Annotated in this window: 98 protein-coding genes, 3 pseudogenes and 1 riboswitch (2 of these 102 running past the window's edge); of the genes and pseudogenes, 58 read left to right on the top strand and 43 right to left on the bottom strand. The window is 73.8% G+C overall.

Translation table 11 applies throughout. The annotated features are described in order from the left end of the window. Positions 1-549: the beginning of a glycoside hydrolase family 13 protein gene (locus ACZ7JZ_RS04225; protein ID WP_470932983.1), read on the bottom strand. Its footprint begins 1,110 nt before the window's first position; the window shows 549 of its 1,659 coding nt (coding positions 1-549); the start codon lies at positions 547-549; its stop codon lies off the left edge, out of view. A gap of 211 nt (positions 550-760) precedes the next feature. Between ACZ7JZ_RS04225 and ACZ7JZ_RS04230 the strand changes: the two genes are divergently transcribed. The 7 genes from ACZ7JZ_RS04230 (at position 761) to pulA (ending at position 14,178) form a co-directional block, all read left to right on the top strand. Continuing rightward, positions 761-2,041 carry an extracellular solute-binding protein gene (locus ACZ7JZ_RS04230; protein WP_470932985.1) on the top strand — a complete coding sequence of 427 codons (1,281 nt, stop codon included), beginning with the start codon at positions 761-763 and terminating at the stop codon, positions 2,039-2,041. Between the two features lie 7 nt (positions 2,042-2,048). After that, entirely contained in the window at positions 2,049-3,074 is a 1,026-nt protein-coding gene (locus tag ACZ7JZ_RS04235) for a carbohydrate ABC transporter permease (RefSeq protein WP_470932987.1), read from the top strand. Further along, on the top strand, positions 3,071-3,922 hold the full coding sequence (locus tag ACZ7JZ_RS04240; RefSeq protein WP_470932989.1) for a sugar ABC transporter permease: 852 nt from the start codon (positions 3,071-3,073) through the stop codon (positions 3,920-3,922). The genes ACZ7JZ_RS04235 and ACZ7JZ_RS04240 overlap by 4 nt, the downstream gene beginning before the upstream one ends. A gap of 51 nt (positions 3,923-3,973) precedes the next feature. After that, complete coding sequence (locus ACZ7JZ_RS04245; RefSeq protein WP_470932991.1) at positions 3,974-5,638, top strand: glycoside hydrolase family 13 protein; 1,665 nt, start codon at positions 3,974-3,976, stop codon at positions 5,636-5,638. Then, positions 5,626-6,690 (top strand): LacI family DNA-binding transcriptional regulator, encoded by a 1,065-nt coding sequence (locus ACZ7JZ_RS04250; RefSeq protein WP_470932993.1) that lies wholly within the window; start codon positions 5,626-5,628, stop codon positions 6,688-6,690. The genes ACZ7JZ_RS04245 and ACZ7JZ_RS04250 overlap by 13 nt, the downstream gene beginning before the upstream one ends. Before the next feature lie 229 nt (positions 6,691-6,919). Next, positions 6,920-8,716, top strand: coding sequence for a carbohydrate-binding module family 20 domain-containing protein (locus ACZ7JZ_RS04255; RefSeq protein WP_470932995.1), 1,797 nt, complete (start codon positions 6,920-6,922; stop codon positions 8,714-8,716). A gap of 86 nt (positions 8,717-8,802) precedes the next feature. Continuing rightward, entirely contained in the window at positions 8,803-14,178 is a 5,376-nt protein-coding gene (gene pulA, locus ACZ7JZ_RS04260; RefSeq protein ID WP_470932997.1) for a pullulanase-type alpha-1,6-glucosidase, read from the top strand. A gap of 281 nt (positions 14,179-14,459) precedes the next feature. On the opposite strand, the gene ACZ7JZ_RS04265 is transcribed toward pulA, so the two are convergent. The 6 genes from ACZ7JZ_RS04265 to ACZ7JZ_RS04290 form a co-directional block, all read right to left on the bottom strand. After that, entirely contained in the window at positions 14,460-14,987 is a 528-nt protein-coding gene (locus tag ACZ7JZ_RS04265) for a GNAT family N-acetyltransferase (RefSeq protein WP_470932999.1), read from the bottom strand. Next, positions 14,984-15,793, bottom strand: a complete 810-nt coding sequence (locus ACZ7JZ_RS04270; protein ID WP_470933001.1) for a TetR/AcrR family transcriptional regulator — start codon at positions 15,791-15,793, stop codon at positions 14,984-14,986. The genes ACZ7JZ_RS04265 and ACZ7JZ_RS04270 overlap by 4 nt, the downstream gene beginning before the upstream one ends. A gap of 79 nt (positions 15,794-15,872) precedes the next feature. Continuing rightward, positions 15,873-16,934 carry a PDR/VanB family oxidoreductase gene (locus ACZ7JZ_RS04275; protein ID WP_470933393.1) on the bottom strand — a complete coding sequence of 354 codons (1,062 nt, stop codon included), beginning with the start codon at positions 16,932-16,934 and terminating at the stop codon, positions 15,873-15,875. A gap of 8 nt (positions 16,935-16,942) precedes the next feature. Then, a complete protein-coding gene (locus ACZ7JZ_RS04280) occupies positions 16,943-17,830 on the bottom strand; it encodes a metal-dependent hydrolase (protein WP_470933003.1) in 888 nt (295 codons plus the stop codon). A 112-nt stretch (positions 17,831-17,942) separates the two neighbouring features. Beyond that, complete coding sequence (locus ACZ7JZ_RS04285) at positions 17,943-19,964, bottom strand: hypothetical protein (RefSeq protein WP_470933005.1); 2,022 nt, start codon at positions 19,962-19,964, stop codon at positions 17,943-17,945. Between the two features lie 108 nt (positions 19,965-20,072). Continuing rightward, positions 20,073-20,867: a tyrosine-protein phosphatase gene (locus tag ACZ7JZ_RS04290; RefSeq protein WP_470933007.1), complete on the bottom strand. Its 795-nt coding sequence runs from the start codon at positions 20,865-20,867 to the stop codon at positions 20,073-20,075. A gap of 482 nt (positions 20,868-21,349) precedes the next feature. Between ACZ7JZ_RS04290 and ACZ7JZ_RS04295 the strand changes: the two genes are divergently transcribed. Together ACZ7JZ_RS04295 and ACZ7JZ_RS04300 are read left to right on the top strand one after the other, a co-directional pair. Then, positions 21,350-21,964 carry a hypothetical protein gene (locus ACZ7JZ_RS04295; RefSeq protein ID WP_470933009.1) on the top strand — a complete coding sequence of 205 codons (615 nt, stop codon included), beginning with the start codon at positions 21,350-21,352 and terminating at the stop codon, positions 21,962-21,964. A 62-nt stretch (positions 21,965-22,026) separates the two neighbouring features. Next, the gene (locus tag ACZ7JZ_RS04300; protein ID WP_470933011.1) at positions 22,027-23,487 is read left to right on the top strand and encodes a PepSY-associated TM helix domain-containing protein; all 1,461 of its coding nucleotides are present in this window, start codon (positions 22,027-22,029) and stop codon (positions 23,485-23,487) included. Positions 23,488-23,570: 83 nt separating this feature from the next. Here ACZ7JZ_RS04300 and ACZ7JZ_RS04305 read toward each other — a convergent pair whose 3' ends face one another. Together ACZ7JZ_RS04305 and glnII are read right to left on the bottom strand one after the other, a co-directional pair. Further along, positions 23,571-24,293, bottom strand: a complete 723-nt coding sequence (locus ACZ7JZ_RS04305; protein ID WP_470933012.1) for a winged helix-turn-helix domain-containing protein — start codon at positions 24,291-24,293, stop codon at positions 23,571-23,573. Between the two features lie 363 nt (positions 24,294-24,656). Then, the gene (gene glnII / locus ACZ7JZ_RS04310; RefSeq protein WP_470933013.1) at positions 24,657-25,691 is read right to left on the bottom strand and encodes a glutamine synthetase; all 1,035 of its coding nucleotides are present in this window, start codon (positions 25,689-25,691) and stop codon (positions 24,657-24,659) included. Between the two features lie 176 nt (positions 25,692-25,867). Between glnII and ACZ7JZ_RS04315 the strand changes: the two genes are divergently transcribed. Beyond that, on the top strand, positions 25,868-26,893 hold the full coding sequence (locus ACZ7JZ_RS04315) for a Gfo/Idh/MocA family protein (protein WP_470933395.1): 1,026 nt from the start codon (positions 25,868-25,870) through the stop codon (positions 26,891-26,893). Here the strand turns inward: ACZ7JZ_RS04315 and ACZ7JZ_RS04320 are convergent. Continuing rightward, positions 26,886-27,470 carry a hypothetical protein gene (locus ACZ7JZ_RS04320; protein ID WP_470933014.1) on the bottom strand — a complete coding sequence of 195 codons (585 nt, stop codon included), beginning with the start codon at positions 27,468-27,470 and terminating at the stop codon, positions 26,886-26,888. The genes ACZ7JZ_RS04315 and ACZ7JZ_RS04320 overlap by 8 nt on opposite strands. A gap of 181 nt (positions 27,471-27,651) precedes the next feature. On the opposite strand from ACZ7JZ_RS04320, the gene ACZ7JZ_RS04325 reads away from it, so the two are divergent. Beyond that, positions 27,652-28,521 (top strand): alpha/beta fold hydrolase, encoded by an 870-nt coding sequence (locus tag ACZ7JZ_RS04325; RefSeq protein ID WP_470933015.1) that lies wholly within the window; start codon positions 27,652-27,654, stop codon positions 28,519-28,521. Between the two features lie 38 nt (positions 28,522-28,559). Here the strand turns inward: ACZ7JZ_RS04325 and ACZ7JZ_RS04330 are convergent, their stop codons facing one another. Further along, positions 28,560-28,928 (bottom strand): ArsC/Spx/MgsR family protein, encoded by a 369-nt coding sequence (locus tag ACZ7JZ_RS04330; RefSeq protein ID WP_470933017.1) that lies wholly within the window; start codon positions 28,926-28,928, stop codon positions 28,560-28,562. Positions 28,929-29,057: 129 nt separating this feature from the next. Here ACZ7JZ_RS04330 and ACZ7JZ_RS04335 point away from each other — a divergent pair, with 129 nt between their 5' ends. After that, a complete protein-coding gene (locus tag ACZ7JZ_RS04335; protein ID WP_470933019.1) occupies positions 29,058-29,312 on the top strand; it encodes a hypothetical protein in 255 nt (84 codons plus the stop codon). Between the two features lie 123 nt (positions 29,313-29,435). Here ACZ7JZ_RS04335 and glnA read toward each other — a convergent pair whose 3' ends face one another. Beyond that, complete coding sequence (gene glnA / locus ACZ7JZ_RS04340; protein ID WP_470933021.1) at positions 29,436-30,845, bottom strand: type I glutamate--ammonia ligase; 1,410 nt, start codon at positions 30,843-30,845, stop codon at positions 29,436-29,438. Positions 30,846-31,044: 199 nt separating this feature from the next. Between glnA and ACZ7JZ_RS04345 the strand changes: the two genes are divergently transcribed. Continuing rightward, on the top strand, positions 31,045-31,512 hold the full coding sequence (locus ACZ7JZ_RS04345; protein WP_470933023.1) for an RDD family protein: 468 nt from the start codon (positions 31,045-31,047) through the stop codon (positions 31,510-31,512). A 107-nt stretch (positions 31,513-31,619) separates the two neighbouring features. Here ACZ7JZ_RS04345 and ACZ7JZ_RS04350 read toward each other — a convergent pair whose 3' ends face one another. From ACZ7JZ_RS04350 to ACZ7JZ_RS04370, 5 genes are all read right to left on the bottom strand, one after another. Then, positions 31,620-32,321, bottom strand: coding sequence for a DUF4191 domain-containing protein (locus tag ACZ7JZ_RS04350; protein ID WP_470933025.1), 702 nt, complete (start codon positions 32,319-32,321; stop codon positions 31,620-31,622). A gap of 19 nt (positions 32,322-32,340) precedes the next feature. Next, positions 32,341-32,529 (bottom strand): SCO2195 family GlnR-regulated protein, encoded by a 189-nt coding sequence (locus ACZ7JZ_RS04355; protein ID WP_470933027.1) that lies wholly within the window; start codon positions 32,527-32,529, stop codon positions 32,341-32,343. Between the two features lie 246 nt (positions 32,530-32,775). Next, complete coding sequence (gene lipA, locus ACZ7JZ_RS04360; RefSeq protein WP_470933029.1) at positions 32,776-33,747, bottom strand: lipoyl synthase; 972 nt, start codon at positions 33,745-33,747, stop codon at positions 32,776-32,778. Positions 33,748-33,871: 124 nt separating this feature from the next. Beyond that, complete coding sequence (lipB, locus tag ACZ7JZ_RS04365; RefSeq protein ID WP_470933031.1) at positions 33,872-34,672, bottom strand: lipoyl(octanoyl) transferase LipB; 801 nt, start codon at positions 34,670-34,672, stop codon at positions 33,872-33,874. Positions 34,673-34,715: 43 nt separating this feature from the next. Further along, positions 34,716-34,979: a hypothetical protein gene (locus tag ACZ7JZ_RS04370; RefSeq protein WP_470933033.1), complete on the bottom strand. Its 264-nt coding sequence runs from the start codon at positions 34,977-34,979 to the stop codon at positions 34,716-34,718. 187 nt (positions 34,980-35,166) lie between these two features. On the opposite strand from ACZ7JZ_RS04370, the gene ACZ7JZ_RS04375 reads away from it, so the two are divergent. Next, positions 35,167-36,684: a regulator gene (locus tag ACZ7JZ_RS04375; RefSeq protein ID WP_470933035.1), complete on the top strand. Its 1,518-nt coding sequence runs from the start codon at positions 35,167-35,169 to the stop codon at positions 36,682-36,684. A gap of 74 nt (positions 36,685-36,758) precedes the next feature. Here the strand turns inward: ACZ7JZ_RS04375 and ACZ7JZ_RS04380 are convergent, their stop codons facing one another. The 3 genes from ACZ7JZ_RS04380 to ACZ7JZ_RS04390 form a co-directional block, all read right to left on the bottom strand. Then, on the bottom strand, positions 36,759-38,009 hold the full coding sequence (locus ACZ7JZ_RS04380; RefSeq protein WP_470933037.1) for an NAD(P)/FAD-dependent oxidoreductase: 1,251 nt from the start codon (positions 38,007-38,009) through the stop codon (positions 36,759-36,761). A 269-nt stretch (positions 38,010-38,278) separates the two neighbouring features. Next, a complete protein-coding gene (locus tag ACZ7JZ_RS04385; protein WP_470933039.1) occupies positions 38,279-39,178 on the bottom strand; it encodes a TIGR01777 family oxidoreductase in 900 nt (299 codons plus the stop codon). A gap of 37 nt (positions 39,179-39,215) precedes the next feature. Beyond that, a complete protein-coding gene (locus tag ACZ7JZ_RS04390; protein WP_470933041.1) occupies positions 39,216-39,929 on the bottom strand; it encodes a VIT1/CCC1 transporter family protein in 714 nt (237 codons plus the stop codon). Between the two features lie 76 nt (positions 39,930-40,005). Here ACZ7JZ_RS04390 and ACZ7JZ_RS04395 point away from each other — a divergent pair, with 76 nt between their 5' ends. Continuing rightward, on the top strand, positions 40,006-41,262 hold the full coding sequence (locus ACZ7JZ_RS04395; RefSeq protein WP_470933043.1) for a PP2C family protein-serine/threonine phosphatase: 1,257 nt from the start codon (positions 40,006-40,008) through the stop codon (positions 41,260-41,262). A 209-nt stretch (positions 41,263-41,471) separates the two neighbouring features. On the opposite strand, the gene ACZ7JZ_RS04400 is transcribed toward ACZ7JZ_RS04395, so the two are convergent. Together ACZ7JZ_RS04400 and ACZ7JZ_RS04405 are read right to left on the bottom strand one after the other, a co-directional pair. Next, entirely contained in the window at positions 41,472-42,317 is an 846-nt protein-coding gene (locus tag ACZ7JZ_RS04400; RefSeq protein WP_470933397.1) for a MerR family transcriptional regulator, read from the bottom strand. 79 nt (positions 42,318-42,396) lie between these two features. Then, positions 42,397-43,056 (bottom strand): TetR family transcriptional regulator, encoded by a 660-nt coding sequence (locus ACZ7JZ_RS04405; RefSeq protein WP_470933045.1) that lies wholly within the window; start codon positions 43,054-43,056, stop codon positions 42,397-42,399. Positions 43,057-43,184: 128 nt separating this feature from the next. Between ACZ7JZ_RS04405 and ACZ7JZ_RS04410 the strand changes: the two genes are divergently transcribed. Continuing rightward, positions 43,185-43,955 carry an SDR family NAD(P)-dependent oxidoreductase gene (locus tag ACZ7JZ_RS04410; RefSeq protein ID WP_470933047.1) on the top strand — a complete coding sequence of 257 codons (771 nt, stop codon included), beginning with the start codon at positions 43,185-43,187 and terminating at the stop codon, positions 43,953-43,955. A 60-nt stretch (positions 43,956-44,015) separates the two neighbouring features. Here the strand turns inward: ACZ7JZ_RS04410 and ACZ7JZ_RS04415 are convergent, their stop codons facing one another. Next, positions 44,016-44,534 (bottom strand): DUF4240 domain-containing protein, encoded by a 519-nt coding sequence (locus tag ACZ7JZ_RS04415; RefSeq protein WP_470933399.1) that lies wholly within the window; start codon positions 44,532-44,534, stop codon positions 44,016-44,018. Between the two features lie 56 nt (positions 44,535-44,590). Here ACZ7JZ_RS04415 and ACZ7JZ_RS04420 point away from each other — a divergent pair, with 56 nt between their 5' ends. Further along, positions 44,591-45,511, top strand: coding sequence for an SDR family oxidoreductase (locus ACZ7JZ_RS04420; protein WP_470933049.1), 921 nt, complete (start codon positions 44,591-44,593; stop codon positions 45,509-45,511). Between the two features lie 85 nt (positions 45,512-45,596). Here the strand turns inward: ACZ7JZ_RS04420 and aceE are convergent, their stop codons facing one another. The 5 genes from aceE to ACZ7JZ_RS04445 all read right to left on the bottom strand — a co-directional run bounded on the left by aceE (position 45,597) and on the right by ACZ7JZ_RS04445 (position 54,403). Continuing rightward, positions 45,597-48,290 (bottom strand): pyruvate dehydrogenase (acetyl-transferring), homodimeric type, encoded by a 2,694-nt coding sequence (gene aceE / locus ACZ7JZ_RS04425; RefSeq protein ID WP_470933051.1) that lies wholly within the window; start codon positions 48,288-48,290, stop codon positions 45,597-45,599. A gap of 228 nt (positions 48,291-48,518) precedes the next feature. Beyond that, positions 48,519-49,154 (bottom strand): GntR family transcriptional regulator, encoded by a 636-nt coding sequence (locus tag ACZ7JZ_RS04430; RefSeq protein ID WP_470933401.1) that lies wholly within the window; start codon positions 49,152-49,154, stop codon positions 48,519-48,521. 120 nt (positions 49,155-49,274) lie between these two features. After that, complete coding sequence (sucB, locus tag ACZ7JZ_RS04435) at positions 49,275-51,047, bottom strand: 2-oxoglutarate dehydrogenase, E2 component, dihydrolipoamide succinyltransferase (RefSeq protein ID WP_470933053.1); 1,773 nt, start codon at positions 51,045-51,047, stop codon at positions 49,275-49,277. A gap of 52 nt (positions 51,048-51,099) precedes the next feature. After that, positions 51,100-52,488: a dihydrolipoyl dehydrogenase gene (gene lpdA, locus ACZ7JZ_RS04440; protein WP_470933055.1), complete on the bottom strand. Its 1,389-nt coding sequence runs from the start codon at positions 52,486-52,488 to the stop codon at positions 51,100-51,102. A 385-nt stretch (positions 52,489-52,873) separates the two neighbouring features. Next, on the bottom strand, positions 52,874-54,403 hold the full coding sequence (locus tag ACZ7JZ_RS04445; RefSeq protein WP_470933057.1) for a leucyl aminopeptidase: 1,530 nt from the start codon (positions 54,401-54,403) through the stop codon (positions 52,874-52,876). A gap of 349 nt (positions 54,404-54,752) precedes the next feature. On the opposite strand from ACZ7JZ_RS04445, the gene ACZ7JZ_RS04450 reads away from it, so the two are divergent. The 5 genes from ACZ7JZ_RS04450 (at position 54,753) to ACZ7JZ_RS04470 (ending at position 61,727) form a co-directional block, all read left to right on the top strand. Next, complete coding sequence (locus ACZ7JZ_RS04450) at positions 54,753-56,783, top strand: hypothetical protein (RefSeq protein WP_470933059.1); 2,031 nt, start codon at positions 54,753-54,755, stop codon at positions 56,781-56,783. 89 nt (positions 56,784-56,872) lie between these two features. Next, positions 56,873-58,405 (top strand): GT4 family glycosyltransferase PelF, encoded by a 1,533-nt coding sequence (pelF, locus tag ACZ7JZ_RS04455; RefSeq protein WP_470933061.1) that lies wholly within the window; start codon positions 56,873-56,875, stop codon positions 58,403-58,405. Further along, complete coding sequence (locus ACZ7JZ_RS04460; RefSeq protein ID WP_470933063.1) at positions 58,402-60,123, top strand: hypothetical protein; 1,722 nt, start codon at positions 58,402-58,404, stop codon at positions 60,121-60,123. Before pelF ends, ACZ7JZ_RS04460 begins: the two co-directional genes overlap by 4 nt. Positions 60,124-60,207: 84 nt before the next feature. Next, positions 60,208-60,855: a spherulation-specific family 4 protein gene (locus ACZ7JZ_RS04465; protein ID WP_470933065.1), complete on the top strand. Its 648-nt coding sequence runs from the start codon at positions 60,208-60,210 to the stop codon at positions 60,853-60,855. Then, positions 60,852-61,727 carry an endo alpha-1,4 polygalactosaminidase gene (locus ACZ7JZ_RS04470; protein ID WP_470933067.1) on the top strand — a complete coding sequence of 292 codons (876 nt, stop codon included), beginning with the start codon at positions 60,852-60,854 and terminating at the stop codon, positions 61,725-61,727. Before ACZ7JZ_RS04465 ends, ACZ7JZ_RS04470 begins: the two co-directional genes overlap by 4 nt. Positions 61,728-61,762: 35 nt before the next feature. On the opposite strand, the gene ACZ7JZ_RS04475 is transcribed toward ACZ7JZ_RS04470, so the two are convergent. Further along, entirely contained in the window at positions 61,763-62,605 is an 843-nt protein-coding gene (locus ACZ7JZ_RS04475) for an adenosylcobinamide-GDP ribazoletransferase (protein WP_470933069.1), read from the bottom strand. A gap of 70 nt (positions 62,606-62,675) precedes the next feature. Between ACZ7JZ_RS04475 and ACZ7JZ_RS04480 the strand changes: the two are divergent. After that, a pseudogene (locus tag ACZ7JZ_RS04480) lies at positions 62,676-63,419 on the top strand (hypothetical protein); the annotation flags it as partial. A gap of 133 nt (positions 63,420-63,552) precedes the next feature. On the opposite strand, the gene pspAA reads toward ACZ7JZ_RS04480, so the two are convergent. Further along, positions 63,553-63,831 (bottom strand): PspA-associated protein PspAA, encoded by a 279-nt coding sequence (pspAA, locus tag ACZ7JZ_RS04485; protein WP_470933071.1) that lies wholly within the window; start codon positions 63,829-63,831, stop codon positions 63,553-63,555. A 33-nt stretch (positions 63,832-63,864) separates the two neighbouring features. Further along, positions 63,865-64,659 (bottom strand): PspA/IM30 family protein, encoded by a 795-nt coding sequence (locus ACZ7JZ_RS04490; RefSeq protein ID WP_470933073.1) that lies wholly within the window; start codon positions 64,657-64,659, stop codon positions 63,865-63,867. A gap of 293 nt (positions 64,660-64,952) precedes the next feature. Here ACZ7JZ_RS04490 and ACZ7JZ_RS04495 point away from each other — a divergent pair, with 293 nt between their 5' ends. Continuing rightward, on the top strand, positions 64,953-65,564 hold the full coding sequence (locus ACZ7JZ_RS04495) for a DUF3043 domain-containing protein (protein ID WP_470933075.1): 612 nt from the start codon (positions 64,953-64,955) through the stop codon (positions 65,562-65,564). 56 nt (positions 65,565-65,620) lie between these two features. Beyond that, positions 65,621-66,358 (top strand): class I SAM-dependent methyltransferase, encoded by a 738-nt coding sequence (locus ACZ7JZ_RS04500; RefSeq protein WP_470933403.1) that lies wholly within the window; start codon positions 65,621-65,623, stop codon positions 66,356-66,358. Positions 66,359-66,624: 266 nt separating this feature from the next. Here the strand turns inward: ACZ7JZ_RS04500 and ACZ7JZ_RS04505 are convergent, their stop codons facing one another. Beyond that, the gene (locus ACZ7JZ_RS04505; protein ID WP_470933077.1) at positions 66,625-66,834 is read right to left on the bottom strand and encodes a hypothetical protein; all 210 of its coding nucleotides are present in this window, start codon (positions 66,832-66,834) and stop codon (positions 66,625-66,627) included. A 139-nt stretch (positions 66,835-66,973) separates the two neighbouring features. Here ACZ7JZ_RS04505 and ACZ7JZ_RS04510 point away from each other — a divergent pair, with 139 nt between their 5' ends. The 6 genes from ACZ7JZ_RS04510 (at position 66,974) to ACZ7JZ_RS04535 (ending at position 74,191) form a co-directional block, all read left to right on the top strand. After that, on the top strand, positions 66,974-68,182 hold the full coding sequence (locus ACZ7JZ_RS04510; protein ID WP_470933079.1) for a bifunctional adenosylcobinamide kinase/adenosylcobinamide-phosphate guanylyltransferase: 1,209 nt from the start codon (positions 66,974-66,976) through the stop codon (positions 68,180-68,182). A gap of 175 nt (positions 68,183-68,357) precedes the next feature. Next, positions 68,358-69,491 carry a nicotinate-nucleotide--dimethylbenzimidazole phosphoribosyltransferase gene (gene cobT / locus ACZ7JZ_RS04515; RefSeq protein WP_470933081.1) on the top strand — a complete coding sequence of 378 codons (1,134 nt, stop codon included), beginning with the start codon at positions 68,358-68,360 and terminating at the stop codon, positions 69,489-69,491. A gap of 119 nt (positions 69,492-69,610) precedes the next feature. Beyond that, complete coding sequence (locus ACZ7JZ_RS04520; RefSeq protein WP_470933083.1) at positions 69,611-71,437, top strand: phosphatidylglycerol lysyltransferase domain-containing protein; 1,827 nt, start codon at positions 69,611-69,613, stop codon at positions 71,435-71,437. Further along, positions 71,434-72,168: a hypothetical protein gene (locus tag ACZ7JZ_RS04525; RefSeq protein WP_470933085.1), complete on the top strand. Its 735-nt coding sequence runs from the start codon at positions 71,434-71,436 to the stop codon at positions 72,166-72,168. Before ACZ7JZ_RS04520 ends, ACZ7JZ_RS04525 begins: the two co-directional genes overlap by 4 nt. A gap of 11 nt (positions 72,169-72,179) precedes the next feature. Next, positions 72,180-73,430, top strand: a complete 1,251-nt coding sequence (locus ACZ7JZ_RS04530) for a sensor histidine kinase (protein ID WP_470933087.1) — start codon at positions 72,180-72,182, stop codon at positions 73,428-73,430. After that, positions 73,427-74,191 carry a response regulator gene (locus ACZ7JZ_RS04535; RefSeq protein ID WP_470933089.1) on the top strand — a complete coding sequence of 255 codons (765 nt, stop codon included), beginning with the start codon at positions 73,427-73,429 and terminating at the stop codon, positions 74,189-74,191. Before ACZ7JZ_RS04530 ends, ACZ7JZ_RS04535 begins: the two co-directional genes overlap by 4 nt. A gap of 104 nt (positions 74,192-74,295) precedes the next feature. Here ACZ7JZ_RS04535 and nadA read toward each other — a convergent pair whose 3' ends face one another. Further along, complete coding sequence (gene nadA, locus ACZ7JZ_RS04540) at positions 74,296-75,486, bottom strand: quinolinate synthase NadA (RefSeq protein WP_470933091.1); 1,191 nt, start codon at positions 75,484-75,486, stop codon at positions 74,296-74,298. Positions 75,487-75,809: 323 nt separating this feature from the next. Here nadA and ACZ7JZ_RS04545 point away from each other — a divergent pair, with 323 nt between their 5' ends. Continuing rightward, complete coding sequence (locus ACZ7JZ_RS04545) at positions 75,810-76,166, top strand: HesB/IscA family protein (protein WP_470933093.1); 357 nt, start codon at positions 75,810-75,812, stop codon at positions 76,164-76,166. A gap of 81 nt (positions 76,167-76,247) precedes the next feature. Here the strand turns inward: ACZ7JZ_RS04545 and ACZ7JZ_RS04550 are convergent, their stop codons facing one another. Beyond that, positions 76,248-77,699: a hypothetical protein gene (locus ACZ7JZ_RS04550; RefSeq protein WP_470933095.1), complete on the bottom strand. Its 1,452-nt coding sequence runs from the start codon at positions 77,697-77,699 to the stop codon at positions 76,248-76,250. A gap of 109 nt (positions 77,700-77,808) precedes the next feature. Then, positions 77,809-78,042, bottom strand: coding sequence for a hypothetical protein (locus tag ACZ7JZ_RS04555; RefSeq protein ID WP_470933097.1), 234 nt, complete (start codon positions 78,040-78,042; stop codon positions 77,809-77,811). Positions 78,043-78,175: 133 nt separating this feature from the next. Here ACZ7JZ_RS04555 and ACZ7JZ_RS04560 point away from each other — a divergent pair, with 133 nt between their 5' ends. Continuing rightward, positions 78,176-79,153 carry a carbohydrate kinase family protein gene (locus ACZ7JZ_RS04560; protein WP_470933099.1) on the top strand — a complete coding sequence of 326 codons (978 nt, stop codon included), beginning with the start codon at positions 78,176-78,178 and terminating at the stop codon, positions 79,151-79,153. 89 nt (positions 79,154-79,242) lie between these two features. On the opposite strand, the gene ACZ7JZ_RS04565 is transcribed toward ACZ7JZ_RS04560, so the two are convergent. Continuing rightward, on the bottom strand, positions 79,243-80,625 hold the full coding sequence (locus tag ACZ7JZ_RS04565) for an aminotransferase class V-fold PLP-dependent enzyme (protein ID WP_470933101.1): 1,383 nt from the start codon (positions 80,623-80,625) through the stop codon (positions 79,243-79,245). Between the two features lie 282 nt (positions 80,626-80,907). Here ACZ7JZ_RS04565 and ctaC point away from each other — a divergent pair, with 282 nt between their 5' ends. The 4 genes from ctaC to ACZ7JZ_RS04585 all read left to right on the top strand — a co-directional run bounded on the left by ctaC (position 80,908) and on the right by ACZ7JZ_RS04585 (position 85,457). Then, positions 80,908-81,942, top strand: coding sequence for an aa3-type cytochrome oxidase subunit II (gene ctaC, locus ACZ7JZ_RS04570; protein WP_470933103.1), 1,035 nt, complete (start codon positions 80,908-80,910; stop codon positions 81,940-81,942). Beyond that, positions 81,939-83,675 (top strand): aa3-type cytochrome oxidase subunit I, encoded by a 1,737-nt coding sequence (gene ctaD, locus ACZ7JZ_RS04575; protein WP_470933105.1) that lies wholly within the window; start codon positions 81,939-81,941, stop codon positions 83,673-83,675. Before ctaC ends, ctaD begins: the two co-directional genes overlap by 4 nt. Next, positions 83,672-84,070, top strand: a complete 399-nt coding sequence (locus ACZ7JZ_RS04580) for a cytochrome c oxidase subunit 4 (RefSeq protein WP_470933107.1) — start codon at positions 83,672-83,674, stop codon at positions 84,068-84,070. Before ctaD ends, ACZ7JZ_RS04580 begins: the two co-directional genes overlap by 4 nt. A 136-nt stretch (positions 84,071-84,206) precedes the next feature. Continuing rightward, complete coding sequence (locus tag ACZ7JZ_RS04585; RefSeq protein WP_470933109.1) at positions 84,207-85,457, top strand: L,D-transpeptidase; 1,251 nt, start codon at positions 84,207-84,209, stop codon at positions 85,455-85,457. A gap of 110 nt (positions 85,458-85,567) precedes the next feature. Here ACZ7JZ_RS04585 and ACZ7JZ_RS04590 read toward each other — a convergent pair whose 3' ends face one another. Further along, entirely contained in the window at positions 85,568-85,969 is a 402-nt protein-coding gene (locus tag ACZ7JZ_RS04590) for a hypothetical protein (protein WP_470933111.1), read from the bottom strand. 186 nt (positions 85,970-86,155) lie between these two features. Between ACZ7JZ_RS04590 and ctaE the strand changes: the two genes are divergently transcribed. From ctaE to ACZ7JZ_RS04625, 7 genes are all read left to right on the top strand, one after another. After that, positions 86,156-86,776 carry an aa3-type cytochrome oxidase subunit III gene (ctaE, locus tag ACZ7JZ_RS04595; protein WP_470933113.1) on the top strand — a complete coding sequence of 207 codons (621 nt, stop codon included), beginning with the start codon at positions 86,156-86,158 and terminating at the stop codon, positions 86,774-86,776. 77 nt (positions 86,777-86,853) lie between these two features. Next, on the top strand, positions 86,854-87,663 hold the full coding sequence (gene qcrC, locus ACZ7JZ_RS04600; RefSeq protein WP_470933115.1) for a cytochrome bc1 complex diheme cytochrome c subunit: 810 nt from the start codon (positions 86,854-86,856) through the stop codon (positions 87,661-87,663). After that, on the top strand, positions 87,660-88,718 hold the full coding sequence (qcrA, locus tag ACZ7JZ_RS04605) for a cytochrome bc1 complex Rieske iron-sulfur subunit (protein WP_470933117.1): 1,059 nt from the start codon (positions 87,660-87,662) through the stop codon (positions 88,716-88,718). Before qcrC ends, qcrA begins: the two co-directional genes overlap by 4 nt. Then, positions 88,715-90,337 (top strand): cytochrome bc1 complex cytochrome b subunit, encoded by a 1,623-nt coding sequence (gene qcrB / locus ACZ7JZ_RS04610; protein ID WP_470933119.1) that lies wholly within the window; start codon positions 88,715-88,717, stop codon positions 90,335-90,337. Before qcrA ends, qcrB begins: the two co-directional genes overlap by 4 nt. Positions 90,338-90,492: 155 nt before the next feature. Further along, on the top strand, positions 90,493-91,557 hold the full coding sequence (gene trpD / locus ACZ7JZ_RS04615) for an anthranilate phosphoribosyltransferase (protein ID WP_470933121.1): 1,065 nt from the start codon (positions 90,493-90,495) through the stop codon (positions 91,555-91,557). A 92-nt stretch (positions 91,558-91,649) separates the two neighbouring features. Beyond that, positions 91,650-91,765, top strand: a riboswitch (SAM riboswitch). Between the two features lie 231 nt (positions 91,766-91,996). After that, complete coding sequence (locus ACZ7JZ_RS04620; protein WP_470933123.1) at positions 91,997-93,394, top strand: aminotransferase class V-fold PLP-dependent enzyme; 1,398 nt, start codon at positions 91,997-91,999, stop codon at positions 93,392-93,394. Positions 93,395-93,477: 83 nt separating this feature from the next. Next, positions 93,478-94,305 carry a DUF2785 domain-containing protein gene (locus tag ACZ7JZ_RS04625; protein WP_470933405.1) on the top strand — a complete coding sequence of 276 codons (828 nt, stop codon included), beginning with the start codon at positions 93,478-93,480 and terminating at the stop codon, positions 94,303-94,305. 16 nt (positions 94,306-94,321) lie between these two features. Here ACZ7JZ_RS04625 and ACZ7JZ_RS04630 read toward each other — a convergent pair whose 3' ends face one another. Both ACZ7JZ_RS04630 and ACZ7JZ_RS04635 read right to left on the bottom strand, forming a co-directional pair. Next, positions 94,322-94,603 carry an Lrp/AsnC family transcriptional regulator gene (locus tag ACZ7JZ_RS04630; protein WP_470933125.1) on the bottom strand — a complete coding sequence of 94 codons (282 nt, stop codon included), beginning with the start codon at positions 94,601-94,603 and terminating at the stop codon, positions 94,322-94,324. Then, the gene (locus tag ACZ7JZ_RS04635) at positions 94,600-95,304 is read right to left on the bottom strand and encodes a rhomboid family intramembrane serine protease (RefSeq protein WP_470933127.1); all 705 of its coding nucleotides are present in this window, start codon (positions 95,302-95,304) and stop codon (positions 94,600-94,602) included. Before ACZ7JZ_RS04635 ends, ACZ7JZ_RS04630 begins: the two co-directional genes overlap by 4 nt. Positions 95,305-95,456: 152 nt before the next feature. Between ACZ7JZ_RS04635 and ACZ7JZ_RS04640 the strand changes: the two genes are divergently transcribed. The 5 genes from ACZ7JZ_RS04640 (at position 95,457) to ACZ7JZ_RS04660 (ending at position 101,097) form a co-directional block, all read left to right on the top strand. Further along, the gene (locus tag ACZ7JZ_RS04640; RefSeq protein ID WP_161699610.1) at positions 95,457-95,696 is read left to right on the top strand and encodes a hypothetical protein; all 240 of its coding nucleotides are present in this window, start codon (positions 95,457-95,459) and stop codon (positions 95,694-95,696) included. A gap of 44 nt (positions 95,697-95,740) precedes the next feature. Continuing rightward, positions 95,741-97,087: an NYN domain-containing protein gene (locus ACZ7JZ_RS04645; protein WP_470933407.1), complete on the top strand. Its 1,347-nt coding sequence runs from the start codon at positions 95,741-95,743 to the stop codon at positions 97,085-97,087. Between the two features lie 317 nt (positions 97,088-97,404). Next, positions 97,405-98,436, top strand: coding sequence for a C40 family peptidase (locus tag ACZ7JZ_RS04650; protein ID WP_470933129.1), 1,032 nt, complete (start codon positions 97,405-97,407; stop codon positions 98,434-98,436). 254 nt (positions 98,437-98,690) lie between these two features. Beyond that, a complete protein-coding gene (locus tag ACZ7JZ_RS04655; protein WP_470933131.1) occupies positions 98,691-99,719 on the top strand; it encodes a C40 family peptidase in 1,029 nt (342 codons plus the stop codon). Between the two features lie 112 nt (positions 99,720-99,831). Then, on the top strand, positions 99,832-101,097 hold the full coding sequence (locus ACZ7JZ_RS04660; RefSeq protein ID WP_470933133.1) for a serine/threonine-protein kinase: 1,266 nt from the start codon (positions 99,832-99,834) through the stop codon (positions 101,095-101,097). 235 nt (positions 101,098-101,332) lie between these two features. Here ACZ7JZ_RS04660 and ACZ7JZ_RS04665 read toward each other — a convergent pair. Then, positions 101,333-102,508: pseudogene (locus tag ACZ7JZ_RS04665) on the bottom strand (glycosyltransferase 87 family protein); the annotation flags it as partial. Between the two features lie 73 nt (positions 102,509-102,581). On the opposite strand from ACZ7JZ_RS04665, the gene ACZ7JZ_RS04670 reads away from it, so the two are divergent. The 3 genes and pseudogenes from ACZ7JZ_RS04670 to ACZ7JZ_RS04680 form a co-directional block, all read left to right on the top strand. Then, the gene (locus ACZ7JZ_RS04670) at positions 102,582-103,724 is read left to right on the top strand and encodes a glycosyltransferase family 4 protein (protein ID WP_470933409.1); all 1,143 of its coding nucleotides are present in this window, start codon (positions 102,582-102,584) and stop codon (positions 103,722-103,724) included. A 489-nt stretch (positions 103,725-104,213) separates the two neighbouring features. After that, positions 104,214-105,080 carry a class I SAM-dependent methyltransferase gene (locus ACZ7JZ_RS04675; RefSeq protein WP_470933135.1) on the top strand — a complete coding sequence of 289 codons (867 nt, stop codon included), beginning with the start codon at positions 104,214-104,216 and terminating at the stop codon, positions 105,078-105,080. Between the two features lie 83 nt (positions 105,081-105,163). After that, positions 105,164-105,427: pseudogene (locus ACZ7JZ_RS04680) on the top strand (GMC oxidoreductase); the annotation flags it as partial. A 47-nt stretch (positions 105,428-105,474) separates the two neighbouring features. Here the strand turns inward: ACZ7JZ_RS04680 and ACZ7JZ_RS04685 are convergent. Further along, a complete protein-coding gene (locus tag ACZ7JZ_RS04685) occupies positions 105,475-107,271 on the bottom strand; it encodes an AMP-dependent synthetase/ligase (protein WP_470933137.1) in 1,797 nt (598 codons plus the stop codon). A gap of 341 nt (positions 107,272-107,612) precedes the next feature. Between ACZ7JZ_RS04685 and ACZ7JZ_RS04690 the strand changes: the two genes are divergently transcribed. From ACZ7JZ_RS04690 to ACZ7JZ_RS04715, 6 genes are all read left to right on the top strand, one after another. Further along, positions 107,613-108,395, top strand: coding sequence for a metallophosphoesterase family protein (locus tag ACZ7JZ_RS04690; RefSeq protein ID WP_470933139.1), 783 nt, complete (start codon positions 107,613-107,615; stop codon positions 108,393-108,395). Positions 108,396-108,514: 119 nt separating this feature from the next. Then, on the top strand, positions 108,515-108,955 hold the full coding sequence (locus ACZ7JZ_RS04695; protein ID WP_470933141.1) for an SRPBCC family protein: 441 nt from the start codon (positions 108,515-108,517) through the stop codon (positions 108,953-108,955). A gap of 256 nt (positions 108,956-109,211) precedes the next feature. Beyond that, positions 109,212-110,369 (top strand): ArsA family ATPase, encoded by a 1,158-nt coding sequence (locus tag ACZ7JZ_RS04700; RefSeq protein WP_470933143.1) that lies wholly within the window; start codon positions 109,212-109,214, stop codon positions 110,367-110,369. A gap of 77 nt (positions 110,370-110,446) precedes the next feature. After that, positions 110,447-110,935, top strand: coding sequence for a DUF5304 domain-containing protein (locus ACZ7JZ_RS04705; RefSeq protein WP_470933145.1), 489 nt, complete (start codon positions 110,447-110,449; stop codon positions 110,933-110,935). Positions 110,936-110,995: 60 nt separating this feature from the next. Beyond that, on the top strand, positions 110,996-111,937 hold the full coding sequence (locus ACZ7JZ_RS04710) for an ROK family glucokinase (RefSeq protein WP_470933147.1): 942 nt from the start codon (positions 110,996-110,998) through the stop codon (positions 111,935-111,937). An 89-nt stretch (positions 111,938-112,026) separates the two neighbouring features. Next, positions 112,027-112,785 (top strand): endonuclease/exonuclease/phosphatase family protein, encoded by a 759-nt coding sequence (locus ACZ7JZ_RS04715; protein ID WP_470933149.1) that lies wholly within the window; start codon positions 112,027-112,029, stop codon positions 112,783-112,785. A 30-nt stretch (positions 112,786-112,815) separates the two neighbouring features. On the opposite strand, the gene ACZ7JZ_RS04720 is transcribed toward ACZ7JZ_RS04715, so the two are convergent. Beyond that, positions 112,816-113,481, bottom strand: a complete 666-nt coding sequence (locus ACZ7JZ_RS04720) for a hypothetical protein (protein WP_470933151.1) — start codon at positions 113,479-113,481, stop codon at positions 112,816-112,818. Further along, positions 113,474-113,895, bottom strand: partial view of an alpha/beta hydrolase gene (locus ACZ7JZ_RS04725; protein ID WP_470933153.1) — the 3' portion only. Its footprint extends 358 nt past the window's final position; 422 of the gene's 780 nt are visible here — the last part of the coding sequence; its start codon lies off the right edge, out of view — the gene reads right to left on this strand; the stop codon is at positions 113,474-113,476. The genes ACZ7JZ_RS04720 and ACZ7JZ_RS04725 overlap by 8 nt, the downstream gene beginning before the upstream one ends.

A 113,895-nucleotide genomic window follows, 5' to 3' on the forward strand; every position in this document is an offset into this window, starting at 1 on the left:
GGCGAAGAGGTGCAGGTACCAGTCCCCGTCGTCGAGCCGGGTCCAGGCGGGGCCGCCGAAGACGGACTCCCAGTCGTTGGGCGGCAGGTCGCCGGCGGGGCCGCGGCCGGGGCGGAAGTGGTAGCGGGCGCGGGCGGGGCCGCCGGGGCGGTCGGCGCGCGCGGCCCGGAACCAGGCGTGCCGCTCGGAGGTGTGGTTGGGGACCACGTCCACGATCACGCGCAGCCCGAGGGCGTGGGCGGCGCGCACCAGCTCGTCGGCGTCGGCGAGGGTGCCGAAGAGGGGGTCGACGTCGCGGTAGTCCTCGACGTCGTAGCCGCCGTCGGCCTGCGGGGAGACGTAGAAGGGGGTGAGCCAGACGGCGTCCACGCCGAGCCGGGCCAGGTGGGGGAGGCGCTCGCGGATCCCGCGCAGATCGCCCGTGCCGTCCCCGTCGCCGTCGGCGAAGGAGCGTACGTACACCTGGTAGATCACCGCGTCCCGCCACCACTCTCCGGTCGTGTTGCTGGAAGCGCTTGCATGACGGGAGGCGGTGAGCTCATGGGTCATATCGGGGTCAACGCGACGGAGCGGCCCCTGGTTGCGGGGGTCCGCACTCGAACAAACAGCAAGCTGCGGCAACCGTATGGACACGCGGATGTAACGATCGGCCCTTCTTGCAGAAAATTGCCGCAAGGCCTTTCCGGCGGCTTTCGGCCTTGTTAGGTTCCTGGCAACTCGGGACCGCGACGGGGCGGACGGGATCACTGAAGGAGTTCACATGCGGCGTGGCATAGCGGCCACCGCGCTGGTCGCGGCCCTGGCGCTCGCGGCGACGGCCTGCGGCGGCGACACGAACGACGGCGGCAGTGGCGAGGCCACGAAGGCGGGCGGCGAGCTCACCGGCACCGTCACCTGGTGGGACACCTCGAACGACGCCGAGAAGGCCACCTTCGAGAAGATCGCCAAGGCCTTCACCGCCAAGCACCCCAAGGTCACCGTCAAGTACGTCAACGTCCCGTACGGCGACGCCCAGAACAAGGTCAAGAACGCCTTCAGCAGCGGCGCCGACGCCCCCGACGTGATCCGCGCCGACGTCGGCTGGGTCGCCGACTTCGCCTCGCTCGGCTACCTGGACGAGGTCCCCGCCGAGACCGCGAAGAAGGTCGACGCCGAGTTCCTCGCCCAGGCCGCCGCCTCCGGCCGCTACGAGGGCAAGACCTACGCGGTCCCGCAGGTCATCGACACCATGGGCCTCTTCTACAACAAGAAGATGCTCAAGGACGCCGGGGTCGAGGCCCCGAAGTCCCTGGAGGAGCTGAAGACCGCCGCCGCGGCCATCAAGAAGAAGACCGGCAACGCCGGCCTCTACCTGCGCGGCGACGACTCGTACTGGTTCCTGCCCCTCATCTACGGAGAGGGCGGCGACCTCGTCGACGCGAAGAACAAGACCGTCACGGTCGACTCCCCGGCCGGCGTGAAGGCCTTCAAGGCCGCCCGCGACCTGGTCACCTCCGGTGCCGCGATCACCAACGCCACCGACGGCTGGAACAACATGCAGACCGCCTTCAAGTCGGGCAAGGTCGCCATGATGATCAACGGCCCGTGGGCCGTGGCCGACGCCTACGCCGGCGACCAGTTCAAGGACAAGTCCAACCTCGGCATCGCCGCCGTCCCCGCCGGCTCCGCCGGCCAGGGCGCCCCGCAGGGCGGCCACGACCTCGCCGTGTACGCCGGCTCCAAGAACCGCGCCGCCGCCCACGCCTTCGTCGACTACATGACCTCGCAGGACGTGCAGGCCCAGTCCGCCAAGGAGCTCAGCCTGCTCCCGACCCGCACCGCGGCCTACGACCTGCCGGACGTGAAGAACAACGAGATGGTCCAGTTCTTCAAGCCCGCCGTCGACAAGGCCGTCGAGCGCGCCTGGATCCCGGAGAACGGCAGCCTCTTCGCCCCCCTCCAGGTCGAATACACCAAGGCCGTGACCGGCACCTCGAGCCCGGAGGAGGCCGCCAAGGCCGCCGGCGCCGAGTTCCGCAAGATCCTCAAGGGCTGGAAGTAACACGACCATGGCTGCTCACACCAGCCAGTCGGTGGCGAAGGCCGCGGGCGGGGAGGACCCCGCCCGCGGCCGGAGCCGCAGGACCGGCGGCAAGTCGGGGGGCGGGCGGGCCGGACTCGGGACCGCGCTCGCGAAGCACTGGTACGCGTGGGCCATGGTGGCCCCCGTCGTCCTCGTCCTCGGGATCATCATCGGATGGCCCCTGGTCCGCGGCATCTACCTCTCGCTGACCGACGCCAACGAGCGCAACGTCGCCCGCAGGATCGGCGTCAACGAGATCGAGGCGACCTACTCGTTCGTCGGACTCGAGAACTACACCGCCGTGCTGAGCGACCCGGTGTTCCTCCAGAGGCTGGTGTGGACGGTCGTGTGGACCGTCGCCTGCGTGTCGGTCACCTTCACGCTCGGCCTGGTCCTCGCCAACATGCTCAACCGGAACTTCCGCGGCCGCGGCGCCTACCGGATGGCCCTGATCCTCCCGTGGGCCGTGCCCGGCTTCGTCTCCGTCTTCGCCTGGCGGTTCCTCTTCAACCGCGACAACGGCATCCTCAACAAGCTGCTGGAGGGCGGCGGGATCGCTGCGGTCCCGTGGCTCGACGACCCGACCTGGGCCAAGGTCTCCGTCATCGCCGTCAACGTCTGGCTCGGCGTCCCCTTCATGATGGTCGCCCTGCTCGGCGGGCTCCAGTCCATCCCCGGCGAGCTCTACGAGGCCGCCGAGATGGACGGGGCCAGCGCCTGGCAGCGCTTCCGGCACATCACCCTGCCCGGACTGCGCGCCGTGAGCATGACGGTGATCCTGCTCTCCACCATCTGGACCTTCAACATGTTCCCGGTGATCTTCCTGCTCACCCGGGGCGGGCCGGGGGACTCCACCGAGATCCTCGTGACCCAGGCCTTCCGCGAGGCCTTCGTGGAATCCCCGCGCGACTTCGCAGGCTCCGCCACCTGGGGCGTGCTGATCCTCGCGCTGCTCATGATCTTCGCGCTGGTCTACCGGCGCTCGCTGCGCAAGCAGGGAGAGGTGTGGTGACCGTGACCGCCTCCGTACGCAAGCGCGGCGAGCGCTCGCCGCTGGCCTCCTTCGGCCTGCACGCGACCCTCGCCCTCGCCTCCGTCGTCGCCGTCTTCCCCGTGCTGTGGGTCCTGCTGACCTCGCTCAAGCCCGCGAAGGACGCCATCACCACCGACTTCGTGAAGAACCCCACGCTGGACAACTACCGCTACCTGGTGGAGTCCACGGAGTTCTTCACCTGGTTCGGCAACTCCGTGCTGGTCGCCGCCGTCACCACCGTGCTCGGCGTGTTCATCGCCGCCACCACCGGGTACGCCGTCAGCCGGTTCAAGTTCCCCGGCATGCGCCCGCTCATGTGGACCCTGCTCGTCACGCAGATGTTCCCCATGGCCATCCTCATCGTGCCGCTCTACAACCTCATGGGGCAGCTCGGGCTGCTCAACCAGCCCGTCGGCCTGATCGTCACGTACCTCACCATCGCCGTGCCGTTCTGCGCCTGGATGATGAAGGGCTTCTTCGACACCATCCCCGTCGAGATCGACGAGTCCGGCCGCGTGGACGGGCTCAACCCCTTCGGCACCTTCTGGCGGCTGATCCTGCCGCTGGCCAAGCCCGGCCTGGCCGTGACGGCGTTCTACTCCTTCATCACCGCCTGGGGCGAGGTCGCGTACGCCTCCGCCTTCATGGTCGGCGAGGAGAACCTCACCCTGGCCGGCGGCCTCCAGACCTTCGTCACCCAGTACACCGCCAACTGGGGTCCGATGACGGCCGCCTCCGTCCTCATCGCCGTCCCCGCCGCGGCCTTCTTCATGTTCGCCCAGCGGCACCTCGTCGCGGGCATGACCGCGGGCGCCACCAAGGGCTGACCACCCGGCGCCCGCCGGCCCCACCCGACCACCCACTCTTCCAAGGACGTCATGACCCAGCACCTCGCTGCTCCGGCCGCCCCGACCACCGGCACCACCGGCACGCACACGGGCTGGTGGAGAGACGCGGTGATCTACCAGGTCTATCCGCGCAGCTTCGCCGACAGCAACGGTGACGGTATGGGGGACCTCGAAGGCATCCGCAGCCGGCTGCCGTACCTGCGGGAGCTCGGCGTCGACGCCGTCTGGCTGAGCCCCTTCTACGCCTCCCCGCAGGCGGACGCCGGCTACGACGTCGCCGACTACCGGGCCATCGACCCGATGTTCGGCACCCTGCACGACGCCGACGCGCTGATCCGCGAGGCCCACGCCCTGGGCCTGCGGATCATCGTCGACCTCGTGCCCAACCACTGCTCGGACCGGCACGACTGGTTCCGCCAGGCCCTGCGCGAGGGCGCCGGATCCCGGCTGCGCGAGCGCTTCCACTTCCGCCCCGGCAAGGGCGAGAACGGCGAACTGCCGCCCAACGACTGGGAGTCCATCTTCGGCGGCCCGGCCTGGACCCGGGTCGCGGACGGGGAGTGGTACCTGCACCTCTTCGCCCCCGAGCAGCCCGACTTCAACTGGGAGCACCCGGCCGTCCAGGACGAGTTCCGCTCCATCCTGCGCTTCTGGCTGGACCTGGGCGCCGACGGCTTCCGCGTCGACGTGGCCCACGGCCTGGTCAAGGCCCCCGGCCTGCCCGACCTCGGCGCCAAGGACCAGCTGAAGCTGCTCGGCAACGACGTCATGCCCTTCTTCGACCAGGACGGGGTCCACGAGGTCTACCGCGCCTGGCGCAAGATCCTCGACGAGTACGAGGGCGACCGCGTCCTGGTCGCCGAGGCCTGGACCCCCACCGTCGAGCGCACCGCCCGCTACGTGCGCCCCGACGAGATGCACCAGGCCTTCAACTTCCAGTACCTGACGGCCGACTGGGACGCGCAGGCGCTGCGCGCGGTCATCGACGGCTCGCTGGCCGCGATGCGCCCCGTCGGCGCCCCCACCACCTGGGTGCTGTCCAACCACGACGTCACCCGGCACGCCACCCGCTTCGCCAACCCGCCCGGCCTCGGCACCCAGCTGCGCGAGCAGGGCGACCGCGAGCTGGGGCTGCGCCGGGCCCGGGCGGCCACCCTGCTGATGCTGGCCCTGCCCGGTTCGGCGTACGTCTACCAGGGCGAGGAGCTCGGCCTGCCCGACGTCACCGACCTGCCGGACGAGGTGCGCCAGGACCCGTCGTTCTTCCGCGCCGCCGGACAGGACGGGTTCCGCGACGGCTGCCGGGTGCCGATCCCGTGGTCCGGCACCGAGGCCCCGTACGGCTTCGGCCCCGAGGCGGGCGGCCCGAGCTGGCTTCCGCAGCCCGCGTCCTGGGCCGGGCTGAGCGTCGAGGCCCAGACCGGGGACCCGGACTCCACCCTGGAGCTGTACCGCTCCGCCCTGCGGATCCGCCGCGACCACGCCGACCTGGGCGCGGGGGACTCCGTGGAGTGGCTGCCCGCGCCCGAGGGGGTCCTGGCCTTCCGCCGCGGCGGGTTCGTGTGCGCCGCCAACACCACCGGTGAGCCGGTGGCCTTCGCCGCCCCGGGCACCCGCCTGCTGGGCAGCGCCGGTGCCGGGGGCGCCGGGGACGGGGTCCTGCCCGCCGATGCCACGGTGTGGTGGGCGGTGTGACGGTTCCGCCGCCGCGGGGCACCGAGGAGGTCGCCCCGCGGCTCACGGACATCGCCGCGCAGGCACGGGTCAGCGAGGCGACGGTCAGCCGGGTGCTCAACGGGAAGGCGGGGGTCGCCGCCGCCACCCGGCACAAGGTGCTGGCCGCGCTGGACGTGCTCGGCTACGAACGGCCCGTCCGCCTGCGCCGCAAGAGCAACGGCCTGGTCGGGCTGCTCATCCCGGAACTGACCAACCCGATCTTCCCGGCCTTCGCCCAGGTCATCGAACAGGCCCTGGCGGGGCACGGGTACACGCCCGTGCTGTGTACGCAGACCCCCGGCGGGGCCACCGAGGACGAGCTCGTGGAGCAGCTGGAGGAGCGCGGGGTCACCGGCATCGTGTTCCTGTCCGGGCTGCACGCGGACGCCAGCGCCGACCCCTCGCGCTACCTGCGGCTGTCGGCCCGCGGTACGCCGTTCGTCCTGATCAACGGGTACAACGAGCGGGTCAACGCGCCCTTCGTCTCCCCGGACGACCGGGCCGCCGCGGGGATGGCCGTACGGCACCTCGCCGAGCTGGGCCACGAGCGGATCGGGCTGGCCATCGGCCCCACCCGGTACGTGCCCTCCCGCCGCAAGGAGGAGGGGTTCAAGGCCGCGCTCGCGCAGGTCCACGGCACGGCGGAGGCCGAGGCGGACGCGCGGGTGCAGCGCACCCTGTTCACCGTCGAGGGCGGCCACGCGGCCGGCGGGGCCCTGTTGGACCAGGGCTGCACCGGCATCGTGTGCGGCAGCGACCCGATGGCGCTCGGGGTGATCCGGGCGGCCCGCGAGCGCGGGCTGCGGGTGCCGCAGGACGTGTCGGTCGTGGGCTTCGACGACTCCCCGCTGATCCCGTTCACCGATCCGCCGCTGACCACGGTGCGCCAGCCGGTACGGGCCATGGCCACCGCGGCCGTCGGCGCCCTGCTGGAGGCGGTGGCCGGGCACCCGGTGGAGCGCACGGAGTTCGTCTTCCAGCCGGAGCTGGTGGTCCGGGGCTCCACGGCCCAGCCGCCGCTCCGCCCCTGAGCTCGGGGTTCCTCCCCGAGACCCCGCCCGGCGCCGGGACCCCGTGAAGGGGTCCCGGCGCCGTTCCGTATGCGGTCCGGGCGGACGGAGGCGCGCGGAGCCGGACGGAGCCGGACGGAGGTGGACGGCCGGAAACAATTCTGCAATCTCTTGCGCAAACTCTTGCAACATTCGGGGGGCGGCCCCTACGGTCGGCGCAATCCCCGCCTCTTCCGCCAGGAGGAACCGCATGTCTGCCAGAGCCGCCAGACCCGCAAGACCCGCAAGAAGCACCGGAACCGCACGCAGCACGGGACCCGCCCGCAGCGCAGGAGCCGGCCGCCCCCGCACCGCCCTCGTCCTCACCGCCGCGGCCGCCCTCACCGCCGCCGCCCTCAGCGCCCAGGCCCCGCAGGCCGCCGCCGTCCCGCCCGGGGAGAAGGACGTCACGGCCGTCCTCTTCGAGTGGAAGTTCTCCTCGGTCGCCAAGGCGTGCACCGACACGCTCGGCCCGGCCGGGTACGGGTTCGTCCAGGTCTCCCCGCCCCAGGAACACGTCCAGGGCGGCCAGTGGTGGACCTCGTACCAGCCCGTCAGCTACAAGATCGCCGGGCGGCTCGGCGACCGCACCGCCTTCAAGAACATGGTCGACGCCTGCCACGCCGCGGGCGTGAAGGTGATCGCGGACTCCGTCATCAACCACATGGCCGGACCGGCCGACGCGGGCGCCGTCCTCACCGGCACCGGCGGCTCGACGTACAGCAAGTACAACTACCCGGGCATCTACTCGGGCGCGGACCTGGACGACTGCCGGGCCGTGATCACCAACTACCAGGACAAGGCCAACGTCCAGAACTGCGAACTGGTCCAGCTCGCCGACCTCGACACCGGCGAGGAGTACGTCCGCGGCCGGATCGCCGGGTACCTGAACGACCTGCTGTCGCTGGGCGTGGACGGCTTCCGCATCGACGCCGCCAAGCACATGCCGGCCGCCGACCTCGCGAACATCAAGTCCCGGCTGGCGAATCCCTCCGTCTACTGGAAGCACGAGGCGATCTTCGGGGCCGGCGAGGCGGTCTCCCCGTCCGAGTACCTCGGCAGCGGCGACGTGCAGGAGTTCCGCTACGCCCGCGACCTCAAGCGGGTCTTCCAGAACGAGAACCTCGCCTACCTGAAGAACTTCGGCGAGGCCTGGGGCTACATGCCCGCCGCGCAGTCCGGGGTCTTCGTCGACAACCACGACACCGAGCGCGGCGGCGACACCCTCAGCTACAAGGACGGCTCCGCCTACACCCTGGCGAGCGTCTTCATGCTGGCCTGGCCGTACGGCTCCCCGGACGTGCACTCCGGCTACGAGTGGAGCGACAAGGACGCCGGGCCTCCCAACGGCGGTACGGTCAACGCCTGTTACACCGAGGGCTGGAAGTGCCAGCACGCCTGGCGCGAGATCTCCTCGATGGTGGCCTTCCGGAACACGGCGCGCGGTCAGGGCGTCGTGAACTGGTGGGACAACGGCGGGGACCAGATCGCGTTCGGCCGCGGCACGAAGGCGTACGTGGCGATCAACCACGAGGGCTCGGCCCTGTCCCGCACCTTCCAGACCTCCCTGCCCGCCGGGTCCTACTGCGACGTGCAGAGCGGGAACCCGGTCACCGTGAACTCCTCCGGGCAGTTCACCGCCACCCTGCCCGCCCGTACCGCCCTCGCCCTGCACGCCGGCGCCCGCACCTGCCCCGCCGGCGGCACCCCGGTGACCTCCGGCGCCTCCTTCCAGGTCAACGCCACCACCGTGCCGGGCCAGAACATCCACGTCGCCGGTGACCACGCCGCCCTCGGCGGCTGGAACCCGGCCGCCGCCCCCAAGCTCGACCCCTCCTCCTACCCGGTCTGGAAGCTCGACGTCACCCTGCCGCCCGGCACGGTCTTCGCCTACAAGTACGTCCGCCGCGACGCGGCCGGCAACACGACCTGGGAGAGCGGCGCCAACCGCACCGCCACCGTCCCCGCGAGCGGCAGGGTCACGCTCACCGACACCTGGCGCAACTGACCCCCGCCCCGAAGCAGGGCCGCCCGGCAGCCACCGTCCCGGCAGCCGGGCGGCCCGATCCGCACCGCGACCAAGGAGCCCCTGCCTTGATACGTCCCCGTGCGACGGCCTGCGCCGTCGCAGCCGCCCTTGCGGCGAGCCTCGCCCCCGCCCTCCCGGCGACGGCCGCGGCCGCGCCGCCCGCACCGCCCTCGGACGCGCGCCTCGCCAAGGAGCCGGCCCGCCACGACCTCACCCGCGAGCAGTTCTACTTCGTCCTCCCGGACCGCTTCGCCAACGGGGACCCGGACAACGACCGCGGCGGGCTCACCGGCACCCGCATGGAGACCGGCCTCGACCCCGAGGACAAGGGCTTCTACCAGGGCGGCGACCTCAAGGGGCTCACCGACCGCCTCGACTACATCAAGGGCCTGGGCACCACGGCCATCTGGCTGGCCCCGATCTTCAAGAACCAGCCCGTGCAGGGCACCGGCAAGGACGCCTCCGCCGGCTACCACGGCTACTGGATCACCGACTTCACGCAGGTCGACCCGCACTTCGGCAGCAACGCCGACCTGACGAAGCTCATCGACAAGGCCCACGCCAAGGGCATGAAGGTCTTCTTCGACGTCATCACCAACCACACCGCGGACGTGGTCGACTACGAGGAGAAGTCCTACACGTACCTCTCCAAGGGCGCCTTCCCGTACCTGACGAAGGACGGCGCCCCCTTCGACGACTCCGACTACGCCGACGGGAAGCGGAAGTTCCCGAAGACCGGCCCCGGATCCTTCCCCCGCACCCCGGTCGTGCCCGCGGCCAAGAAGGACCTCAAGGTCCCCGCCTGGCTCAACGACCCCACGATGTACCACAACCGCGGGGACTCCACCTTCGCCGGGGAGTCCTCCGAGCAGGGCGACTTCGTCGGCCTCGACGACCTGTGGACCGAGCGCCCCGAGGTCGTCTCCGGGATGGCCGCGATCTACAAGAAGTGGGTCCGCGATTTCAAGATCGACGGCTTCCGCATCGACACGGTCAAGCACGTCAACACCGAGTTCTGGACCCAGTGGGCCACCGCCCTCGACACCTACGCCGCCCAGCGGGGCCGCCCCGACTTCTTCATGTTCGGCGAGGTCTACTCCGCCGACACCGCGGTCACCTCCCCGTACGTCACCCGCGGCCGCCTCGACGGCACCCTCGACTTCCCCCTCCAGGACGCCATCCGCGGGTACGCCGCCCAGGGCGCCCCGGCCTCCCGGCTCGCCGCGGTCTTCGCCGACGACTACCGGTACACCACCGACAAGGCCAACGCCTACGAGCAGGTGTCCTTCCTCGGCAACCACGACATGGGCCGCTTCGGCACCTTCCTGAAGCAGGACCGCCCGGGCGCGCCCGAGGCCGAGCTGATGGACCGCTACCGGCTCGCCAACGAGACCATGTTCCTCAGCCGCGGCAACCCCGTCGTCTACTACGGCGACGAGCAGGGCTTCACCGGCGCCGGCGGGGACAAGGACGCCCGCCAGACCCTCTTCGCCTCGAAGACCGCCGACTACCTCGACGACGACCAGCTCGGCACCGCCCGCACGCACGCGAGCGACGCCTACGACCCGCAGCACCCGCTCTACCGGCAGATCGCGGCCCTCTCCCAGCTGACGAAGGCCCACCCGGCCCTGCGCAACGGGGTCCAGACCGAGCGGCTCGTCCAGGACTCCGTCTACGCCTTCACCCGCACCGACGCCTACAGCGGCGCCGAATACCTCGTCGCCGTCAACAACGCGGCCGCCCCGAAGACGGTCGAGGTCCCCGTCGACAGTGCCCCGGACACCCGCTTCGAGGCCCTGTACGGCGCCGAGGCCGGCGCCCGCACCGGCGCGGACCGCAAGGCCGCCGTCACCGTGCCCGCCCTCGGCTCGGTCGTGCTGCGCGCCGAGACCCCGCTCGCCGACCCGGCCACCGCCCCCTCCCTCACGCTCCAGGCCCCGGCCCCCGGCGCCACCGGCACCGTCGAGCTGACCGCCGGGGTCACCGGAGGCGGCCTCAACCGCGTGGTCTTCGCCGCCCAGACCGGCACCGGGAAGTGGCAGGTCCTCGGCTCCGCCGACCACGCCCCGTACAAGGTCACCCAGCACGTCACCGCCCCCGCCGGCACCCCGCTGCGCTACAAGGCCGTCGTGGTCGACTCCGCCGGCCGCACCGCGAGCGCCCTCGCCTCCTCCACCGCGGGCCAGGCCCCGCCGAAGGAGGTGCCGACCGCCACCCAGCGCGACTACGCCGTGGTCCACTACAACCGCCCCGACGGCGACTACTCCGACTGGCGCCTGTACGCATGGGGCGACATCGCGGAAGGGGAGGCCACCCCCTGGCCGCAGGGCCACGCCTTCACCGGCCGCGACGCCTACGGAGCCTTCGCGTACGTCCGCCTCAAGCCCGGCGCCACCTCCGTCGGCTACCTGGTCATCGACGAGGACGGCAACAAGGACGTCCCCGCCGACCGCAGCATCGACGTGACGAAGACCGGCGAGATCTGGGTCGAGCAGGGCAAGGAGGCCGTCCGCACCCAGCGGCCCGGCGACCTCCCCGCCCCCGACACCTCCAAGGCCGTCCTCCACTACCAGCGCCCCGCCGGCGACTACGAGGGCTGGGGCCTGCACACCTGGACCGGGGCCGCGCAGCCCACCGACTGGTCCAAGCCCCTGATGCCCGCCCGCTTCGACGCGTACGGAGCCGTCTACGAGGTCCCCCTCGCGGCCGGCGCCACCTCCCTCTCGTACATCCTCCACAAGGGCGACGAGAAGGACCTCCCCTCCGACCAGTCCCTCGACCTGAAGGCCACCGGCCACGAGGTCTGGATGCTCGGCGGCAAGCAGAAGTACCTCCTCCCGCAGCCCGCCGGATCCGCCGCCGCCCTCGACCTCACCACGTCCCACGCGGTGTGGATCGACCGCGACACCGTGGCCTGGAACGCCCCCGCGGCCGCCGCCTCCGTACAGCTCCTCGCCTCCCGCGAGGGCACCGTCAAGGCGGAGAACGGCACCCTCACCGGCGCCGCGGACGCCGCCTGGCTGCGCCTGGCCCCCGCCACGCTCACCGAGGCCCAGAAGGCGAGGTTCCCGCACCTCGCGCAGTACGCCGCCTTCACCGTGGACCCGCGCGACCGCGACCGGGTACGGCCCGCCCTGCGCGGCCAGCTCGTCGCGAGCGCCCGCGCTGCCAACGGCGCCGTCCTCGCCGCGACCGGGGTCCAGCTCGCCGGGGTCCTCGACGACCTGTACGCCAACGGCACCGCCCTCGGACCGGTCTTCGGCCGCGACGGCTCCGTCACCCTCTCCGTCTGGGCCCCCACCGCCCAGCGCGCCGCCCTCGAACTCGACGGCAGGCTGCTGCCCATGCGCCGCGACGAGGCCACCGGCGTCTGGTCCGCCCGCGGACCCCGCTCCTGGTCCGGCAAGCCCTACCGCTACGCCGTCACCGTCTGGGCCCCCACCGTCCGCGAGGTGGTCACCAACCTGGTCACCGACCCCTACTCCACCGCCCTCACCACCGACTCCGCCCGCAGCCTCGCCGTGGACCTCGCCGACCCGGCGCTCGCCCCGGCCGGCTGGCGCACCCTGAAGAAGCCCGCCAAGCGCGGGGCCGGCGCCGACATGTCGCAGGCGCAGATCCAGGAACTGCACGTCCGCGACTTCTCCATCGCGGACAAGACCAGCCGCCACCCCGGCCGCTACCTGGCCTTCACCGAGACCGGCACCGCCGGCTCGAAGCACCTGCGCTCGCTGGCCGCCGCAGGAACCGACTACGTCCACCTCCTCCCGGCCTTCGACATCGGCACCATCCCCGAGAAGGCCGCCGACCGCACCGAACCCGACTGCGACCCGGGCTCCTACGCCCCCGACTCCGAGGAGCAGCAGGCCTGCACCTCCGCGGCCGCCGCCAAGGACGGCTACAACTGGGGCTACGACCCGCTGCACTACACCGTCCCCGAGGGCTCGTACGCGAGCGACCCCGAGGGCACGAAGCGCACGGTCGAGTTCCGCCGGATGGTCCAGGCCCTCAACGGGGCCGGGCTGCGCACCGTCATGGACGTGGTCTACAACCACACCGTCGCCGCCGGCCAGTCCGAGAAGTCCGTACTCGACCGGATCGTGCCCGGCTACTACCAGCGGCTGCTCGCCGACGGCAGCGTCGCCACCTCCACCTGCTGCGCCAACACCGCGCCCGAGAACGCCATGATGGGCCGCCTCGTCGTGGACTCGATGGTCACCTGGGCCCGGGAGTACAAGGTCGACGGCTTCCGCTTCGACCTGATGGGCCACCACCCCAAGGCCAACATCCTGGCCGTCCGCAAGGCCCTCGACGCCCTGACCCCCGCGAAGGACGGGGTCGACGGGAAGAAGATCGTCCTCTACGGCGAGGGCTGGAACTTCGGCGAGGTCGCCGACGACGCCCGCTTCGTCCAGGCCACGCAGAAGAACATGGCCGGTACCGGCATCGCCACCTTCTCCGACCGCGCCCGCGACGCCGTGCGCGGCGGCGGACCCTTCGACGAGGACCCCCGCGTCCAGGGCTTCGCCACCGGCCTCTACACCGAGCCCAACGGCTCACCCGCCAACGGCACCCCCGGACAGCAGAAGGCCCGCCTCCTGCACGCCCAGGACCTGATCAAGGTCGGCCTCTCCGGAAACCTGGCCGACTACGCCTTCACCGACACCGCGGGCCGCACGGTCAAGGGCTCCCAGGTGGACTACAACGGCCAGCCCGCGGGTTACGCGGCCGCCCCCGGGGACGCACTCGCCTACGCCGACGCCCACGACAACGAGACCCTGTACGACGCCCTGAGCTACAAGCTCCCGGCCGGCACCTCCGCCGCCGACAAGGCCCGGATGCAGGTCCTCGCCATGGCCACGGCCGCGCTCTCCCAGGGCCCGGCGCTCTCCCAGGCCGGTACCGACCTGCTGCGCTCCAAGTCGCTGGACCGCAACTCCTACGACAGCGGCGACTGGTTCAACGCGATCCACTGGGACTGCCGGGACGGCAACGGCTTCGGCCGGGGGCTGCCGCCGGCCGCCGACAACAAGCCCAAGTGGCCCTACGCCAAGCCGCTGCTGACCGCGCCCGCCCCCGGCTGCGCGGAGATCACCGGGGCCTCGGCCGCCTACCGCGACCTGCTGCGGATCCGCTCCACCGAGCCGGCGTTCGCCCTGACCACGGCGGCCGACGTCCAGCGGGAGCTGTCCTTCCCGCTGTCCGGACCCGCCGAGACCCCGGGCGTCGTCACGATGGCCCTGGGCGACCTGGTGGTCGTCTTCAACGCCACCCCGTCCACCCAGGACCAGACCCTCCCGACGGCCCCCGCGCGCCCCTACACCCTCCACCCCCTCCAGGCCGCCGGCTCCGACCCGGTAGCCCGCCGGGCCACCTACACCCCGTCCACCCGGACCTTCTCGGTCCCGCCCCGCACGGTGGCCGTCTTCACCCGCCGCTGACCCCGGGTCCCGCTTGCGCGGGGCCTGTTCCCCACCCCGCCCCTTCCCGAACTGGGGCTCCGCCCCAGACCCCGCGCCTCAAACTCCCCCAGACTTCGTCCGGGGGGACCCCCTGGCGAGGCTTGATTTGCCGCGCAGCGGCAAACTCAAGCCCGCGCGGCGTTTGAGCGCACCGGGCGCGCAGCGCACGGTCCGGGGGTCCGGGGGCTCGCCCCCCCGGTTTCGGGAAGGGGCGGGTAGGGGAACTGGCCCCGCGCAGCGGCCGGCGCGGGCCTGGCCCGTCAGCGGGGGGCCGGTTTCTCCAGGAGGGTCACGGCGTAGATCCGGCCGTCGCGCGCCTGCTTCTGCGGGAACTCGCCGACGACCCGGTACCCCGCCCCCTCGTAGTACGCCCGCAGCCGCGCATTGGACGACACACAGTCCAACCGCACCAGCTCGCGCCCCGTCCGCCCCACCCGCCCCTCCGCATGCGCCAGCAGCCTCCGCCCCGTCCCCGCAGGCGGCTCCGAGGACCGGTCCACCATCAGCCGGTGCACGTACCCGGCCACCGGCGGCTGGACCCCCCACGCCTCCTCGTCGGACCACCACAGCTCGTACGCGCCGTGCACCAGCCCGTTCTCGCCGCGCGCCAGCCACACCTCGCCGTCGCGCATCCGCTCGCGGAAGTGGACGGCGTCCTTCTCGCCGGGCTTCCACTGGTCGATCCCGTTCGCCCGCATCCACCGCGCGGCCCGGTCGTACAGCGCCGCCAGCGCGGGGGCGTCCTTCTCCTCGGCCTGCCGGAAGACCAGCCCGTCGTCAATGATCACGCGGGCATTATCGCCCGCTCGCCCTCGGAACCCGCCCCGGCCACAGCTCCGGCCACAGCTCCGGGATCCGCTTCGGGATCCGCCTCCGGACCCGCCCCGTCGCCCCCGACCGCCCCCGCGGCCAGCGCCATCAGACGTCCCATCAGGTCCCCGAACGGCCCGTCCCCCGGCTCCTTCGCCAGCACCCGCCCCGCGATCGCGGCCAGTTCGCCGTCGTAGGCCGCGCTCACCGCCAGCAGCGCCGCGAAATCGTGGACGAGCTGCACCTCCAGCTCACCCCGCGGGATCTCCCGCCCGTCCAGCCACAGCAGCGCGGTCGACTCGGCGAGCGACACCCAGGACCGCACCACCAGCGCCAGCCGCGCGGGCGGCTCCTCGACCCCCAGGTGCGTGACGATCTGCTCGTAGGCGGCCTGCCGGACCTCGTCGATCATCGCGTTGGTCCGGCTCGACCCGGCCGCCGCCGGGCCCCCGCGCAGCAGCGCCGAGAAGCCCGGCCCGTGCTCCTCGACGAAGTCGAAGTAGCGGCCCATCACCCGCAGCAGCCGCGCCCCGAGCGGGCCCTCGTGCGGTTCGCGGAACCGGCCCGCGAGGTCGTCGGCGGCCCGCCGCAGCGCGGCCTCGTACAGGCTGAGCTTCCCGGGGAAGTAGTGGTAGACGAGGGGCCGCGAGATCCCCGCGGCCACGGCTATCTCGTCGATGGACACCTCGTCGGGGGACCGCTGACTGAACAACTCCAGCGCGACACCGATCAGCTGCTGCCGACGCTCCTCGACACCCATCCTGCGCCGCACATTGGTTGTCATATGAACCACACTACCCACCGGGCGATTCGCGGCGCACGGGTGCGGACGCCCCCTCCCGGACGGCGCCCCACCGGCCCGGCTACAGGTCCAGCACCAGCCCGTCCCCCTTGCCCCGGGACACGCACAGCAGCATCGAGCCGGCCCGCTCCGCGTCCGTGAGGAGCTCGTCGCGGTGCTCCACCTCGCCCGCGAGCACCCGGTGCCGGCAGGTCCCGCAGAAGCCCTGCTCGCAGGAGTACGGGATGTCCGGCAGCACGGCCCGTACGGCCGCCAGGGCCGAACTCCCCGCGGGCACCTCCACCGTCCGCCCCGAGCGCCGCAGTTCGACGGTGAAGGGGGCCGCCGGCCCCGCGGGCGCGGCCGGGGCGAACCGCTCCAGGTGGACGGCCACCCCCTCCGGTACGGCGGCGGCCACCGCGTCCATGAGCGGGGCCGGGCCGCAGCAGTACACGGCCGTGCCCGGTTCCAGGGCGGCCAGCTCCCCGAGTCCGGGCAGGCCCGTCTCGTCCTCCGGCAGGACCGCGACCCGGTCGCCGTACGCGGCGAGTTCGGCCAGGAACGGCATCGAGGCCCGGCTGCGCCCCCCGTACAGCAGCCGCCAGTCGGCGTCCGGCCCCAGGGCGCGGAGCATGGGGAGCACGGGGGTGATCCCGATGCCGCCCGCGACGAACACGTACCGCTGCGCGGGGGCCAGCGGGAAGCGGTTGCGCGGGAGCTTCAGGCGCAGTTCGGCCCCCTCGGCCAGCTGCTCGTGCACCTCCCGGGAGCCGCCCCGCCCGCCCGCCTCCTGTGGGACGAGCCGGACGGCGATCTCGTACACCCCGGCTTCGGCGGGGTCCCCGCACAGGGAGTACTGGCGCACCAGGCCGGAGGGCAGGACCACGTCCACGTGCGATCCGGGGGTCCAGGGCGGCAGTTCGGCCGAGGCGAGCCGCAGCCGCACCACCCCCTCGGCGGGCCGGGTGCGCGAGACGATCCGGGCCCGCAGGGTGCGGCGGGGCGAGTACCCGGAGACGGGGGTCTCCAGGGCGGGCAGGGGCCACAGCGGGGAGCGCCCGATGCGCGTGCGCACGGCGCGCTTGGCGAGCCAGGCGGCTCCGGCGACGGCGGCGAGGGCGACGGGGCGGGGGACGGGCGGCAGGGGCACGGTCAGCGGCCCCCGTTCGCACCGGGGGAGGTGGCCAGGTACGCCGCCGCCTGGGCGGTGGAGCCCTCCTGGGAGGGGTGGTACGCGGGGGACAGGTAGCGGGGTATGGACCGCAGCATGTCCGGGGTGGCCGGCAGCAGCCCCTGCCGGCCGGCGCTCACGAACCGGGCCAGGGAGGCCCTGGCCCCCTCGGGCAGGGTGGGGTCGTTCTCCATGAAGAAGCGGGCGCCGCGCTGCCACATCCACACCAGTGCGGCGAAGGCCGTGGCCCAGGTGCGGGCCCGGCGCCGGTAGCCGCCGTCCAGGTGCATGAACAGCTCGAAGGCCACCGCGCGGTGCTCGACCTCCTCGGCGCCGTGCCAGCGCAGCAGGTCGAGCATGACCGGGTCGGCACCGCGCCGGTCGAGCTCCTTGGCGTTGAGGATCCAGTTGCCGAGGAAGGCGGTGTAGTGCTCGATCGCGGCGATCATCGCCACCCGCTCCATCAGCCACCAGTGGCGGGCCCGGCCCGGCGGCAGGGTCCGGTCCCCGAGCAGCTTCTCGAAGAGCCAGTCCACCTGGGCGGTGTACGGGGTCGGGTCCAGGCCCTGGCGGCGCAGGTGGGGGAGCACGTCGTCATGGGCGGCGGCGTGCATGGCCTCCTGCCCGATGAACCCGATCACGTCCGCGCGCAGCCGCTCGTCCCCGATGTACGGCAGCACCTGCTTGTACACGTGCACGAACCACCGCTCGCCCGCCGGCAGCAGCAGGTGCAGCACGTTGATCGTGTGCGAGGCGAAGGGGTCGCCGGGGAGCCAGTGGAGCGGGGTGGCGTCCCAGTCGAAGGCGACGTTCCGCGCCTGGAGCGCGATGTGTTCGGACGCCACCGGGGCAGGCTGCGTATTAGACATGGCGTCAATGTACTGACGGGTAGACGCCCCGCGACACCCCTGTGCACAGACTTCTTCCCCCGGCGCCGCCCGCGGCCCCGGCCCCGGTCGGCGTCCCGCGCCGCCGCGGCCGTCAGCGCAGCACGCCGACCGTCGTCCCGTCCGCCAGCCGCCCGCGCAGCTCCAGCTCGGACCCCGGCTCCGCGGGCAGCGCCAGCAGTGCGCCCGCCGCCCCGCTCTCCGCTCCGCCCGCCGCCGCGCCGGACACCGACAGGGAGGCGAAGGGCCCGCCGCCCGCGGCCAGTACGTACCAGTGTCCCGCACGGGACTTCCAGCGCACCCCGGCCAGTACCCGGGGCTCCTTCGGCCCGCAGGCGGCCGAACCCTCGGCCCGCGCGGCCGCGGCCCCGGTCCCGGCTCCGGGTTTCGCACCCGGCGCGTGGAACTGCGCCTCGACCCGGTCGTCCGTGCCCCGCCAGGTCTCCGCGCGGGTGCAGAGCCACTGTGCGGTCCCGCCCGCCTCGGGCAGCGGCTGCCGGGCGAAGGCCCAGGAGTTGACCGTGCGCACCCCGTGCGAACGGGCCGCGGGCAGCAGGCAGGCGCCCTGCGCCCACTGCTCCAGCTCCGCCGCGGAGGCGGGGTCGCGCGGGGCGGCGGGCGGCCCCGCGGTCAGCCGGGCCGGGGTCAGCTCGCCGAGGTCGGTGACCAGGGGCGAGCCCGTGGCGGAACCGAGCGCCAGGGCGTTCCAGGAGGTGCAGGAGGGGCCGAGTGCGGGCGCCTGGAGCGGGGCGGTCACCCCGTCCGCGCCGAGGGCCAGCGGTACGGTCCCGGCGGCCGGGCGCAGCAGGTCGCGGACGGCGGCGGTGCGCACCCAGGGGGCGGTCAGGTAGCGGACGTTGCCGTCCACCCGGCTGGCGACCAGGGCCTCCGCGGTCCCGGTGGCGGCCGAAGCGCCGTCGGTCCGGGCGAGGTCGAGGGCCGCGCCCGCGGTGCCGGAGCGCGGTTCGGCGTACCGGACCACGCGCAGCCCGTCGTACAGCACCACCACCACGGCCTGGTCCACCGCGCCCGCGTACAGCAGCTGCGCAGGGCCCATCGGCGGTCCGGCGGGGGTGCCGGGGGTGGCCGAGACCCGGACGGAGTCGCCGGGCCGGGCCCAGACGGCCAGGGCCCGGCGCAGCAGGGCGGTGTCCGCGGTGCGGTCGCCGCGGGCGGGCCAGACGGAGAAGTCCGTACGGGACGCCGTACGCCAGGCCGCGGGCGCGGCCCGGGTCAGCAGGGCGGGGTCCAGGGCCTGTTCGGCGGCGGGGTTGCGGGCGGAGGACGGCGCGGCCGCCCCGTCGGCCCCCCAGCCGCCGCCCGGCAGCGCGATGAGCGCCCCGCAGACCAGGGCCGCGGCCACCGCGGCGAGCCCGGCCCTGCCGAGGGTCCGGCGGCGCATCAGGTCGGTGGGCCGTGCCTGGAGTACGCACGGGTCGAACTCGGCGGCCTCCAGCAGCCCGGCCACGGCGCCTGCCCCTTCACCCCCACCGTCCCCGCTGTCCCCGCCCAGGGCCTCGGAGGCCTCGGCCAGGGCGGCGGCGGGGTCGGCGACGCCGGCCTCGGCGAGCACCGCCCGGGTCTCCTCCCCGGACAGCCGCTCCAGCGCGCGCAGGACGAGCGCGGCGCGGCCGGGCCCGCCGAGTGCGGACAGCCGCTGGTCCAGGGCGAGTTCCTCGGCCCCGCCGGAGCGGGGGAACAGCCGCAGCCCCCAGACCTGGGGGAGCAGCGGCGGCAGCTGGGCCCGCCGGGGCAGGGCCCGCAGGCTCAGCGGAACCCCGGCCTCCAGCGCGGACCGCAGCACCCGCATCCGCACGTACGCGTACCCGCGGCCGCTCCCGGCCCCGCCGGACCCGGCCGGATCCTCCGCCCGGGGGGCGGGTACGGACACCGGGGCCGGGGCCCCGCGCCCCGGGGGCAGGGCCCGCTGGGCCAGGGCGTGGGCGGTCAGCACCCGGCGGTTGCGCCCCAGGGCGGGCGGCAGGACCAGGTAGCCGATGCGCACCAGGCGCGGGTAGTGCTCGACGAGCGCGGCCTCGGCCCGCTCCAGGTCGACGAGCTCCCGGTCCGGGGCGGGCAGGGGGGCGGGGCGGGCGGGTGCATCCGGGGCTGTCACGTTCAGCAGAACGACGGATTCATCCGATGGTCACCCCGTCGCACCCGACCCGGGGCGACTTCCGGCCGCCGGCCTTCGGGGTGCGGGGTCCGGGGCCGAGCCCCGGTTTCAGCCGGCGAGCCGTTCCCGCAGCCCCGCCACCGTCTCGTCCGGCACCCCGAGCCCTTCGCGCACGTACTTCTCCACCGACCCGTACCGCGTCTCGACCTCGTCCAGCGCGGCCTCCAGGTACGACGGCACGACCCCGATCAGAGCGAGCGCGATCTCCGGGTCGCCGCCCGCGGCCGTGAACCCCTCGATCATCGGCGCGAACGCCACCCGCACCGCCGGGTTGACCGACAGGTACTCCGCCATCAGGGTCCCGTCGTCCGCGCCGAGCAGGGACAGGACGACCGTGGCCCCCCACCCGGTGCGGTCCTTGCCCGCCGTGCAGTGGAAGAGCAGCGGGCCCGCCGCCGGGTCGGCGAGCTCCGTCAGCAGGGTCCGGTACGCGGTCTGCGCCGAACCCGAGGAGACGAAGGAGCGGTACGTCTGGCGGAACAGCGCCTCCGCCTTGCCGCCGCCCAGCTCCCGCTCGGCCACGACCGGGTCGTTCAGGATGTGCTTCAGCTGGGCCGCCGCCGGCATGTCGCCGGAGCTCACCTTGTCGGCGAGCACGTTCGCCACCAGCAGCCGGGCCCCCTCCGGCACCCGGTCCGGGTGGTCCGCGCGCTCGGCGTCCGTCCGGAAGTCGACGATCGTGCGCAGGCCGAGCGCGGCCACCGCCGGGTCCGCGGCGGGGTCCAGCCGGTCCAGCTGCCCCGAGCGCAGTACGAGCCCGGGCCGCACGGTGCGCCCGCCGGGCAGCGGGGTGCCGCCGAGGTCGCGGAGGTTGGCGACGGTGGTGGACGGGGTGGCGGTCATCGTGGCGGCTCCATGGGGCGGTCGGGTCGGTCGGCGGATCGGACGTGCGGCTGCATGAACCGGGCGGGCTGCCCGGCTCACACGTATGCGGATGAGCTGTATATGCGGTTATGTGCCTCTATCGGAACGGTAGTCGACACCCGCCTCCGCCCCCATCCGGGGGCGGCCCGCTCGCACCGTCGCATTCCGGCCGCCCCGAACGGCCGCCCAGCCCCTCCCGCACCCGTCGGCCCCGGACCGTAGGACCGCCCCGTACGTCCCACTGGTCCCACCCGCCCCGTCATGATCGGCCACGCCCCCCGCCGCCGGATCACCGGTACCCGGGTCTTCTCCTGCATCGCCGCAGGTGCGACGATGTGCGGACCATGACGGACCCCCGGTCGCCGATGCGCGCCCTCCGGGCCGCGATGTTCGCGGCGGTGTGTACCGCATTGGCCGCGACGGGGCATTCGTCCATGTCTGGGCACGACCTTCCGCTTTGGGTGCTCCTGGCCGCATTCCTCGGCACGGCCGGATTCGGCTGGCTGGCCGCCGGCCGCCGCCGCGGGCTCCCCGCCGTCGCCGCCGGGGTGGCCTCCGTACAGACCGTGCTGCACCTCGCCTTCGCGCGCACCGACGCGGCCGCCCCGGCCGCCGCGTACGGCGGGCACGGCGGGCACGGCGCGACCGCGCACTCCGCGGCCGGGCACGCCGCCCTGGGCCACGCCGCGGGCGGGCCCCCGGCGGAGGTCCTGCCCGCCGATGCGGCCGCCGCCCTCCCGGCGATGGCCGGCCACGGCACCCTCGGCATGATCGCCGCGCACGCGGCCGCCGCCCTGGTCTGCGCCCTCTGGCTGGCCCGGGGCGAGGCCGCGGTGTTCCGCCTGGCCCGCGCCCTCGGCGCCCTCGGCTCGCACGCCGCGCAGCCGCTGCTGCGCGCCCTCGCGCTGGTCCGCGCCCGGGTCGCCGTACCGCGGCCGCCCGTACCTCGCCCGCGCCCCTTCGTCCGGCCCCCCGCCCTGCGCGGGGCCGTGCCCGCCCACGCCCTGGTCCGGCGCGGGCCCCCGGTCCCGGGGTTCCCGAGCACCACGGCCCCCGGACGTCCTGCCTGCGCCTGACCGGCGCACGCGGCGTGACCCGGGGCCGGTTCCCCATGTCTGCGCCCACACCGAGGACCACCATGGCCATCGACGAAGTCCAGGACGTCCCCGTCCAGGATCCCCCCACCGACGCCCCCGCCGACGCCTCCGGCGGGGTTCCCTCCGCCCCGCGCGGCACCTGGGCGTCCGTCCGCCCGCTCCTGCTGCGGATGCACTTCTACGCGGGCCTGCTGATAGCCCCGCTGCTCTTCCTGGCCGCCACCACCGGCCTCCTGTACGCCCTCTCCTTCCAGGCGGAAAAGTTCACCTACGCGCACGAGCTGAGCACCACCCGGCCCGCGGGCGCGTCCGCGCTCCCGCTCAGCGCGCAGGTCGCCGCCGCGCAGGCCGCCGCGCCGGAGGGGGAGCTGACCGCCGTCTGGCCCGCCCCCGGGGCCGAGGACACCACCCGGGTGGTCTTCGCCTCCCCGGAGGTGGCCGAGGAGAACACCCTCACCGTGTTCGTCGACCCGTACACCGCGAAGGTGCGCGGCGAGATCGAGACCACCGGCGACGCCCTGCCGCTGCGCGCCTGGCTCTCCGGGCTCCACGCCAACCTCCAGCTGGGCGAGACCGGCCGGATCTACAGCGAGCTGGCCGCCAGCTGGATGTGGGTCGTCGCCCTCGGCGGCGTCGCCCTCTGGATCGGCCGCCGCCGCAAGCGCCGCGCCGAGCTGGTCCTGCCCGACCGCAAGGCGGCCGGCCGCCGCCGCACCCTGTCCTGGCACGGCACCGTGGGCCTGTGGTCCGCCGCCGGCCTGGTCGTGCTCTCGGCGACCGGTCTGACCTGGTCCACGTACGCCGGTGAGAACATCGGGCAGCTCCAGGACCGCCTCGGCGGCGCCACCCCGTCCGTCTCGGCCGCCGTCGGCGGCGGCGAGTCCGGGGGCGGCGAGCACGCCGGGCACGGCGGCGGCTCCGGGCACGCTGCGCACCAGGGCCCCGACGTCGGCATCGACCGGGTCGTCGAGGCGGCCCGCGCGGCCGGGGTCACCGAGGAGCTGCAGATCACCATGCCCGCCGAGGGCACGGGCTACGTCGTCAAGGAGCGGGACAAGCAGGTGCCCGTGCACCTCGACGCCGTGTCCGTGAACCCCGCCGACGGCACGGTGATGGACACCCTCCGCTTCGCCGACTACCCGCTCCTCGCCAAGGCCACCCGCTTCGGCATCGACGTCCACATGGGCTACACCTTCGGCCTGGCCAACCAGCTGGCGCTGGCGGCCCTCGCCCTCGCGGTGATGTTCCTCGTGTTCTGGGGCTACCGGATGTGGTGGCTGCGCCGCCCGACCACGTCCCGCGGCCTGTCCTTCGGCCGCCCGCACCCGCGCGGCGCCTGGCGCCGGCTGCCGGTGACGGCCCTGCTGCCGCTGGCCGCCGCCACGGCCCTGGCGGGCTGGTTCGTGCCGCTGCTCGGCATCAGCCTGGCGGCCTTCCTGGTGCTGGACGTCCTGCTGGGCCTGGCCGCCCGCCGGAAGGCGGCCGCCGCGGCCCGCGGCTGACCGCCCGCGCGCGGGCGCCCGAAAGGCCGGTGGGCCCGCACCCCTTGACCGGGGTGCGGGCCCACCGCTGTGCACGGACGCGGTCAGGGCGCGTACTTGTAGCCCACGCGGCGCACGGTCTGGATGGAGGCGCGGAAGCGGGCGCCGAGCTTGCGGCGCAGCCGCGCCACGTGGACGTCGACGGTCCGCCCGTCGCCGACGTGCCCGTACCCCCAGACCGTGGTCACCAGCTGGTCCCGGCTGTGCACGCGGTGCGGGTGCGCGACCAGGTGCGCGAGGAGCTCGAACTCCAGGTACGTGAGGTCGAGGGGGACGCCGTCCACCTCGGCGGTCCGGCGCGCGGAGTCGATCCGCACCGGGCCCGAGACGATCTCCCCGGCGGCGGCCCCCGCGGTGCCCCCGGCGCCCGCCGCCGCGAACGCGGCCTCGGGCAGGTCGGCGGCCGCTGGCGCGTGCGGCGCGTGCGGTACGGGCTGCGCCTGCGGTACGGGCTGCGCGGCCGGCGCCGCGGCCCCGGCGGCGGGCAGCGGGATCCCGGCGGAGCGCGGGTCGAAGCCGGTCGGCGGGTGCTGGTCCGCCGGTACGAGCACCAGGTACCCGATCATCGGCGGGCGGCCCGGCTGGGCGGGCACGCTGTGCTGCGGCGCGGGCAGCCAGGTCGCGCCCGGCGGCAGGAACTCCGCCACGCGCGCGACCTCGTCGCGGTCCACGGCGCGCAGCCGGTGGCGGGCGGGCGGGAAGGCGAGGGGGGCGGGGGCGGTCGCAGCGGAGGCGGCAGCGGCGGGGTAAGGACGGGTGATCGACATGAGTGGTCAGCTCTTTCACGCGGAGTCGTCGGCAGGAGACGTACGTGTGCCGCGCAGACCGAAGGCCCGTGGAACGCAGGGGGTTCCGGAGGCTTTAGAGGGTCGGCGCGTTCTCCGCGCGACAACACACCCGGTCGAAGTCGTCGTGCTGACGGGAAGGCCAGAACGGCTCGAGGTCGCTGCGACCTGTCGAGGTGTGCGAAGGGCTGGCCATGGGCTCATTGAACCAGATGCCGGGGGTGGTGGGCAGACCGCGTCTCACCTGATGGAGCGGAATCTCAAGTTCCTCTCTGTGCCCCCTACGGAACGTCGGGCGGGGCGGGGTCGGCCGATCCGCCGGACCCCGCCCCGCCCGACGTTCCGTCAGACCAGACCGGCCTGCTCCAGGCCGGTGCAGCAGGTGTCCACGATCAGGCGGGTCACCACGTACGGGTCCACGTTGGCGTTCGGACGGCGGTCCTCGATGTAGCCCTTGCCGTCCTTCTCCACCTGCCACGGGATGCGGACGGAGGCGCCGCGGTCCGAGACCCCGTAGCTGAACTCGTTCCAGGGGGCCGTCTCGTGCAGGCCCGTCAGGCGCTCGTCGATGCCCGCGCCGTAGTTCTTCACGTGGTCCAGGGGCTTGCTGCCCTCGCCCAGCGCCTCGCAGGCCGCGACGATCGCCCGGTAGTCCTCGCGCATCGCCCTGGTGGAGAAGTTGGTGTGCGCACCCGCGCCGTTCCAGTCGCCCTTGACCGGCTTGGGGTTCAGGGTCGCGGAGACGTTGAAGTCCTCGGCGGTGCGGTAGAGCAGCCAGCGCGCCACCCACAGCTGGTCCGCGACCTCCAGCGGGCTCAGCGGGCCCACCTGGAACTCCCACTGGCCGGGCATGACCTCGGCGTTGATGCCGGAGATGTCCAGGCCCGCCGCCAGGCAGTGGTCGAGGTGCTTCTCGACGATCTCGCGGCCGAAGATCTCGTCCGAGCCGACGCCGCAGTAGTAGCCGCCCTGTGCGGCGGGGAAGCCGCCGACCGGGAAGCCGAGCGGGCGGGCGCCGTCGAAGAAGGTGTACTCCTGCTCGATGCCGAAGATCGGCTCCTGGCCCGCGAACTGCTCCGCGAGCGGGCGCAGCAGGGCGCGGGTGTTGGACTCGTGCGGGGTCATGTCGATGTTCAGGACCTCGCACAGCACGAGGACGCTGTCGCCGCCGCGGACCGGGTCCGGGCAGGAGAAGACGGGCTGCAGGACGCGGTCGGAGGCGTGGCCCTCCGCCTGGTTCGTGCTCGAACCGTCGAAACCCCAGATCGGCAGCTCGGCCGCGGCCGTGGAGGTGCCCGCCGCGAGGATCTTCGTCTTCGAGCGAAGCTTCGCGGTCGGCTCGGTGCCGTCGATCCAGATGTACTCAGCCTTGATAGCCACGGGCCCCATCCTCCGGGTGCGTTGCTCCGTCGCAGACCTGCGGGTGCTGCGGTGATGCCCGCAGCGTGCCAATCGGCGATTTCCCGTCCGTTGCCCGGGTGTGAACCCCGTGTTACCGGGGTTTCAGCGCGCTTGCGGGCGGTCCGCCAGCCGTACGGCACACTGGGCCGGTGAGCATTTCGTACGATTTGAACTCCGGGGCCCCGTGGCCCCCGGACCCGGGTGCCGCCGGTCCGCGGCCCCGCACCGGGCTCCTCGGCACCGGCCCCTGGGCCCTGCGCACCCACGCCCCGGCCCTCGCGGCCCACCGCGGCACCGAGTTCGCCGGGGTCTGGGGCCGCCGCCCCGAGGCCGCCGCCGAACTGGCCCGGCAGTACGGGGTCAAGGTGTACGAGGACCCGGAGGCCCTGTTCGCGGACTGCGACGTGGCCGCCTTCGCGCTCCCGCCGGACGTGCAGGCCCCCCTGGCCGTCCGCGCCGCCGGGGCCGGCTGCCACCTCCTCCTGGACAAACCGGTGGCCACCACCGTGCCCGCGGCCCGCGAACTGGCCGCCGCCGCCGACCGGAACGGGGTCGCCTCCGTCGTCTTCCTCACCCTCCGCTTCGCCGAGCCCACCGCGGGCTGGGTGGCCGAGCAGGCTGCGCGGGGCGGCTGGTTCACCGCGAACGCCCACTGGTACGGAGCGATCCACTCTGCCTCCGGTTCCGCCTCCGCCCCGGTAGCGAACGCGGGCGCGGGCGACGGTGACGGCGAGGGTCCCAGCCCGTACGCCGCCTCCCCCTGGCGGTACGAGAAGGGCGGACTGTGGGACGTGGGCCCGCACGCCCTGTCCGTGCTGATCCCGGTCCTCGGCGAGGTGACGGAGCTGACCGCGGCCGCCGGCCCGGCCGGCACCGTCCACCTGGTCCTGCGGCACGCCTCCGGGGCCTCCAGCACCGCCGCCCTCACCCTCGCCGCCCCCCGGGCCGCCGCCGGGGTGGGCGTCGAGTTCCGCGGCGCCGGCGGGGTGGCCTCGCTGCCCGACTGGAGCGACGTGCCCGGCGCCTACGGCCGCGCCCTCGACGCCCTGCTGGCCGCCGCCCGCACGGGGGTGCCCGACCCCTGCGGGGCGCGGTTCGGACTCCGGCTGACCGAACTCCTCGCGCAGGCGCAGGAGCAGCTCGCCCGCGGCGCCGGCAGGAGCCTGCCGCGGGCTACTTGATGACGGCGTTCGCGGCGACGATCACGAGCCCGATCGCCGCGTCCGCCGAGCCGATCAGCAGGGCGGCGCCCAGCCCGTAGCCGACGCGCAGGGCGACGAAGCAGCCCCAGGCGAAGAGGAGGGCGGTGTTCAGCCCCAGGCCCAGGGCGGTGGTGGCGGCCGGGGTCGCGTCCCACAGCGCGGCCCCGCACAGCAGCGCCACGGTCGGCAGCACCGCCGCCACCAGCGGCCACTCGTCGCTCAGGGCCAGGGCCAGCCGCCGCCAGCGGTACCCGGCCGAGCCCCGCTGGTGGGTGGCCATGTGGTGGGCGTACCCGTGGGCCAGCCCGGCCGCCACCGCCGTCACCAGCACCCAGGCGGCGTCGTACACGGGGGTGAAGGGGCCCGACTCGTTCTGCAGCGCCGCGAGCAGGGCGCTGGCGAGGACGGTCCCGTAGACCCCGCCGAACATCCAGTCGGCGCCGTGCCGCCCGTGTGCCGCCGCCGGGTGCGCCGCCTGCGGACCCGTCTCCCGGGGACCCGCCGGTTCCGCACCGCCCGCGCCCGCACCGTCCGCACCACCCGTGTCCTCGGCCACGCCTGTCCTCCCGCCTGTGGCCCCCGCCCCGCCAACGTACGAGACCGGACCGCCCCCGCCCGCCGAACACGCCCGGCGCCCCGCCAGTGGTCCCCGGCGGGCCCCCCGGGGCAAGCTGGGCCCGTACGCACACCCGCCCTGCCCGGACCCGACCCGTCCGCCCCGTCCCGGAAGGACCGCCTTGCAGATCCCGCAGGAGTACGCACAGGCCTACGAGGCCCTGCTGGCCCGCTGGCCCGCCGGTACGGACACCACCACCGTCCCGACCCCGTACGGCAGCACCCGCGTCACCCGGTGCGGCCCCGCCGGTGCGCCCCCGCTCCTGCTGCTCCCCGGCGGCGGCGCCAGCTCCATGGACTGGCTCGGCTGCGTCCCCGAACTGGCCCGTACCCACCGCGTCCACGCCCTCGACCTGGTCGGGGAGCCGGGCCTGAGCCTGCCGGACCCGGACCGGCCGGTGCGCACCGCCGCCGACCTGAACGCCTGGCTCGACTCCGTCCGCGAGGGGCTCGGCCTCGACCGCACCGCGCTGGCCGGGCACTCGTACGGCGCCTGGATCGCCCTCGGGTACGCCCTGCACGCCCCCGGCCGGGTCACGGCCCTGGCCCTGCTGGACCCCACCGGCTGCTTCGGGCGCCTGCGTCCCGGCTACCTGCTGCGCGCGCTGCCGGTGCTGCTGCGGCCCACCCCGGAGCGGATGCGGCGGTTCCTGGCCTGGGAGACCCGCGGGGCGCAGCCGGACCCGGACTGGCTGCGGCTCCAGGAGCGCGGCGCGGTCTTCCCGGCGGTCCGGCCCGTCACCGGTCCGCGGCCGTCCCGGGCCGCACTGGCGGGCCTGGACCTGCCGGTGCTCGCGCTGTTCGCGGGGGCCTCCCGCTGCCAGGACCCCGTCCGGGCCGGGTCGGTGGCCGCCCGCACCCTTCCCCGGACCACCGTGGCGGTACTGCCCGGGGCGCCCCACCACGGCCTGCCCTTCACGGCCCCGGCGGGGCTCCCGGCCCGGCTGTCGGAGTTCCTGACCACTGCGGCCGGGGAGCCCGACCCCGTCTGATCCGCCGGGGTCCGCCAGGCGGGACGGCCAGAGACGGCCTAACCCCCGCTGCGGGCGATGGCCTCGCGGACGGCCTCCGGGGTGCGGGCCACCAGGGCGGTGCCGTCGTCGGCGGTGATCAGGGGGCGCTGGATCAGTGCGGGGGTCTCGGCCAGCTTGGCGATCCACAGTTCGCGGGCGGCGGGCTCGCGCGGCCAGTCCGCGAGGCCGGCCTCCCGCGCGGCCTGCTCGGAGGTGCGGGTGATCTCCCAGGGCTCCAGCCCGAGCCGGTCCAGTACCTCCCGGAGCTCCTGTGCGGTCGGCACGTCCTCCAGGTAGCGGCGCACGGTGTACGCGGCGCCCTCCGCGTCCAGCAGCTCCAGGGCGCCGCGGCACTTCGAGCAGGCGGGGTTGATCCAGATCTCCATGCCCGCCACCGTACCGGGACCGGCCCGTGCGGCCGTGAAGTGCCGGTTGGCCAGGGGCTTTTGTCAGTGCCCGGAAGTAAAATCGAATCAGCAACACACCGTCCGACACCACCCTTCGGGAGGCTGCCGATGACCGCTGCCGTATCCGTTTCCCCGCCCAGGAAGAAGCCCCTGCCGGCGGGTCTGCCCCGCGAGTGGTACGAGACGCACAACCGCCGGCTGAAGGCCATGCGCCTGGCGATATCCCTGCTCGACTCGGGGACGTACGACGCCAAGCGGGCGACCAACCGCAAGATCCGCACCATGGCCGTCCGCACGGGCATCCGCCGCCCGTCGAACGTGACCTGCAAGATGGTGCGCGTCTTCATCGAGTCCCACAGCTGACCGTTCCCCGGCCGGCCGTGCCGACGGCTGGATCGTCCGGCCCGCGCCCACCCGGGCCCGGGTACGGCGGAACCCCGCCCTGCCCGGGGGCAGCGGCGGGGTTCCCGGCCGTTCGGTACCGGCTCAGAGGTCGAAGTAGAGCTCGAACTCGTGCGGGTGCGGGCGCAGCTGGATCGGGGCGATCTCGTGCGTGCGCTTGTAGTCGATCCAGGTCTCGATGAGGTCGGGGGTGAAGACACCGCCGGCCAGGAGGTACTCGTGGTCCTCCTCCAGGGCCTTCAGCACGGCCTCGAGGCTGGTCGGGACCTGCGGGACGTTCGCGTGCTCCTCGGGAGCCAGCTCGTACAGGTCCTTGTCGATCGGCTCCATCGGCTCGATCTTGTTCTTGACGCCGTCGAGGCCCGCGAGCAGCAGGGCCGAGAAGGCGAGGTACGGGTTCGAGGACGGGTCCGGCGCGCGGAACTCGACGCGCTTGGCCTTCGGGTTCGAGCCCGTGATCGGGATGCGCATGGCGGCGGAGCGGTTGCGCTGCGAGTACACCATGTTGACCGGGGCCTCGAAGCCCGGGACCAGGCGGTGGTAGGAGTTCACCGTCGGGTTGGTGAAGGCCAGCAGCGACGGGGCGTGCTTGAGGATGCCGCCGATGTAGTAGCGGGCGGTGTCCGAGAGGCCCGCGTAGCCCGTCTCGTCGTAGAAGAGCGGCTCGCCGCCCTGCCACAGCGACTGGTGCACGTGCATGCCCGAGCCGTTGTCGCCGAAGATCGGCTTCGGCATGAAGGTCGCGGTCTTGCCGTTGCGCCAGGCGACGTTCTTCACGATGTACTTGAAGAGCATCAGGTCGTCGGCCGCGGCGAGCAGCGTGTTGAACTTGTAGTTGATCTCGGCCTGGCCGCCGGTGCCGACCTCGTGGTGCTGGCGCTCGACCTGGAGGCCCTGGCGGTCCAGCTCCAGGGAGATCTCGGCACGCAGGTCGGCGAAGTGGTCGACCGGGGCGACGGGGAAGTAGCCGCCCTTGTAGCGCACCTTGTAACCGCGGTTGTCCTCCTCCTTGCCGGTGTTCCAGGCGCCGGCCTCGGAGTCGATGTGGTAGAAGCCCTCGTTCGCGGAGGTCGCGAAGCGGACGCTGTCGAACACGTAGAACTCGGCCTCGGGGCCGAAGAACGCGGTGTCGGCGATCCCGGTGGAGGCGAGGTAGGCCTCGGCCTTCTTCGCGATGTTCCGCGGGTCGCGGCTGTAGGCCTCGCCCGTGATCGGGTCGTGGATGAAGAAGTTGATGTTCAGCGTCTTGTCGCGGCGGAAGGGGTCCAGGCGCGCGGTCGACAGGTCGGCGCGCAGGGCCATGTCGGACTCGTGGATCGCCTGGAAGCCGCGGATCGAGGAGCCGTCGAAGGCGAGCTCCTCGGACGGGTCGAACGCCTTCGCCGGGATGCTGAAGTGCTGCATCACACCCGGAAGGTCGCAGAAGCGGACGTCGACGAACTTGACGTCGTTGTCTGCGATGTACTTCTTGATCTCGTCGGCGTTCTGGAACATCCAACTCCTCCTACCCCCGGCCCCCGGGGTGAGGGGCGGGTTTGCGTAGCTCGTGGTGCAGCCAGTGCGGTGGTGCACGCTGACCCGACCATATGCAGACGGGATTTCTCAAGCATGACCCATTTGTTTCGCACAAGTTAACCAGCGCCCGTTCCGGGGGGCCTCCGGGGCGCGTCCGGCGTGCGGGTACCGTGGTCGGGTGGACAAGAGGCAAGCAATCGGATCCTGGCTCTCCGGCCCCAAGGCCGCCGTCGAGGACATGGGCGGCGATTTCGGCTACCCCGGCGAGCAGCTGGGCCTGCCCCGGCAGGGCTCCGGCTCCATCGCGCGGTTCGGGCGGCGCCTCGGGGCCCTCGCGGTCGACTGGACGGCCTGCCTGCTGATCGCATACGGCCTGATCACCGGTGGTGACCTCACCCGGGCCGGCGACTGGGCCCTGGCCGTGTTCGTGGTGCTGGGCCTGCTGACGGTCGGCACGGTCGGCTCCACGCCCGGCAAGCGGCTCCTGGGCCTGCGGGTGGTCGCCGAGGGCGGCGGCCGGCTGGGCTTCGGCCGGGTCGTCCTGCGCACCCTGCTGCTGGCCCTGGCGATCCCGGCCCTGGTCTGGGACCGCGACGGCCGCGGACTGCACGACCGGCTCGCGCGCGCGGTCCAGGTCCGCATCTGAGGGGCGCCGGGAGGCCGGACGTACGGGAGAGGGCCCCGGGACCGATACGGTCCCGGGGCCCTCTCGTATGCAAAGCGGGGTCGGCCCGGCTCAGCGGTGGTCCGGCGTCAGCGCATCTTCCCGCCGCGCGGCATCCGCATGCCCTTCGGCATGGGGCCCTTCGGCAGCGGCATGTTGCTCATCAGGTCGCCCATCGCGCGCAGGCGGTCGTTGACCTCGGTGACCTGCGGGCCGGCCAGGACGCGGGGGAGCTTCAGGAGGGTGGTGCGCACCTTCTTCAGGGGCACCTCGCCCTCGCCGGTGCCGACGATGATGTCGTGCACCGGGACGTCCGGCATGACGCGCGCCATCTTCTTCTTCTCGGCGGCCAGCAGCGTCTTCACGCGGTTCGGGTTGCCCTCGGCGACCAGGACCACGCCGGCCTTGCCCACCGCGCGGTGGACGATGTCCTGGCTGCGGTTCATTGCGACGGCCGGGGTGCTGGTCCAGCCGCGGCCCACGTTCTCCAGCACGGCCGCGGCCGCGCCCGGCTGGCCCTCCATCTGCCCGAAGGCCGCGCGCTCGGCCCGCCGCCCGAAGACGATCGCCGTCGCCAGGAAGGCCACGAGGAAGCCCAGGATGCCCAGGTAGACCGGGTACCCCAGCAGGAAGCCGATCCCCAGGAACACGCCGAGGGTGATGATGGCCACGCCTGCGAGAATGAACCCGATCTTGGGGTCATTGCGCCGGGTCATCTTGTACGTCAGAGCGATCTGCTTGAACCGCCCGGGGGTCGCAGCTGCATCGGCTGCGTTTGCCTTCCTCGCCATAAACCGAAGTTTACGTGGCCTACGGCGTACGGGAAGCCGCGGCCTCGAGTACGTGCTCGGTTTCGACCCGGTCGTGGGCCCTGCGGCGGTCCTCCAGGACGGCCGTCCAGGCGTTGCGGCGGGCGGTGCGGATGAACAGGGTCTCCACGGCCCGGAAGGCCTCGGAGACGGTCGGGATGGCGATGGCGCGGACGGGCGCGGCCTGCATGTCACGGTCCCTTCTCGGGGTGGCGCGGCGGACGCGCCGGGGGTCGGACGCGCTCTGTGAGCCAAGCGTCACCGTTCGGTGTTACCAGCGCGTGACCGGCCGGTCAAACCGTGATGAAAGCCGGTGGAAGCGGGCGGGGTACCCGGCGGGCCCACGCGGAGCGGCCCGCACGCCCTCCCATCAGGAAGGGGGCGTACGGGCCGCTGCCGTGCCGGGTTACCGGCGGGTAATTCCTTGTGCGTGACATCACACGCTCTCGGGGGCGGGGAGCGCGACGGCGCCCCGCTTGTCCATCGCCTGCTGGTACAGGCGGCCCGCCCGGTACGAGGACCGGACCAGCGGGCCCGACATCACGCCGGAGAAGCCGATCTCCTCGGCCTCCTTCGCCAGCTCCACGAACTCCGCGGGCTTCACCCAGCGCTCCACGGGGTGGTGGCGCGGCGAGGGCCGCAGGTACTGCGTGATCGTGATGAGCTCGCAGCCGGCCTCGTGCAGGTCGCGCAGGGCCTCGCTGACCTCGGCGCGCTCCTCGCCCATGCCCAGGATCAGGTTGGACTTGGTGACCAGGCCGTACGCGCGGGCCTTGGTGATCACGTCGAGCGAGCGCTCGTACCGGAAGCCGGGGCGGATGCGCTTGAAGATCCGCGGCACGGTCTCCACGTTGTGCGCGAACACCTCGGGGCGGGAGGCGAAGACCTCCTCCAGCAGCTCCGGCACCGCGTTGAAGTCCGGGGCCAGCAGCTCGACCTTGGTGTGGCCGGCCTCGCGGCCCGCGGTCTGCTGGTGGATCTGGCGCACGGTCTCGGCGTACAGCCAGGCCCCGCCGTCGGCCAGGTCGTCGCGGGCGACGCCCGTGATCGTGGCGTAGTTGAGGTCCATGGTGACCACGGACTCGCCCACGCGGCGCGGCTCGTCCCGGTCCAGCGCCTGCGGCTTGCCCGTGTCGATCTGGCAGAAGTCGCAGCGCCGGGTGCACTGGTCGCCGCCGATCAGGAAGGTGGCCTCGCGGTCCTCCCAGCACTCGTAGATGTTCGGGCAGCCGGCCTCCTGGCACACGGTGTGCAGTCCCTCGCTCTTCACGAGGCTCTGCATCGCCTTGTACTCGGGGCCCATCTTCGCCCGGGTCTTGATCCACTCGGGCTTGCGCTCGATGGGGGTCTGGGCGTTACGGACCTCCAGGCGCAGCATCTTGCGTCCGTCGGGTGCGACTGCGGACACGACCGGCTCCCTGTGACTCTTCGATTCCTCGGCGCCCACCAGGGTACGCCCGTAATTCGTACGCTCTTACGTCCGCCCAACCTGGGACCGTCCCGGTGCATTCCCGTGACCTGTCCCGGGAGGGTCAGGCGCTCGCGGCCCGCTCCACCGGACGGGGGCGCAGATCCGCGTTCTCCAGTACGTCCGCGAGGTGGCGCTCCACCGACGGGAGCACCTCCGCGATCGTGAGCTCCCGGCCCAGTTCGGCCGAGAGCGAGGTCACACCGGCGTCCCGGATCCCGCAGGGGATGATCCGGTCGAACCAGGTGCTGTCGGGGTTCACGTTGATCGCGAACCCGTGCATCGTGACGCCCTTGGCCACCCGGATCCCGATGGCGGCGAGCTTGCGGTCCTCGCGGCGCTGGCCGGCGTTCGACGGGGCGTACTCCGGGCCGTTGAGCCGCGGGTCGAACTCCTCGTCGGTCAGCCGGGGGTCGAAGTCCAGGGAGAGGCCGCCGAGCTTCGGGCGCTCCCCGACGGGATCGCCCAGGACCCAGACCCCGGACCGGCCCTCGATCCGGGTGGTCTCCACGCCGAAGTCGGCGGCCGTGCGGATCAGGGCCTCCTCCAGGCGCCGGACGTGGGCGACCACGTCCACCGGCCGGGGCAGCTTCATGATCGGGTAGCCCACCAGCTGGCCCGGGCCGTGCCAGGTGATCTTCCCGCCGCGGTCCACGTCCACGACGGGGGTGCCGTCGAGGGGGCGCTCGCTCGGGTCGGTCCGGCGGCCCGCGGTGTACACCGGCGGGTGCTCCAGCAGCAGACAGGTGTCCTCGATCTCGTCGGCGAACCGCGCCGCGTGCACCCGGCGCTGCTCCTCCCACGCCTGCGTGTACTCGACGGCCTCCGGACCGAAGCCCAGACGGACAAACCGCAGATCGGACACTGCAGCGCCTCCTCGTAGAACCTGCTGTGTGCGGATCGCGCACTCAGCCAGGGTACGGCGGTGCCTCCGGAAGCGGCCGGGCGGGTTTGCGGGAGGCCCCGGAGCGGCCCGCCCGGCCCCGCGGCCGGTCCGGGTCCTCGTCCGCGCGCGGCAGCCGCCGGTGCCCCTCGGAGTGGTCGTTCACCCAGCCGCACACCCCGCAGGCGTACCGGCCGTCGAGCCCCGCGATGAGCGTCCCGCAGCGCCGGCACTCCGCCTCGGTGATCTCCGGGGCGGGCAGCGGGTCGGTCGGATCGTGCGGGGTCATGCCGCGCAGCGTACGCGGGGTGAGAGGGGCGATTCGTAAAGGGTCCTCCCGGTTCTTCGCACGATCGGATGAATGTGGGGCAGAGGGGGCGGCACGGGGGCAGTTGGCCGCTACATTCACGCCCGTTCATCAGGGCCGGGACTCCGGTCCGTCACCTCAGGAGACCGTTCAGGAGACCGTGGAGCCGATGACGGAACGACCCCCGCAGCGCGTCCCCAACCGGCAGCTCGCGGCGCTGATCACCGAAGCGGGCTTCTCGAACGCCGGGCTCGCCCGACGGGTCGATCAGCTCGGCCTGGAACACGGTCTGGATCTGCGGTACGACAAGACCTCCGTGACCCGGTGGCTGCGCGGGCAGCAGCCCCGCGGCACCACCCCCGCACTGATCGCCGAGGTGTTCACCCGGAGGCTGGGCCGCCGGCTCTCGGCCCAGGACCTCGGCCTCGACGCCTGCGCCCCCGTGTACGCGGGCCTGGAGTTCGCGGCCACCCCCGAGGAGGCCGTGGACATCGCCAGCGGCCTGTGGCGCAAGGACTCCGGCAGCCACGCCGAACTCCGCAAGATCGCCTTCACCCCGGCCGGGCTCGTGGTCCCCAGCCGGGACTGGCTGATCGGCCGGCCCGACGAGCGGGTCGGCCGCGGCGAGCCCCCGCACCCGGCCGCCGCGCGCGTCCCCGGCCAGGGCGGCCGGGGCACGGCCGGCCCGGGACTCCCCGGCAGCGGTTTCCCGGCGTCCGGGCAGCCGGGCGGGGCGCCTTTCCCGGCCGTGCCCCGGCAGCGCCAGATCGACCGCGGGCCCGGGCAGCGGGTCACCGCCGGGGACATCGCGGCGCTGCGCTCGGTCGCCGAGCTCTTCCGGACCCTCGACCACGCCTACGGCGGCGGGCACGCCCGGCAGGCCCTCGTCCGCTACCTCGAACACGAGGCCGAGCCGATGCTCCGCGGCACCTACGGGGAGGCCACCGGGCGCCGGCTGTTCTCCGCGGCCGCGGACCTGACCCGGCTCGCGGGCTGGACCTCGTACGACATCGCCGCCCACGGGCTCGCCCAGCGGTACTTCGTCCAGGCCCTGCGGCTCACCCAGGCCGCCGGGGACCGGGCGTACGGCGCGTACGTGCTCGTCACGATGAGCCGGCAGGCGGTCTACCTCGGGCACGGCCGCGAGGCCGTCCAGCTGGCCCGGGTGGCCCAGCAGGGCGTCGGCTCGGGCGCCCCGCCGGTGGTCCAGGCCCTGCTGCACGCGGCGGAGGCCCGCGGGCACGGGGTGCTCGGCGAGGTGCGGGCCTGCACCTCCTCGCTGGTGCGGGCCGAGCGCGCGCTCTCCGCGGCCCGGCCCGGGGACGACACCCCGCCCTGGGCGCGGGCCTACGACGAGGCGCAGCTCGCCGACGAGTTCGGGCACTGCCACCGGGACCTCCAGCAGTACCGGGCCGCCGCCCAGCACGCCGAGCGCTCGCTCCAGCTGCGGGCGCCCGGCTTCGCCCGCAGCCGGCTCTTCTGCAGGGTGGTGCTGGCCACCGCCCGGCTCGGGCTGGGGGAGCTGGACCAGGCCTGCGCGCTGGGCGCGGAGGCGGCCCAGCAGGCCATGGAGATGCGCTCGGTCCGGGCGGTCGAGTACGTCCGCGACTTCGAGCGCCGCCTGGAGCCGTACCGCGACGCGCCCGCCGCCCGGACCTACCGGGAGCGCGTCGCCGCCCTGCTCTGAGGCGGCCGCCGGGGGGTGCGGCGGTCCCGGCTCCCGGCGGGCTCCCGGTGCGCCCGGGGGCCCGCCGGGAGCCGTCAGGCCGCCGTGCGCAGCGGTACGGGCGCCGGGACGGCCGGGATCCCGAAGTCCCGCAGCACGGCCCGGGCGGCCCGGCGGGCCGAGTACAGGGCCCCCTGGACGGTGTTGGTGTCCCGGTGGTCCCCGCACACGTACAGGCCTGCCAGGACCCGTACGGGCCGCCGCAGGTCGTGCGGGGGCGGCATCGCGGGCACCGCCTCCGGGGTGTGGTGCACGGCCAGCAGCTCCCAGTCGGCGGCGGGCACCCCGTGCAGGGCGGCCAGGTGGGCGCGGACCTCCCGCTCGGGCGGCGGCGGGCCCAGGACCGTGGAGCTGACCAGGGACCGGCCGCGGGGCGCCCGGGAGGGGTCCACCGCGCTCATGACGGCGGTGTGCGCCACCGGGCCGCGCCGCTCCCCGTCGAGCAGCAGGGCCGGCTCGGCGCCCGGGAGCTCGGGGGCCGCGTGGTGGAGCACGGTCACCGGGTGGAACCCCGGCACCCGCAGGCCCGGCAGCAGCCCGGCCGCGGCGCGGGCGCCGGTGGCCAGCAGCACCGAGCGGCAGCGGAACTCCCCGTGCTCCTCGGTGGTCACCAGGCTCGTGGACACCGACCGGACGCGGACCCCGGTGTGCAGGGTGCCGGGCGGCAGGCGCTCGGCGAGCAGCCGGGGCAGGGCCGCGGCCCCGCCCTCCGGCACGGCGAGCCGGCCGCGGGCGAACCCGCGCAGGGCCAGGTCGGCGCAGCGCCGGGAGGTGGTCAGCTCGGGATCGCAGAGCAGCGCCGCGAGCAGGGGGCGCAGCATGCCGTTGAAGGTGCGCGGCAGGGCGGCCGCGGCGGTCCGCTCGGGGCGGGCCAGCAGCCGGTCCACGGGGGTGGCGGCGAGCCGGGCGAGCGCCGCGCTGAGGCGGACCTGGTCGAGGGAGCGGCCGGCCAGGCCGCGGGCCGCCTTGCGGGCGCCGGGGCCGATCTTCTGGCGGCGGCCCTCGGCCTGCACCAGGACCCCGGCGGAGAAGGTGCGCAGCCGCAGGTCCGCGAGGGCCGGGCTGCGGTCGGGGTCGAGCTCCGGGTAGTCGGTGTTGAGGAGCTGTCCGATCCGGTCGAGCCGGAAGCCGTCGACCTCGTCCGTGGCCATCCGGCCCCCCGGCCCGGGGGCCGACTCCAGGACGGCGACGGTGACTCCGGCGTTGGCGAGCAGGTGGGCCGCCGACAGTCCCGAGACTCCGGCTCCGACTATGACGACGTCCGCATGGTGTGCGCTGCTGAGCACGTGCCCCTCCCCGAGGTCGGCGCGGCTGTGCGGGTGTGGGGTCCTACTTCCCCCAACGGGCGCCGGGGATACACCCGTTCGCCATCCGATTGGGCGCAAGTCCGGTCGCATACGGTCGCACGCCGGTCGCACGGCGGTCGTTTCCGGTCTTCCGGGTGGCGCCCCGGCGGCCGGGCGGCGCGCCCCCGCACCCCGCGGCCCTGCCCCGGAGCGCGGTGCGCCCCCGCGGCAGGACGGCGCCTTCCGGACAGCGCGCCCGGGCGGGCCCCTCAGTCCCCTTCGCGCAGGGCCGCCCGCAGGGTGTCGTCGATCTCCGGGAAGGTGAACCGGAAGCCGGAGTCCAGCAGCCGCTGCGGTACGGCCCGCTGACTGCCCAGCACGTCCTGGGCCAGTTCGCCCAGGGCCAGCCGCAGCGCCGGTGCGGGCACCGCGCACACCGCGGGCCGGTGCAGCACCCGCCCCATGGCGGCGGTGATCTCACCGTTCGTCAGCGGCTCGGGCGCCGTCATGTTCACCGGCCCCGACACCGACCGGGTCTCCAGCAGGTGCCGCAGCGCGGCGGTCTCGTCGTACAGGGAGATGAAGCTCCAGTACTGCCGGCCGCTGCCCAGCCGCCCGCCGAGCCCGGCCCGGAACAGCGGGAACATCCGCTTCCAGGCGCCCCCCGAGCCCGAGACCACGAGCCCGTTGCGCGCCAGCACCGTCCGCACCCCCGCCGCGGCGGCCGGACCCGTCGCCGCCTCCCACTCCACGCAGACCTGCGGCAGGAAGCCCTCGCCCGCGGGCGCGGACTCGTCGAGGACCCGGTCGCCCGCGTCTCCGTAGTAGCCGATCCCGGACGCGCTCACCAGCACCTCCGGCGGCTCGTCCATCGAGGCCAGGGCCCGCGCGAGCGTCCGCGTGCCGAGCACCCGGCTGTCCCGGATCTCCTTCTTGTACGCCGCGCTCCACCGGCGGTCCCCGATCCCCGCCCCCGCCAGGTGCACCACCCCGGTGCAGCCCGCCAGCCCCGCCGGGTCCAGCGCCCCGGCCCCCGGATCCCAGAACACCTCGTCCGGGCCCGCGGGCGCCCGGCGCACCAGCCGGACCACCCCGTGCCCGTCCGCGCGCAGGGAGCGTGTGAGAGCCGTTCCGATGAGACCGGTCGAGCCGGTGATCGCGATGCGCATGGTCCTATCCTGCCCGCAGCACAGGGGGAGGGACCGGTCAGCCGCCGATCCAGCTCCCCACCGCGTACGTCACGCCCATCGCCAGCGCCCCGCCGGCCACGTTGCGCAGCACCGCCCGGGGCCGCGGGGCCCGGCCCAGCGCGGCGCTCAGCACCCCGCACAGGGTCAGGGCGGCCAGCACGGCCGCCACCGTCACCGGCACCCGCAGGGAGGCCGGCGGCAGCAGGATCGCCAGCAGCGGCAGCAGCGCGCCGACCGTGAAGGCCACGAAGCTCGCGAGGGCGGCGTGCCAGGGGTTGGCCAGCTCGTCCGGCTCGATGCCCAGCTCCACCCGGGCATGGGCCCGCAGCGCGTCCCGCTCGCTGAGCTGCACCGCCGCCTCGCGCGCCACGTCCCGGCTCAGGCCGCGCCCGGCGAGCAGGTCGGTCAGCTCGTCGAGCTCGGCCTCCGGGTCCGCGGCCAGCTCCTGCCGCTCCTTGTCCAGGGCCGCCTGTTCGGAGTCCCGCTGGGAGCTGACCGACACGTACTCGCCCGCCGCCATCGACAGCGAGCCGGCCAGCAGCCCGGCCACCCCGGAGGCCAGCAGCGCGGCCTGCGAGGTGGTGGCCCCGGCGACGCCGACGACCAGCCCGGCCGTCGAGATGATCCCGTCGTTGGCCCCGAGCACCCCGGCGCGCAGCCAGTTCAGCCGCGTGCCCAGCCGCCCGCCCGCCCCGGCGTCCGTCTCCCCGCCGGTGTCCGTTTCCGTCACGGGTCCACTCTCGGGCCGGTGCCCCGGCGGGGCCACCCGGAGTGCGCGGCGGGGCCCGGCGTACGAGGGTGAAGGGGTGAAGCGGCGACGGCGAGGGGACGCGGAACCGGGCTGGCTGCGGGGCGCCCCGCCGCCGCGCTGGGCCAGGGTCGCGCCCGTGGCCGCCCTCGTCCTGCTCTCGGCGGCCCAGCTGATGACCCCCGACACCGTGGAACTCGGCTTCTTCCTCGCCGCCCTGCCGCCCGTCGCCGCCTTCTCGTACGGGGCCCTGGGCACCGGGGTCTTCGCCGTGGTCGTCCTCCTCCTGCTCGGGATCCCGAACCTGGACGTGGGCCGGGCCCGCACCGTGGACCTGGTGAACGTGGCCCTCGTCGGGCTGCTCGGGGTGGTGATCGCCTGGGTCCGCAAACGCCGCGACGCCCAGCTCGTCAGCGTCCGCACGGTCGCCGAGGCCGCCCAGCTGGCCGTACTGCCGCCGCTGCCGGAACGGGTCGGACCGGTCACCTGCACGGGCCTGTACCGCGCGGCCCAGCGCGGCACCCTCGTCGGCGGGGACCTGTACGACGTGCGCGAGGGGCCCTACGGGGTCCGGGCCGTCGTGGCCGACGTACAGGGGCACGGGCTGGCCGCCGTCGGCACCGTGGTCTCCCTCCTGGGGGCCTTCCGGGAGGCCGTCCTCGACGATCCCGACCTGGTCGCCGTCGCCGCCCGGCTGGACCGCCGCCTCACGGCCGACGCCCGCGCCCGGGCCCGCGGCGGGCGGCCCGCGGGCGGCCCGGCCGGCGGCCTTGCCGGGGACGCGCTCGTGGACGAGCCCACGGAGCTCTTCGCCACCGCGCTGCTCCTGGAGTTCCCGGCGGACCGCGCGGTGGTCCGCGTCGCCTCCTGCGGGCACCCGTCCCTGGTCCTGCTGCGCCCGGGCGGGCCGGACGACGGGGCGGCCGCGGTCCACGAGGTGGCCGTCGAGCCCGGGGTCCCGCTGGGGCTGGGCCTGGCGGGGCTCGCCCCGCCGGAGGTGGCCACCCTCGCGCTGCACCCCGGCGACCGGCTCCTCGCCCACACCGACGGCCTGACCGAGGCCCGCGACGCCCAGGGCGCCTTCTACCCCCTCCTGGAGCGGCTGCCCCAGCTCTTCGCCGCCGCGCCCGCGCGCGAGGCCCTGGCGGGCGCCCTCTGGCGGGACCTGGCCCGCTTCACGAACGGCCCCGCCGACGACGTGGCCCTCCTGCTGCTGTCCCGCGACCCGCCCCGGCCCCGCACCGCCCGGCCCGCCCGCGGTCGGGATGAGCCGGGGCCCCGGGCACGGGGCGGGCCTGAGCGGGCCGGTGCCTGAGTGGGCCGGTGTCTCAGTGGGCCGGTGCCTGAGCCCGCGCCTGTGGCGGCCCGTATCTGGGCCGGGTGCGGGAGCCGGACCCGAGCCGGGCCGCCGGGCCTGATGCGGGGCGTCCCTCCCCGCCCCCGTGCGGGGAGGGACGCCCTCAGCAGGCCCCGGCCGGCCCTCGGCAGGCCGACCGGTCGGGCCGGCCGGGCCGGCCGCCCCGCTCAGCCCGCTTGCCGGGCGCGGACGGGGGCCTGGAGCTCGGTCACCCAGGCGTCCCGGTCCGCCGGGCACTCCAGGTTCACCTCGCGCGGGTACGCGGCCTCCTCGTACCCGTGGGCGTCCATCCAGCGGGCCAGGGTCTGCGCCGCGGGCAGCACGGTGTCCATGGACCCGCGGTGCACGACGGTCGCGGCCCCGGCCACCGGCGGCAGGACGTGCACCCGCACGCCGCCCCCGTCCGGACCGGCCTCGCGCAGCGCGGCCCCGACCTCCACGGCGGCGTGCACGAGGATCGCCCCGCCGCCCTCCGGGGCGTCCTCGTAGTACGCGATCCCCGGACCGGTGGGGACGATCCCGGACGCGTCCAGGCGGCGGAACAGCTCGTCGTAGAGCGGTCCGATGACCGGCCCGATCGCCTCCGGCTCGAAGCCGGGGGCGGTGGCGGTCAGCTCGGCCACGCGGACCGCGGGAAGGTTCTTCAGTACGACGTCGTCGGCGGGCATGTGCCCCTCGCTCTCGATCGACCGGAGACGCACCTCGACCTGCACCAGCCGTGCCGCTGCTTCGGACACGGCCTGCTCCAGCTCGGCCTGCCGCAGCCGCAGCATGCCGCGCAGCTGCCCGGCGTCCAGCCGGTCGTCGAGCATCTCCCGGACCTGCTCCAGCGTGAAGCCGAGGTCCTTGAGCGCGATGACGCGGTTGAGCCGGGAGAGCTGGGCGCCCTCGTAGTAGCGGTACCCGGTGGCGGGGTCGACACGTGCGGGGTGCAGCAGTCCGGTGGCGTCGTAGTGACGCAGCATCCTGACCGAGACCCGGCCGTGCCTGGCGAAATCTCCGATGGTGAACATGACGTCTCCGACTACAGGGCCTGACACGGTGTGAGGGTCAACAGGGGATCCCGGATCGGGCCGGATCCGGGCCCCCGGCTCACCGCGGACCCAGGATCCGCATCCCGGACGTCAGCTCGCCGAGGCACCGCGCGGCCAGGTCGGCGGGGGAGCCCTCCCCGGCCGCCGGCGCGTCCGTGGCCGCCCACACCTCCAGCGCCACCCGGATCGCGTCCGTGGCCGCCGCGGCCAGCAGCCGCACCTCCAGTGGATCGGCGCCCGCTCCCGCCAGCCGGGCCAGTACGGGCACCAGCTGCTCCTCCGAGTCCTGGTTCACCCGGTACCAGACGGCCCGCAGGGCCGGGTCGTCCACGGCTGCCCGCAGCAGCCCGCGGGTCCACTGGAGGGGCTCCTCGTCCTGCGGGGAGACGCTCAGCGAGCGGACCACGGCCCGCTCCAGCGCCGCCCGCAGCGGTACGCCCGGCTCCTCGGCCGCGAGCAGGGCCCGCCAGGCGTCCCCGCCGCCCGACAGCAGCGGCGCCACCGCGTCCTGCTTGCTGCGGAAGTACCGGTAGAAGGTCCGCAGGGCCACCCCGGCGCTGCGCGCGATGTCCTCCGCGGTGGTCGCGTCCGGCCCCCGCTCGGCGAACAGGGCGCACGCCGCACGCGCGATGTCGAGCTGCGTGGCGGCCTTGCGCCGCTCGGTCAGGGACTTGGGGCCGGGGGCGGTGTCGGGGGTGTACGGACGGGGGGATCTCACTCCGGCAGGGTACGTCAGGGATCCGACAGGATGCGCGAAATGCCACTCTGGCAAAACGTGTCAAGCACTCGTATCCTCGAAGCCGCCCCCCGCCCCGGCGCACCGCGCCCGACCACGGAGACACCGACATGAACCGCTACACAGGCCGCCGCGTCCTCGTCACCGGAGGCGGCTCCGGCATCGGCCGCGCCACCGTCCACCGGATCCTCGCCGAGGGCGGCCGCGTCCACACCGTCGACGTCAGCGGGGAGGGCCTGAAGGCCACGGCGGAGCAGGCCGCCGCCGAGGGCACCGCCGACCGCCTCACCACCGCCGCGCTCGACATCTCCGACGAGGGCGCGGTCCAGGAGGGCGTCGCCGCCGCCGTGGCGGCCCTCGGCGGGATCGACGTACTCGTCAACGCGGCCGGCATCCTGCGCTCCGAGCACACCCACAAGACCACCCTGGAGCTGTGGAACCGGATCATCTCGGTCAACCTGACCGGGACCTTCCTCGTGATCCGCGAGTCCCTCCCGGCCCTGCTGGCCGCCGAGAAGCCGGTCATCGTGAACTTCAGCTCCACCTCGGCCTCCTTCGCGCACCCGTACATGTCGGCGTACGCGGCTTCCAAGGGCGGCATCCAGTCCATGACGCACTCGCTCGCCGCCGAGTACAGCAAGCAGGGCCTGCGCGCGGTCTGCGTGGCCCCCGGCTCCATCGAGTCCGGCATGACCACCGGCAGCGGCCCGGGCCTGCCCGAGGACACCGACTGGTCCCTCTTCGCCAAGCTCGCCCCCGGCATAGGCCAGGGCTTCGCGGGCCCGGAGACGGTGGCGGGCGTGGTCGCCATGCTCGGCTCCGACGACGGCGCCTTCATCACGGGCACCGAGATCCGCATCGACGGCGGCACGCACTACTGACCCGCCGCGCCGCCCGCCCCGGCCGGGCGGGCGGCCCCGCCGGGAACCGCAGGGGAGCGCCTACGGCCGGAAGCGGTCCCAGAGCCGGGGGAAGCGCTCCGCGAGGGCGGCCTCGTTCTCGAAGTCGAGGGGGGCGCCCTCCGGTTCGGCGGCCTGCAGGGGGATGCCCAGGTCCGGAGCGACCACCCCCGTCAGCTGCTCGTACGCCTCGTCGGCCGCGTAGCCCAGCTCCTCGCCGTCCCCGTCGATCTCCTCGTCGAACTCCCCGAGCAGCTCGGCCAGCCGGTCCGGCTCGTGCACCCCGCCCTCGAAGACCTCGCGGCCCTGCCCGATCAGCCAGCACCGGAAGTAGTCGAAGGCGTCGTCGCTGGCCCCGTCGAGCAGCACCCAGGCCGCCCCCCACAGGTCCCAGGTGTACGCGCGGTTGTACCGGGCCTCGAAGTGCCGGGCGAAGTCCAGCACGGAGTCCGGGTCGAGCTGGACCAGCCGCTCGACGAGCAGGTCGGCCTGTTCGTCCGGGTCGCCCTCGGCGGCCTCGCGGGTACGGTCGACGATCTCCCAGAACTCCGTCTCGTCCATCACGCGTTCCAGCATCACGGGTGCACGGGCCGCCCGCCACCGCGAGAATCCGTCGTATGCAGAGCACACAGCCGCTGAGCGGGAAGACCGCCCTCGTGGCCGGGGCCACCCGGGGGGCCGGCCGGGCCATCGCCGTGGCCCTGGGGGCCGCCGGGGCCACCGTCTACGTCACCGGGCGCACCAGCCGGGAGGGCCCCAGCGAGGTGGGCCGGACCACCGAGACCATCGAGGAGACCGCCGAGCTCGTCACCGCCGCCGGAGGCACCGGGACCGCCCTGGTCGCCGACCACCTCGACCCCGCGCAGGTGCGCGCCGTCATCGAGCGGATCGACGCCGACCGCGGCCGCCTCGACCTCCTCGTCAACGACCTGTGGGGCGGCGAGCACCTCGTCGTCTTCGGCACGAAGATGTGGGAGACCGACCTCGACGCCGGCCTGCGGATGCTCGAGCTGGGCGTCAAGAGCCACATCATCACCAGCTGGCACGCCCTCCCGCTGCTGATCCGCCACCCGGGCGGCCTGCTGATCGAGGTCACCGACGGCACCGCCGAGACCAACGACCGCTTCCGCGAGAACTTCTTCTACGACCTCGCCAAGAACGGCCCCATCCGGATGGCCCGCACCCTCGCCCACGACCTGGAGGGCACCGGCTGCACCGCCCTCTCCCTCACCCCCGGCTGGCTGCGCTCCGAGCAGATGCTGGAGGCCTACGGGGTCGCCGAGGAGAACTGGCGCGACGCCGTCGCGAAGGTACCCGGCTTCGCCGTCTCCGAGTCCCCCGTCTACATCGCCCGCGCCGTGGCCGCCCTCGCCGCCGACCCGGACGTCTCCCGCTGGCACGGGCAGTCCCTCTCCAGCGCGCAGGCGGCCCGCGCGTACGGGTTCACCGACGCGGACGGCAGCCGCCCCGACGCCTGGGCGTGGGTCCAGGAGGTGGAGGTGGGCGGGGCCGACCGCAGCCCCGAGGAGTACCGCTGACGGGACACCCCGGGACGCACGGGGGCGGCCGCACCCCCGTCGGGGGTGCGGCCGCCCGCACGTGCTCAGGACCTGCCGGCCGGGCCTACAGGCCGTAGCGCTCCCGCGCCTCCTTGACCGCCGACGCCGGGACCTCGCCGCGGCGGGCCAGCTGCGCCAGGGCTGCGACCACGATCGACTGCGGGTCCACGCCGAAGTGGCGGCGGGCGCCGTCGCGGGTGTCGGAGAGGCCGAAGCCGTCCGTACCCAGCGAGGTGTAGTCCTGCGGCACCCACTGGCTGATCTGGTCCGGCACCTGGCGCATCCAGTCGGATACCGCCAGCACCGGGCCGGGGGCGCCCTCCAGCACCTTGGTGACGTAGGGGGTGCGCTCCTCGCCGTTCAGCAGCGCCTCGTCGCACTCCAGGGCCTCGCGCCGCAGCTCGCCCCACGAGGTGGCGGACCACACGTCGGCGGAGACGTTCCAGTCGGCGGCCAGCAGGCGCTGGGCCTCCAGGATCCAGTGGATGGCCGTACCCGAGGCCATCAGCTGGATCTTCGGGGCGTCCGCGGCCGGCACGGCCAGGCCCTGGCCGGCCAGGGCCGCCGCCGTGTTGAAGCGGTACAGGCCCTTGACGATGCCCTCTTCCACGCCCGCGGGCATGGCCGGCTGCGGCTTGGGCTCGTTGTAGACCGTCAGGTAGTAGAAGACGTCCTCGGGCTTCTCGCCGTACATCCGCTCCAGACCGTCCTTGACGATCACCGCGATCTCGTACGCGAAGGCCGGGTCGTAGTTGAGCGAGGCCGGGTTGGTGGCCGCGATCAGGTGCGAGTGGCCGTCGGCGTGCTGGAGGCCCTCACCCGTCAGGGTGGTGCGGCCCGCGGTGGCGCCCACGATGAAGCCCTTGCCGAGCTGGTCGGCGAGCTGCCACATCTGGTCGCCGGTCCGCTGCCAGCCGAACATCGAGTAGAAGATGTAGAACGGGATCATCGTCTCGCCGTGCGTCGCGTACGACGTGGCGGCGGCGATGAAGTCGGCCATGGCGCCGGCCTCGGTGATCCCCTCGTTGAGGATCTGGCCGTCCTTGGCCTCCTTGTAGTACATCAGCTGGTCGCGGTCGACCGGCTCGTACGTCTGGCCCAGCGGGGAGTAGATGCCCGCGGACGGGAAGAGGGACTCCATGCCGAAGGTGCGGGCCTCGTCGGGGACGATCGGCACCCAGCGGCGGCCGGTCTCCTTGTCCCGCATCAAGTCCTTGACCAGCCGGACGAAGGCCATGGTGGTGGCCATCTCCTGCTTGCCGGAACCCTTGAGCAGCGGGGCGTAGGACTTGTCCGCCGGCAGCGGCAGGGCGCTCTGGTGGACCCGGCGGGCCGGGGCCGGGCCGCCGAGGGCCGCGCGGCGCTCGTGCAGGTAGCGGACCTCGGGGGAGTCGGCGCCCGGGTGGCCGTACGGCACCTGGCCGTCGGCGAAGGCGCTGTCCGGGATCGGCAGGCCGAGCAGGTCGCGCATGTCCTTGAACTCGTCGACCGTCAGCTTCTTCATCTGGTGGTTCGCGTTCTTCGACTCGAACCCGGAGCCCAGCGTGTAGCCCTTGACGGTCTGCGCGAGGATCACCGTCGGCGCGCCCTTGTGCTCCAGGGCGGCCTTGTACGCGGCGTAGACCTTGCGGGGCTCGTGGCCGCCGCGCGAGGTGTGGAAGCACTCGGCGATCTTCGCGTCGCTCAGCAGCTGCCCCAGGGCCGCGAGGGCCGGGTCGCCGCCGAAGAAGCGCTCGCGGATGTACGCCGCGTCGCGGGTCGCGTACGTCTGGAACTGCGCGTCCGGGGTCTCCCGCAGGCGGCGGACCAGGGCGCCCGTGGTGTCCAGCTGGAACAGCTCGTCCCAGGCGGAGCCCCACAGGGTCTTGACCACGTTCCAGCCGGCGCCGCGGAACTGGGCCTCCAGCTCCTGCACGATGCGGAAGTTGGCGCGCACCGGGCCGTCGAGGCGCTGCAGGTTGCAGTTGACCACGAAGGTGAGGTTGTCGAGGCCCTCGCGGGCCGCCAGCGCGAGGGCGGCGGTCGACTCGGGCTCGTCCATCTCGCCGTCGCCCAGGAAGGCCCAGACGTGCGAGTTGGCGGTGTCCTTGATCCGGCGGTTCTGCAGGTAGCGGTTGAAGCGCGCCTGGTAGATCGCCGAGAGCGGGCCGAGGCCCATGGAGACCGTGGGGAACTCCCACAGCCAGGGCAGGCGCCGCGGGTGCGGGTAGGAGGGCAGGCCGTTGCCGCCCGACTCCTGCCGGAAGTTGTCGAGCTGCTGCTCGGAGATGCGCCCGTCGAGGAAGGCGCGGGCGTAGATGCCGGGGGAGGCGTGGCCCTGGATGTACAGCTGGTCGCCGGAGCCGTCCTGCTCCTTGCCCCGGAAGAAGTGCTGGAAGCCGGTCTCGTAGAGCCAGGCGGCCGAGGCGAAGGTGGCGATGTGGCCGCCGACGCCGTACTTGGAGCCGCGGGTGACCATGGCGGCCGCGTTCCAGCGGTTCCAGGCGGTGATCTTCGCTTCCATCTCCTCGTCACCGGGGAACGAGGGCTCCGCGGCGGTGGGGATGGTGTTGACGTAGTCCGTCTCCAGCAGCTTGGGCAGGGCGAGCCCTGCCGCCTCGGCGTGCTGGAGCGTGCGGCGCAGCAGGTATTCGGCGCGCCGGGTACCGGCGGCCTTGGCGACGGCGTCGAGGGACTGCGCCCATTCGGCGGTCTCTTCGGTGTCGCGGTCCGGGAGCTGGTCGAGCTCGCTCGGAAGCTTTGCTACGGGGTCGGACATCGGTGTGCGCCGCCTTCCGGACTGGTGGAGCGGGTGAAGACTTTTGGGTCCCTGACGGGCAGGACAGGGCATCCGGACCTGGTTGTGGTCCGCGAAAGACTGTAAATGCCTGATCGATGATCGATCAAAGAAAACTGGCGAAAATTTGCTCGACCGGCGAAAGTCGGCATCGCGTGCCGTTGTATAGGGCACGCAGTGCCAGGGCAAACCGGTACAGAAGGGGCGGCCTCAGGCCTGCGGTGCACATCCGAGCACGTGCCGCTTCACCAGGAGGCCGATCTCGGGATCGCTGCGGCGGAAGGCCTCGACGAGCATCTCGTGCTCCTCGGCGAAGGCCTTCTGGACGGTCCCCAGCCAGCGGATCGACAGGGCCGTGAACACCTCGATGCCCAGCGACTCCCAGGTGTGCAGCAGCACGCTGTTGCCCGCCGCGCCCACCATCGCCCGGTGGAAGGCCACGGTGTGCCGCACCTGCGCCGTGCTGTCCTCCGTGCGGTCCGCCTCGCGCAGGGCGGTCACGTGGGGCTCCAGGAGGCTGTCCAGCAGCCCGGCGTCCGAGGCCAGCCGGGGGGCCGCCAGCTCGGCGGCGATCTGCTCCAGACCGGCCCGGACCGGGTAGATCTCGTCCAGGTCGGAGGCGGTCAGGTTGCGGACCCGTACGCCCTTGTTGGGGGCGGACTCGATCAGCCGCAGGGTCTCCAGCTCGCGCAGGGCCTCCCGTACGGGCGTCTGGCTGACCTCCAGCTCCACCGCGATCCGGCGCTCCACGATCCGCTCGCCGGGCTTCCAGCGGCCGCTGACGATCCCCTCCACGATGTGCTCGCGGATCTGCTCGCGCAGCGAGTGCACCACGGGTGGGGTGATCATCTGGGATTCATCTCCTGGGGGTCGGGAGGGCCTTGTGCGTAGACAATACGGCGGCGCCCCCGCCCGGAAGTGCTCCGGGCGGGGGCGCCGACGTGAGGCTCGTTACAAGCCCCGGTACTACAGGCCGAGCTCCACCTCGAACTCGCCGGCCTCCAGGATCGCCTTGACGGCGGTCAGGTAGCGGGCGGCGTCCGCGCCGTCGACCAGGCGGTGGTCGTACGACAGCGTCAGGTAGGTCATGTCGCGGACCGCGATGGTCTCGCCGAGGTCCGGGTGGTTGATGACCACGGGACGCTTGACGGTCGCACCGATGCCCAGGATGCCGACCTGGTTCGGGGGCACGATGACGGTGTCGAAGAGGGCACCGCGCGAGCCGGTGTTGCTGATGGTGAAGGTCGCGCCGGACAGCTCGTCCGGAGTGATCTTGTTCCCGCGGACCTTGCCGGCCAGGTCGGCGGTCGCCTTGGCGATGCCGGCCAGGTTGAGGTCGCCCGCACCCTTGATGACCGGGGTCATCAGGCCCTTCTCGGAGTCCACGGCGATGCCGATGTTCTCCGAGTCGAAGTAGGTGATGGTGCCCTCGTCCTCGTTGATCCGGGCGTTGACGACCGCGTGGGTCTTCAGCGCCTGGGCCGCGGCCTTGACGAAGAACGGCATGGGGGAGAGCTTGACGCCCTCGCGGGCCAGGAACGAGTCCTTGGCCTGCGCCCGCAGCTTCATGATCTTGGTGATGTCCACCTCGATCACGGAGGACAGCTGGGCCTGCCCGTGCAGCGCCTTCATCATGTTGTCGCCGATGACCTTGCGCATGCGGGTCATCTTGACGGTCTGGCCGCGCAGCTCCGAGACCGCGGCGGCCGCGGCCGCGGCCGGGGCCTTGGCGGCCGGGGCGGCAGCCGGCGCCGGAGCGGCGGCAGCGGCCTTGACGGCCTCGGCGGCGGCCAGGACGTCCTGCTTGCGGATACGGCCGCCGACACCGGTGCCCGTGACCGAGGACAGGTTGACGCCGGACTCCGAGGCGAGCTTGCGCACCAGCGGGGTCACGTACGCGCCCTCGTCGCCGGCCGGAGCCGGAGCCGCGGGGGCCGCGGGGGCGACCGGAGCCGGGGCGGCCACCGGGGCGGCAGCCTGGACCGGGGCCGGGGCGGCCACCGGGGCGGCGGGAGCCGCCGGGGCGGGAGCCGCGGCCGGAGCGGCCGGGGCGGCCGGAGCCGGAGCGGCGGCCGGGGCCGCGGCCTCGACCGGAGCCGGGGCGGCGGGAGCCGCCGGAGCGGCCGGAGCCGCACCCGCGACGCCGATGACGGCCAGACGGGCGCCGACCTCGGCGGTCTCGTCCTCGCCGACCAGGATCTCCAGCAGGGTGCCGGAAACCGGCGCCGGGATCTCGGTGTCGACCTTGTCGGTGGAGACCTCGAGCAGCGGCTCGTCGGCGTCGACCGACTCGCCGACGGCCTTCAGCCAGCGGGTGACGGTGCCCTCGGTGACGGACTCGCCCAGGGCGGGGAGCACGACGTCCGTGCCGGACGCGGCGGGGGCCGCGACCGTGGGCGCCTCCGAGGCCGCCGGGGCCTCGGAGGCCGGGGCCTCGGCGGCGGGGGCCTCGGCCACCACCGTCTCGGCGGCCGGAGCCGGGGCGGCAGCGGGCGCACCCGTGCCGTCGTCGATGATGGCCAGCTCGGCGCCGACCTCGACGGTCTCGTCCTCGGCGACCTTGATGGACGCCAGGATGCCGGAAGCGGGGGCCGGGATCTCGGTGTCGACCTTGTCGGTCGACACCTCGAGGAGCGGCTCGTCGGCCTCGACGCGCTCGCCCTCGGCCTTCAGCCAGCGGGTGACAGTGCCCTCTGTGACGCTCTCACCGAGCGCCGGAAGGGTTACGGAAACCGCCATGGTTTCTGTTGCTCCTTACGAATTGCGGAAGTGGTCGTCGCGCCCGTGACTGCTAGTCGTGGGAGTGCAGGGGCTTGCCCGCGAGGGCCAGGTGGGCCTCGCCGAGCGCCTCGTTCTGCGTCGGGTGCGCGTGGATGAGCTGCGCGACCTCGGCCGGCAGGGCTTCCCAGTTGTAGATCAGCTGGGCTTCGCCGACCTGCTCGCCCATCCGGTCACCGACCATGTGGACGCCGACCACGGCACCGTCCTTGACCTGGACGAGCTTGATCTCGCCCGCGGTCTTCAGGATCTTGCTCTTGCCGTTGCCCGCCAGGTTGTACTTCAGGGCGACGACCTTGTCCGCACCGTAGACCTCCTTGGCCTTGGCCTCGGTGATGCCGACGGAGGCGACCTCGGGGTGGCAGTACGTGACGCGCGGCACACCGTCGTAGTCGATCGGGACGGTCTTCAGGCCGGCGAGGCGCTCGGCCACCAGGATGCCCTCGGCGAAGCCGACGTGCGCGAGCTGGAGGGTCGGGACGAGGTCGCCGACGGCCGAGATGGTCGGCACGTTGGTCTGCATGTACTCGTCGACGAGGACGTAGCCGCGGTCCATCGCGACGCCCTGCTCCTCGTAGCCGAGGCCCTGCGAGACCGGGCCGCGGCCGATGGCGACCAGCAGCACCTCGGCCTCGAAGGTCTTGCCGTCGGCCAGGGTGACCCGGACGCCGGTCTCGGTGTACTCGGCCTTCTCGAAGAAGGTGCCGAGGTTGAACTTGATGCCGCGCTTGCGGAACGCGCGCTCCAGCAGCTTCGAGCTGTTCTCGTCCTCGACCGGGACGAGGTGCTTGAGGCCCTCGACGACGGTGACGTCGGTGCCGAAGGACTTCCACGCCGAGGCGAACTCGACGCCGATGACGCCGCCGCCCAGGATGATCGCCGAGGCCGGCACGCGGTCCAGGACCAGCGCGTGGTCCGAGGAGATGATGCGGTTTCCGTCGATCTCCAGGCCCGGCAGGGACTTCGGCACGGAGCCGGTCGCCAGCAGGACGTGGCGGCCCTGGACGCGCTGGCCGTTCACGTCGACGGAGGTCGGGGAGGACAGGCGGCCCTCGCCCTCGATGTAGGTCACCTTGCGGGAGGCCACCAGACCCTGCAGGCCCTTGTACAGGCCGGCGATCACGTCGTCCTTGTACTTGTGGACGCCCGCGATGTCGATGCCCTCGAAAGAGGCCTTGACGCCGAACTGGGCGGCTTCGCGGGCCTGGTCCGCGACCTCGCCCGCGTGCAGCAGAGCCTTCGTGGGGATGCAGCCGTTGTGCAGGCAGGTGCCGCCGAGCTTGTTCTTCTCGATCAGGGCAACGTCCAGACCCAGCTGCGATGCGCGGAGCGCCGCGGCGTAACCGCCACTGCCACCGCCGAGGATCACTAGGTCGAAAACGGTGCTGGCGTCGTTCGCCACGTCACGTCCTCCATGCATGTGCGCCGGGCGCCGGTCTTCCGGACCGGGCGGCGGCTGGTGTTCGGCCGCTTATCTTCGGCCCTGTGGTGGGGGCCCTGTCCTGCCGAGAACCCATCTTCGCACTTGTCGAGGGAACGCGGGACGCCGGGCCCGGGGTGCGGCGGGCGGTTCGGCCCCCGCCAGGGGGTTACCGCCGCGTAGGGGGCTGCGGATTCCGTTGCGGACCGCCGGGGCTCCGCAACGGGTCCGCCGGAGGCCCGCCGGGTCTCCGGCGGCGGTGCACCGGTCCTCGACCGGGCGCCGCCCGCGGGGTGCGCCGACACGGACAGCCCCGGACCTGTGCAGGTCCGGGGCCGTGTGCCCGTGTTGCGCGCGGGCAGCCGGGTCAGCCCAGGTCGCCGGTGGCGGTGCGCTCGGCCAGGCGCACCAGGGTGCGGACGGCCGAGCCGGTGCCGCCCTTGGGGGTGTAGCCGAACGGCGCGCCCTCGTGGAAGGCCGGGCCGGCGATGTCGAGGTGGGCCCAGGTGATGCCCTCGCCGATGAACTCCTGCAGGAACAGGCCGGCCACCAGGCCGCCGCCCATGCGGACGCCCATGTTCGCGATGTCGGCGGTGGGGGAGTCCATGGACTTGCGCAGGTCCGCGGGGAGCGGCATCGGCCAGGACTGCTCGCCGACCTCCTCGGCGATCTCGTGGATCGAGGTCCGGAAGGCGTCGTCGTTGGCCATGATGCCGAAGGTGCGGTCGCCCAGGGCCAGCACCATCGCGCCGGTCAGGGTGGCCACGTCGACGATCGCGTCCGGGTTCTCCTCGGAGGCCTTGGTCAGCGCGTCGGCCAGGACCAGGCGGCCCTCGGCGTCCGTGTTGAGGACCTCGACGGTCTTGCCGCTGTACATGCGCAGCACGTCACCCGGGCGGGTGGCGGTGCCGGAGGGCATGTTCTCGGCGAGGGCGAGCCAGCCGGTGACGTTGACCTCGAGGCCCAGGCGCGCGATCGCGACGACGGCCGAGAAGACGGCGGCCGCGCCGGACATGTCGCACTTCATGGTCTCGTTGTGGCCGGCCGGCTTCAGGGAGATGCCGCCCGAGTCGTACGTGATGCCCTTGCCGACGAAGGCGAGGGACTTCTCCGCCTTGGCGTGGGTGTAGCTGATCTTCACCAGGCGGGGCGGGTTCGCGGAGCCCTGGCCCACGCCCATGATGCCGCCGTACCCGCCCTTGAGCAGGGCCTTCTCGTCCAGCACCTGCACCTTGACGCCGAGCTCCTTGGCGGTCGCGGAGGCGACGGCGGCGAAGGCCTCGGGGGTCAGGTCGTTCGGCGGGGTGTTGATCAGGTCGCGGGCGATGTTGACCTCGTTCGCGACGATCTTCGCGCGCTCGGCCGCGGCCTTGTGCTCCTTGTCGCGCGGCTTGGCGCCGAGCAGGGCCACCTCGGCGAGGGGCTGCTTGGGGCCCTCGCCCTTGGCGCCCTTCTTGCCGCCGCCCTGGTAGGCGGTGAAGGCGTACGCGCCCAGCAGGGCGCCCTCGGCCACGGCGGTGACGGCGGAGGCGTCCTCCAGCGGCAGCGCGAAGGCGGCCTTCTTGACACCGGTCAGGGCACGGGCGGCGGCACCGGCGGCGCGGCGCAGCAGCTCCTCGTCGTACGCCTCGTCCTCGTCCGGCACGGAGCCGAGGCCGACCGCCAGCACGACCGGGACCTTCAGGCCGTCCGGGGCGGGCAGCTTGGTGACCTCGCCCTCGGAGCCCGAGGCGCCCAGGGCCTCCAGGACCGAGGCGAGCTTTCCGTCGAACGCGGTCTCGACGGCCTCGCCGCCCGGGGCGACGACGGGGCCCTTGGCGCCCTTCGCCACACCGACGACGAGGGCGTCGGCGCGCAGCGTCGCCGCGCCGGCAGTGCTGAGAGTCAGAGCAGTCACGGTGGTGAGGTCTCGCTTCCGTTGTTTGGGGAGGCCGTGAGGGTGGCGGCCGTACTGGCGATCGTATGCGGGGCCCTGCGGCTGCCGGAAATGACCTTACGCGCCCGCACTCACCCGTACGCCACTCGAAGGATGGCCAGGTTGTTCGACCCCGGCGGTGACCGGTTCACCCATCTGTGGTCTCTGCTCCAGGTTTGCCGCCTACGCAGGAGCCGGTCCGCAACACTCGAGCCACCTTCGCAAGGGGACGCGGGGTTCCTTTGCACTATTTCCACAGAGCCTCACCCGTTCGGTCCCCCACGGCCGGACGGGGGCGGGCTGCTGCGGGGGGAAAGGCTGGAAGGCCAGGATGCTCCACAGGAACCGGATGAACAGGGCGGCCGCCGCATGCATCGCGGCGGCGCTCGTCTCCGTGGCGGTACCGGCGGCGTCGGCGCGCGCCGCGGCCGAGGCCGCCACACCGCGCATCGACCTCAAGGTGCTCGTCGTCGACGACGGCGGCAGCGCCGTCGAGGCGGTCACCGCGGAACTGCGCGACACCGGGGTGCCGTACACGCGGATCGGGCTCGGCGAGCAGGGGCGGCCGCGGATCGACGCGGCCTTCCTCAGCGACACGGTCGACGGACGGCCCCGGGCGAAGTACCAGGGCGTGGTGCTGCCCAACGAGGACCCGTTCGGAGCCGGCTCCGCCGAGATGGCCGCCCTGGCGGCGTACGAGAGCGCGTTCGGCATCCGCCAGGTCGACGCGTACACCTGGGCCCACCCCGGGGTCGGCCTCGAGTACACCGACAACGGCGGCTACGCCGGCACCCTCGACGGGGCCGAGGCCGCCGTCACCCCCGCGGGCCGGGCCGGGCCCTTCGGCTACCTCGCCGGCCAGGTCACCTTCGAGGACAACTCCCCCCTCATCCCGGAGAGCTACGGGTTCCTCGGCAAGCCGCGCCCCGGCTACACCAGCTTCCTGGACGCCCCCGTGGGCTCCGGACGGGCCTCCCTCGTCGGCGAGTACGTCCACGACGGCCGCACCGAACTGGTCGTCACCTTCGGCTACAACCAGTACCAGCGGCAGTTCCGGCTGCTCGCCCGCGGCATCGTCGAATGGCTCACCCAGGGGGTCCACCTCGGCCAGAGCCGCAACTACTTCGCCGTCCACGTCGACGACGTCTTCGCCCCCGACGCCCGCTGGGACACCGAGCTCGACTGCACCCCCGGCGACTTCGACTGCGCCGGCGGCGAGAGCGAGGCCTCCGAGATCCGGATGACCGCCGCCGACGCCCAGTACGCCGCCCAGTGGCAGCAGGCCAAGGGCTTCACCCTCGACATGGTCTACAACGCGGGCCAGGGCGAGGAGTGGAAGGCGGCGCACGGCAGCGACCCGCTCACCACCCAGCTGCTGGCCGACAAGAACAAGTACCGCTGGGTGAACCACACCTTCACCCACCCCTTCCTCGGCTGCGTCCAGGACACCTCCACCGTCCCCTGGTCCTGCGCGAAGACCGCGCAGGGCGCCACCCGGTGGACGAGCCGCTCCGAGATCTCCGCGCAGATCCGCGACAACCACGACTGGGGAGTCGCCAAGGGCCTGGACGTCGACCGCTCCGAGCTCGTCACCGGCGAGCACTCCGGCCTGAAGACCCTGCCCCAGCAGCCCCAGGACAACCCCAACCTGGCCGGGGCCCTCGCCGACAACGGCGTGAAGTGGATCGCGAGCGACAACTCCCGCGAACCCGCCCAGCGGGCCGTGGGCAGCGCCCAGACCGTCCCGCGGCACCCGATGAACGTGTACTACAACACCGGCACGCGGGCCGAGATGGCCGACGAGTACAACTGGGTCTACACCAGCACCGAGGACGGCGGCAGCGGCATCTGCGAGTCCAACCCGGCCTCCACCTGCCTGCCCGAACCGCTCGACACCGCCACCGGCTACCTCGACTACATCGTCCCGCAGGAGGCCCGTACCGCCCTGCGGCACGTCCTGGCCAACGACCCGCGCCCGCACTACGTGCACCAGTCCAACCTGGCCGAGGACCGGATCCTCTACCCCGTGCTCGACCAGGTGCTCGACACCTACCGCGGGCTCTTCGCCGCCAACACCCCGCTGGTCAACCAGCGTCAGCGGGACACCGGCGTCGAGCTCGGCCGCCGCGCCGCCTGGGAGAAGGCCCTCGCCGAGGGCAGGGTGACCGCCCACCGCATCGGCACCACCGTCACCGTCAAGGCGCCCGCCGGGGTCACCGCCCCCGTCACCGCCCCCGAGGGCACCCGCAAGCAGCTGCTCCTCGGCACCGGCGCCTTCGGCACGGCCTACGCGGGCACCCGCTCCGCCTGGACCGCACCCGAACTCCTCCAGAGCGCCGTCACCCTGCGCCTGCCCAGCTGACCCACCGCAGCACACAGCGCCGGCGCCCCGCCCGACCGACCGGAGGTCGGGGCGCCGGCCCCTTCACGTCCTATGGGGGGACACACCGCATGAGCCATGGGCGCCACGTCACCATGCTCACCGAAGGCACCTACCCGCTCGTCCACGGGGGCGTCAGCACCTGGTGCGACCAACTGGTGCGCGGCATGCCGGAGGTCGACTTCAACGTCGTCGCCCTCACCGGCACCGGCCGCGAACCCGTCACCTGGGAGCTGCCCCGCAACGTGTACCGGCACACCGCCGTACCGCTGTGGGGCCCGCCGCCCCGCCGCACCGCGCGGACCGCCCTGCGCGGCCGGGAGCAGCGCCGGTTCGCCGAGACGTACGAACGCTTCCTGCTGGCCCTGCTCGACCCCGCCGACGGCCGCTCCGGGGCCCGGTTCTCCGAGGCGCTGTACGAGCTCGCCGACCTGGCCCGCGCCGGACGCCTCTCCGCGGCCCTGCGCTCCGAATCCGTCCTGCGGCTGCTCATGGCCGTGTGGACCCGCCCCCACCTGGCCACCGCCGCGGCCCGGCCCGCCGTCCACGACGCCCTCGCCGCCACCGATCTGCTGGAGCACGCCCTGCGCCCGCTCGCCGTACGCATCCCCGCGGACTGCGTGGCCCACGCCGTCAGCAGCGGACTGGCCACCCTCCCCGCCCTGACCGCCAAACACCGCGAGGGGGTGCCCTTCCTCCTCACCGAGCACGGCATCTACCTGCGCGAGCGCTACCTCGGCTACCGCACCGCCGCCCAGCGCTGGCCCGTCAAGGCCCTCATGCTCGGCTTCTACCGCGAGCTGAACTCCGAGGGCTACCGGCAGGCCGACCTCATCACCCCCTGCAACCAGTACAACCGGCGCTGGGAGGAGCGCGGCGGCGCCCCCGCCGACCGGATCCGCACCGTCTACAACGGGGTCGACCCGCACCTCTTCCCCGAGGCCGGACCCGAACCGGAGGTCCCCACCCTCAGCTGGTGCGGGCGCATCGACCCCATCAAGGACCTGGAGACCCTGATCCGGGCCTACGCCCTGATGCGCGAGGAGCTGCCCGTCCTGCGGCTGCGGCTCTTCGGACCGGTCCCGGCCGGCTGCGAGGACTACAAGGACCGGCTCGAGAAGCTCGCCGCCGAACTCGGCGTCACCGACGGCATCACGTACGAGGGCCGCATCAGCCAGGTGGCCAGGGCCTACGCGGCGGGCAGCATCGTGATGCTGTCCAGCATCAGCGAGGGCTTCCCCTTCAGCATCATCGAGGCCATGTCCTGCGGGCGCACCACCGTCTCCACCGACGTCGGCGGGGTCCGCGAGGCCGTGGGCGACACCGGGCTGGTCGTCCCGCCGCGCGAGCCCGAGCTGATGGCCCGCGCCACCCTCGCCCTGCTGCGCGACGACGCCCGCCGGGCCGAACTGGGCCGCCTCTCGCGCGAGCGCGTGGTCGAGAAGTTCACCCTGCACCGCTCGGTCGACGGCTTCCGGCACATCTACCGCGAACTGGCCCGCGGCCCCGAGACGGTGCCCGCGCAGACCGCCCCCGCACGCGAGGCCTGGACCACCGCCGACCCCTGGTACCGGGAGCTCGCGGCGGACGGGAGCCTGTGGTGAGCGGGGGCCTGTGGCTGACGCCCGGCACCCCGTCGGGACGGGACACCCTGCCGAGGATCCCGCGGCCCCGCAGGACCGCGGCCGCCCCGGCTCCTCCGGCCGCTGCGGCAGCCGCCGGTACGACGGCAGGTACGTCGGCGGGTACGTCGGCCGCCGGACCCGCCGGCACGACGACCAGTACGACGGCCGCCGCACCCGCTGGCCCCGCCGCACCGCCGCCGGGCCCGCACGCGGCCCGCCCGGCCGGCCCCAGCGGAACCCGCCCGCCCGGCCCCGCCGCCGACCCCATCGAGGAGCTCGCCGAACGCCTCGGCGTGCTCGTCGCCGCGGCCGTCCACCCCGACGAGATCGCCGCCGTCCTGGAGTCCGACGGCATGACCGACGAGCACATCCGCCTCGCGTACGGCCGCCAGGACTCCTTCGCCCTCGCCGAGGACCTCTACCGCAGGGTCCCCCGCGACTACCCCGAACCCGACCGGCTCCCCGACCCCTGGCGGGTCTCCCTCACCGCCTGCCTGCTGCGCGGCATCGCCTTCGTCCTGCCCGGCCTCGCCTACGTGCTCGGCGCCCCCCTCCTCGAAGGCCCCCCGGACGGGCTCGGCCTGCCCTCCGGCACCCTCACCCTGCTCGCCGGCGCCCTCATCGGCTGGGTCTGGGACCAGACCCTGTCCCACCGGGCCTACTCCTGGCTGGGACTCGGCGACCGGGCCGCCGCCGGGCGCACCCTGCTCGTCGGCGCCCCCGCCGGCGCCCTGCTCGGCGCGGCGGCCGCCCTCGCCGTCCCCGGCCCCGCCTTCCCGGCCGCCTTCGCCGCCGGACAGGCCTGCTACGTCGGCGCCGCCACCGTGCTCCTCGTCCTGGGCCGGGAGCGGCTCCTGCTCTGCGCCCTCGCCCCGATGGCCGCCGGCGCGGTCCTCGCCCTGGCCGTCGGACTGCCCGACGCGCTGCGGGTCGGCCTGCTCGCCGCCTCCCTGCTGGCCGCCTGCTCGCTGGCCGTCCGCGAACTCCCCGTCCGCGACGGCTTCCGCGCCGCCGCGGCCCGCATCCGGGCCCGCCGGGCCGCCCGGGACCAGGGCGGCCCGGTGCGCTGGCGGGTGCTGCGCACCGCGGAGGAGGACCCGGGCCCGCGCGGACCCCGGTTCGCGGACTCCCTGCCGTACGGGGTGTTCGGCCTGGGCACCGGCGTGCTCGTGCTGTACGCCGCCCTCGGCGAGGTGCTCGCGGGCGGCACGGCCGCCGCCGCGGCCGCACCCTCCGCCGTGGCCCTCACCCTCAGCATGGGACCCGCCGAATGGCTCCTGCACCGCTTCCGCAGCGGCAGCCTCGCCGGACTCCGCTCGGCCCTGACCCCCGCGGAGTTCCGGCGCCAGATGGCCGCCCGGCTCGCCGAATGCCTGACCGCCTACCTCGCCGTCCTCCTGCTCCTCGGCATCACCGGCACCCTGCTGTGGCCCGGCGCGCCCGGACTCGGCGGACTGCGGCTGCTCACCCTGCTGCTGCTCGGCGCCGTGATGTGGACCGGCCTGCTGCTCCAGTCCTTCGGGGCGGTGCGGCTGGCCGCGGGGGTCTGCGCCCTGGCCGCCGCCTGCCAGACCGTCACCCTGCTCACCGGCACCGGGGATCCGCGGCTGGTGCAGCTCGCGGTGGCCGGGACGGCGGCCGCGGCCCTGTCCGGACTGGTCTGCGCCCTGCTGGGCCGGGCCACGGCCCACCGCTGAGCCGGCAGGCCCCGTACCCGGTCCGCCCGCCCCCGATCCCGTCGATCCGCCGATCCCCTTGATCCGCCCGAACCGAAGGAAGCCATGCTCCTGGTGCCCCTCTACGAGCACCCCGCCGACCGGCCCGAGGCCTGGGAGGCCCTGATCCGCTCGGCCCGGCGCCTGTACGCCGTGGTGCTCAACCCCGACAGCGGCCCGGGCGGGGCCCCCGACGAGCGGTTCGCCGCGGTCGCCGCCCGGCTGCGCGAGGCCGGGGTCCCGGTCCTCGGCTACACCGATACCGACTACGGCCGCCGCCCGCACGCCGAGGTGGTGCGCGACCTGCTGCGGTACCGGGACTGGTACGGCGCCGACGGCTCCTTCCTCGACCAGGCCGCCGCCGACGGCGAACTGCTCGGCCACTACCGGCGGCTCGCCGTCGCGGCCCGCGCCGCCGGATGCCGCACCCTCGTCCTCAACCACGGGGCCCACCCGCACCCCGGCTACGCGGAGTTCGCCGACCTCCTCGTCACCTTCGAGGGGCCCTGGGACGCCTACCGGGAGGCCGTGGTGCCCGCGTGGACGGCCGGCCACCCCGCCGAGCGGTTCTGCCACCTCGTGTACGCCGCCCCGCAGGACGCTCCCGCCGCCGCCCTGGCGCGGGAGCGCGGCGCCGCCGTGCACTGCGCCGTCCCCGGGACGGGCGCCCACCCCTGGGGCACCCTCCCGCACGCCCTGGAGGCCGCCGGATGACCCGGCCCACCGTCCCGCGCAGGCCCCGCGCCCGCCTGCGGGCGGCGTGCGGGGCCTGGGCGGCCGCGGCCGCCCTGCTGCTGACGGCCGGCTGCACGGCGGACGGCCCCGGCGGGGGAGCCGGGCCGGGCGGCACGCAGAAGCCGGCGCCGCGGCCGGGCCCGCGCTGGCAGCCGGAGCCGGGCACCGCCTGGCAGTGGCAGCTCAGCGGCCCCCTGGACCTGTCGGTGGACGCGCCCGTGTACGACGTGGACGGGTTCACCACCACCGCAGGCCAGGTGGCGCAGCTGCACGGGAAGGGCCGCAAGGTGATCTGCTACCTGTCCACGGGCGCCTGGGAGGAGTTCCGGCCGGACGCGGGGGAGTTCCCCGAGCGGGTCCTCGGCAAGGGCAACGGCTGGGAGGGCGAGCGCTGGCTCGACATCCGCCGCACGGAGGTCCTGGAGCCCCTGATGGCCGCACGCCTCGACATGTGCCTGGAGAAGGGCTTCGACGCCGTCGAGCCGGACAACATGGACGGCTACCGGAACGACAGCGGATTCCCGCTCACCGCCGCCGACCAGCTCCGCTACAACCGGCTGATCGCCCGGCTGGCACACGACCGGGGGCTCGCCGTGGGCCTGAAGAACGACCTCGACCAGATCCCCGCCCTGGTGGGGGAGTTCGACTTCGCCGTCAACGAGCAGTGCGCCCAGTACCGGGAGTGCGGCCGTCTGGAGCCCTTCACCCGGGCCGGGAAGGCGGTCTTCCACGCCGAGTACGAGCTGCCCGTGGAGCGGTTCTGCGCGCAGAGCGCCCGGCTGCGGCTGAGCTCGCTGCTCAAGAGGTACGAGCTGGGCCCCTGGCGCCGGACCTGCCCGGCAGGCGGCTGACCGCCCTTCCCGGTGCCGGCCGGGTGCGCCCGCGCTCAGCCCAGGGCGAGGACGACCAGGGCGGCGGTGGCGGAGACCTCGGCCACCGCCCCGAACACGTCCCCCGTCACCCCGCCGAAGCGCCCCGTGCACCGGCGCAGCACCCCCTCGGCCGCGGCCAGCGCCAGGCCCACCGCGGCCGCGTGCTGGAGTACGGCCGCCGGGCCCAGCGGCAGCGCCGCCGCCGCACAGGCGAGGACCACCACCGCCACCGCGGCGGCGGCCGTCCGCCCGGGGACCACACCGGCCACGGTCGCGCCCAGCCCCTCCGGGCGGGCCGCCGGAACGCCCCCGCGCGAGGCCAGCGTCAGGGCCAGCCGGGAGGCGGCCCCGGCCACCAGCGCGGCCAGGGCGCCCCGTACCCAGCCCTGCCCGTACAGCTCCGCCAGGGCGGCGGTCTGCGCCAGCAGCAGGAAGACCAGGGCGATGACGCCGAACGGCCCGATGTCCGAGGCCTTCATGATGCGCAGCGCGTCCTGCGCGGGCTTGGCGCTGCCCAGCCCGTCGGCGGTGTCCGCCAGTCCGTCGAGGTGCAGCCCGCGGGTCAGCGCCGCCGGTACGGCCACGGTGGCGACGGCGGCGAGCAGCGGACCGGCCCCGAGCAGCAGCAGTACGGCTCCCAGCGCGGCCGCGAAGGCCCCCACGGCCAGCCCGGCCAGCGGGGCGCAGGCCATGCCCGTGCGGGCGGCGGGGCGGTCCCAGCGGGTGATCCGGGCCGGCAGCACGGTCAGGGTGCCGAAGGCGAAGCGGATCCCGTCGGCGAGGGAGGCGCGCTCGGCCGGCGGCACCGCGGGGAGCGGCGGCGGGGAGGGCTGCGAAGGCGGGTGGGATTCGGTCATCGCGGCGAACGCTACCCGCTCCTGACGCCAGGTAAATTTCCCAATACGTACCAAAACTGGAGCTGGTGGTATGGGTCACTGGTGGTATCGGAACATCGTCGAGCCGGGCAAGCTCCCGATGCTGCTCGCCCTGGTGTCCTTCGTGCTGTCCTTCCTGGTCACACGGACGATCACCCGGCTGATCCGGGCCGGGAAGGGCCCCTTCAAGAACGTCACCCCGGGCGGGCTGCACGTCCACCACGTGGTCCCGGGGATCGTGCTGACCGTCATCGGCGGGTTCGGTGCGGTCGGCAGCGGGCGGCACGGCTTCGGGGCGATGCTGTCGGCGGTGATCTTCGGGCTGGGCGCGGGGCTCGTCCTCGACGAGTTCGCGCTCGTCCTGCACCTCGACGACGTGTACTGGAGCGAGCAGGGCCGCAAGAGCGTGGAGATCGTGGTGCTCACCGCGGCCCTGGTGGCGCTGGTGATCGGCGGGTTCCTGCCGTTCGGGGTGAACGAGCTCACCGAGGAGGAGCGGGCCAACCGCGGGCTGGTCGCCGTCAACACGGCGACGAACTTCTTCCTGGCCCTGGTCGCCCTCTGGAAGGGCAAGCCCAGGACCGCGCTCGTCGGCACCCTCGTGCCGTTCGTCGCGCTGATCGGGGCGATCAGGCTGGCCCGGCCGGGCTCCCCGTACGCCCAGCGGTTCTACGCGAACCGCCCGAAGGCCCGGGCCCGGGCGGGCCTGCGCGCCTTCCACCACGACCGGCGCTGGGCGGGCCCCCGCCGGAAGTTCCAGGACCTGATCGGCGGAGCCCCCAACCCGGATCCGCCCGGCACCGACCCGGCGGCCGTCCGCGGCGGACCCGCAGCCCCCGGGGGGCACGGGGGCGCCGACACGCCCGAGGCGCACGGCGTACCGGACGCGCCCGGCGGGCCCGACACGCCCGACGGACCCGGTGGTTCGCTCAGCCCGGGATCAGACCGTCGTCCCTGAGCATCTCCCGGACCTCCTCCAGCGTGGCGTCCGGAGCCGGGAGGATCAGCTCGGAGGGCTCCAGGGCGGCGTCCGGCAGGGGGGAGCCGAGCTCCCGCACCCGGTCCAGCAGGGCCCCGAGGGTCCGCCGGAAGCCGGGGCCGTCGCCGCCCTCCATCTCGGCCAGCAGCTCGTCGTCCAGCACGTTCAGCTCCGCCAGGTGCGCGTCGCCGAGCTCCAGCTGGCCTTCCCCCATGATCCGGACAATCATCACGGCTCCTGCCTGCCCGCTACCGGGCCGCGCCTACTGCTTGTCGAAGCGGTGGCCCTGCTGCTGCCCCTGCCGTCCCGCGTCCTGCTCGCCGCCCTCGATGGCGGGCTTCGCCGCGGAACCGCCGGCCAGCTCGGCCTTCATCCGCTGGAGCTCCAGCTCCACGTCCGTACCGCCCGAGAGGCGGTCCAGCTCGGCCTGGATGTCGTCCTTCGAGCCCAGCCCGGACTGGTCGTCCAGCGCACCCGAGGCCAGCAGCTCGTCGATCGCGCCCGCGCGGGCCTGGAGCTGCGCGGTCTTGTCCTCGGCCCGCTGGATGGCGAGGCCGACGTCGCTCATCTCCTCCGAGATCCCGGAGAAGGACTCGGCGATCCGCGTCTGCGCCTGCGCGGCCGTGTACGTGGCCTTGATCGTCTCCTTCTTCGTACGGAAGGCGTCGACCTTGGCCTGCAGGCGCTGCGCGGCGAGCGTCAGCTTCTCCTCCTCGCCCTGGAGGGTCTGGTGCTGCACCTCCAGGTCGCTGACCTGCTGCTGGAGCGAGGCGCGCCGGGACAGGGCCTCGCGGGCCAGGTCCTCGCGGCCGAGCGCCAGCGCCTTGCGGCCCTGGTCCTCCAGCTTGGCGGACTGGTTCTGCAGCTGGTTGAGCTGGAGCTCGAGCCGCTTGCGCGAGGTGGCGACGTCCGCGACCCCGCGGCGCACCTTCTGCAGCAGCTCCAGCTGCTTCTGGTACGAGTAGTCGAGGGTCTCGCGCGGGTCCTCGGCCCGGTCCAGGGCTTTGTTCGCCTTCGCGCGGAAGATCATCCCCATACGCTTCATGACACCGCTCATGGGCTTCGCGCGCCCCCTTCTCGACGGACTATCGGCTGGACTTCGGCTCGGCACTCCAACAGCTCCCACACTACGCGGGGGCTGCTTCCATTACCGCACTGTTCGGCGGCTCCCGCGCTCCTCCCCAAGGACGAGGTACGGGCCCGTCACCTCACGCCTGAGGAGTACGTACACCCCGGAGACGACCTTGAAACGGAACGTCCCTGCGGAACGGCCCCGGTACCCGTGAAGACGCACGTCGTTGCCGGATCGTTCCCCGGCGGGGTGGGGTACGCGCCCGGCACCCCGTACCCTTGGGTCCTGTGTTTGGTAGCCGTTCCTCCAAGGATGAGAAGGACGCCGCCACCGCCAAGGTGACCGCGGACCTCTCCAAGCAGCCCCGTGACCCGCAGGCCCCCAAGGGCCGCGCCACGCCGAAGCGCGCCGTCGCCCAGTCGCAGCGCCGCTCCGTCGCGGCCTCGACCGGCAACCGCAAGGAGGACGCCAAGCGCGCCCGCGAGCGCCGCCGCGCCGACTTCGCCCGGCAGCGCGAGGCGCTGGCCAACGGCGACGAGCGGTACCTGCCCGCCCGCGACAAGGGCCCGGTGCGCAAGTTCGTCCGCGACTACGTGGACTCGCGTTACTCCGTCGCCGAGATGTTCCTGCCGCTCGCGGTGATCATCCTGGTGCTCAGCATGATCCGCGTCCCGGCCCTCCAGAACATCGCGCTGCTGCTGTGGCTCGCGGTGATCGCCCTGATCCTCGTGGACTCGGTGGGCCTCTTCCTCCGCCTGCGCAAGGCGCTCAACGAGCGCTTCCCGACCGAGCCCAAGCGCGGCGCCGTCGCGTACGGCCTGATGCGCACCCTCCAGATGCGCCGGCTGCGGCTCCCGAAGCCCCAGGTCAAGCGCGGAGAGCGGCCCTGAGCGGAGCCGACGGCTTCGCCGGGGGCGCCGGCCCCTGGCTCGCCGGTCTCACCGGGCTGCGCAACGCCGTCCGGCAGGAACTGGTCGCCCGGCAGATCGACGAGCAGATCGCGCAGCGCTTCCCCGTCGGGCAGCGGCTGCGCATCCTCGACGTGGGCATGGGGCAGGGCACCCAGGCCCTGCGGCTGGCCCGAGCCGGCCACCGGGTCACCGGGCTCGAATCCGACCCCGCGATGCTGGCGGCCGCCCAGGCGGCCCTCGACCCGGAACCGGCCGGGATCCGCGAGCGCGTCCGCTTCATGGAGGGCGACGGCCGGGAGACCGGAGCGCACTTCCTGCCGGGCAGCTTCGACGTGGTCCTGTGCCACGGGGTGCTGATGTACGTGTCCGAACCGGACGCCATGCTGGCCGGGCTGGCCCGGATGCTGGCGCCCGGCGGACTGCTGTCCCTGCTCGTGCGCAACGGTGACGCGCTGGCCATGCGGCCGGGGCTGGCCGGGGACTGGCCGGTGGCGCTCGGCGCCTTCGACGCGCCGGAGTACACCAACCGGCTCGGGCTGCCGGTCCGCGCCGACCGGCTCGGCACGCTGACCGAGACCCTGTCCGGGATCGGGGCCCCGCTGCACGCCTGGTACGGCGTACGGGTCTTCACCGACGGCGCGCCGGACACGGAGCCGCTGCCCGACCCCGAGTCCTACGCGCGGCTCCTCACGGCCGAGGACCGAGCGGGCCGCACGGACCCGTACCGGGCAGTAGCGGCCCTCCTCCACCTCTGCGGCGTCCGCGGCGGCTGACCCCGCCCCGCCGGCTCCGGGGGCCCCGCCCCCGGCCCCCCGGACCGTGCGCTGCGCGTCCGGTGCGCTCAATCGCCGCGCGGGCTTGATATTGCCGCTGTGCGGCAAATCAAGCCCCGCCGGCGCTTGAGGCGCGGGGTCTGGGGCGGAGCCCCAGTTCGGGAAGGGGCGGGTAGGGGAACAGGCCCCGCGCAGCGGCGCCCCGCCCGGGGCCGGGCCCGCCCGGCGGGGGCCGGGACCCCGCCCCCGTCCGAGCGCCCGGCCGGTCAGGCCTCGGCCGCGGCCTCCAGCGACATCACGTAGATCTCCGTCTCGTCCTCGGACAGCCGCACCCGCTCCACGCCCCCCTCCAGCAGCTCCTTCCAGACCTCACCGATCCAGGTCTCCGCATCCCCCTGCGTCGTGAACTCCTCCGGCTCGACCGCCGGCGCGGCCCCCGTCCCGTCGGCCTTCTCGAAACTCCAGATCCAAGCCATCTGCGTCCGCCTCCTGCGCTCGCCACGCTCCGATGCGCCCGCCCGCCGCGCCTCCGCGCCGGCCGCACGCCTGCCGTAAGACTGCCCAGCAGCGTAGCCGGGCGCGCACCTCTCGCGGCGACGCGGGAAGATCTTCCTCGTGGAACTGACTCTGCTCGGCACGGGAGCCCCGGAAGGCCTCCCCCGCCCCGGCTGTCCCTGTGCCGCCTGCGCCGTGTCCGTGGGTGGCCGCAGCCGCGCCGCCACGGCGGCCCTCGTGGACGGTGCGGTGCTGCTCGACCTGACCCCCGGCGCGGTCCTGGCCGCCGCCCGCGCCGGGCACTCGCTCGCGGGCGTGCGCCAGGTCCTGCTGACCCATCCGCACGACGGGCCCGCCGTGGAGCTGCCCCCCGGCCTGCCCGCCGCGGGCCGCGTGCCCGACGGCCGCGAGCTCGCGGTGATCAGCGGCCACCGGGTGCGCGCGGTCCCGATGGACGCGCCGGGCACGGGGTACGAGGTGACCGGCCCCGACGGGGAGCGCCTGCTGTACCTGCCCCCCGGCGGCGCCCCCGCAGGCACCCGGCACAACCACACGGCCCCGTACGCCATGGTGCTCGCGGACGTCCTCGGCCGCCCCGACGCCCTGGCCCGGCTGCGCGAGGCCGGCGCCGTGGGCCCGACGACCGACGTGATCGCCGTCCACCTCGACCACGACGCCCCGCCGGGCCGGGAGCTCGACCGGTGGCTCGCGGCGGCGGGGGCCCGTACGGTCCCGGACGGCAGCACGCTGATCGTGGGCGACTACCACTCCGTACCGGACCTGCCCCGCCGCACCCTCGTGCTCGGCGGCGCCCGCTCCGGGAAGTCGGTGGAGGCCGAGCGCCGCCTGGAGGCCTTCCCGGCGGTCGAGTACGTGGCCACCGGCGGCACCCGCGACGGAGACGCCGACTGGTCGGACCGGGTCCGCCTGCACCGGGACCGCCGCCCGGGCAGCTGGCGCACCACGGAGACCTGCGAGCTGGCCCCCCTGCTGGCCGTGGACGGCCCCCCGCTGCTCGTCGACTGCCTGGCGCTGTGGCTGACGGATGCCATGGACCGGGTGGGGGCCTGGGACGACGCGGTCTGGGCGGAGGGCGGCGGCCGGGACCGGCTGCACGAGCGCACCGCCGAACTGGTGGCCGCCCTGCGCGCCACCCGGCGCACGGTGGTCGCGGTCAGCAACGAGGTCGGCTCGGGCGTGGTCCCGGCCACCCCCGCGGGCCGCCGCTTCCGCGACGAACTGGGCCGCCTGAACGCGGCCGTGGCGGGGGAGTGCGAACACGTCCTCCTGGTGGTGGCCGGCCAGCCCCTGATCCTCAAGGAGGGCTGAGCCCCGCCGGGCCGGGCGGGGGAGGGACGGCCCCTTGCCGACCCGGCCCCGGGCCTTGCACCCCTCCCCGGAGGCCCCACGGGCCGCACCGCCCCCCGCAGACCCCATAAGCGGCGCAGGCCCCCTCAAGCCGCCCCCGGCCGTCCCGTCCACCCGCGCCTGTACTGTTCGGCAGATGGACAGGCTGAACCTCGACGACTTCTCCGACCTGATCGAGCGCCCCGACGGGGGCGTACGGCACGAAGCCGAAGAACGCCGCGAAAAGCTCGCCGTGCCGCCCGGTGCCCTCGGCCGCCTCGACGAGCTCGCCGAATGGCTGTCCGCCGCCCAGGGCGCGGTGCCGGTACGGCCCGTGGAGCGGCCCCGCGTGCTGCTGTTCGCCGCCGACCACGGCGTCGCGCGGCTCGGGGTCTCCGCCCGGCCCGCCGGCGGGGCCCACGTCCTGGTGCGCGCCGTGCTGGACGGGGAGAGCCCGGCCGCGGTGCTGGCCCGCCGGGCCGGCGTCGGCATCCGCGTGGTGGACGCCGGCCTGGACTGCGACCCCGGGCTGCTGCCCGAGGAGGTCGTACGGCACCGGGTCCGCCGGGGCAGCGGCCGTACCGACACCGAGAACGCCCTGACGCCCGAGGAGGCCGAGGCAGCCGTCCGGCTCGGCATGGCGGTCGCCGACGAGGAGGCCGACTCCGGCACCGACCTCGTCGTCCTCGGCGACCTCAGCGTGGGCGGCACCACGATCGCCGCCACCCTCGTCGCCGCGCTGTGCGGTACGGACGCCTCCGTGGTCACGGGCCGCGGCGGGGTCCCGATCGACGACCTCGCCTGGATGCGCAAGTGCGCCGCGGTGCGCGACTCGCTGCGCCGGGCCCGGCCCGTGCTCGGCGACCAGCTGGAGCTGCTGGCGGCGGTCGGCGGCGCGGACGCGGCGGCGATGACCGGGTTCCTGCTCCAGTGCGCGGTGCGCCGGATGCCCGTGATCCTCGACGGGGTGGTCGCCGCGGCCGCCGCGCTGGTGGCGCAGCGGGCCGCCTTCCGGGCCCCGGACTGGTGGCTGGCGGGCCAGGCGAGCGGCGAGCCCGCCCAGGCGAAGGCCCTGGACCGGATGGCACTCAACCCCCTGCTGGACCACGGCGTCACTGTGGGGGAAGGAACCGGGGCATTGCTGGCACTTCCCCTCGTCCAGGCAGCCGCCGCCCTCGCGGCCGAGCTGCCGCTCCGCCCGTCCGCCGCTCCCGCGGAGGACGCCGGGCCGGAGGCCGCGCAGCCGGACGTACGGGACGCGCGGGCTGCGCAGGACGCACAGGACGCGTAGAACGCGAAGGGCGGAGAGCCGGCCGCGGGAGCGGCGGGCCGAGATCCGGGGGTACGGCGCCGACCGCGCCGCCGTACCCCTGCCTCCTGTGAACGGCGATGCCCCATAACATCGGTTTTATGGGAGATGTCCGTTTGTCTACCGTCGATCCAGCCCGCGACAGCAGGGGCCCCGGACGCGAGCCCGCCCCCGGGGACGGGCAGCGCACCGGCGCCCGCGGCAGCGCCCGCTCGCGCCGCAGCGCCGCCTTCGCCGTCTGGTACCTGCGCCTCGTCACGTTCGTGAACTTCCTGAGCGCCGTATGGGTCTCCCTCGGGCAGGACCTGCGCCAGCACAACACCGACGACCTCTACACCCCGTACCTGCTCACCGCCGGCTTCGCCTCCGGCCTGTTCACGCTCCTGCTCGCGGTCACCATGGGCCGCCGCAAGCGGGCCGCCTGGATCCTCAACCTGGCCCTCGCCGGCCCGCTGCTGCTCCTCTTCGGCTTCGCCTTCGTGTTCCCCGAGATCCGCGAGCACCCCCAGAACTGGGTCTCCCTCGCCCTCACCGGCGCCTTCGTCCTCGCCCTGCTGCTGGGCCGCCGCGAGTTCTACGCCAAGGGCGACCGCTCCAACCCGCGCCTGGCCGCCGCCGTCGCCGTCTTCGGCCTCCTCCTCGCCTCCCTCGCCGCGGCCGTTCTCGTCGGACTCACCAACGCCACCCCCGACGCCCCCGGCGCCTCCTTCATGGCCCGCTGGCGGTACGGCCTGATGCGGCTGGCCACCCTCGCCTCCAACGACTCCGGCTACCCGGGCATCAACACCCCCGGCTGGGTGGACGTGGCCGTCAACGTCCTGTCCATGCTCCTGCTCCTCGCCGTGCTCTTCGCCGCCTTCCGCTCCCGCCGGGCCGTGGACCCCCTCACCGCCTCCGACGAGGAGGAGCTGCGCCGCCTCCTCGACAAGCAGGGCGACCGCGACTCCCTCGGCTACTTCGCGCTGCGCCGGGAGAAGAGCGTCGTGTGGTCGCCCACCCGCAAGGCCGCCATCGCCTACCGGGTCGTCGGCGGGGTCTCCCTTGCCTCCGGCGACCCCCTCGGCGACCCCGAGGCCTGGCCCGGCGCCATCGAGCCCTGGCTCGCCGAGGCCCGCGAGCACGGCTGGGTCCCGGCCGTCATGGGCGCGAGCGAGGAGGCGGGCACGGTCTACGCCCGCCACGGCCTCGACGCCCTCGAACTGGGCGACGAGGCCATCGTCGAGACCGCCGAGTTCACCCTCGACGGCCGCGCCATGCGCACCGTCCGGCAGGCCTTCAACCGCGTCAAGCGCGCCGGGTACACCGTCCGCATCCGCCGCCACGCCGACATCCCCGCCGAGGAGATGGACGCCCTGCTGCGCCGCGCCGACGACTGGCGCGACGGGGCCACCGAACGCGGCTTCTCCATGGCCCTGGGCCGGCTCGGCGACCCCGCCGACGGCCGCTGCGTGATGCTGGAGTGCTCCGACGGGGACGGCGAGCTGCGCGCCCTGCTCTCCTTCGTCCCCTGGGGCCCCGAAGGCCTCTCCCTCGACCTGATGCGCCGCGACCGCGACTCCGAGAACGGCCTCATGGAGTTCATGGTCATCGAACTCCTCCAGCGCGCCCCCGGGATCGGCGTCACCCAGGTCTCCCTGAACTTCGCCATGTTCCGCTCCGTCTTCGAGCGCGGCTCCCGCCTGGGCGCCGGACCCGTGCTGCGGCTGTGGCGCTCCCTGCTCAGCTTCTTCTCGCGCTGGTGGCAGATCGAGTCGCTCTACCGGGCCAACGCCAAGTACCGGCCGATCTGGGAACCGCGGTTCATGCTCTTCGAGAAGAGCTCCGACCTGCTGCGCATCGGGATCGCCGCAGGCCGCGCCGAGGGCTTCCTCGAAGCCCCCGGCCTGCCGAAGTGGCTGCACCGCAGACACCTGGAGACGAAGCGTTGACGCACCGCCCCGGCCGGGCCGCGCGCTTCGCCCGCCGCGAATGGGGACCGCTGTACACCACGGTCCGAGGGGCCCTCGTACGCCGCCGGTGGCGCGCGGTCCCCATGACCCTGGCCGCCGTCGCCCTGACCGCGGTCTTCCAGATCGTCCAGAACCAGTCCTGGGGCTACCGCTTCGTCCAGGACATCGGCTCCGTACGGGCCGCCGACCCGCTGTGGACCGGCCTGCTGCGCACCCCGCTGTCGCTGTTCGTACCCGCCCTGGACCTGCCGGTCTGGGGGGCCCTCGCCCAGATGCTGCTGGTCTTCGGCATCGCCGAGATCTGCCTCGGGTGGTGGCGCACCCTGCTGGTCGGCTACCTCGCCACCCTCGCCGGCACCACGTACGCCCGCATCGGCCTGGCCCTCGGCCCCGACCACCCCCTCGGCCTGCCCGCATCGGACCGGATCGTCAACGACACCGGCCCCTCCGCCGCCGTCGTCGGCCTCGCCGTCTACGTCTGCTGGCGCTACGGCGCCCGCTGGACCGCCGCCCTCGTGGTCCTCGCGATGGCCGTCGAGGTCGTCTTCAAGAACAACCTCGCGGGCAAGGAGCACCTCGCGGCCATCGCCGCCGTCCTCGCCCTGATCGCCGTCCAGAGCCTCTACGCGCGCAGGCGGCGCCCCGGCCCCCGGGCGGCCGGGGCCGCGGGGGAGCGGGCGGCCGGGGCGCCGCCCGGCGGGGCACCGTAGAGTCGGGCCGCGTGACGACACCCCTGGGGACCCGGCTGGACCGGACGAAGGCCCGGCTCCACGCGCACCCCCTCGCGACCGACGCCATCCTGGCCCTCGGCGTCCTCGCGGCGATGGTCCTCGGCTCCTTCGTGGACCCCGACGGCGGACCCCACGGCCGCCCCAGCTTCGCCACCCGCAGCCCCGACCTGCCCAGCCTCGCCCTCATGCTGGTCGGCGCGGTCTCGCTGGTCTTCCGGCGCCGCCGACCGATGGCCGTACTGGCCGCCACCGCCGGCGTGACCCTGGTCGAGCTGCTCTCCGGACCGGCCCGCGCCCCCGTCGCCATGTCGGCCGTCGTCGCCCTGTACACCGTCGCCGCCCGCACCGACCGGCCCACCACCCGGCGGGTCGGCCTCCTCACCATGACCGGCCTGACCGCCGCCGCCATGCTCGCCGGCCCCCTGCCCTGGTACGCGCAGGAGAACCTCGGCATCTTCGCCTGGACCGGGATGGCCGCGGCCGCCGGCGACGCCGTCCGCAGCCGCCGGGCCTTCGTCGACGCCATCCGCGAGCGCGCCGAGCGGGCCGAGCGCACCCGCGAGGAGGAGGCCCGCCGCCGGGTCGCCGAGGAGCGCCTGCGCATCGCCCGCGACCTGCACGACGTGGTCGCCCACCACATCGCCCTGGTCAACGTGCAGGCCGGGGTCGCGGCCCACGTCATGGACAAGCGCCCCGACCAGGCCAAGGAAGCCCTCGCCCACGTGCGCGAGGCCAGCCGCTCCGCACTCGGCGAACTGCGCGCCACCGTCGGGCTGCTGCGCCAGTCCGGGGACCCCGAGGCCCCCACCGAACCCGCCCCCGGCCTCGGCGTGCTCGACGACCTCGTGGACACCTTCCGCAACGCCGGGCTCCCCGTCGAGGTCGCCCGCGACCCCGCCGGCCCGCCGCTGCCCGCCGCCGCCGACCTGGCCGCCTACCGCGTGGTCCAGGAGGCGCTCACCAACGTCCGCAAGCACGCCGGGGCCGGGGCCCGCGCCGAGGTCAGCGTGGTCCGCGTCGGCCGCACCGTGGAGGTCACCGTCCTGGACGACGGCGGCACCGAGGCGGCCCGCCCCGCCCCCGGCGACCCCGGCGGCGGCCACGGGCTGCTCGGCATGCGCGAGCGCGCCGCCGCCCTCGGCGGCACCTGCTCCGCCGGCCCCCGCTACGGGGGCGGCTGGCGGGTGCACGCGATCCTGCCCCTCGAAACGGCCGCGCCCGCGGCCCGGGAGCCCAGATGAGTACCGAGCACACCGAGCACACCGAGCACACCGAGCACACCGAGCACCCCGGGCACACCGGGCCCGGCGGTTCCGCAGCCCCCATCAGGGTGCTGCTCGCCGACGACCAGGCCCTGCTGCGCAGCGCCTTCAAGGTCCTCGTGAACTCCGAACCGGGCATGGAGGTCGTCGGCGAGGCCGCGGACGGGGCCCAGGCCGTGGCCCTGGCCCGCGAACTGCGCGCCGACGTGGTCCTCATGGACATCCGGATGCCCGGCACCGACGGGCTGGCCGCCACCCGGATGATCAGCGCGGACCCCGGGCTCGCCGGGGTCCGCGTGGTGATGCTGACGACCTTCGAGGTGGACGAGTACGTGGTCGAGGCCCTGCGGGCCGGCGCGTCCGGGTTCCTCGGCAAGGGCGCGGAACCGGACGAGCTCCTGCACGCCATCCGGATCGCCGCCGCCGGGGACGCCCTGCTCTCCCCGGCCGCCACCAAGGGGCTCATCGCCAGCTTCCTCGCCCAGGGCGGCGGCGCCCCCTCCGCCCCGTCCGCCGCCCGCGCCGAACGCCTCGCCGCCCTCACCGGCCGCGAGCGGGAGGTCCTCGTCCACGTGGCCGCGGGCCTGTCCAACGACGAGATCGCCGCGCAGCTGGAGGTCAGCCCCCTCACCGTGAAGACCCACGTGAACCGGGCCATGGCCAAGCTCTCCGCCCGGGACCGGGCCCAACTGGTCGTCATCGCCTACGAATCGGGCCTGGTCCGCCCGGGCGGGGAGTAGGAGCGGGCGCAGCGGGGCGTCGGCATGCGCGAAGGCCCCGGCCCGCCTGGTGCGGCGGGCCGGGGCCTTCGTACGTACTGCGCCGGGGTGGTCCCGGGATCCCGCTACGGGAGGGCGAGCATCCGCTCCAGTGCGAGCTTGGCGAAGCTCTCGGTCTCCTTGTCGACCTGGATCTGGTTGACGAGGGTGCCCTCGGCGAGGGACTCCAGGGCCCAGACCAGGTGCGGCAGGTCGATGCGGTTCATGGTCGAGCAGAAGCAGACCGTGCGGTCGAGGAAGACGACTTCCTTGCCCTCGGGGGCGAATCGATTCGCCAGCCGCTTGACCAGGTTCAGCTCGGTGCCGATGGCCCACTTGGAGCCGGCCGGGGCCGCCTCCAGGGCCTTGATGATGTACTCCGTCGAGCCCACGTAGTCCGCCGCGGCCACGACCTCGTGCTTGCACTCCGGGTGCACGAGCACGTTGACGCCGGGGATGCGCGCGCGCACGTCGTTGACCGAGTCCACGCTGAACCGGCCGTGCACCGAGCAGTGCCCGCGCCACAGGATCATCTTCGCGCCGCGCAGCTCCTCGGCGGTCAGCCCGCCGTTCGGCTTGTGCGGGTTGTAGACCACGCAGTCGTCCAGGGACATGCCCATGTCGCGGACGGCGGTGTTGCGGCCCAGGTGCTGGTCCGGCAGGAAGAGCACCTTGGTCCGCTCCGGGTCGCCCTGCCCGAACGCCCAGTCCAGGGCCTTCTTCGCATTGGACGAGGTGCAGATCGTGCCGCCGTGCTTGCCCGTGAAGGCCTTGATGTCGGCCGAGGAGTTCATGTACGAGACGGGCACGGTGACGTCCGCGATCCCGGCCTCGGTCAGCACGTCCCAGCACTCGGCGACCTGCTCGGCGGTGGCCATGTCGGCCATCGAGCAGCCGGCGGCCAGGTCCGGGAGGACCACCTTCTGGGCGTCCGAGGTCAGGATGTCCGCGGACTCGGCCATGAAGTGCACGCCGCAGAAGACGATGTACTCGGCCTCCGGCCTGGCGGCCGCGTCGCGCGCCAGCTTGAAGGAGTCGCCGGTGACGTCCGCGAACTCGATGACCTCGTCACGCTGGTAGTGGTGCCCGAGGATGAACACCTTGTCCCCGAGCTTCTCCTTGGCCGCGCGGGCGCGCGCCACCAGGTCCGGGTCGGACGGCGAGGGCAGGTCGCCCGGGCACTCCACGCCCCGCTCGCTCTTCGGGTCGGCCTCGCGGCCGAGCAGCAGCAGGGCGAGGGGCGTCGGCTGGACGTCCAAAGGCTGGGCGGTGGTCACGACACGCACCCTTTCTGTTCTGCGACTACGGGTCCGGCGAGTCTGCAATCAGCGACTACGCGACTTCTCCGGGACTTCTCGTCTAGTTGACGTTATCTATCATAACCGCTTCACGTCAGTTTGACGATGCCGATAGTGTCGATGTGACGAATTCGCCGCCCGCTGTCGAGCGGGACACGGCCGCGGCTCGGTGTGCGAGCATGAATATCTGAAACACGCGTCAGGCCCGGAATGAATCCGCGGCCCCGTCGGTTGCCACCGACGGCAAGAGTCCGACGTTTCCCCGCCCCGCGGGGAGCCGCCCACTTCGGGAGTGAATGCAGATGTCCGTTCAGGACGACAAGACCACTGTGAGCGACGGCATCCTCCTGTCCGACGCCGCCGCCTCCAAGGTCAGGACCCTGCTCGAGCAGGAAGGCCGGGACGACCTGGCACTGCGCGTCGCCGTCCAGCCCGGCGGCTGCTCCGGCCTGCGCTACCAGCTCTTCTTCGACGAGCGCTCCCTCGACGGCGACGTCGTGAAGGACTTCGACGGGGTCAAGGTCGTCACCGACCGCATGAGCGCCCCGTACCTGGGCGGCGCCTCCATCGACTTCGTGGACACCATCGAGAAGCAGGGCTTCACGATCGACAACCCGAACGCCACCGGCTCCTGCGCCTGCGGCGACTCCTTCAGCTAAGCCGTCCGGGCTTCCGCGAAGCCCGAGCGCACCCGAGAGGGGCGGTACCGGATCCCGGTACCGCCCCTCTCGCGCGTACGGCTACTTCTGCCGCGGCAGGGTCTTGCCCGTGCTCCCGTCCAGCACCTGCCGGTCCCCGAGCGGCTGCTCCAGCTGTGCCGACACCGACATCTCCCGGGCGATCAGGATGCAGGCCCCGCCCGGCTTCCGCGGGGTGTCCGTCACCCGCACCGACACCGTCCCGGCGTGCTCCCGCACCGCGAGGGCGTAGTCGCTGCACGCCCCGCCCCAGAAGTGCACCGTCAGCTTCCGGCCCGCCTCCTCGTACGAGAACCCGGGCACGGTCCGCGCCGCCGACGCCGCCTCCCCGGCGGCCGGCTGCACCACCGTGTGCCCCGGACCCCCGTCCCGTCCGGCCACGGTGTAGAGCCAGGCCGGCACCAGCTCCCGGTGCCCGTCCGCCGTCCCCGGGGTCAGCCCGAGCACCGCCCCGGTCACCTGCTCCGTCCGTACCGGCTCCACCGGAGCGCTCCCGTCCGGCGGGCAGGGCGCGGACCCCGCGCCCACGGCCCCGTCCGGCCCGCCCGCGGCCACCGGCCCGCCGTCCGCGGCCGCCCCGGCCCCCGGCTCCGCCAGCGGCACCGGGGTGGCGCAGCCGCCGATGCCGGGCGCGGCCGGCCCGGCGTTGAGGCGGGCCAGCCCCTGGGCCGCGGTCACCACGTCCCGCTCGGCGCCCCGTACCGGCACCGCCAGCTCACCGGTGGCCGAGGCCACCTGGCCGTCCGGGCCGACGTACACCCGGGTGGACCACCCGTACGTGGGCATCCCGCCGACCACCGGGTCGGCGGTGACCACCCGTGCGGCTCCCTGGACCTCCCGCGCCTGCACCTTCGCGCCCGACAGGCCCGCCGCCGCCAGCACGGGGGCCGCGGCCGCCTTCGCGGCCGCCTCGTCCACCGGGGTGCCGCCGGCGCCCGTGCCGGGACCCTCCGGGGGCACCGCGGGGCCGCAGCGGTCCTTGCCCTTGGGGCAGTCGTCCGTGCCGCCGGTGCGGTGGCCCGTGTAGGACCAGGCGCCCGGCCCCTGCCGGTTCACCCGGAGCTGCGGCTCCGAGGGGTCGCGGACCACCCCGACCTGCCACACCTCGCCCGACAGCCGCGGCGTGCCCGCGAGCCCGAGCGAGGCCGCCAGCGCGGCCACCCGCTCCCGGCCCACCTCCCCGTCCAGCCGGTAGCCGGCCGCCCGGCCCGGCCCGGCGGGCATCTCGGCGGCGGCCTGGTAGTGCACCCCGCCGCCCGAGGGGTCGGGCTCGCCCGGCGCGATGCCGGGCGGGGGAGTGGGGTCGGGGGCGGCGGGCGCGGGAGACCCGGACGCCGGGGCGGAGGCCGCGGCCGGCGGGCCCTGCTCCCCGTACGCCGTGCTCGCCCAGTACGCCGTACCGCCGCCGGCCAGCAGCACGGCGGCCGCGACCGAGGCGACGGCCGCGGAGGGCCGCCGCTGCCTGCGCGTTCGGGGGATGCGTTCTCCGGTCACCGCTCGCTCCTTACGCCGTCCTTGGTGCAGTTGGGACGGAGCGGGAGGCTATCCGGTTCCCGGGGGTCCGCGGGCCCGGTCGCACCGCGTACGGTCGGAACCCGTGCCGTCAGAACCCGTACTGCGCCGTGGCGGCGATCATCCGGGCCGAGGCGGCGGGCACGGTCACCCCGTGGATCTGCGAGGGGGCCACCCGCGCCGGGGCCGGCTCCGCCGGGACCGGCCAGTGCGGGGCCATCCGGGCCGAGGCGCCCAGCAGCTCCGCGAACTCGCCCCGCGGGCCCCCCGGGGAGGCGGCGGCGGACTCGGCACTGGACTTGGCGGAATGGGGGTAAGTCCTCATGCGGGCACCGTATGCACGGGCGGGTATGCGAGGTAAGTCCTACTCTCGGGTAGTTTTGCCCGGTGGCTAGGGGGAGGGTGCGACCGGGTAGCGTTTACTGTCCCCTTCCGCCCCTCGCAGGAGCATCCACGCCGTGCGTATCGCAGTCACCGGCTCCATCGCCACCGACCACCTCATGACCTTCCCCGGCCGCTTCGCCGACCAGCTGGTCGCGGACCAGCTGCACACGGTCTCCCTCTCCTTCCTCGTCGACAACCTCGACGTACGGCGGGGCGGTGTCGGCCCGAACATCTGCTTCGGCATGGGCCAGCTCGGCGCCCGCCCGATCCTCGTCGGCGCCGCGGGCTACGACTTCGACGAGTACCGCGCCTGGCTGGACCGCCACGGGGTCGACACCGAGTCCGTGCGGATCTCCGAGGTCCTGCACACCGCCCGCTTCGTGTGCACCACGGACGCTGACCACAACCAGATCGGCTCCTTCTACACCGGTGCCATGAGCGAGGCCCGCCTGATCGAGCTGAAGTCGGTCGCCGACCGCGTCGGCGGGCTCGACCTGGTCCTCATCGGTGCGGACGACCCCGAGGCCATGCTCCGCCACACGGAGGAGTGCCGGACCCGCGAGATCCCGTTCGCGGCCGACTTCTCGCAGCAGATCGCCCGCATGGACGGCGAGAACATCCGCACCCTGATGGAGGGCGCGACCTTCCTCTTCTCGAACGAGTACGAGAAGGGCCTCATCGAGTCGAAGTCCGGCTGGACCGAGGAGGAGATCCTCGCCAAGGTCGGCACCCGCGTCACCACCCTCGGCTCCCAGGGCGTCCGGATCGACCGCGCCGGCCACGAGCCGATCCTGGTCGGCTGCCCCGAGGAGACCGCCAAGGTCGACCCGACCGGCGTCGGCGACGCGTTCCGCGCGGGCTTCCTGACCGGCCTCGGCTGGGGCGTCGGCCTGGAGCGCGCCGCGCAGGTCGGCTGCATGCTGGCCACCCTGGTCATCGAGACCCTCGGCACCCAGGAGTACACCCTGGCCCGCGCCCACTTCATGGACCGCTTCACCAAGGCCTACGGCGACGAGGCCGCCGCAGAGGTCCAGTCCCACCTGTCCGCCTGACCCGGCACCGGCGGGGCTGGAGATGTCCAGCCCCGCCAGGGGGTCCCCCGGACGGAGTCCGGGGGGAGGGGAGGGAAGGCCCCGCGGGGTCACACCAGCCGCCGCACCCGGTACGCCGTACCCGACGCGGCCACCGCCTCCCCCAGGTACTCCTGCCCCCGCATCGCACACCACGCCGGAATGTCCAGCCGCGCCACCTCGTCGTCGGACAGCACGGTCACCACGCCCCCCACCGGCACGCTCCCGATCACCTTCGCCAGCTCGATCACCGGCTGCGGACACCGCAACCCCACCGCGTCCACGGTCACGGCCTCGGCCACCGGCTCCACCCCGGCCCCCGCCTCCGGCAGTCCCAGCTTCGCCCGGACCCCCGCCACCGCCCCCGGCAGCACCTCCAGGAAGGCGTTCACCTCGGCCGCCCCCGTGCCCGGCGGCAGCGACACGCGCACGTTCCCCTCCGACAGCACCCCCATCGCGCCCAGCACATGGCTCGGCGTCAGCGTGGAGCTCGTACAGGAGGAGCCCGAGGAGACCGAGAAGCCCGCCCGGTCCAGCTCGTGCAGCAGCGCCTCCCCGTCCACGTAGAGACAGGAGAAGGTGACGAGGTGCGGCAGCCGCCGGTCCGCGTGGCCCACCACCTCCACGTCCGGCACCAGCCGCGCCACCCGCCGCCGGATCCGGTCCACCAGCACCCGCAGCCGGGCCGCCTCGGCCTCCGCGTCCGCGCGCACCGCCCGCAGCGAGGCCGCCGCGGCCACCACCGCCGGGATGTTCTCGAACCCGGCCGAGCGCCCCGACTCCCTTTCGTCCGCGGGCCCTTGGGGCGCGTACCGGACCCCCTTGCGGACCGCCAGCAGACCGACCCCGGCCGGCCCGCCCCACTTGTGCGCACTGGCGGCCAGCAGCGACCAGCCCTCCGGCGGCGGCCCCCAGGGCAGCGACTGGGCCGCGTCCACCAGCAGCGGTACGCCCGCCTCCGCGCAGACCGCGGCCACCTCCGCGACCGGCTGCACGGTGCCCACCTCGTGGTTGGCGGACTGCAGGCAGGCCAGCGCCGTGTCCGGGCGCAGCGCGGCGGCGTACCCGGCCGCGGACGCCGCGCCCGCGCGGTCCACGGGCACCTCGGTGCGGGTCCCGCCGCGGGCCTCGTGGGCCGCCGCCGCATGGAGGACGGAGGAGTGCTCCACCGCCGATACGACCAGATGCCCGCCGACGCGCCGGCGCCCGGCGAGGGCCCCCGCCACCCCCAGGTGAACCGCGTGCGTCCCCGAAGGAGTGAACACGAGCTCGTCCGGACGGCATCCCACGGCCTCCGCCGCGGCCTCCCGGGCCGCGTCCAGGAGCAGCCGGGCCCGCCGCCCCTCCCGGTACAGGCGGGCCGGGTCGGCCCAGCCCTCGTCCAGGGAGGCGAGCAGGGCCTGACGGGCCACCGGGTGCAGCGGAGCCGAGGAAGCGGAGTCGAAGTACGGCATACGGGCACGCTAGCCCGCCCGTGCGGGTCCTCAGGTCAGGGGGCGTCAGATGTGCTCCCGGTGCGGCCGTACGGGGCTGCCGGGGGGATCCCCCGGAAGGCGGAGCCACCCCTTCGGGGGCTGTCGCGGCGCGTTGGGCACCCTCCCCGCGCGACCCCAAATAGCGTCCAGTAGGGTTTGGTCCGCATAAACATCCAAACCCCTGCCTGCGTCAGGGCCGGCGACCGACCCGAACACGGCCGCAGCCGGCCGCGCGGGCCGAGACTCTCGGGAAGGCGCTACGTGAGTCCCTACGGCTCCGACCGCTCGCCGCGGCGCCCGATGCGGCGGAAGCTGCTGCAGGCGCTGACTGCGGGCGTGGTCCTGGCGACCGCCACTGGTTGCTCGTATACCTGGAAAGACTTCCCCCGCCTCGGAATGCCCACTCCGGTCACGGAGGAGGCGCCGCGCATCCTGTCGCTGTGGCAGGGCTCCTGGGCGGCCGCTCTGGTCACGGGCGTCCTGGTCTGGGGCCTGATCCTGTGGAGCGTCATCTTCCACCGGCGCAGCCGCACCAAGGTGGAGGTCCCTCCGCAGACCCGGTACAACATGCCCATCGAGGCGCTGTACACCGTGGTCCCGCTCATCATCGTGTCGGTGCTGTTCTACTTCACCGCCCGTGACGAGTCGAAGCTGCTCGCCCTCTCGGACAAGCCGAAGCACACGATCAACGTGGTCGGCTTCCAGTGGAGCTGGGGCTTCAACTACATCGAGGACGTGGACGGCGACCCCGCGACGCCGAAGCCCGACCCCGTGGTGGTGCCCGAGGGCGCCAGCGCGAAGGAGAAGGCCGCTGCCGAGAAGGCCGCGCCCGTCCCCAAGGAGCTCCGCTCCATTCCGGACAAGTACACCAAGGACTTCCCCGCGGGCGCCGAGGGCGTCTACACCAAGGGCGTCCCCGGTGACCGGAACCCGCAGAACGGCAACCCTGGCCCGACCCTCTGGCTCCCCAAGGGCGAGAAGGTCCGGTTCATCCTGTCGTCCAACGACGTCATCCACTCCTTCTGGGTCGTGCCGTTCCTGTTCAAGCAGGACGTCATTCCGGGCCACACCAACGTCTTCGAGGTGACCCCCACCCAGGAGGGCACCTTCATGGGCAAGTGCGCCGAGCTGTGCGGCGTCGACCACTCCCGGATGCTCTTCAACGTCAAGGTCGTCTCCCCGGAGCGCTACCAGGCGCACCTCAAGGAGCTGGCCGAGAAGGGGCAGACCGGCTACCTCCCGGCCGGCATTCAGCAGACTGACCCGGCCCGGAACGCGGAGACGAAGAAACTGTGAGCATCCTCAACGAACCTCATGGTGCCGCGGCAGCTGACGCCTCGTACGAGAACGAGCTGCCGGTGCGGCGCAAGCAGCCGGGCAATGTCGTCGTGAAGTGGCTGACCACCACCGACCACAAGACGATCGGCACGCTCTACCTGGTCACCTCGTTCGTGTTCTTCATCATCGGCGGCGTCATGGCGCTGTTCATGCGCGCCGAGCTGGCCCGTCCGGGCACGCAGATCATGTCGAACGAGCAGTTCAACCAGGCGTTCACGATGCACGGCACGATCATGCTGCTGATGTTCGCGACGCCGCTGTTCGCAGGCTTCGCGAACTGGATCATGCCGCTGCAGATCGGCGCGCCCGACGTGGCGTTCCCGCGGCTGAACATGTTCGCGTACTGGCTCTACCTCTTCGGCTCCACCATCGCGGTGGCCGGTTTCGCCACCCCGCAGGGTGCGGCCGACTTCGGCTGGTTCGCCTACTCCCCGCTGTCGGACGCCGTCCGCTCGCCGGGCATCGGCGCCGACATGTGGATCATGGGTCTGGCCTTCTCCGGCTTCGGCACGATCCTCGGCTCGGTCAACTTCATCACCACGATCATCTGCATGCGCGCGCCCGGCATGACGATGTTCCGCATGCCGATCTTCACCTGGAACGTGCTGCTGACCGGTGTCCTGGTCCTGCTCGCCTTCCCGGTCCTGGCCGCCGCGCTCTTCGCGCTGGAGGCCGACCGCAAGTTCGGCTCGCACATCTTCGACGCGGCCAACGGCGGCGCACTGCTGTGGCAGCACCTCTTCTGGTTCTTCGGACACCCAGAGGTGTACATCATCGCCCTGCCGTTCTTCGGCATCATCTCCGAGGTCATCCCGGTCTTCTCGCGCAAGCCGATGTTCGGCTACATCGGCCTGATCGCCGCGACGATCGCGATCGCCGGCCTCTCGGTGACGGTGTGGGCGCACCACATGTACGTCACCGGCGGTGTGCTCCTGCCGTTCTTCTCCTTCATGACCTTCCTGATCGCGGTACCGACCGGTGTGAAGTTCTTCAACTGGATCGGCACCATGTGGAAGGGCTCGCTGTCCTTCGAGACCCCGATGCTGTGGGCCGTCGGCTTCCTGATCACCTTCACCTTCGGTGGTCTGACCGGCGTCATCCTGGCCTCGCCCCCGATGGACTTCCACGTCTCCGACTCGTACTTCGTCGTCGCGCACTTCCACTACGTCATCTTCGGCACCGTGGTCTTCGCGATGTTCTCCGGCTTCCACTTCTGGTGGCCGAAGTTCACGGGCAAGATGCTGGACGAGCGCCTCGGCAAGATCACCTTCTGGACCCTGTTCATCGGCTTCCACGGCACCTTCCTCGTCCAGCACTGGCTGGGCGCCGAGGGCATGGCCCGCCGCTACGCGGACTACCTGGACGCCGACGGCTTCACCGCCCTGAACACGATCTCCACGATCAGCTCGTTCCTGCTCGGCCTGTCGATGCTGCCGTTCTTCTACAACGTGTGGAAGACCGCCAAGTACGGCAAGAAGATCGAGGTCGACGACCCGTGGGGCTACGGCCGCTCGCTGGAGTGGGCGACCTCCTGCCCGCCGCCGCGGCACAACTTCCTCACGCTGCCGCGCATCCGCTCGGAATCCCCGGCCTTCGACCTGCACCACCCGGAGATCGCCGCTCTCGACCACCTCGAGAACCACGGCGAGCCGGCCAAGGCCGTCACCGGTGACAAGGAGGCCGGCAAGTGAAGATCCAGGGCAAGATGTTCCTCTGGCTCGCCGCCTTCATCCTGATCATGACCGTCGTGTACGGCGTCTGGTCGAAGGAGCCGGTCGGCACCACCGCACTGTTCCTGGCCTTCGGGCTGAGCGCCATGATCGGCTACTACCTGGCCTTCACGGCCAAGCGCGTGGACGCCATGGCCCAGGACAACAAGGAAGCCGACGTCGCCGACGAGGCGGGCGAGCTGGGGTTCTTCTCCCCGCACAGCTGGCAGCCCCTCTCCCTGGCCGTGGGCGGCGCCTTCGCCTTCTGCGGGGTCATCTTCGGCTGGTGGCTGCTCTACTTCTCCTTCCCCGTGATCCTCGTGGGTCTGTGGGGCTGGGTGTACGAGTACTACCGCGGTGAGAACCAGAACCAGTAGCACCACCCGACCCGCGCGGCTGAGCCGCACGGCCGTCGGCCAGTAGGGGCCCGGACACCTCTGAACGAGGTGTCCGGGCCCCTCTTTTGCAGTCACCCCGCGCGCCGGACCGGTCATATCTTCATAGCGTGTGGTCATGAGCCACTCACCGCGTCCCTGGACCGTCCTCAGCTGCTCCCTGCTGGTCGCGTCCCTCGGAGCCGGCGCCACGGCGTGCGGCTCCAAGGGGCACCCGCTGTCCGCCCGGCCCTACGACGCGGCCGGACAGGTCGCCTTCAACCAGACCGCCGGCAGCCGTCCCGCGGACCCCGGCCGGCCCCTGGAGGTCACCGCCCGGACCGAGGACGGCAGGATCACCGACGTGAACGCCACGGACACCCACGGGCGCCGCCTGGCGGGGGAGCTGTCCGCCGACGGCGGGCGCTGGCACAGCACCGCCCCGCTGGCCGCCGGGGTGCGCTACACCGTCGCCGTGGCCACCGAGAACGCCGACGGCTCTCCCGGGCTGCGCACGCTCTCCTTCGACACCACCCCGGCAAAGAAGGTCCTCAAGGTCCAGTTCGGGCCGGACGCGGGCACCTACGGGGTCGGGCAGCCCCTCACGGCCGAACTCGGCGAGCCCGTCAAGGACAAGGCGGCCCGCGCGGTGGTCGAAAGGGGCCTGCTCGTCGAGTCCACCCCCCGGGTCGAGGGCGCCTGGCACTGGGTCGACGACACGAAACTCCACTACCGCCCGAAGGAGTACTGGCCCGCCCACACCAGGGTCTCCGTACGGAGCAACCTGGAGGGCATCAAGGTCGCCGAGGGCCTCTACGGGGCCGCCGCAGCCCCCCTGGCCATCGAGATCGGCGACCGCGTCGAGGTCGTCACCGACGCCGGCTCGCACCAGCTCACCTTCAAGCGCAACGGAGAAGTGATCAACACCATTCCGGTGACCACCGGGAAGCCCGGATTCTCCACCCGCAACGGTTACAAGGTCGTGCTCGGCAAGCAGTACTTCGTACGGATGCGGGGGGACTCCATCGGCATCTCCCGCGGCAGCAGCGAGTACTACGACCTCCCCGTCTACTACGCGACGCGCGTCACCTGGAGTGGTGAATACGTGCACGCCGCCCCGTGGTCCGTCGGCTCCCAGGGGTACGCCAACGTCAGCCACGGCTGCACCGGCATGAGCACCGGGAACGCCGCCTGGTTCTTCGAGAACATCCGCGAGGGCGACGTCGTACGGGTCGTCAACAGCATCGGCGACGACATGGACCCCTTCGGGAACGGCTTCGGCGACTGGAACGTGCCCTGGCAGAAGTGGCGCGAGGGCAGCGCCCTGCTCGCCGGCACCGCCGACGGCCGCAGCCCCGCCGACACGGCCAGGCTCCGCCCGCAGGTCTAGCCGGGAACACGCGGGAAACCCCCGGGAGGGCCCGTAGACGGCCCGCCCGGGGGTTTGCCCGCCAAAGGGGCCGGAAACCGCCCGTACGGGCCCCCTGCGCCCCTGCGGCGCTAGTGCGACACGCTGAGCCGCGCGCGCAGCAGCGCCGCCAGGGCGTCCGCGAACTCGACCGGGTCCACCGGCAGGGTCACCGCGCGGTCCGCACGGCTCCAGGTGGCCAGCCAGGCGTCCTGCGGGCGCCCGATCAGCAGCAGCACCGGCGGACACCGGAAGATCTCGTCCTTGATCTGCCTGCACACGCCCATGCCCCCGGCCGGCACGGCCTCGCCGTCGAGCACGCACACGTCGATGCCGCCCGCGTCCAGGGCCGCCAGCACCGCCGGCAGCGTGGCGCACTCCAGGAACTCCACCGGCGGCAGGTCCGCGGCCGGCCTGCGCCCGGACGCCAGCCGCACCTGCTCCCGGGTGTTGGCGTCGTCGCTGTAGACCAGAACCTTCGCAGTCGCCCGCATCGTTCCTCCACGCGTCCCATGAATCACGGTGATGTTGCGCGGGATGCTACTCCGTCCGACCGGCTGTCAACATCGGTTCGCGCAGCCCCGCGATCACTCGTCTGATGGGCCGTTCGGGCCTTGCACACACCCCTGACACTCCGAACGGCACCCCCCGGGGTGAGGGCGGGATAAGCGACCGACATAATGTCGGTCGTGGCGACAGCAACGACAGTAGATACCGGGCACGCGCACCCGACGGTCAACAGGCCGAACCTCGTCAGCGTCGGAACCATCATCTGGTTGAGTTCCGAGCTGATGTTCTTCGCGGCCCTTTTCGCGATGTACTTCACCCTGCGATCGGTGACGGGCCCCGAGTTCTGGACAGAGAAGGCCGACCTTCTCAACCTCCCGTTCTCGGCGGCCAACACCACGATCCTGGTGCTCTCCTCCCTGACCTGCCAGCTCGGCGTCTTCGCCGCCGAGCGCGGTGACGTGAAGAAGCTCCGCACCTGGTTCGTGATCACCTTCGTGATGGGTGCGATCTTCATTGGCGGCCAGGTACTCGAGTACACCGAGCTGGTCAAGCACTCGGGCCTCTCGCTCTCGTCGGACCCGTACGGCTCGGTCTTCTACCTGACCACCGGCTTCCACGGTCTGCACGTGACGGGCGGTCTCATCGCCTTCCTGCTGGTCCTGGGCCGGACGTACGCGGCCAAGAGGTTCACCCACGAACAGGCGACCTCGGCCATCGTCGTGTCCTACTACTGGCACTTCGTCGATGTCGTCTGGATCGGCCTCTTCGCGACGATCTACCTGATCAAGTAGCGAACACGTCGCCGGGTCCGAACCCGGCATCCATCCAGCAAGCACCGACGCAGAAGATCCTGACACCGGGGTAATCCGTGAAAAAGCTCTCCGCACGACGACGCCATCCGCTGGCGGCGGTCGTCGTTCTACTCCTCGCGCTGGCGGCCACTGGGGGGCTGTACGCTGCGTTCGCGCCCGCGGGCAGGGCGCAGGCCGATGAAACCGCCCAGTCCCTCGCCATCGAGGAGGGCAAGAAGCTCTACGCCGTGGGCTGCGCAAGCTGCCACGGAGCCGGCGGTCAGGGTTCCTCTGACGGCCCGAGCCTGGTGGGCGTCGGCTCTGCCGCCGTCGACTTCCAGGTGAGCACGGGCCGTATGCCCGCCCAGCAGCCCGGCGCCCAGGTGCCGAAGAAGCCGAACATCTACACCCAGGCGCAGATCGACCAGCTCGCCGCGTACATCGCCTCCCTCGGAGCCGGCCCGATCACGCCGACCGAGAAGCAGTACGACCCGGCCGGGGCCGACATCGCCAAGGGTGGCGTGCTGTTCCGCAACAACTGCGCCCAGTGCCACAACTTCACCGGTGAGGGCGGTGCCCTGACGCACGGCAAGTACGCCCCGAACCTCGAGGACGTGTCCCCGAAGCACATCTACGAGGCCATGCTCACCGGCCCGCAGAACATGCCCTCCTTCCCGGACAGCACCATGCCGGAGAAGGAGAAGAAGGACATCATCGCGTACCTCCAGACCATGAACAGCGACAAGTCCGAGAGCCCCGGCGGCCTCAAGCTCGGCGGCCTCGGCCCGGTCAGCGAGGGCCTGTTCGGCTGGATCTTCGGTCTGGGAACGCTCATCGCTGTCGCCGTCTGGGTTGCGGCCCACACCGCTAAGGCCAAGAAGTCATGAGTAGCCAAGACATTCCCGAAGAGAAGCACCTGCCGACCGAGCAGGGCGACGCGCACCACGGTGGCGTGGCGGTGGCGGACGACCCGTTCGCCGACCCCGGCCTGCCGGCCCACAAGCCGCGCATCCAGGACATCGACGAGCGGGCCGCGAAGCGCTCCGAGCGCACGGTGGCGCTGCTGTTCACGGTGTCGATGCTCGCCACGATCGGCTTCATCGCCTCGTACGTGGCCATCCCCGTGGACAAGATCGTCTACATCTGGCCCTTCGGCCACGTGAGCGGTCTCAACTTCGCCCTGGGCCTGACCCTGGGCCTGGCGCTGTTCTGCATCGGCGCGGGGGCGGTCCACTGGGCCCGCACCCTGATGTCCGACGTGGAGGTCGCCGACGAGCGCCACCCGATCGCCGCCGAGCCGGAGGTCAAGGCGAAGGTCCTCGCGGACTTCGCCGACGGTGCGCGCGAGTCCGACATCGGCCGCCGCAAGCTGATCCGCAACACGATGATCGGCGCGCTGGCCATGGTGCCGCTCTCCGGCCTCGTCCTGCTGCGCGACCTGGGCCCGCTGCCCGAGGACAAGCTCCGCAAGACCGCCTGGGCCAAGGGCAAGCTGCTCATCAACCAGAACACGATGGAGCCGCTGCGTCCCGAGGACGTCGCCGTGGGCTCGCTGACCTTCGCCCAGCCCGAGGGGCTGGAGGAGACGCAGCACGACTACATGTCGGAGATCGCCAAGGCGGCCCTGATGATCGTCCGCATCCAGCCGGACGACATCAAGGACAAGAAGGAACTCGAGTGGTCCCACGACGGGATCGTGGCCTACTCGAAGATCTGCACCCACGTCGGCTGCCCGATCAGCCTGTACGAGCAGCAGACGCACCACGTGCTCTGCCCGTGCCACCAGTCCACTTTCGACCTCTCCGACGGCGCCCGCGTCATCTTCGGCCCGGCCGGCCACGCCCTTCCGCAGCTGCGGATCGGTGTGAATGACGAAGGCTTCCTCGAGGCGCTCGGCGACTTCGATGAGCCCGTCGGTCCTGCATTCTGGGAGCGCGGATGAGCACTGCCACCGAGACGCGCAAAGCGCCCGCGGGCGAGCGCGTAGCCGACTGGGCCGACGGCCGGCTGGGCATCTACAGCCTGGCCAAGGCCAACATGCGCAAGATCTTCCCGGACCACTGGTCCTTCATGCTCGGTGAGATCTGCCTCTACAGCTTCATCATCATCATCCTCACGGGTGTGTACCTGACGCTGTTCTTCCACCCGAGCATGAACGAGGTCGTGTACCACGGCTCGTACGTGCCGATGCAGGGTGTCCGGATGTCCGAGGCCTACGCCTCGACCCTGGACATCAGCTTCGACGTCCGCGGCGGTCTGCTCATCCGGCAGATCCACCACTGGGCGGCGCTGATCTTCGTCGCGGCGATGCTCGTGCACATGATGCGCGTGTTCTTCACCGGCGCGTTCCGCAAGCCGCGCGAGGTCAACTGGGTCTTCGGCTTCCTGCTGCTGGTCCTCGGCATGTTCACCGGCTTCACCGGCTACTCCCTGCCGGACGACCTGCTCTCGGGCACCGGTGTCCGCTTCATGGAGGGCGCGATCCTGTCCGTGCCGATCGTCGGCACGTACATCTCGTTCTTCCTCTTCGGCGGCGAGTTCCCCGGCCACGACTTCGTGGCGCGGTTCTACTCGATCCACATCCTGCTGCTGCCCGGCATCATGATGGGCCTGCTCGTGGCCCACCTGATCCTGGTCTTCTACCACAAGCACACCCAGTTCGCGGGTCCCGGCAAGACGAACAACAACGTCGTCGGCATGCCCCTGCTGCCGGTGTACATGGCCAAGGCCGGAGGCTTCTTCTTCCTGGTCTTCGGTGTCATCGCCGCCATCTCCGCGATCGCCTCGATCAACCCGATCTGGGCGCTCGGCCCGTACATCCCGGACCACGTGTCCACGGGTGCGCAGCCGGACTGGTACATGGGCTTCTCCGAAGGCCTGATCCGTGCGATGCCCGGCTGGGAGATCAACCTGTGGGGCCACACCCTCGTCCTGGGCGTGTTCGTCCCGCTGATCATCTTCCCGCTGGTCCTGGTCGCGATCGCCGTGTACCCGTTCGTCGAGTCCTGGGTCACCGGGGACAAGCGCGAGCACCACATCCTGGACCGCCCGCGCAACGCCCCGACCCGCACCGCCTTCGGTGTGGCCTGGCTGACCTGGTACTTCATCCTGCTGATCGCAGGTGGAAACGACATGTTCGCGCAGTACTTCCACCTGTCGATCAACTCGATCACCTGGTTCGCGCGCATCGGCTTCTTCGTGGGCCCGGTCATCGCCTTCGTCATCACCAAGCGGATCTGCCTGGGCCTCCAGCGCCGCGACCGCGACAAGGTGCTGCACGGCCGCGAGACCGGCATCATCAAGCGGCTCCCGCACGGTGAGTTCGTCGAGGTCCACGAGCCCCTGTCGCCCGGCCAGCTGCACACGCTCACCTCGCACGAGCAGTACAAGCCGGCCGAGATCGGCCCGACGGTCGACGAGAACGGCGTCGAGCGCAAGGTCGGCCGCCTGGAGAAGGTCCGCGTCAAGCTCAGCAAGGGCTACTTCGGCGAGGACAACCAGATTCCGAAGCCCACGGCGGAGGAGTACAAGGAGATCCAGAGCGGCCACGGCCACCACTGATCCCCGCACGGCAGTGAGCCGGTCCGCGCGGTCCGGCTGAAAACCGATCGCCACGGTGAGAGCCCCGTCCACACGCTGGACGGGGCTCTTCGCCGTTCCCGGGGGCTGGATAGGCTGAGGCCCTTCGTATCCGGCTGTGGACCCAGGAGTGGACCATGAACGTTGTGACCCCGGCAGGCGGCGACAGCGTGGCGGGCCCGACCTGGCCCGGCGTACTCGACGCCCTGCTCGGCGGCAGGGACCTGACCTCCGACGAGACCGCCTGGGCGATGGACCTGATCATGCGCGGCGAGGCCACGGACGCCCAGATCGCGGGCTTCGCGGTGGCGCTGCGGGCCAAGGGCGAGACCGTGGCCGAGATCGCGGGCCTCGTCCGCACCATGTACGCGCACGCCAACGTGATCGAGGTGCCGGGCCGCACCGTCGACATCGTGGGCACCGGCGGCGACGGCGCCAAGACCGTCAACATCTCCACCATGTCGGCCATCGTCGTGGCCGGTACGGGCGCCAAGGTGGTCAAGCACGGCAACCGGGCCGCCTCCTCCGCGAGCGGGGCCTCCGACGTGCTGGAGAAGCTCGGCGTCAACCTGGACCTGACCCCGCAGCGGGTGGCGCAGGTAGCCGAGGAGGCCGGCATCACCTTCTGCTTCGCGGTCAAGTTCCACCCCGCGCTGCGGTACGTGGCCAAGGCCCGCAAGGAGCTCGGCATCCGCACCACCTTCAACTTCCTCGGCCCGCTCACCAACCCGGCCCGGGTCCGCTCCCAGGCCACCGGGGTCGCCGACGCCCGGATGGCCCCCATCGTGGCCGGGGTGCTCGCCGAGCGCGGCTCCTCCGCCCTGGTCTTCCGCGGGGACGACGGGCTGGACGAGCTGACCACCACCGCGACCTCCCGCGTGTGGTGGGTGCGCGAAGGGCGGGTGCACGAGCAGGCCTTCGACCCGCGGGACGTGGGCATCGGCCTCGTGGACGTCTCCGCCCTGCGCGGCGCGGACGCCTCGTACAACGCGGACGTGGCCCGCCGGCTGCTGGCCGGGGAGACGGGCCCGGTGCGGGACGCCGTCCTCCTGAACTCCGCCGCCGCCCTGGTGGCCGTCGAGCCCGGCGGGGGCCCGCTGGAGGAGCAGATCGAGGCCGGGATCGCCCGGGCGGCCGAGTCGATCGATTCGGGCGCCGCCCGCGCCGCCCTGGAGCGCTGGGTGGCCGCCAGCAACGCCTGAGGCCCGCCCGCGAGGCCGTGCCGCGCCGAACCCCGGTCCGCCATGTGGACCGGGGTTTGCACATGCTGGGACGTGTGGCAGGATGCTGCACAGGTCACGAGTGACAGCGTTTAGGCCCCGGCTTGCTGTCCGGCAACCCTCCGTCCGTGGCGGGGTGCCCCGGGTGATGACCAGGTCGCAGGCAAGAGCCTGGCGGCAAGCGCGGACCCCTCGAACCACCAGGGGTCCTGGTCAGTCGAGGAGCGGTTTTCGTGAGCAAGCGAATGCGATAGGCGCGTAGCGCCCCTTCTTCACCCCTCCGTACGGGCACCGGTCCGTTCCGTGCGTCGAGGCAACCCCCTTCCGGGCAGCGGGATTTCCCCCGCCCTTCGGCGTACCGCCGTGCCCGCGGACGGGTGTTGCGAAGCCATTCACCTTCTTTCTCCCGGGAGACCCCGCCATGTCCGCGTACCCGCACACCGCCGCCACCGCCACCGCCGACTGCGCCCCCGCCGGGGCCGAGGCCTCCTGCACCGGCCCGCTGCCCGTGCTCGGCCGGGACGTCACCGTCCCGCTCGTGACCGGCGGGGAGGTCACGTACGCGGCCCTGGACTACGCGGCCAGCGCCCCGGCCCTGCAGCGCGTGTGGGACGACGTGGCGGCGTACGCCCCCTACTACGGCAGCGTGCACCGGGGGGCGGGCTACCTCTCCCAGCTGTCCACCGACCTGTTCGAGCAGAGCCGCGCCGCGGTCGCCGAGTTCCTCGACTGCCGCGCCGACGACCAGGTCGTCTTCACCCGCTCCACCACCGACTCCCTGAACCTGCTCGCCCAGACCCTGCCCGCCGGCTGCGAGGTGTTCGTCTTCGAGACCGAGCACCACGCCTCGCTGCTGCCCTGGCGCGACGCCCGCGTCACCTACCTCGACGCCCCCCGCACCCCGGCCGCCGCCGTCGAGACCCTGGAGCGGGCGCTCGCGGCCCGCGACCCCTACGGCCCCGCGCTGGTGTGCGTGACGGGCGCCTCCAACGTCACCGGCGAGCTGTGGCCCGTACGGGAGCTGGCCGCCGCGGCCCACGCGCACGGCGCCCGGATCGTCCTGGACGCGGCCCAGCTGGCCCCGCACCACCCGGTGTCCGTGCAGGAGCTCGACGTGGACTGGGTGGCCTTCTCCGGCCACAAGCTGTACGCGCCCTTCGGCTCCGGGGTGCTCGCGGGCCGCGCCGACTGGCTCCAGGCGGCGGACCCCTACCTCGCGGGCGGCGGAGCCTCCCGCAAGGTCTCCCGCCGCGAGGACGGCGGTGTGGCCGTCGAGTGGCACACCACCGCAGCGCGGCACGAGGCCGGCTCCCCGAACGTGATCGGCGTGTACGCCGTCGCCTCGGCCTGCCGGGCCCTGACCGAGGCCGGGTTCGACCGGCTCGTCGCGCGGGAGCAGGAGCTCGTGCGCCGGGTCCGCGCGGGCCTCGCGCAGGTCCCGCAGGTGAAGGTGCTCTCCCTCTTCGGCGAGGACGCCGCCCGGGTCGGGGTGATCTCCTTCGTCGTGGACGGCTGGAACAGCTCCCACTTCGCCGCCGCCCTGTCCGCCGAGTACGGGATCGGCGTCCGCGACGGCCTGTTCTGCGCCCACCCGCTGGTACGCACCCTGCTGGGCGGCGAGAGCCGGGAGCCGGGGGAGTGCGGGGCGCCCGAGGGCGAGACCGGCGAGCGCTCCCTGAACGCCATCCGCGTCAGCTTCGGCGCCGGAACCCCCGACGAGCACGTCGAGCGGTTCGTGCGCGCGGTGCGCGAGCTGGTCGCCGACGGGGCCAAGTGGCAGTACCGCACCGAAGAGGGCCGCTGCGTCCCGGCCGTCTGAGCGGGTCGTGCGGGCCCGCGGGGCCCGGTGGAAATTGCCTGGCAGGGCGGGAACGGGGGGCCTACCCTGCCCAGGTGATCACGATGAACGGGCGGGCCGCGACCATCGCCTTCTGGGAGGACGTCAGGGCCCGGGAGTACGCCGTACCGGCCGGCGCGGACCCGGGGGAACTGGTCCGGGGCCTCTCGCGGGCCCTGGCCGACCCGGACCCGGAGGTCCGCGACGGGGCCGCCTACTCCGTCCTGTCGACGTGGATAGCCCGCGGGGTCGTCGGCCCGGAGGCGCGCCTCGCGCTCGGGGACGAGATGGCGGCCCGGTTCGCGCACCCGGAGGTCCAGGCACGCACGTTCGCACCGCTGGTGCTGGACATGCTCGTGGGCGCGGGCGACTTCCGGGCCGCGTGGGTGGACGCCTTCGCGGACTGGTACCCGGCCGAGACGGACCTGCGGGGGCACGACGCCGCACGGGGCTGGCTGCACGCGGTGGCCCACGGGGCCGACCTGCTGGGGAGCTTCGGCCGGCGGCCGGAGGTGGCGCCCGCCCGGATGCTGGTGCTGGCGGCGGACCGCCTGCTGGTGCGCACCGGCCACGTGCTGGAGCAGCGGGAGGACGACCGGCTCGCGCTCGCCGCCGGCCGGATCCTGGCCCGCCCGGACCTCACCCGCGAGCAGGCGGTGGGCTGGCTGGCCCCGGTGGCCGCCGATCTGGCCGCCTGCGGCCGGGGACCCGTCCCGGCCTACGTCTCCAACACCCTGCGCACGCTGCGGGCCCTGTACGTGCTGGTGGACCGCGGGGTCCCGGGGGCGCCCGGGGCCGCGGGGGGCCGGGGGCCCGGGCGGGAGCCGGTGCCGTGGGCGGCCGAGGTCAAGCGGGCGCTGGCCGCGGCGCTGGACGCGCTCGACCGGCGCTGAGCGCGTCCCGCGCCGGTCAGGCGTCCAGGCCGATCGCGAAGGCCGCTTCCAGGTCGTGCTGGGAGTAGGTGCGGAAGGCCACGTGCGTGTCGGTGGCCTCGACCCCGGGGATCTTGCTGATGCGGCCGGGGATGATGTCCGCCAGGTCGTCGTGGCGGGCCACGCGGACCAGGGCGATCAGGTCGTACGTACCCGTGACCGAGTACACCTCGCTGACGTTGTCCAGCGCGGCGATCGACTCGGCGATCTCGGGGATCCGGTCCACGCTGGTCTTGATGAGCACGAGAGCGGTGATCACGGCTTGCTGTCTCCCTCGGTGGCCGTCGCTGGGCTCCTCACTCTAGCCGTACGCCGGTAGACCACCCAGGCGTACCCGCAGCCCAGGGCGAAGCCCACGAGGTGCGCGAGGTACGCGACTCCGGGGCCGCTGCCGGCCCGGTGGGCGGCCAGTCCCTGGAGCAGGAACCAGAAGACCAGCACCACCCAGGCGGGGAAGCGCAGCGGCAGGAAGAGGAGGAACGGGAACAGGCTGGTGACCCGGGCCCGCGGGAAGAGGACGAGGAAGGCGCCGAGGACGCCCGAGATGGCCCCGGAGGCGCCGACCAGGGTCCGGGCGGAGTCCGCGTTGGCGGCGGCGTAGGCCACCAGCGACAGGTAGCCGCAGACCAGGTAGAAGACGGTGAACGCGGCCCGGCCCATGCGCTCCTCCGTCATCACCCCGAACACGTGGAGGAAGAGCATGTTGCCCAGCAGGTGGAGCCAGCTGCCGTGGATGAACAGGGCGGTCAGCGGGGTGAGGGCGGTGCGGACGGAGGCGGTGAACAGCTCGTCGGGCACCACGCCCCAGCGCCGCAGGTACGCCGTCTGGGCCTCGAGCAGGGCCTCGCCGGTGCCGTAGAGGGGGGTGAGCCCCGACAGCGGGCCCAGGAGGAAGACCGCGGAGCACCCGGCGATCAGGGCGTGGGTGACCACGGGGCCCGCTCCCCATTTTGCGATCATGCGCAGAGCATCCCGTACGGGGAGGAAGGGGACGGGTTGCCCCGCCGCGTCTCGGATGCAGGACGGTGGCCCGCACGGGGGCGCCGCAAGGCCGTAGGGTTACGAGCTGTACCCGGAGCACCCCGCAGCACACCTGAGGAGAGATCGGCCTGATGACGGTTCCCCTGCCGACCGACACGACGCGCTGGCGCTGCACCCTGTGCGGCAACCTGACCCGGTTCGACGTGACCCGCTCGTCGAAGGTGGTCGAGTACGTGCACCTCGACCTCGCCGGTGAGCCCAAGGTGGAGGAGCGCGAGGTGGTGAGTGAGACCATCGAGTCGGTCCGCTGCCGCTGGTGCAACGCGGTGGACCAGATCGAGCTCGTGGACAGGCCCGGCGCCGAGTCCTGAGCGGGCAGGTGCCAAGGACGTATTTCTGACGGTAGGGGTGACGGATCGTGGAGCCTGACAGCGGCGCGGGCGACGCCGCCGACGTGCTCGACCGCCCGCTGCCGGAAGGCGTGCGGCGCCGGGTCGTCGCTATCGTGTCGGACGCCTTCGGCGGGCTGACGGTCGCCGACCTCCCGGCGCAGCTGCGCCAGTACGCCCGGTTCACGCCGACCCGGCGCGCCAAGTTCGCGGGCAACGCGATGGCGGCGGCGCTGGAGGGCGACCCCGTCTTCCGCGGCCGGATCGGCGAGAAGCTCAAGGAGTCCCAGCCCGAGCTGGCCGCCGCCCTGGAGTCCGGGGCCCCGCCGGCCGCTGCCGATCCGCTCGACGTGGCCGCCGCGGCCTACGTGCTGCGGCCCGCGGGCTGGGTCAAGCTGGTCGCCGCCGCCGGCGAGGAGGCGCAGCGCGCCGATGCCGAGCGGGTGGGCCAGGAGAGCCGCCGGGAGCTGGAGCGGCTGCGCCAGGAGCTCGCCGCACTGCGGGAGCAGCAGCGCACCGGCGGCGAGCACCTGCGCCAGGAGCTGGAGGCGGCCCGCAAGGAAGCCGAATCGCTTCAGCGCAAACTGCGCAGCGCCCTCAACGACGTCAAGCGCGGCGAGGCGGCCCTGCGCAAGTCGGCCGCCGAGATCGACGGGGTCCGGGCCGAGGCGGCCGCCCAGGTCGCCGCCGCCGAGAGCGAGGGCCGGCGGCTCAAGTCCCGCCTGGCCGAGGCCGAATCCTCGCTGGAGGCGAGCCGCCGCTCGGTGCGCGAGGGCCGCAGCATCGAGGACATGCGGCTGCGGCTGCTCCTCGACACCGTGCTGGAGGCCGCGCAGGGGCTGCGGCGCGAACTGGCCCTGCCGCCCGCCTCGGTGCACCCGGCCGACACGGTCGACGCGGTCGAGCCGGGCCGGATGACCCCGAAGGACATCGCGGCCCGCGCCCTGTCGGAGACCGATCCGGCGCTGCTGGACCAGCTGCTGGCCCTGCCGCAGGCGCACCTGGTCGTGGACGGCTACAACGTCACCAAGACGGGCTATCCGACGATGCCGCTGGAGAAGCAGCGGCTGCGCCTGCTCGGCGGGCTGTCGATGCTGGCCGCGCAGACCGGCGCCGAGATGACCTGCGTCTTCGACGGGGCCGAACTCGCCGCCCCGGTGCTCCTCGCGCCGCCGCGCGGGGTGCGGGTCCTGTTCTCGAAGCCCGGGGTGACGGCGGACGAGCTGATCCGCCAGCTGGTGCGGGCCGAACCGCCCGGCCGGCCCGTGGTGGTGGTGTCCACCGACCGCGAGGTGGCCGACGGGGTGGCCAAGGCGGGTGCGCGCCCGGTCGCTTCGGCGATGCTCCTGAAGCGGCTTTCGCGCATCTCGTGACGTACGCGCATTTCGTGGCGTACGGGCGTCTCGTGGCGTAAGTGCGTCTCGTGACGTAAGGCCGTCTCGTAACTCCTGTTCTATATGCCCGATTTCGCGGAACGCTCGGTCAAGTGGCCGCTACTGCGCGTGGGCTGCGGGCAAAAAGACTTGCGGTACGACGATATTTTTCTCATCAGGATTTGAAGTGATCACAGTCGGGTCACTAGGGTCGGGCTTCAAACCTTCGTGCGGTTGATCACTCATTCGGGGTGGCGGGCGGAGGTCCGCCGAGTCTGCAGTCGTTCGGCGGCTCTAGGAAGAAGGAGATCGCCCCCGTGGCGTCCCACCGTCGACCCAAGCAGCCGAACCGCACCCGCGTGACCGTGCTCACCGCCACTGCCGCCGCTGCCGTCGCCCTCACCTCCCAGACCGCCACCGCCGCCCCGGCCAAGCCCGGCAAGGACGAGGTCAAGGCCAAGGTCGACGCGCTCTACGAGGAGGCCGAGCAGGCCACCGAGAAGTGGAACGGCGCCAAGGAGCAGCAGGAGAAGCTCGAGAAGCAGATCGGGCAGCTCCAGGACAAGGTCGCCCGCGGCCAGGGCGAGCTCAACGAGCTCCGCTCCACGCTCGGTTCGATGGCCAGCGCCCAGTACCGCTCCGGCGGCATGGACGGCTCCATCCAGCTCTTCCTCTCCGCCGACCCGGACGACTACCTCGAAAAGGCCTCCGTCCTCGACCAGCTGACCTCCCAGCAGGCCGACGCCGTCGCCCAGATCCAGGCCAAGCAGCGCAGCCTCGCGCAGCAGCGCCAGGAGGCCGCCGGCAAGCTGAAGGACCTCGCGGACACCCGCAAGGAGCTCGGCGAGAAGAAGCAGCAGGTCCAGGCGAAGCTCGCCGAGGCGCAGAAGCTGCTCAACAGCCTGACGGCCGAGGAGAAGGCCAAGCTGGAGCAGGAGGAGGACCGCGCCAGCCGCGCCGGCGGCGGCGACCGCCCCGACCTCGGCAACGTGAAGGGCTCCGGCCGCGCGGGCGCCGCCCTCGCCGCCGCGAAGACCAAGGTCGGCTTCCCGTACGTCTCCGGGCACGAGGGCCCCGGGTCCTTCGACTGCTCGGGCCTGACCCAGTGGGCGTACCGGCAGGCCGGGGTCCGCATCAGCCGCGTCACCTACACGCAGGTCAACGACGGCGTGCGGATCAGCCGCAGCCAGCTCCAGCCCGGCGACCTGGTCTTCTTCTACGGCGACCTGCACCACGTCGGCCTGTACGCGGGCAACAACATGACCCTGCACGCCTCGAACCCGCGCAGCGGCGTCAAGTACGAGTCGATGGACAACATGCCGTTCCAGTTCGGCGTCCGCGTCAGCTGACCCCGCAGGCGTCCGGCCCGTACGGCCGGGACGCGCCCGACACCGCCCATCCGGGCGAATTGCGGCACCCCGAACTGACCCCGCGCCCCGCCGGTGACCTGTGTTCTCCGGCGGGGCGTCACTCTGCGTGGCGACAGGGGTCGTTGGTGGGGGTGTGGTCGCAGGGCTACTGTCTGCCAGCGCGGATCCCGGAACGCGTCCGTCCACGGGGGGCGGACACGGGCCCCGCGCAGCGGAAGGGAGTGCGGCTTCCTGTGGCGTCCCATCGCCGGCCCGGACCGGGCCCGGACCTGAGCACCAAGGTCACCGTGCTGTCCGCGGCCGCGGCGACCGCCGCCGCCGCGCTGACGGCAGCCCCCGCCGTCGCGGCGCCGCACGAACCGCCGCAGGGCGCGCGGGCCGCGGTGGACCGGCTCTTCGAGCAGGCCGAACAGGCCACCGAGCGCTACAACGCCGCCGGCGAGCGGGCGGGCAGGCTGCGGGCCGAAGTACGCCGGATCCAGGACGCGGTGGCCCGCGGCCAGGACCGGATCAACACCATGCGCGGACTGCTCGGCAGCTACGCCGGGGCCCAGTACCGCTCCGGCGGGGTCGATCCCGCCGTCGCGCTGATGCTCTCCGAGGACCCCGACGGCTACCTCGACAAGGCCGCCGCCCTCGACCGGCTCACCAGCCGCCAGGCCGGACAGCTCGCCGAACTCCAGGGCGAGCGGCGCCGGCTGGCCCAGCAGCGCGGCGAGGCCTCCCGCAAGCTCGGCGAACTCGACCGGCTGCGCGCGGAGGTGGCCCGGCAGAAGCGCTCCGTCACCGCGAAGCTGGCCGCGGCGCGGCGGCTCCTCAACGAGATGCCCTCGGAGGAGCGGGCCGCCTTCGAGCGGTCCTCGCGCTCCGGGCGCGGCGAGCCGGTGCCCGAACTGTCCGGTGCGGGGCCCTCGTCCGGGCGGGCCGCCGCGGCCGTATCCGCGGTCCGGGCCGCCATCGGGCGCCCGTACGTGTGGGGGGCCACCGGGCCCTCCGGATTCGACTGCTCCGGGCTGATGGTCTGGTCGTACCGGCAGGCCGGGGTCGCCCTGCCCCGCACCTCCCAGGCCCAGCGCCAGGCCGGCCGCCACGTCCCGCTCTCGGAGGCCCGCCCCGGCGACCTCGTCACCTACCGCGGCGACGCCAGCCACGTGGCCATGTACGTGGGCAACGGCCAGGTCGTCCACGCCCCGTACCCGGGCGCCCCGGTGCGGTACGACCCCGTCGGCATGATGCCGGTGTCGGCGGTCACGCGGGTCTGAGGCACTGCGGGGCTGCGGGGCTGCGGGCGGTCCGGCCGGGTCGGCCGGGAACGCGGTTCGGGTCGGTCTGCGGGGAACGCGGGGCCGCAGGGGCGCGCGTACGATCGGCCGGGTGACGGGACGGGGTGGCGGACGGCGCCGGGCGGCGGTACGGGGGCGGGTCCTCGCGGTGCTCCTGTGCCTCCTGGTGCTGCTCCCGGCCGTCGGCTGCGGCGGGCCCGGGTCCGGGTCCGCGACCGGCGGGGCGGGCGCCGGGGAGGAGGGCGGGGCGCGGCTGCGGGCACAGGTGCAGGCGGTGCTCGCCCGCTGGTCCGCGGCCCTGCTGGCCCGGGACGAGGCCCGCTACCTCGCCGAGGACCGGCGGCCGCAGGCCCGTACCGCCTTCGCCCGGCTCGCCGGGGTGCCGCTCGGCTCCTGGGAGTACGCCGTCACCGCCGTCCGCGCGGACGGCGCCGGCCGCACCGAGGCCACGGCGGAACTGCGCTACCGGCTCGCCGGGTACGACACCGCCGCCCCCGCCACCGCCCCCCGCCGCGTCGAACTCACCGCAGGCGGCCCCGGCGGCTGGCTGATCGCCGGGGACGGGCCCGCCGCCGGAGCCCAGGAGCTGCCCTGGGACCAGGGCCCGGTGACCGCGGTGGCCGGACGGCGGGTGCTCGTCCTCGGCACGGGGCAGCCGGTACCGCTGCTGCGCTCGGTCGCGGCCGCCGGAGACCGGGCGGTCCCCGCCGTGTCGGCCGCCTGGCCGCGGCCCTGGGCGGGCCGCGCGGTGCTCGTCGTCCCCGCCTCGCTGGAGGCCATGGCCGCCCAGCTGGGCTCCCCGCCCGACACCTACCGCGGGATGGCTGCCGTCACCACCGGCCGCACCGGCACGGGCCCGGCGCCCGCCGACCGCGTCGTACTCAACCCGCAGGCGTACGGGGAGCTCTCCGCGGCGGGCAAGGAGATCGTGCTCACCCACGAGACCACCCACGTGGCCACCCGCACCGCCACCGCCGCCGCCACCCCCGTCTGGCTCTCCGAGGGCTTCGCGGACTGGGCCGCGTACCGCGGCACCGGGCGCGGGCCCCGGGAGGCCGCCCCGGCGCTGGCCCGGGCGGTGCGCGGCGGCCGGGCGCCGCAGCGGCTCCCGGAGAACGGCGACTTCGCCTTCGGCGGGGACGCCGAGCAGCTCGCCGTCGCGTACGAGAGCGCCTGGACGGCCTGCCGGCTGATCGCGCAGCGCTGGGGGGAGGAGCGGCTCGCCGCCTTCTACGAGGCCGCGGGCCGGTCGGGCGCGGCCGCCGCCTTCACCCGGGTCCTCGGCACCGACGAGCGGGCCTTCACCGACACCTGGCGCCGCGGGCTGCGCTCCGCACTCGGTACGCCACCAGCTTGAACCGGGCTCCGGGCGGGGGTGGGTCGCCGGGTGTGGGGGAGTCTCCCGCTCCGGGCAGGGGTGGCCCGCCGGGTGCCGGGGAGCTGCCGGGTGCGGGGGAGTCGCCGGGTCCGGCTGTGTTGGCGGGCCCGGCTGGGCCGCCGGGTGCGCTCGGGCTGTCGGGTCCGGTTGCTTCGACGGGTCGGTCTGGGCCGCCGGGTCCGGCGGGGGCGGGGCTGTTCCGTCGGCCGTGCCGGGGCAGGGTGCGGCGTAGAGCCGGGCGGGCTGCCGGGCGTGGCGGGACCGCCGGGACCGTGTCCCGCCACAGCGCCCGGCAGGCCGCGAAGCAGGCCGCCACCAGCAGGGCGTTGCGGGCGAACAGGGCCGCCAGGCCCGGCCAGCCGCCGTGGACCACGTCCGCGAACAGCAGCGGGAACTCCAGGAACGTCAGCGGCACGGCCGCCCCCACCAGCCCCACCGCGCCCGTCATCCGCGTGGACCGCAGCGCCAGGCACACCGCCCCCAGCCCCACCAGCCACACCATGTACTGCGGGCTGATCACCCGGCTGGTGGTGGTGAACAGCAGGACGGCCGTGAACGCCGCGTCCGCGACCGTGTGCGCCCCGAAGGACCGGGCCCGCAGCCGCCAGTACAGCAGCCAGCCGAACGCCAGCAGCGTCAGCGCCAGCGCGCACCGGCCGGCCAGGGGCACGTACGGGCCCAGGAACTCCACCGAGCCGTAGTTCAGCTGCACCCGCCCCGGCCAGCCCAGGGCCCGCGCCACGTGGAAGAACAGCGCGCCCAGCGACTCCACCTCCGTACCGCGGTCCCGCTGGAACGCCAGGAACGACAGGGCCCCCGGCATCGCCGCCGCGAAGGCCAGCACCAGCAGCGCGGCGGTCAGCGCCGCCCACAGCGCCGCGGCCCGGCTGCGCACCCCCGCCAGCAGCAGCACCGGCCACACCTTCAGCACCGCCCCCAGGCCGATGAGCGGGCCCCGGACCCGGGGCAGCAGCAGGGCCGCCACCGCCACCGCCGTCACCATCAGGTCGTAGCGCGCGTACACCGTCGGGCCCAGCAGCGGCAGGCCCGCCACCCAGGCCCAGGCCCCGGCCCGGCGCCGTCCCGGCCGCCGGGACTCGCGGACGAGCAGCACGGTCACCGCCGCGTCCGCCGCCAGGCAGAGCACGAAGAACGCGGACGCGTATCCGAGGAACGGCAGGAGGGCGGGGGAGAGCACGGCGAGGGCGGCCCCGGGCGGGTACTGCCAGGTCACGTCGTCCAGGGGGAACGTCCCCGTCCGCAGGACCTGGTACCAGCCCTGGTAGATCACGTGGACGTCCGTCGACACGTCGGGGCCCGGCAGCACCAGGACCCGGAACACGCACAGGAGCAGCAGGGCCCGGGTGGCGGCCCAGACGGTGGGGAGCATCGCGCCATGATGCCGCCGGGCGGCCCCGGGAGCCGTGAAGCACGGCCGTTGGGTACTGTCGCAGACGATGACGATGCACAAGACGCTGATCGTGACCAACGACTTCCCGCCCCGCCCCGGCGGCATCCAGGCCTTCCTGCACAACATGGCGCTGCGCCTGGACCCGGACCGGATCGTCGTCTACGCCTCCACCTGGAAGCACTCGGCGGAGGGCCGGGAGGCCACTGCCGCCTTCGACGCCGAACAGCCCTTCACGGTGGTCCGCGACCGCACGACGATGCTGCTGCCCACCCCGCGGGTCACCCGGCGGGCCGCCGGGCTGCTGCGCGAGCACGGCTGCGAGTCCGTGTGGTTCGGCGCGGCCGCCCCGCTCGGGCTGATGGGCCCGGCCCTGCGCAGGGCCGGGGCCAAGCGGCTCGTCGCCACCTCGCACGGGCACGAGGCCGGCTGGGCGCAGCTGCCCGCCGCCCGGCAGCTGTTGCGGCGCATCGGCGAGGGCACCGACACGATCACCTATCTGGGCGAGTACACCCGCTCCCGGATCGCCGGGGCCCTCACGGACGATGCGGCGGCGCGCATGGTGCAGCTGCCGCCGGGCGTGGACGAGAAGACCTTCCACCCCGACTCGGGCGGCGCGGAGGTACGGGCCCGGCTGGGGCTGTCGGACCGGCCCGTGGTCGTGTGCGTCTCGCGGCTGGTGCCGCGCAAGGGGCAGGACACGCTGATCCGGGCCATGCCCCGGATCCTGGCCGAGGTGCCCGACGCCGTCCTGCTCGTCGTGGGCGGCGGCCCGTACGAGAAGGACCTCCACCGGCTCGCCGCGCAGACCGGGGTCGCGGACTCGGTCCGCTTCACCGGCGCCGTGCCCTGGGCGGAGCTGCCGGCCCACTACGGCGCGGGCGACGTCTTCGCCATGCCCTGCCGGACCCGGCGCGGCGGCCTCGACGTGGAGGGCCTGGGCATCGTCTACCTGGAGGCCTCCGCCACCGGCCTGCCCGTGGTCGCCGGCGACTCCGGCGGCGCCCCGGACGCCGTGCTCCACGGCGAGACCGGCTGGGTGGTCCGCGGCGGCAGCCCGGAGGAGTCCGCCGACCGCATCACGGCCCTGCTGAAGGACCCTGAGCTGCGCCGCCGCATGGGGGAGCGGGGGAGGGCGTGGGTCGAGGAGAAGTGGCGCTGGGACCTGCTGGCGGAGGGGCTGGAGGGGCTGCTTTAGGGGTACGGGTGCCCGGCCCCGGCCCCGGCCCCTGGTGCCCGGGGTCGGGGCCGAGGTGTGGGTCGTGGCGGGGTCGGCTGCGTGGCCGGGTGGGGGCGTCCCGCCATGCGTGACGGTGTTTCCGGGGCGGGGCGCCCCCCGAAAGGGAAACGCCCAGGGGGACCGGGACCGTCCCCGGTCGGTGTCGGCCCCGCTGATCCCGTCCATCGGGCCCCCGCCCTTCGGGCGGAAAAGACCACAGGCCACAGGCCGCCTTCGATCGCTACACAGCCGCGGCCGTCTCAGCGGCCTCCGGACCGGCTCGGGCTGCCGCCGGGCCGGCCCTGCCGCCTCGCGGCAGAGGTGGGCTTGTCGTGCTCCGAGTCTCGTCCAGCGGATCGCGGAATCCGGGAGGCGGCCTTGGGGCCGGCGGCCCATGCTCGAAGGGACGGGCTTTTCGTGGGCCGTCCGGGTGGCGGGCGGGGCGGGGTCCGGTGGAGGTGAGTGGTGATGGCGGGCGTGGATGCGGGGGCTGACGCGGGTGCCGGTGCAGACGCCGGTGCGGGTACGGAAGCCGATCGGGCGCTCAAGGCCAAGCACCGGCGGATGTGGGCCCTCGGGGACTATCCGGTCCTTGCGGCCGGGCTGCTGCCCGAGCTGGGGGAGGTGCTGGTTGAGGGGTGCCGCATCGGGGACGGGGACCGGGTGCTGGACGTTGCGGCGGGCAGTGGCAACGCCGCCCTCGCGGCGGCCCGGGCCGGGGCCTCGGTGGTGGCCTCGGACCTGACGCCCGAGCTGCTGGAGGCGGGCCGGGAGGCCGCCCGGGCCGCCGGGGTGGAGCTGGAGTGGCGCGAGGCCGACGCGGAGGCGCTGCCCTTCGAGGACGGCGGGTTCGACGCCGTCATCTCCTGTGTCGGGGTCATGTTCGCCCCGCACCACGGGGCGGCGGCCGCCGAGCTGCTGAGGGTCTGCCGGTCCGGCGGCCGCATCGGGCTCGTGGCGTGGACCCCCGAGGGGTTCATCGGGCAGCTCTTCGCGGCGATGAAGCCGTACGCGCCCCCGCCCCCGCCCGGCGCGCAGCCGCCGCCGCTGTGGGGGCGGGAGGAGCACGTGCGGGAGCTCCTGGGGGACGGGGTGACGGGCGTACGGGCCGAGCGGCGCACCCTCCGGGTGGACCGCTTCGCCGAGCCCGAGGACTTCCGGGAGTTCTTCAAGGCGGTGTACGGGCCGACGATCGCCGTGTACGGGAACATCGCGGGGGACGCGGAGAGGACCGCTGCCCTGGACGAGGCCCTCGCCGGGCTGGCCCGCGGGGCCATGGGCGACGGCGGGGCGATGCAGTGGGAGTACCTCCTCTTCACGGGCACGAGGAGGTAGGGGCCGGGGGTAGGGGGCCAGGGGTAGGGAGGCCCGCCGGCGGGGCGCGTTTCTGACTGTCTCTCAGATTCCTGTCCATGCCGATCAACCGCACCAACGTGACCGTCTACCGGCACGACCTCTTCGGCGGCAGCCGCGCCTTCGCCGACGATTTCACCTACCACCCGCCGGGCGGCTGCGTCCTGGGGCGGGCCACCGACGCGTACGGCAGGGTGCGCGGGTACGACGGCCTGTACGTGACCGACGGCTCGCTGGTCCCCGGCAGCCTGGGCGTGAACCCCTTCGTCACCCTCACCGCGCTCGCCGAGCGCAACCTCGCCCGGGTGCTCGCCGACGACCCGCGCTGAGCGGACCCCCGGCCGCCGGGCGGCGGGCCCCGGCCGGGGTGCGGGCCTCAGCTGGTGTAGAGCGCCTCGATCTCGTCCGCGAAGTCCTTCGCGACCACGTTCCGCTTGAGCTTCAGCGAGGGCGTGATGTGGCCCGACTCCTCGGTGAACTGGGAGGCGAGGATCCGGAACTTCCGCACCGACTCCGCCTTGGAGACCGCGGCGTTGCCGTCGTCGATCGCCTTCTGCACGGTCGCCAGCAGCTCCGGGTCCTCGCGCAGGGAGGCCGCCGTGGAACCGGCCGGCTTCCCGTGCTCCTGGGCCCAGCGGCCGAGGAACTCCTCGTCCAGGGTGACCAGCGCGGCGACGAACGGCCGCGCGTCGCCCACGACCATGCACTCCGCGACCAGGGCGTGGGCGCGGATGCGGTCCTCGATCACCGCGGGAGCCACGTTCTTGCCGCCCGCGGTGACCAGGATCTCCTTCTTGCGCCCGGTGATCGCGAGGAAGCCGTCCTCGTCCAGGGTGCCGACGTCGCCGGTGTGGAACCAGCCGTCGGTCAGGGCCTCGGCGGTGGCCGCCTCGTTCTGCCAGTAGCCCTGGAAGATGTGCTCACCGTGCAGCAGCACCTCGCCGTCGTCGGCGATCCGCACCACCGAGCCGGGCAGCGGCTGGCCGACCGTACCGATCTTCTGCCGGTCCCAGGGGTTGAAGGCGGTGGCCGCGCAGGACTCCGTCAGGCCGTAGCCCTCCAGGACGGTGAAGCCGATGCCGCGGAAGAAGTGGCCGAGGCGCTCGCCCAGCGGGGCGCCGCCGGAGATCGCGTACTCGCCGCGGCCGCCGAGGACGGCGTGCAGCTTCGAGTAGACGAGCTTGCCGAAGAGCTTGTGCTTGAGGCGGAGCCCGAGGCCCGGGCCCGAGGGGGTGTCCAGGGCCCGGCTGTACGCGATGGCGGTGTCGGCGGCGGCGTCGAAGATCTTGCCCTTGCCGTCGGCCTGCGCCTTGGCGCGCGCCGAGTTGTAGACCTTCTCGAAGACCCGCGGCACGCCGAGGATCAAGGTGGGCCGGAAGCCCGCCAGCTCCTCGGTCAGGTTCTTGATGTCGGGCACGCAGCCCAGGCGGATCGGCGCCAGCACCGAGGCCACCTCCACCAGCCGGCCGAAGACGTGCGCGGCGGGCAGGAAGAGCAGCACCGAGCACTCGCCGGTGCGGAACAGCGGCTTCAGGCGCTCGACCACGTTGCCGCACTCCGCGAAGAAGTTGCGGTGCGTGAGCACGCAGCCCTTGGGGCGGCCGGTGGTGCCGGAGGTGTAGACGATCGTGGCCGGGTCGTCGGCGTTCGCCAGCGAGCTGCGCTCGTCGACGAGCTCGTCGGAGACCCCGGTGCCCGCGGCCCGCAGCTGCTCGACGGCTCCGGCCTCCAGCTCCCAGACCTCGGCCAGCGCCGGCAGGTGCCCGCGCAGCCCGGCGAGGGCCGCGCTGTGCGAGGGGCCCTCGACGATCGCGGCAACGGCGCCCGAGTCCCCGAGGATCCACTGGATCTGCTCCGGCGAGCTGGTCTCGTACACCGGCACGGTCACGCCGCCGGCGGTCCAGATCGCGAAGTCGGCCAGGACCCACTCGTAGCGGGTGCGCGAGATCAGCGCGACGCGGTCGCCGGGGCCCACGCCGGAGGCGATCAGGCCCTTGGCGACGGCGCGGACCTCGGCCAGGAACTGCACGGCCGTCACGTCCTGCCACACGCCGTCGACCTTGCGGCCCATGACGGCGGTGTCGGGATGCTGAGCTGCGTTGCGGCGGATGAGATCCGTCAGATTCCCGTCCGACGGGACCTCGTAAAGGGCCGGAAGGCTGAACTCGCGCAAGACTGCTGCTCCTCTGGGCGCCATCGCCACGATGCGGACCGACCGGACGTTACCCACCGGTAGTGGGTTCCGGATAGAGGGAACCGGCCAGATGTTCCGTGCGTCACACAACGCGCTCTTTCCTGGCCGACAGTAGTCGACGCGTTCTGCGACTCGGAAGTAACCGCAGGTAGGGCGGCCGGTTCCGGTTGCGCCGCCGCAGGTCGGGGGTACTGCCGGGGGGTACGCCGGGCACCGGCGCAGACCGGCCGCCGGGCCGCCCCGCAGGCCCCCGGGGCCGCCCCCGTCACCGCAAGGAACCCCCTTCCGGCCCCCGCACCCGCCCCCCTAGGGTGATCGGCATGGGTGGAACGAGGCGGAGCACACGGGTCCACGTCGTCAGCGACGTCCACGGCAACACGGAGGCCCTCGCCAGGGCGGGCGAGGGCGCCGACGCCCTGATCTGCCTCGGCGACCTGGTCCTCTTCCTGGACTACGCCGACCACTCCCGCGGGATCTTCCCCGAGCTCTTCGGGGTCGAGAACGCCGACCTGATCGTCCGCCTGCGCACCGAGCGCCGCTTCGACGAGGCCCGCAGGCTCGGCGCCCGGCTGTGGGCCGGGCTCGACCGCGAGGCCGTGATCGAGGGCGCGGTGCGCAAGCAGTACGCCGAGATGTTCGCGGCCTTCCCCACCCCGACCTACGCCACGTACGGCAACGTGGACATCCCCGCCCTGTGGCCCGAGTACGCCGGACCCGGCACCACCGTCCTCGACGGGCAGCGCGTGGAGATCGGCGGCCGGGTCTTCGGCTTCGTCGGCGGCGGACTGCCCTCCCCGATGCGCACCCCGTACGAGGTGGACCCCGAGGAGTACGCGGCCAAGGTCGAGGCCCTCGGCGAGGTGGACGTCCTCTGCTCCCACATCCCGCCCGAGGTCCCCGAGCTCTGCTACGACACGGTCGCCCGCCGCTTCGAACGCGGCAGCGAGGCCCTGCTCGCGGCCGTCCACCGGATCCGGCCGCGGTACGCGCTCTTCGGGCACGTCCACCAGCCGCTCGCCCGGCGGATGCGGATCGGGGCCACCGAGTGCGTGAACGTGGGGCACTTCGCCTCTACGGGGAGGCCGTGGGCCCTGGAATGGTGACGGGCGCCGTGCGCGGTAGCCTTCACGCGGCGGCGGGTGGCAGCCGCCTCCCTCCCCTGGCAGGCCCGCCCCGCTGCCCCACCCGACTGCCCCACCCACGTACGAGGAGAGCCCCAGCGATGTCGGAACACACCAGTTCGAGCATCACGATCGCGGCCGCCCCGGCCGAGGTCATGGCCGTGATCGCCGACTTCGCCCGCTATCCGGAGTGGACCGGCGAGGTCAAGGAGGCCGAGGTGCTGGCCACGGACGCGCAGGGGCGCGCCGAGCAGGTGCGGCTGCTGCTGGACGCCGGGGCGATCAAGGACGACCACACGCTCGCGTACACGTGGAGCGGCGGGGACGAGGTCAGCTGGACGCTGGTCAAGTCGCAGATGCTGCGGGCGCTGGACGGGTCGTACCGGCTGGCTGCGCGGGACGGGGGCGGGGCGACGGAGGTCACCTACCAGCTGACCGTCGACGTCAAGATCCCGATGCTCGGCATGATCAAGCGGAAGGCCGAGAAGGTCATCATCGACCGTGCCCTGGCCGGCCTGAAGAAGCGCGTCGAATCCGCCTGACCGGTTCCCGCTGCGCGGGGCCTGTTCCCCTACCCGCCCCTTCCCGAAACCGGGGACAAGCCCCCGGACCCCCGGACCGTGCGCTCCGCGCCCGGTGCGCTCAAACGCCGCGCAGGCTGGATACCTCCAGCCTCGCCGGCGTTTGAGGCGCGGGGTCTGGGGCGGAGCCCCAGGAACGGGAACGGGCGGGGTGGGGAACAGGCCCCGCGCAGCGGACCCGGGTCGCGACAGGCGTACGTACACAGCACGGAGCACCATGCGCACCCTCCTCGTCACCGGCCCCGGCGGAGCCGGCCGCAGCACCGTCGCCGCGGCCACGGCGGCCGCCGCCGCCCGCCAGGGCCACCGCGTCCTGCTGACCGGCACCGACCTCCCCGCTGCGGACCTCCCCGGCGTCACCACGGCCCGCCTCGACCCCGACGCCGAGTTCCGCGCCGAGGTCACCGCCCTCCAGGCCCGCGGCACCGCCGTCCTCGACCTCCTCGGCGCCCGCCCGCTGGCTGCGGAGGAGCTGGCCGCCGTACCCGGCGCGGAGCAGTTCGCCCTGCTGCGCGCCCTGCGCCGGGCCGCCGACAGCGGCGCGTACGACCTGCTGGTCGCCGACCTGCCACCGGTCCGCGAGGCCGTGGACCTGCTCGCCCTCCCCGCCCGGCTCCGCCGCTACCTGCGCCGGCTGCTGCCCGCCGAGCGCCAGGCGGCCCGCTCGCTGCGCCCCGTGCTCGCCCAGCTGGCCGGCGTGCCCATGCCCGCGCAGTGGCTGTACGAGACCGCGGCCCGCTGGGACGAGGAGCTGGCCGCCGTGCAGGCGGTGGTCGAGTCCGCGGACACCTCGGCCGTCCTGGTCGCGGAGCCCGGGCCGGCCGGAGCCGCGGCCGTCCGCACCGCCGTGACCGGCCTCGCCCTGCACCGGCTGCCGCTGGGCCTGCTGGTCGCGAACCGCGTGGTCCCGCAGGACGCCGCCGACCCCTGGGCGGCGGGTGTCGCCGCCCAGCAGAAGGCCTGCCTCGCCGAGTGGGCCGACCTCGCGGCGGGCCCCGCGGGCCCCGCCGCGCTCCGCGGGCTCCCGCACCTGGGCCGCGATCCGCAGACCGCCGCCGACCTGGCCCTCCTGGACCCGGCCGCCCTGCCCGATCCGGCGCTCCCCGGCCCGGCCCGCCCCGCCTGGCCGGTGGAGGACCGGCGGGCCGGGGAGGGCATCCTGGTGTGGCGGCTGCCGCTGCCCGGGGCCGTGAAGGAGGGCCTGGACCTGGTGCGGCGCGGGGACGAACTCCTGCTCACGGTCGGCCCGTTCCGCAGGATCGTTTCCCTGCCCTCCGCCCTGCGCCGCTGCACCGTCACGGGGGCCGCGCTGCGCGAGGGGGAGCTGAGGATCCGGTTCGCGCCGGACCCCGGACTGTGGCCCGCGGAGCGCTGAACGCCGTGCGTCCGTTCGGGTAAGGTCGAAGGGCAGAACCCGCGCGGCCCGTCCCGCCGCAGCCCCAGGGAGTCGCCATGAGCGAGGCATCCGACCGCCCCACCGACGACGACGCCTGGGCGAAGGCCTGCGCCGAGGACCTCGCCGCCGAGCAGGCGCGCATCCGCGCCGAGCGGGCCGCCCGCGGCGGCTCCGCGGGCGCCGGTGCGGGCAGCGCGGCCGAGGAGCTGTTCAAGCTGGTCGAGGCCGTGGCCGACAAGGTCTCCGGACTGGGCAACCCGCTCCTGGGCACGGCCGCCCAGGGCGCCGTACGCCAGTTCGTCAACCAGGCGAAGGCCGCGGTGGAGCCCGTCATCGAGCGCAATCCGCAGGTCTTCGACCACCTCGCCGCCGCCGGCTCCGAGCTGCTGGCCGCCTACCGCTCCGCCGTCGAGGGCCACGAGAGCCGCTGGACCAGGGACGCGCAGGGCACCCGCGGCCCGAAGCCCCCCGCCGGACCCGGCGGCCCGGGCCCCGGTCCCGAGGACGGCGGTCCCGCCGGCCCGGAGCGCATCGACCTCGACTGAGCCCCCGCCCCCTCGGGTACGGTTGGCCCTGGCGGGGTTTGACCGGAAACCGAGGGACTAATGGGACTCACCATCGGCGTCGACATCGGCGGCACGAAGATCGCGGCCGGAGTGGTCGACGAAGAGGGCACCATCCTGGAGACGTACAAGGTGCCCACCCCGCCGACCCCCGAAGGCGTGACCGAGGCGATCTGCACCGCCGTCGCCCAGGTCAGCAGCGGCCACACCATCGAGGCCGTCGGCATCGGCGCCGCGGGCTACGTGGACGACAAGCGCGCCACCGTGCTCTTCGCCCCCAACATCAACTGGCGCCACGAGCCGCTCAAGGACAAGGTCGAGCAGCGCATCGGCCTCCCCGTCGTGGTCGAGAACGACGCCAACTGCGCCGCCTGGGGCGAGTACCGCTTCGGCGCCGGCCAGGGCCACGAGGACGTCATCTGCATCACGCTGGGCACCGGCCTGGGCGGCGGCATCATCATCGGCAACAAGCTGCGCCGCGGCCGCTTCGGCGTCGCCGCCGAGTTCGGCCACGTCCGCGTGGTCCCGGACGGGCTGCTGTGCGGCTGCGGCAGCCAGGGCTGCTGGGAGCAGTACGCCTCCGGCCGCGCCCTGGTCCGGTACGCCAGGCAGCGCGCCGGCGCCACCCCCGAGCGGGCCGGGATCCTCCTCGGGCTCGGCGACGGCACCCCCGAGGGCATCGACGGCAAGCACATCAGCGCCGCCGCCCGGCAGGGCGACCCGGTCGCCGTCGACTCCTTCCGCGAGCTGGCCCGCTGGGCCGGCGCGGGCCTGGCCGACCTGGCCTCCCTCTTCGACCCCTCGGCCTTCATCGTCGGCGGCGGGGTCTCCGACGAGGGCGAGCTCGTCCTCGAACCGATCCGCAAGTCCTTCCGGCGCTGGCTGATCGGCTCCCAGTACCGGCCCCACGCCCAGGTGCTCGCCGCCCAGCTCGGCGGCAAGGCCGGGCTCGTCGGCGCGGCCGACCTGGCCCGCCAGGGCTGAACCGGCCGCCGGACCGCGCTCCCGTTTCTGCGCAGCTGCCCGCCGCGCCCCCCTGTGGGTGCGGCGGGCAGCTGCCTATGTTGGGGGCCATGGATGCCATGGAGCTGCCCGACTCCCGTACCGAAGCCGACGGTTCCGCCGTGATCCGGGTGCTGAGCTACAACGTCCGGTCCCTGCGCGACGACGAGGACGCGCTCGCCCGGGTGATCAGCGCCTGCGCCCCCGACCTGGTCCTCGTCCAGGAGGCCCCGATCTTCTTCCGCTGGCGCAAGCACGCCGCCCGGCTCGCCTCGAAGGCCGGGCTCGTGGTGCTGGGCGGGGGCGGCACGGCCGCCGGCCCCCTCCTGATGTGCTCCCTGCGGGCCCGCGTCGAGCGCACCGAGGACGTCCTGCTCCCGAAGCGGCCCGGACTGCACCGCCGGGGCTTCGCCACCGCCGTGGTCGGCTTCGCCGGGGCCCGCGTCGGCGTGCTCAGCGCCCACCTGTCCCTCCAGGCCGAGGAGCGGTACGCGCAGGCGGGCCTGCTGCTCGACCGGCTCCGCGCCCTGGACGCCCCGTACGCCGTGGCCGCCGGGGACATCAACGACGAGCCCGGCGGGGCGGCCTTCCGGCGCCTCGCCGGGGAGCTCCAGGACTGCCGGTCCGTACGCCCCTGGGGTACGGACCCCACCTGGCCGGCCCCGGCTCCGCGCAAGCGGATCGACGCGGTGTTCGCCACCGCGGGCGCCGAGGTGCTGGGCTGCGGGGTGCCCGCCCCGGAACTGCTGCCGGGACTGGACCCGGAAGACCTGAGGGCGGCCTCGGACCACCTCCCGGTCCTGGCCGCCCTCCGGCTTCCGGCCGCCTGACCTGCGCGAGCAGGCCGGCGGCCAGTGGTTCTAGACGACTGCTCCGCGACCCGGGTCGTCGAAGCCGTCCTCCTCGTCGTCGTGCTGCATGCGGGCGATCAGGGTGGCGAAGCCGCCCAGGAAGCCGCCCACGCCCAGTGTGGTGAGCCACCAGGTCATGTCCCATTGGAACAGCACCGCCAGCAGGAGCAGCACCGGACCGCCCACCACCGCGAGCCAGGCGAACTTCGTCGTGGTGTCGGCCTCCGGCAGCGGGGGCGGCTCCGGGGGCACGAAGTGCCCCTCCTCGCCGTCCTCGTCCGGGGGCTCGGCCAGCGAGTGGTCCCGCGGGCCCGTGCCCACGCCCACGCCCGGGGCGAAGACCACCGAGCTGCCCAGCGGCGGCCTGGCCGCGCTCCCCGGGTCGGCGGACTCCTCGCCCCCGCGCCCGGTCTTCTCCTGCGTCGTCCCCTGCGGTTTCTCCCCGCCCTTCTCGCCCGCGGGCTCCCCGCCCGCGCCCGTACCGGCACCGCCCGGCAGGACGTTCACGTCCTCCTCGGGCAGCAGCAGGTCCTCGACGGGCTTGAAGGGCTTGGAGCCCGGCGGGTCCGCCGGCTCCTCCCCGTAACCCGCGACGATGGCGGCCCACGCCGCTTCCTCGTCGAGCGGTTCACCGCTCCCCGAAGCCTGGGGATCGCGGTCCTCGTGCTCAGCCACCGGTGGCCGTCCCCTCCTTGCCGACGCTCGGCGCGAGCCGGCCGACGAATGCGTAACTGTCCTCGAAGATGCGCTCTGCATCATGGTCCAACGTCGCGACGTGGTAGCTGTGTTCCAGCAGGGTCTCCGTCACGTCGGTGGAGGAGATCCGGCTGAGCACCCGCGCCGAGTCGGCCGGCGGCACCACGTGGTCCTGCGGGCTGTGCAGCAGCAGCACCGGCTGCGTGACCTGGGGCAGCTCCGTGTCCACGAGCCTCAGGAACGTGCGCAGCGAGTGCGCGGCGCGGGTCGGCACCCGGTCGTACCCGACCTCCTCCACGCCCGGCTTCGCGATATCGCTGGCGATGCCCGGGGTGGACCGTATGAAGTGCTTGGCGACCGGGAGGGCCACGGCCAGCGGGTCGTGCACCTTGT

Source organism: Streptomyces sp. NPDC038213 (genome assembly GCF_055600495.1).

Coding starts and splice junctions, on each gene's coding strand:
- pelF (WP_470933061.1), top strand. CDS start 56,873: ATGAGCCATGGGCGCCACGTCACCATGCTCACCGAAGGCACCTACCCG.
- ACZ7JZ_RS04675 (WP_470933135.1), top strand. CDS start 104,214: ATGGCGGGCGTGGATGCGGGGGCTGACGCGGGTGCCGGTGCAGACGCC.
- ACZ7JZ_RS04590 (WP_470933111.1), bottom strand. CDS start 85,969: ATGCGGGCGACTGCGAAGGTTCTGGTCTACAGCGACGACGCCAACACC.
- ACZ7JZ_RS04355 (WP_470933027.1), bottom strand. CDS start 32,529: ATGCAGGCCGCGCCCGTCCGCGCCATCGCCATCCCGACCGTCTCCGAG.
- ctaE (WP_470933113.1), top strand. CDS start 86,156: ATGTCGGTCGTGGCGACAGCAACGACAGTAGATACCGGGCACGCGCAC.
- pspAA (WP_470933071.1), bottom strand. CDS start 63,831: ATGATTGTCCGGATCATGGGGGAAGGCCAGCTGGAGCTCGGCGACGCG.
- ACZ7JZ_RS04700 (WP_470933143.1), top strand. CDS start 109,212: ATGCGCACCCTCCTCGTCACCGGCCCCGGCGGAGCCGGCCGCAGCACC.
- ACZ7JZ_RS04300 (WP_470933011.1), top strand. CDS start 22,027: ATGGCCATCGACGAAGTCCAGGACGTCCCCGTCCAGGATCCCCCCACC.
- ACZ7JZ_RS04335 (WP_470933019.1), top strand. CDS start 29,058: ATGACCGCTGCCGTATCCGTTTCCCCGCCCAGGAAGAAGCCCCTGCCG.
- ACZ7JZ_RS04465 (WP_470933065.1), top strand. CDS start 60,208: ATGCTCCTGGTGCCCCTCTACGAGCACCCCGCCGACCGGCCCGAGGCC.
- ACZ7JZ_RS04420 (WP_470933049.1), top strand. CDS start 44,591: ATGCAGAGCACACAGCCGCTGAGCGGGAAGACCGCCCTCGTGGCCGGG.
- ACZ7JZ_RS04555 (WP_470933097.1), bottom strand. CDS start 78,042: ATGAGGACTTACCCCCATTCCGCCAAGTCCAGTGCCGAGTCCGCCGCC.
- ACZ7JZ_RS04690 (WP_470933139.1), top strand. CDS start 107,613: ATGGGTGGAACGAGGCGGAGCACACGGGTCCACGTCGTCAGCGACGTC.
- ACZ7JZ_RS04370 (WP_470933033.1), bottom strand. CDS start 34,979: ATGACCCCGCACGATCCGACCGACCCGCTGCCCGCCCCGGAGATCACC.
- ACZ7JZ_RS04490 (WP_470933073.1), bottom strand. CDS start 64,659: ATGAGCGGTGTCATGAAGCGTATGGGGATGATCTTCCGCGCGAAGGCG.
- ACZ7JZ_RS04385 (WP_470933039.1), bottom strand. CDS start 39,178: ATGCGCATCGCGATCACCGGCTCGACCGGTCTCATCGGAACGGCTCTC.
- ACZ7JZ_RS04375 (WP_470933035.1), top strand. CDS start 35,167: ATGACGGAACGACCCCCGCAGCGCGTCCCCAACCGGCAGCTCGCGGCG.
- ACZ7JZ_RS04475 (WP_470933069.1), bottom strand. CDS start 62,605: ATGACCGAATCCCACCCGCCTTCGCAGCCCTCCCCGCCGCCGCTCCCC.
- ACZ7JZ_RS04715 (WP_470933149.1), top strand. CDS start 112,027: ATGGATGCCATGGAGCTGCCCGACTCCCGTACCGAAGCCGACGGTTCC.
- qcrB (WP_470933119.1), top strand. CDS start 88,715: ATGAGCACTGCCACCGAGACGCGCAAAGCGCCCGCGGGCGAGCGCGTA.
- ACZ7JZ_RS04585 (WP_470933109.1), top strand. CDS start 84,207: ATGAGCCACTCACCGCGTCCCTGGACCGTCCTCAGCTGCTCCCTGCTG.
- ACZ7JZ_RS04670 (WP_470933409.1), top strand. CDS start 102,582: ATGCACAAGACGCTGATCGTGACCAACGACTTCCCGCCCCGCCCCGGC.
- ACZ7JZ_RS04705 (WP_470933145.1), top strand. CDS start 110,447: ATGAGCGAGGCATCCGACCGCCCCACCGACGACGACGCCTGGGCGAAG.
- ACZ7JZ_RS04505 (WP_470933077.1), bottom strand. CDS start 66,834: ATGGCTTGGATCTGGAGTTTCGAGAAGGCCGACGGGACGGGGGCCGCG.
- ACZ7JZ_RS04640 (WP_161699610.1), top strand. CDS start 95,457: ATGACGGTTCCCCTGCCGACCGACACGACGCGCTGGCGCTGCACCCTG.
- ACZ7JZ_RS04350 (WP_470933025.1), bottom strand. CDS start 32,321: ATGGCGAGGAAGGCAAACGCAGCCGATGCAGCTGCGACCCCCGGGCGG.
- ACZ7JZ_RS04255 (WP_470932995.1), top strand. CDS start 6,920: ATGTCTGCCAGAGCCGCCAGACCCGCAAGACCCGCAAGAAGCACCGGA.
- ACZ7JZ_RS04695 (WP_470933141.1), top strand. CDS start 108,515: ATGTCGGAACACACCAGTTCGAGCATCACGATCGCGGCCGCCCCGGCC.
- ACZ7JZ_RS04415 (WP_470933399.1), bottom strand. CDS start 44,534: ATGGACGAGACGGAGTTCTGGGAGATCGTCGACCGTACCCGCGAGGCC.
- ACZ7JZ_RS04450 (WP_470933059.1), top strand. CDS start 54,753: ATGCTCCACAGGAACCGGATGAACAGGGCGGCCGCCGCATGCATCGCG.
- ACZ7JZ_RS04270 (WP_470933001.1), bottom strand. CDS start 15,793: ATGACAACCAATGTGCGGCGCAGGATGGGTGTCGAGGAGCGTCGGCAG.
- cobT (WP_470933081.1), top strand. CDS start 68,358: ATGGACAGGCTGAACCTCGACGACTTCTCCGACCTGATCGAGCGCCCC.
- ACZ7JZ_RS04290 (WP_470933007.1), bottom strand. CDS start 20,867: ATGACCGCCACCCCGTCCACCACCGTCGCCAACCTCCGCGACCTCGGC.
- ACZ7JZ_RS04400 (WP_470933397.1), bottom strand. CDS start 42,317: ATGTTCACCATCGGAGATTTCGCCAGGCACGGCCGGGTCTCGGTCAGG.
- ACZ7JZ_RS04565 (WP_470933101.1), bottom strand. CDS start 80,625: ATGCCGTACTTCGACTCCGCTTCCTCGGCTCCGCTGCACCCGGTGGCC.
- ACZ7JZ_RS04470 (WP_470933067.1), top strand. CDS start 60,852: ATGACCCGGCCCACCGTCCCGCGCAGGCCCCGCGCCCGCCTGCGGGCG.
- sucB (WP_470933053.1), bottom strand. CDS start 51,047: ATGGCGGTTTCCGTAACCCTTCCGGCGCTCGGTGAGAGCGTCACAGAG.
- ACZ7JZ_RS04710 (WP_470933147.1), top strand. CDS start 110,996: ATGGGACTCACCATCGGCGTCGACATCGGCGGCACGAAGATCGCGGCC.
- ACZ7JZ_RS04625 (WP_470933405.1), top strand. CDS start 93,478: ATGAACGGGCGGGCCGCGACCATCGCCTTCTGGGAGGACGTCAGGGCC.
- ACZ7JZ_RS04545 (WP_470933093.1), top strand. CDS start 75,810: ATGTCCGTTCAGGACGACAAGACCACTGTGAGCGACGGCATCCTCCTG.
- ACZ7JZ_RS04305 (WP_470933012.1), bottom strand. CDS start 24,293: ATGTCGATCACCCGTCCTTACCCCGCCGCTGCCGCCTCCGCTGCGACC.
- ACZ7JZ_RS04280 (WP_470933003.1), bottom strand. CDS start 17,830: ATGTCTAATACGCAGCCTGCCCCGGTGGCGTCCGAACACATCGCGCTC.
- qcrA (WP_470933117.1), top strand. CDS start 87,660: ATGAGTAGCCAAGACATTCCCGAAGAGAAGCACCTGCCGACCGAGCAG.
- ACZ7JZ_RS04235 (WP_470932987.1), top strand. CDS start 2,049: ATGGCTGCTCACACCAGCCAGTCGGTGGCGAAGGCCGCGGGCGGGGAG.
- ACZ7JZ_RS04410 (WP_470933047.1), top strand. CDS start 43,185: ATGAACCGCTACACAGGCCGCCGCGTCCTCGTCACCGGAGGCGGCTCC.
- ACZ7JZ_RS04330 (WP_470933017.1), bottom strand. CDS start 28,928: ATGGAGATCTGGATCAACCCCGCCTGCTCGAAGTGCCGCGGCGCCCTG.
- trpD (WP_470933121.1), top strand. CDS start 90,493: ATGAACGTTGTGACCCCGGCAGGCGGCGACAGCGTGGCGGGCCCGACC.
- aceE (WP_470933051.1), bottom strand. CDS start 48,290: ATGTCCGACCCCGTAGCAAAGCTTCCGAGCGAGCTCGACCAGCTCCCG.
- ACZ7JZ_RS04620 (WP_470933123.1), top strand. CDS start 91,997: ATGTCCGCGTACCCGCACACCGCCGCCACCGCCACCGCCGACTGCGCC.
- ACZ7JZ_RS04245 (WP_470932991.1), top strand. CDS start 3,974: ATGACCCAGCACCTCGCTGCTCCGGCCGCCCCGACCACCGGCACCACC.
- ACZ7JZ_RS04230 (WP_470932985.1), top strand. CDS start 761: ATGCGGCGTGGCATAGCGGCCACCGCGCTGGTCGCGGCCCTGGCGCTC.
- glnA (WP_470933021.1), bottom strand. CDS start 30,845: ATGTTCCAGAACGCCGACGAGATCAAGAAGTACATCGCAGACAACGAC.
- ACZ7JZ_RS04635 (WP_470933127.1), bottom strand. CDS start 95,304: ATGATCGCAAAATGGGGAGCGGGCCCCGTGGTCACCCACGCCCTGATC.
- ACZ7JZ_RS04520 (WP_470933083.1), top strand. CDS start 69,611: ATGGGAGATGTCCGTTTGTCTACCGTCGATCCAGCCCGCGACAGCAGG.
- ACZ7JZ_RS04535 (WP_470933089.1), top strand. CDS start 73,427: ATGAGTACCGAGCACACCGAGCACACCGAGCACACCGAGCACACCGAG.